The sequence below is a fragment of the Xanthobacter lutulentifluminis genome (assembly GCF_043194675.2).
GTDB lineage: Bacteria > Pseudomonadota > Alphaproteobacteria > Rhizobiales > Xanthobacteraceae > Xanthobacter.
Genome location: NZ_CM195525.1, coordinates 4475057 through 4586280, shown reverse-complemented (window position 1 = coordinate 4586280; position 111224 = coordinate 4475057). Strand labels below are relative to the sequence as shown.

At 70.2% G+C, this 111224-nt stretch carries 112 protein-coding genes and 2 tRNA genes (2 of these 114 running past the window's edge); 60 read left to right on the top strand and 54 right to left on the bottom strand.

All coding sequences use genetic code 11. The annotated features are described in order from the left end of the window. The 11 genes from ureC to V5F49_RS21205 all read right to left on the bottom strand — a co-directional run. Positions 1–26 carry the start of an urease subunit alpha gene (gene ureC, locus V5F49_RS21255; protein WP_394115258.1) on the bottom strand. 1687 nt of this gene lie to the left of the window's left edge, so the window shows 26 of its 1713 coding nt (coding positions 1–26); the start codon lies at positions 24–26; its stop codon lies beyond the left edge, outside the window. 99 nt (positions 27–125) lie between these two features. Next, positions 126–482, bottom strand: coding sequence for a GFA family protein (locus V5F49_RS21250; protein WP_394115257.1), 357 nt, complete (start codon positions 480–482; stop codon positions 126–128). Further along, complete coding sequence (locus V5F49_RS21245; RefSeq protein ID WP_394115256.1) at positions 482–1102, bottom strand: urease subunit gamma; 621 nt, start codon at positions 1100–1102, stop codon at positions 482–484. The genes V5F49_RS21250 and V5F49_RS21245 overlap by 1 nt, the downstream gene beginning before the upstream one ends. Positions 1103–1106: 4 nt before the next feature. Then, positions 1107–1301 carry a hypothetical protein gene (locus V5F49_RS21240; RefSeq protein WP_394115255.1) on the bottom strand — a complete coding sequence of 65 codons (195 nt, stop codon included), beginning with the start codon at positions 1299–1301 and terminating at the stop codon, positions 1107–1109. A gap of 12 nt (positions 1302–1313) precedes the next feature. Further along, a complete protein-coding gene (locus V5F49_RS21235; RefSeq protein WP_394115254.1) occupies positions 1314–2213 on the bottom strand; it encodes an urease accessory protein UreD in 900 nt (299 codons plus the stop codon). Continuing rightward, on the bottom strand, positions 2179–2874 hold the full coding sequence (gene urtE / locus V5F49_RS21230; RefSeq protein WP_394115253.1) for an urea ABC transporter ATP-binding subunit UrtE: 696 nt from the start codon (positions 2872–2874) through the stop codon (positions 2179–2181). The genes V5F49_RS21235 and urtE overlap by 35 nt, the downstream gene beginning before the upstream one ends. A 3-nt stretch (positions 2875–2877) precedes the next feature. Beyond that, positions 2878–3654 (bottom strand): urea ABC transporter ATP-binding protein UrtD, encoded by a 777-nt coding sequence (gene urtD, locus V5F49_RS21225; protein ID WP_394115397.1) that lies wholly within the window; start codon positions 3652–3654, stop codon positions 2878–2880. Positions 3655–3740: 86 nt separating this feature from the next. Next, entirely contained in the window at positions 3741–4868 is a 1128-nt protein-coding gene (gene urtC, locus V5F49_RS21220) for an urea ABC transporter permease subunit UrtC (RefSeq protein WP_394115252.1), read from the bottom strand. Then, entirely contained in the window at positions 4865–6517 is a 1653-nt protein-coding gene (urtB, locus tag V5F49_RS21215) for an urea ABC transporter permease subunit UrtB (protein ID WP_394115251.1), read from the bottom strand. The genes urtC and urtB overlap by 4 nt, the downstream gene beginning before the upstream one ends. Positions 6518–6891: 374 nt before the next feature. Beyond that, positions 6892–8127, bottom strand: a complete 1236-nt coding sequence (urtA, locus tag V5F49_RS21210) for an urea ABC transporter substrate-binding protein (RefSeq protein ID WP_394115396.1) — start codon at positions 8125–8127, stop codon at positions 6892–6894. Between the two features lie 475 nt (positions 8128–8602). Continuing rightward, a complete protein-coding gene (locus V5F49_RS21205; RefSeq protein WP_509210720.1) occupies positions 8603–8785 on the bottom strand; it encodes a hypothetical protein in 183 nt (60 codons plus the stop codon). A 172-nt stretch (positions 8786–8957) separates the two neighbouring features. Between V5F49_RS21205 and V5F49_RS21200 the strand changes: the two genes are divergently transcribed. Together V5F49_RS21200 and mgtE (V5F49_RS21195) are read left to right on the top strand one after the other, a co-directional pair. Continuing rightward, positions 8958–9569 carry a carbonic anhydrase gene (locus tag V5F49_RS21200; protein WP_394115250.1) on the top strand — a complete coding sequence of 204 codons (612 nt, stop codon included), beginning with the start codon at positions 8958–8960 and terminating at the stop codon, positions 9567–9569. Positions 9570–9689: 120 nt separating this feature from the next. Continuing rightward, positions 9690–11054, top strand: coding sequence for a magnesium transporter (gene mgtE, locus V5F49_RS21195; RefSeq protein ID WP_394115249.1), 1365 nt, complete (start codon positions 9690–9692; stop codon positions 11052–11054). 7 nt (positions 11055–11061) lie between these two features. Here the strand turns inward: mgtE (V5F49_RS21195) and V5F49_RS21190 are convergent, their stop codons facing one another. Next, positions 11062–11298, bottom strand: a complete 237-nt coding sequence (locus V5F49_RS21190) for a hypothetical protein (RefSeq protein ID WP_394115248.1) — start codon at positions 11296–11298, stop codon at positions 11062–11064. A gap of 123 nt (positions 11299–11421) precedes the next feature. Between V5F49_RS21190 and V5F49_RS21185 the strand changes: the two genes are divergently transcribed. Together V5F49_RS21185 and V5F49_RS21180 are read left to right on the top strand one after the other, a co-directional pair. Then, positions 11422–12855, top strand: coding sequence for an HdeD family acid-resistance protein (locus V5F49_RS21185; RefSeq protein ID WP_394115247.1), 1434 nt, complete (start codon positions 11422–11424; stop codon positions 12853–12855). Next, positions 12852–14024, top strand: a complete 1173-nt coding sequence (locus tag V5F49_RS21180) for an MFS transporter (RefSeq protein ID WP_394115246.1) — start codon at positions 12852–12854, stop codon at positions 14022–14024. The genes V5F49_RS21185 and V5F49_RS21180 overlap by 4 nt, the downstream gene beginning before the upstream one ends. A gap of 267 nt (positions 14025–14291) precedes the next feature. On the opposite strand, the gene V5F49_RS21175 is transcribed toward V5F49_RS21180, so the two are convergent. Continuing rightward, a tRNA-Pro gene (locus tag V5F49_RS21175) sits at positions 14292–14368 on the bottom strand. A gap of 153 nt (positions 14369–14521) precedes the next feature. On the opposite strand from V5F49_RS21175, the gene fabI reads away from it, so the two are divergent. The 4 genes from fabI to V5F49_RS21155 all read left to right on the top strand — a co-directional run bounded on the left by fabI (position 14522) and on the right by V5F49_RS21155 (position 17440). Continuing rightward, complete coding sequence (gene fabI / locus V5F49_RS21170; protein ID WP_394115245.1) at positions 14522–15349, top strand: enoyl-ACP reductase FabI; 828 nt, start codon at positions 14522–14524, stop codon at positions 15347–15349. Between the two features lie 38 nt (positions 15350–15387). Then, a complete protein-coding gene (locus tag V5F49_RS21165; RefSeq protein WP_394115244.1) occupies positions 15388–15894 on the top strand; it encodes a hypothetical protein in 507 nt (168 codons plus the stop codon). A 56-nt stretch (positions 15895–15950) separates the two neighbouring features. Continuing rightward, the gene (locus V5F49_RS21160; RefSeq protein WP_394115243.1) at positions 15951–16541 is read left to right on the top strand and encodes a histidine phosphatase family protein; all 591 of its coding nucleotides are present in this window, start codon (positions 15951–15953) and stop codon (positions 16539–16541) included. A gap of 146 nt (positions 16542–16687) precedes the next feature. Next, positions 16688–17440 (top strand): hypothetical protein, encoded by a 753-nt coding sequence (locus V5F49_RS21155; protein WP_394115242.1) that lies wholly within the window; start codon positions 16688–16690, stop codon positions 17438–17440. 33 nt (positions 17441–17473) lie between these two features. On the opposite strand, the gene V5F49_RS21150 is transcribed toward V5F49_RS21155, so the two are convergent. Continuing rightward, positions 17474–18793 carry a hemolysin family protein gene (locus V5F49_RS21150; protein ID WP_394115241.1) on the bottom strand — a complete coding sequence of 440 codons (1320 nt, stop codon included), beginning with the start codon at positions 18791–18793 and terminating at the stop codon, positions 17474–17476. 179 nt (positions 18794–18972) lie between these two features. Between V5F49_RS21150 and aroC the strand changes: the two genes are divergently transcribed. After that, the gene (gene aroC / locus V5F49_RS21145; RefSeq protein ID WP_394115240.1) at positions 18973–20085 is read left to right on the top strand and encodes a chorismate synthase; all 1113 of its coding nucleotides are present in this window, start codon (positions 18973–18975) and stop codon (positions 20083–20085) included. 10 nt (positions 20086–20095) lie between these two features. On the opposite strand, the gene V5F49_RS21140 is transcribed toward aroC, so the two are convergent. Both V5F49_RS21140 and V5F49_RS21135 read right to left on the bottom strand, forming a co-directional pair. After that, positions 20096–20695 (bottom strand): hypothetical protein, encoded by a 600-nt coding sequence (locus V5F49_RS21140; RefSeq protein ID WP_394115239.1) that lies wholly within the window; start codon positions 20693–20695, stop codon positions 20096–20098. After that, positions 20696–20884 carry a hypothetical protein gene (locus tag V5F49_RS21135; protein WP_394115238.1) on the bottom strand — a complete coding sequence of 63 codons (189 nt, stop codon included), beginning with the start codon at positions 20882–20884 and terminating at the stop codon, positions 20696–20698. Between the two features lie 168 nt (positions 20885–21052). Here V5F49_RS21135 and ribB point away from each other — a divergent pair, with 168 nt between their 5' ends. Both ribB and V5F49_RS21125 read left to right on the top strand, forming a co-directional pair. After that, positions 21053–22363, top strand: a complete 1311-nt coding sequence (ribB, locus tag V5F49_RS21130) for a 3,4-dihydroxy-2-butanone-4-phosphate synthase (RefSeq protein WP_394115237.1) — start codon at positions 21053–21055, stop codon at positions 22361–22363. 181 nt (positions 22364–22544) lie between these two features. Then, positions 22545–23384 carry a DUF1194 domain-containing protein gene (locus tag V5F49_RS21125; RefSeq protein ID WP_394115236.1) on the top strand — a complete coding sequence of 280 codons (840 nt, stop codon included), beginning with the start codon at positions 22545–22547 and terminating at the stop codon, positions 23382–23384. 27 nt (positions 23385–23411) lie between these two features. On the opposite strand, the gene fni is transcribed toward V5F49_RS21125, so the two are convergent. Next, complete coding sequence (fni, locus tag V5F49_RS21120; protein WP_394115395.1) at positions 23412–24440, bottom strand: type 2 isopentenyl-diphosphate Delta-isomerase; 1029 nt, start codon at positions 24438–24440, stop codon at positions 23412–23414. Positions 24441–24619: 179 nt separating this feature from the next. Between fni and V5F49_RS21115 the strand changes: the two genes are divergently transcribed. From V5F49_RS21115 to V5F49_RS21085, 7 genes are all read left to right on the top strand, one after another. Beyond that, positions 24620–25663 (top strand): polyprenyl synthetase family protein, encoded by a 1044-nt coding sequence (locus V5F49_RS21115; protein ID WP_394115235.1) that lies wholly within the window; start codon positions 24620–24622, stop codon positions 25661–25663. Continuing rightward, positions 25660–26634, top strand: a complete 975-nt coding sequence (locus V5F49_RS21110) for an ABC transporter ATP-binding protein (RefSeq protein ID WP_394115234.1) — start codon at positions 25660–25662, stop codon at positions 26632–26634. Before V5F49_RS21115 ends, V5F49_RS21110 begins: the two co-directional genes overlap by 4 nt. Continuing rightward, positions 26631–27821 carry an ABC transporter permease gene (locus V5F49_RS21105; protein WP_394115233.1) on the top strand — a complete coding sequence of 397 codons (1191 nt, stop codon included), beginning with the start codon at positions 26631–26633 and terminating at the stop codon, positions 27819–27821. Before V5F49_RS21110 ends, V5F49_RS21105 begins: the two co-directional genes overlap by 4 nt. 110 nt (positions 27822–27931) lie before the next feature. Continuing rightward, positions 27932–28663 carry a heme ABC transporter permease gene (locus tag V5F49_RS21100; RefSeq protein WP_394115232.1) on the top strand — a complete coding sequence of 244 codons (732 nt, stop codon included), beginning with the start codon at positions 27932–27934 and terminating at the stop codon, positions 28661–28663. 9 nt (positions 28664–28672) lie between these two features. Continuing rightward, the gene (gene ccmD, locus V5F49_RS21095; protein ID WP_394115231.1) at positions 28673–28849 is read left to right on the top strand and encodes a heme exporter protein CcmD; all 177 of its coding nucleotides are present in this window, start codon (positions 28673–28675) and stop codon (positions 28847–28849) included. After that, positions 28846–29469 (top strand): DsbE family thiol:disulfide interchange protein, encoded by a 624-nt coding sequence (locus tag V5F49_RS21090; RefSeq protein WP_394115230.1) that lies wholly within the window; start codon positions 28846–28848, stop codon positions 29467–29469. The genes ccmD and V5F49_RS21090 overlap by 4 nt, the downstream gene beginning before the upstream one ends. 61 nt (positions 29470–29530) lie before the next feature. After that, on the top strand, positions 29531–30352 hold the full coding sequence (locus tag V5F49_RS21085; protein ID WP_394115229.1) for a HesA/MoeB/ThiF family protein: 822 nt from the start codon (positions 29531–29533) through the stop codon (positions 30350–30352). Here the strand turns inward: V5F49_RS21085 and V5F49_RS21080 are convergent, their stop codons facing one another. Then, positions 30353–30688: a TM2 domain-containing protein gene (locus tag V5F49_RS21080; protein ID WP_394115228.1), complete on the bottom strand. Its 336-nt coding sequence runs from the start codon at positions 30686–30688 to the stop codon at positions 30353–30355. It lies immediately after the preceding gene. A 140-nt stretch (positions 30689–30828) separates the two neighbouring features. Continuing rightward, positions 30829–31830 (bottom strand): 2-hydroxyacid dehydrogenase, encoded by a 1002-nt coding sequence (locus V5F49_RS21075; RefSeq protein ID WP_394115227.1) that lies wholly within the window; start codon positions 31828–31830, stop codon positions 30829–30831. Between the two features lie 153 nt (positions 31831–31983). Between V5F49_RS21075 and V5F49_RS21070 the strand changes: the two genes are divergently transcribed. Continuing rightward, the gene (locus V5F49_RS21070; RefSeq protein ID WP_394115226.1) at positions 31984–32532 is read left to right on the top strand and encodes an SH3 domain-containing protein; all 549 of its coding nucleotides are present in this window, start codon (positions 31984–31986) and stop codon (positions 32530–32532) included. A gap of 154 nt (positions 32533–32686) precedes the next feature. Here the strand turns inward: V5F49_RS21070 and V5F49_RS21065 are convergent, their stop codons facing one another. Continuing rightward, positions 32687–33007 carry a 2Fe-2S iron-sulfur cluster-binding protein gene (locus tag V5F49_RS21065; RefSeq protein ID WP_394115225.1) on the bottom strand — a complete coding sequence of 107 codons (321 nt, stop codon included), beginning with the start codon at positions 33005–33007 and terminating at the stop codon, positions 32687–32689. 300 nt (positions 33008–33307) lie between these two features. Between V5F49_RS21065 and V5F49_RS21060 the strand changes: the two genes are divergently transcribed. The 4 genes from V5F49_RS21060 to V5F49_RS21045 all read left to right on the top strand — a co-directional run bounded on the left by V5F49_RS21060 (position 33308) and on the right by V5F49_RS21045 (position 39935). Then, positions 33308–37510, top strand: coding sequence for an apolipoprotein A-IV repeat region-like domain-containing protein (locus V5F49_RS21060; RefSeq protein ID WP_394115224.1), 4203 nt, complete (start codon positions 33308–33310; stop codon positions 37508–37510). A gap of 112 nt (positions 37511–37622) precedes the next feature. Beyond that, positions 37623–38396 carry a hypothetical protein gene (locus tag V5F49_RS21055; RefSeq protein ID WP_394115223.1) on the top strand — a complete coding sequence of 258 codons (774 nt, stop codon included), beginning with the start codon at positions 37623–37625 and terminating at the stop codon, positions 38394–38396. 28 nt (positions 38397–38424) lie between these two features. Continuing rightward, positions 38425–39429, top strand: coding sequence for a P1 family peptidase (locus V5F49_RS21050; RefSeq protein ID WP_394115222.1), 1005 nt, complete (start codon positions 38425–38427; stop codon positions 39427–39429). After that, the gene (locus tag V5F49_RS21045; RefSeq protein ID WP_394115221.1) at positions 39426–39935 is read left to right on the top strand and encodes a hypothetical protein; all 510 of its coding nucleotides are present in this window, start codon (positions 39426–39428) and stop codon (positions 39933–39935) included. The genes V5F49_RS21050 and V5F49_RS21045 overlap by 4 nt, the downstream gene beginning before the upstream one ends. Here V5F49_RS21045 and V5F49_RS21040 read toward each other — a convergent pair. Next, positions 39923–41464, bottom strand: coding sequence for an FAD-dependent oxidoreductase (locus tag V5F49_RS21040; protein ID WP_394115220.1), 1542 nt, complete (start codon positions 41462–41464; stop codon positions 39923–39925). The two genes, V5F49_RS21045 and V5F49_RS21040, sit on opposite strands and share 13 nt — an antisense overlap. A gap of 196 nt (positions 41465–41660) precedes the next feature. On the opposite strand from V5F49_RS21040, the gene V5F49_RS21035 reads away from it, so the two are divergent. Next, a complete protein-coding gene (locus V5F49_RS21035) occupies positions 41661–42182 on the top strand; it encodes a SixA phosphatase family protein (protein WP_394115219.1) in 522 nt (173 codons plus the stop codon). A 106-nt stretch (positions 42183–42288) separates the two neighbouring features. Beyond that, positions 42289–43740 (top strand): YcjX family GTP-binding protein, encoded by a 1452-nt coding sequence (locus V5F49_RS21030; protein ID WP_394115218.1) that lies wholly within the window; start codon positions 42289–42291, stop codon positions 43738–43740. Between the two features lie 34 nt (positions 43741–43774). Here V5F49_RS21030 and V5F49_RS21025 read toward each other — a convergent pair whose 3' ends face one another. The 4 genes from V5F49_RS21025 to V5F49_RS21010 all read right to left on the bottom strand — a co-directional run bounded on the left by V5F49_RS21025 (position 43775) and on the right by V5F49_RS21010 (position 47294). Beyond that, positions 43775–44404 (bottom strand): ABC-type transport auxiliary lipoprotein family protein, encoded by a 630-nt coding sequence (locus tag V5F49_RS21025; protein ID WP_394115217.1) that lies wholly within the window; start codon positions 44402–44404, stop codon positions 43775–43777. A gap of 7 nt (positions 44405–44411) precedes the next feature. Next, positions 44412–45335: an MlaD family protein gene (locus tag V5F49_RS21020; protein WP_394115216.1), complete on the bottom strand. Its 924-nt coding sequence runs from the start codon at positions 45333–45335 to the stop codon at positions 44412–44414. 66 nt (positions 45336–45401) lie between these two features. Then, a complete protein-coding gene (locus V5F49_RS21015) occupies positions 45402–46208 on the bottom strand; it encodes an ABC transporter ATP-binding protein (protein WP_394115215.1) in 807 nt (268 codons plus the stop codon). Positions 46209–46214: 6 nt separating this feature from the next. Then, positions 46215–47294 carry an MlaE family lipid ABC transporter permease subunit gene (locus V5F49_RS21010; RefSeq protein ID WP_445329374.1) on the bottom strand — a complete coding sequence of 360 codons (1080 nt, stop codon included), beginning with the start codon at positions 47292–47294 and terminating at the stop codon, positions 46215–46217. Between the two features lie 356 nt (positions 47295–47650). On the opposite strand from V5F49_RS21010, the gene dgcA reads away from it, so the two are divergent. Continuing rightward, the gene (gene dgcA, locus V5F49_RS21005) at positions 47651–48637 is read left to right on the top strand and encodes an N-acetyl-D-Glu racemase DgcA (RefSeq protein ID WP_394115214.1); all 987 of its coding nucleotides are present in this window, start codon (positions 47651–47653) and stop codon (positions 48635–48637) included. Here dgcA and V5F49_RS21000 read toward each other — a convergent pair. Genes V5F49_RS21000 through V5F49_RS20985 form a run of 4 tightly spaced genes read right to left on the bottom strand, consistent with a single transcriptional unit; the run spans position 48589 to position 52694 of the window. Then, a complete protein-coding gene (locus V5F49_RS21000; protein ID WP_394115213.1) occupies positions 48589–49773 on the bottom strand; it encodes an MFS transporter in 1185 nt (394 codons plus the stop codon). The genes dgcA and V5F49_RS21000 overlap by 49 nt on opposite strands. A 7-nt stretch (positions 49774–49780) precedes the next feature. Beyond that, positions 49781–50773, bottom strand: a complete 993-nt coding sequence (locus V5F49_RS20995) for a threonine ammonia-lyase (protein ID WP_394115212.1) — start codon at positions 50771–50773, stop codon at positions 49781–49783. Beyond that, the gene (locus tag V5F49_RS20990) at positions 50770–51837 is read right to left on the bottom strand and encodes a glycosyltransferase family 4 protein (protein WP_394115211.1); all 1068 of its coding nucleotides are present in this window, start codon (positions 51835–51837) and stop codon (positions 50770–50772) included. Before V5F49_RS20990 ends, V5F49_RS20995 begins: the two co-directional genes overlap by 4 nt. Further along, complete coding sequence (locus V5F49_RS20985; RefSeq protein WP_394115393.1) at positions 51837–52694, bottom strand: UDP-2,3-diacylglucosamine diphosphatase; 858 nt, start codon at positions 52692–52694, stop codon at positions 51837–51839. Before V5F49_RS20985 ends, V5F49_RS20990 begins: the two co-directional genes overlap by 1 nt. 531 nt (positions 52695–53225) lie before the next feature. Here V5F49_RS20985 and V5F49_RS20980 point away from each other — a divergent pair. Further along, entirely contained in the window at positions 53226–54074 is an 849-nt protein-coding gene (locus V5F49_RS20980; protein ID WP_394115210.1) for a fumarylacetoacetate hydrolase family protein, read from the top strand. A 61-nt stretch (positions 54075–54135) separates the two neighbouring features. Here V5F49_RS20980 and V5F49_RS20975 read toward each other — a convergent pair whose 3' ends face one another. The 3 genes from V5F49_RS20975 to V5F49_RS20965 form a co-directional block, all read right to left on the bottom strand. Beyond that, complete coding sequence (locus tag V5F49_RS20975; RefSeq protein WP_394115209.1) at positions 54136–55257, bottom strand: carboxylate-amine ligase; 1122 nt, start codon at positions 55255–55257, stop codon at positions 54136–54138. A 244-nt stretch (positions 55258–55501) separates the two neighbouring features. Beyond that, positions 55502–56239 (bottom strand): 16S rRNA (uracil(1498)-N(3))-methyltransferase, encoded by a 738-nt coding sequence (locus V5F49_RS20970; RefSeq protein ID WP_394115208.1) that lies wholly within the window; start codon positions 56237–56239, stop codon positions 55502–55504. 285 nt (positions 56240–56524) lie between these two features. Beyond that, positions 56525–56917: a c-type cytochrome gene (locus tag V5F49_RS20965; RefSeq protein WP_394115207.1), complete on the bottom strand. Its 393-nt coding sequence runs from the start codon at positions 56915–56917 to the stop codon at positions 56525–56527. A gap of 203 nt (positions 56918–57120) precedes the next feature. Between V5F49_RS20965 and V5F49_RS20960 the strand changes: the two genes are divergently transcribed. The 5 genes from V5F49_RS20960 to V5F49_RS20940 are packed head-to-tail and all read left to right on the top strand — an operon-like array spanning position 57121 to position 61123. Next, a complete protein-coding gene (locus V5F49_RS20960; RefSeq protein ID WP_394115206.1) occupies positions 57121–57810 on the top strand; it encodes an amino acid kinase family protein in 690 nt (229 codons plus the stop codon). Continuing rightward, positions 57807–58397 carry a flavoprotein gene (locus V5F49_RS20955; RefSeq protein ID WP_394115205.1) on the top strand — a complete coding sequence of 197 codons (591 nt, stop codon included), beginning with the start codon at positions 57807–57809 and terminating at the stop codon, positions 58395–58397. The genes V5F49_RS20960 and V5F49_RS20955 overlap by 4 nt, the downstream gene beginning before the upstream one ends. 1 nt (position 58398) lies before the next feature. Beyond that, on the top strand, positions 58399–59817 hold the full coding sequence (locus V5F49_RS20950; protein WP_394115204.1) for a DUF6513 domain-containing protein: 1419 nt from the start codon (positions 58399–58401) through the stop codon (positions 59815–59817). Next, entirely contained in the window at positions 59814–60383 is a 570-nt protein-coding gene (locus V5F49_RS20945) for a DUF447 domain-containing protein (RefSeq protein ID WP_394115203.1), read from the top strand. Before V5F49_RS20950 ends, V5F49_RS20945 begins: the two co-directional genes overlap by 4 nt. Beyond that, positions 60380–61123, top strand: coding sequence for a (5-formylfuran-3-yl)methyl phosphate synthase (locus V5F49_RS20940; RefSeq protein ID WP_394115202.1), 744 nt, complete (start codon positions 60380–60382; stop codon positions 61121–61123). The genes V5F49_RS20945 and V5F49_RS20940 overlap by 4 nt, the downstream gene beginning before the upstream one ends. A gap of 201 nt (positions 61124–61324) precedes the next feature. On the opposite strand, the gene V5F49_RS20935 is transcribed toward V5F49_RS20940, so the two are convergent. Beyond that, on the bottom strand, positions 61325–62035 hold the full coding sequence (locus tag V5F49_RS20935) for a type 1 glutamine amidotransferase (RefSeq protein WP_394115201.1): 711 nt from the start codon (positions 62033–62035) through the stop codon (positions 61325–61327). A 361-nt stretch (positions 62036–62396) separates the two neighbouring features. Here V5F49_RS20935 and V5F49_RS20930 point away from each other — a divergent pair, with 361 nt between their 5' ends. After that, positions 62397–62954: a manganese efflux pump MntP gene (locus tag V5F49_RS20930; protein WP_394115200.1), complete on the top strand. Its 558-nt coding sequence runs from the start codon at positions 62397–62399 to the stop codon at positions 62952–62954. A 228-nt stretch (positions 62955–63182) separates the two neighbouring features. Next, a complete protein-coding gene (gene rpsD, locus V5F49_RS20925) occupies positions 63183–63800 on the top strand; it encodes a 30S ribosomal protein S4 (protein ID WP_394115199.1) in 618 nt (205 codons plus the stop codon). A gap of 212 nt (positions 63801–64012) precedes the next feature. Here rpsD and V5F49_RS20920 read toward each other — a convergent pair whose 3' ends face one another. Then, positions 64013–64336, bottom strand: coding sequence for a DUF1476 domain-containing protein (locus V5F49_RS20920; RefSeq protein WP_394115198.1), 324 nt, complete (start codon positions 64334–64336; stop codon positions 64013–64015). Between the two features lie 298 nt (positions 64337–64634). Here V5F49_RS20920 and purC point away from each other — a divergent pair, with 298 nt between their 5' ends. The 7 genes from purC to V5F49_RS20885 all read left to right on the top strand — a co-directional run bounded on the left by purC (position 64635) and on the right by V5F49_RS20885 (position 70197). After that, entirely contained in the window at positions 64635–65429 is a 795-nt protein-coding gene (purC, locus tag V5F49_RS20915) for a phosphoribosylaminoimidazolesuccinocarboxamide synthase (RefSeq protein WP_394115197.1), read from the top strand. Positions 65430–65593: 164 nt separating this feature from the next. Then, on the top strand, positions 65594–65836 hold the full coding sequence (gene purS / locus V5F49_RS20910; protein ID WP_394115196.1) for a phosphoribosylformylglycinamidine synthase subunit PurS: 243 nt from the start codon (positions 65594–65596) through the stop codon (positions 65834–65836). Between the two features lie 282 nt (positions 65837–66118). Further along, positions 66119–66817: a phosphoribosylformylglycinamidine synthase subunit PurQ gene (gene purQ, locus V5F49_RS20905; protein ID WP_394115195.1), complete on the top strand. Its 699-nt coding sequence runs from the start codon at positions 66119–66121 to the stop codon at positions 66815–66817. Between the two features lie 36 nt (positions 66818–66853). After that, complete coding sequence (purL, locus tag V5F49_RS20900) at positions 66854–69061, top strand: phosphoribosylformylglycinamidine synthase subunit PurL (RefSeq protein WP_394115392.1); 2208 nt, start codon at positions 66854–66856, stop codon at positions 69059–69061. A 98-nt stretch (positions 69062–69159) separates the two neighbouring features. Continuing rightward, positions 69160–69399 carry a BolA family protein gene (locus tag V5F49_RS20895; RefSeq protein WP_394115194.1) on the top strand — a complete coding sequence of 80 codons (240 nt, stop codon included), beginning with the start codon at positions 69160–69162 and terminating at the stop codon, positions 69397–69399. Positions 69400–69509: 110 nt separating this feature from the next. After that, complete coding sequence (grxD, locus tag V5F49_RS20890) at positions 69510–69848, top strand: Grx4 family monothiol glutaredoxin (RefSeq protein ID WP_394115193.1); 339 nt, start codon at positions 69510–69512, stop codon at positions 69846–69848. A gap of 16 nt (positions 69849–69864) precedes the next feature. Then, positions 69865–70197, top strand: a complete 333-nt coding sequence (locus V5F49_RS20885; RefSeq protein WP_394115192.1) for a hypothetical protein — start codon at positions 69865–69867, stop codon at positions 70195–70197. A gap of 488 nt (positions 70198–70685) precedes the next feature. On the opposite strand, the gene folD is transcribed toward V5F49_RS20885, so the two are convergent. From folD to mgtE (V5F49_RS20870), 3 genes are all read right to left on the bottom strand, one after another. After that, entirely contained in the window at positions 70686–71561 is an 876-nt protein-coding gene (gene folD / locus V5F49_RS20880; RefSeq protein WP_394115191.1) for a bifunctional methylenetetrahydrofolate dehydrogenase/methenyltetrahydrofolate cyclohydrolase FolD, read from the bottom strand. A 224-nt stretch (positions 71562–71785) separates the two neighbouring features. Beyond that, complete coding sequence (locus V5F49_RS20875; protein WP_394115190.1) at positions 71786–73969, bottom strand: putative bifunctional diguanylate cyclase/phosphodiesterase; 2184 nt, start codon at positions 73967–73969, stop codon at positions 71786–71788. A gap of 173 nt (positions 73970–74142) precedes the next feature. Then, positions 74143–75558 carry a magnesium transporter gene (gene mgtE / locus V5F49_RS20870; RefSeq protein ID WP_394115189.1) on the bottom strand — a complete coding sequence of 472 codons (1416 nt, stop codon included), beginning with the start codon at positions 75556–75558 and terminating at the stop codon, positions 74143–74145. A 327-nt stretch (positions 75559–75885) separates the two neighbouring features. Here mgtE (V5F49_RS20870) and V5F49_RS20865 point away from each other — a divergent pair, with 327 nt between their 5' ends. Beyond that, complete coding sequence (locus V5F49_RS20865; RefSeq protein ID WP_394115391.1) at positions 75886–76692, top strand: polysaccharide deacetylase family protein; 807 nt, start codon at positions 75886–75888, stop codon at positions 76690–76692. A gap of 108 nt (positions 76693–76800) precedes the next feature. On the opposite strand, the gene V5F49_RS20860 is transcribed toward V5F49_RS20865, so the two are convergent. Continuing rightward, a tRNA-Leu gene (locus V5F49_RS20860) sits at positions 76801–76885 on the bottom strand. A 199-nt stretch (positions 76886–77084) separates the two neighbouring features. Between V5F49_RS20860 and lipB the strand changes: the two genes are divergently transcribed. Beyond that, positions 77085–77813, top strand: a complete 729-nt coding sequence (gene lipB, locus V5F49_RS20855) for a lipoyl(octanoyl) transferase LipB (RefSeq protein WP_394115188.1) — start codon at positions 77085–77087, stop codon at positions 77811–77813. 204 nt (positions 77814–78017) lie between these two features. Here the strand turns inward: lipB and gatB are convergent, their stop codons facing one another. From gatB to gatC, 4 genes are all read right to left on the bottom strand, one after another. After that, positions 78018–79508 carry an Asp-tRNA(Asn)/Glu-tRNA(Gln) amidotransferase subunit GatB gene (gatB, locus tag V5F49_RS20850; protein WP_394115187.1) on the bottom strand — a complete coding sequence of 497 codons (1491 nt, stop codon included), beginning with the start codon at positions 79506–79508 and terminating at the stop codon, positions 78018–78020. Between the two features lie 201 nt (positions 79509–79709). Then, positions 79710–80294, bottom strand: coding sequence for a hypothetical protein (locus V5F49_RS20845; RefSeq protein ID WP_394115186.1), 585 nt, complete (start codon positions 80292–80294; stop codon positions 79710–79712). An 87-nt stretch (positions 80295–80381) separates the two neighbouring features. Then, entirely contained in the window at positions 80382–81866 is a 1485-nt protein-coding gene (gene gatA, locus V5F49_RS20840) for an Asp-tRNA(Asn)/Glu-tRNA(Gln) amidotransferase subunit GatA (RefSeq protein WP_394115185.1), read from the bottom strand. After that, positions 81863–82150 (bottom strand): Asp-tRNA(Asn)/Glu-tRNA(Gln) amidotransferase subunit GatC, encoded by a 288-nt coding sequence (gene gatC, locus V5F49_RS20835; protein WP_394115184.1) that lies wholly within the window; start codon positions 82148–82150, stop codon positions 81863–81865. Before gatC ends, gatA begins: the two co-directional genes overlap by 4 nt. 159 nt (positions 82151–82309) lie before the next feature. Here gatC and ruvX point away from each other — a divergent pair, with 159 nt between their 5' ends. After that, positions 82310–82822: a Holliday junction resolvase RuvX gene (gene ruvX, locus V5F49_RS20830; protein WP_394115183.1), complete on the top strand. Its 513-nt coding sequence runs from the start codon at positions 82310–82312 to the stop codon at positions 82820–82822. Positions 82823–83006: 184 nt separating this feature from the next. Beyond that, entirely contained in the window at positions 83007–83942 is a 936-nt protein-coding gene (locus V5F49_RS20825) for an AEC family transporter (protein ID WP_394115182.1), read from the top strand. A gap of 110 nt (positions 83943–84052) precedes the next feature. On the opposite strand, the gene V5F49_RS20820 is transcribed toward V5F49_RS20825, so the two are convergent. Beyond that, entirely contained in the window at positions 84053–84481 is a 429-nt protein-coding gene (locus V5F49_RS20820) for a hypothetical protein (RefSeq protein WP_394115181.1), read from the bottom strand. A gap of 304 nt (positions 84482–84785) precedes the next feature. Between V5F49_RS20820 and V5F49_RS20815 the strand changes: the two genes are divergently transcribed. From V5F49_RS20815 to dprA, 4 genes are read left to right on the top strand one after another with little or no spacing between them, the layout of a single operon-like run. After that, positions 84786–85733 carry an aspartate carbamoyltransferase catalytic subunit gene (locus V5F49_RS20815; RefSeq protein WP_394115180.1) on the top strand — a complete coding sequence of 316 codons (948 nt, stop codon included), beginning with the start codon at positions 84786–84788 and terminating at the stop codon, positions 85731–85733. Further along, positions 85726–87042: a dihydroorotase gene (locus V5F49_RS20810; RefSeq protein WP_394115179.1), complete on the top strand. Its 1317-nt coding sequence runs from the start codon at positions 85726–85728 to the stop codon at positions 87040–87042. Before V5F49_RS20815 ends, V5F49_RS20810 begins: the two co-directional genes overlap by 8 nt. Before the next feature lie 27 nt (positions 87043–87069). Then, positions 87070–87675, top strand: a complete 606-nt coding sequence (plsY, locus tag V5F49_RS20805) for a glycerol-3-phosphate 1-O-acyltransferase PlsY (protein WP_394115178.1) — start codon at positions 87070–87072, stop codon at positions 87673–87675. Positions 87676–87680: 5 nt separating this feature from the next. Beyond that, complete coding sequence (dprA, locus tag V5F49_RS20800) at positions 87681–88814, top strand: DNA-processing protein DprA (protein WP_394115177.1); 1134 nt, start codon at positions 87681–87683, stop codon at positions 88812–88814. Between the two features lie 4 nt (positions 88815–88818). On the opposite strand, the gene V5F49_RS20795 is transcribed toward dprA, so the two are convergent. Continuing rightward, on the bottom strand, positions 88819–89040 hold the full coding sequence (locus tag V5F49_RS20795) for a hypothetical protein (RefSeq protein ID WP_394115176.1): 222 nt from the start codon (positions 89038–89040) through the stop codon (positions 88819–88821). 427 nt (positions 89041–89467) lie between these two features. On the opposite strand from V5F49_RS20795, the gene topA reads away from it, so the two are divergent. Further along, positions 89468–92125, top strand: a complete 2658-nt coding sequence (topA, locus tag V5F49_RS20790; protein WP_394115390.1) for a type I DNA topoisomerase — start codon at positions 89468–89470, stop codon at positions 92123–92125. A gap of 254 nt (positions 92126–92379) precedes the next feature. On the opposite strand, the gene V5F49_RS20785 is transcribed toward topA, so the two are convergent. Together V5F49_RS20785 and V5F49_RS20780 are read right to left on the bottom strand one after the other, a co-directional pair. Then, positions 92380–93873, bottom strand: a complete 1494-nt coding sequence (locus tag V5F49_RS20785) for an MDR family MFS transporter (protein WP_394115175.1) — start codon at positions 93871–93873, stop codon at positions 92380–92382. A gap of 252 nt (positions 93874–94125) precedes the next feature. Further along, on the bottom strand, positions 94126–95340 hold the full coding sequence (locus tag V5F49_RS20780; RefSeq protein ID WP_394115174.1) for a zinc-binding metallopeptidase family protein: 1215 nt from the start codon (positions 95338–95340) through the stop codon (positions 94126–94128). A 208-nt stretch (positions 95341–95548) separates the two neighbouring features. Here V5F49_RS20780 and V5F49_RS20775 point away from each other — a divergent pair, with 208 nt between their 5' ends. Then, positions 95549–96001, top strand: coding sequence for a DUF488 domain-containing protein (locus V5F49_RS20775; RefSeq protein ID WP_394115389.1), 453 nt, complete (start codon positions 95549–95551; stop codon positions 95999–96001). Here the strand turns inward: V5F49_RS20775 and V5F49_RS20770 are convergent. From V5F49_RS20770 to V5F49_RS20760, 3 genes are all read right to left on the bottom strand, one after another. Next, on the bottom strand, positions 95982–97628 hold the full coding sequence (locus V5F49_RS20770) for an NTP transferase domain-containing protein (protein ID WP_394115173.1): 1647 nt from the start codon (positions 97626–97628) through the stop codon (positions 95982–95984). The two genes, V5F49_RS20775 and V5F49_RS20770, sit on opposite strands and share 20 nt — an antisense overlap. Continuing rightward, a complete protein-coding gene (locus V5F49_RS20765) occupies positions 97625–98329 on the bottom strand; it encodes an XdhC family protein (protein ID WP_394115172.1) in 705 nt (234 codons plus the stop codon). The genes V5F49_RS20770 and V5F49_RS20765 overlap by 4 nt, the downstream gene beginning before the upstream one ends. A 79-nt stretch (positions 98330–98408) precedes the next feature. Continuing rightward, entirely contained in the window at positions 98409–98732 is a 324-nt protein-coding gene (locus V5F49_RS20760) for an XdhC family protein (RefSeq protein ID WP_394115171.1), read from the bottom strand. Positions 98733–98868: 136 nt separating this feature from the next. On the opposite strand from V5F49_RS20760, the gene V5F49_RS20755 reads away from it, so the two are divergent. Continuing rightward, positions 98869–99942, top strand: coding sequence for a lysine-2,3-aminomutase-like protein (locus V5F49_RS20755; protein WP_394115170.1), 1074 nt, complete (start codon positions 98869–98871; stop codon positions 99940–99942). A 55-nt stretch (positions 99943–99997) separates the two neighbouring features. Then, positions 99998–100870, top strand: coding sequence for a PCC domain-containing protein (locus V5F49_RS20750; protein ID WP_394115169.1), 873 nt, complete (start codon positions 99998–100000; stop codon positions 100868–100870). Between the two features lie 10 nt (positions 100871–100880). Here V5F49_RS20750 and V5F49_RS20745 read toward each other — a convergent pair whose 3' ends face one another. Both V5F49_RS20745 and V5F49_RS20740 read right to left on the bottom strand, forming a co-directional pair. Continuing rightward, positions 100881–101474 carry a TMEM175 family protein gene (locus V5F49_RS20745; protein ID WP_394115168.1) on the bottom strand — a complete coding sequence of 198 codons (594 nt, stop codon included), beginning with the start codon at positions 101472–101474 and terminating at the stop codon, positions 100881–100883. A 109-nt stretch (positions 101475–101583) separates the two neighbouring features. After that, on the bottom strand, positions 101584–102669 hold the full coding sequence (locus tag V5F49_RS20740) for a bile acid:sodium symporter family protein (protein WP_394115167.1): 1086 nt from the start codon (positions 102667–102669) through the stop codon (positions 101584–101586). 302 nt (positions 102670–102971) lie between these two features. On the opposite strand from V5F49_RS20740, the gene V5F49_RS20735 reads away from it, so the two are divergent. The 7 genes from V5F49_RS20735 to V5F49_RS20705 all read left to right on the top strand — a co-directional run bounded on the left by V5F49_RS20735 (position 102972) and on the right by V5F49_RS20705 (position 109317). Then, positions 102972–103889, top strand: a complete 918-nt coding sequence (locus tag V5F49_RS20735; RefSeq protein WP_394115166.1) for a branched-chain amino acid ABC transporter permease — start codon at positions 102972–102974, stop codon at positions 103887–103889. Continuing rightward, positions 103889–105391 (top strand): high-affinity branched-chain amino acid ABC transporter permease LivM, encoded by a 1503-nt coding sequence (gene livM / locus V5F49_RS20730; protein WP_394115165.1) that lies wholly within the window; start codon positions 103889–103891, stop codon positions 105389–105391. Before V5F49_RS20735 ends, livM begins: the two co-directional genes overlap by 1 nt. Continuing rightward, positions 105391–106323 (top strand): ABC transporter ATP-binding protein, encoded by a 933-nt coding sequence (locus V5F49_RS20725; protein ID WP_394115164.1) that lies wholly within the window; start codon positions 105391–105393, stop codon positions 106321–106323. Before livM ends, V5F49_RS20725 begins: the two co-directional genes overlap by 1 nt. Continuing rightward, the gene (locus V5F49_RS20720; RefSeq protein ID WP_394115163.1) at positions 106320–107093 is read left to right on the top strand and encodes an ABC transporter ATP-binding protein; all 774 of its coding nucleotides are present in this window, start codon (positions 106320–106322) and stop codon (positions 107091–107093) included. The genes V5F49_RS20725 and V5F49_RS20720 overlap by 4 nt, the downstream gene beginning before the upstream one ends. Next, a complete protein-coding gene (locus V5F49_RS20715; protein ID WP_394115162.1) occupies positions 107093–107557 on the top strand; it encodes a DUF6867 family protein in 465 nt (154 codons plus the stop codon). Before V5F49_RS20720 ends, V5F49_RS20715 begins: the two co-directional genes overlap by 1 nt. A 121-nt stretch (positions 107558–107678) precedes the next feature. Next, entirely contained in the window at positions 107679–108779 is a 1101-nt protein-coding gene (locus tag V5F49_RS20710) for a branched-chain amino acid ABC transporter substrate-binding protein (RefSeq protein WP_394115161.1), read from the top strand. 145 nt (positions 108780–108924) lie between these two features. After that, positions 108925–109317: a rhodanese-like domain-containing protein gene (locus V5F49_RS20705; RefSeq protein ID WP_394115160.1), complete on the top strand. Its 393-nt coding sequence runs from the start codon at positions 108925–108927 to the stop codon at positions 109315–109317. Positions 109318–109336: 19 nt separating this feature from the next. Here V5F49_RS20705 and V5F49_RS20700 read toward each other — a convergent pair whose 3' ends face one another. The 3 genes from V5F49_RS20700 to V5F49_RS20690 form a co-directional block, all read right to left on the bottom strand. Continuing rightward, positions 109337–109795 carry a type II toxin-antitoxin system RatA family toxin gene (locus V5F49_RS20700; protein WP_394115159.1) on the bottom strand — a complete coding sequence of 153 codons (459 nt, stop codon included), beginning with the start codon at positions 109793–109795 and terminating at the stop codon, positions 109337–109339. A 3-nt stretch (positions 109796–109798) separates the two neighbouring features. Then, on the bottom strand, positions 109799–110752 hold the full coding sequence (lipA, locus tag V5F49_RS20695; protein WP_394115158.1) for a lipoyl synthase: 954 nt from the start codon (positions 110750–110752) through the stop codon (positions 109799–109801). Positions 110753–110896: 144 nt separating this feature from the next. Continuing rightward, positions 110897–111224, bottom strand: the final stretch of a protein-coding gene (locus V5F49_RS20690) for a hypothetical protein (RefSeq protein ID WP_394115157.1). Its footprint extends 329 nt past the window's final position; 328 of the gene's 657 nt are visible here — the last part of the coding sequence; its start codon lies off the right edge, out of view; it ends in the stop codon at positions 110897–110899.

Genomic DNA, 111224 nt, shown 5'->3' with positions numbered 1-111224 from the left:
GCGCGAGGCATGCGGCCGGTGGTCATCTGGGGCTCCTTGTGCCGTGGGCCTCGGTGCGCGACCGATGCCTGGAAGGGGGCTGGGGCGCTGCACGGGTCCGGCCCGCGCGCCGCCTCGTCATCGGGCTACCGGCTGGCGCCGTCGTGCTCGACGGGATGGAGGCTCTTCAGGTCCACGCCGTCGAGGCAGCGGGCGTTCACCGCCACCATCTCCGACCCGTCCGGCCCAATGGCGCGGGCGAACGGCTCTATGCCGCAGGTCGTGCAGAACAGGTGGTGGATCTCGCCGGTATTGAAGAGGTATTCGCGCGTGGCCCCCTCCCCCGAGAACAGGTGGAAGGACGGCGCCGGCGTGAAGGACAGGATGCTGCCCAGCCGGCGGCAGCGCGAGCAGTTGCAGGTCACGGTCCGGTCGAGGTCGAGATCCGCCTCGAACGTCACCGCCCCGCACTGGCAGCTGCCGGAATAATGCTGCATGGCCATCACAGCTTCCCCGTGACGTCGCCGCGGAAGCCGTAGACCTCGCGCTTGCCGCCGAAGGCCACCAGCGTCACCTCCCGGGTCGCGCCCGGCTCGAAGCGCACCGCGGTGCCGGGGGCGATGTCGAGGCGCATGCCGCGCGCCTTCTCCCGCTCGAAGGCGAGGGCCGGGTTGGTCTCGAAGAAATGGTAGTGGCTGCCCACCTGAATGGGCCGGTCGCCGGTGTTGGCCACAGTGACCTTCACCCGCTCCGCGCCCTCGTTGAAATGGATGTCGCCTTCCTGCGGCGCCAGCTCGCCGGGCACCAGCTCGGACGGCGCGCCGCGGATCGGGTGGTGGACGGTGACGAGCTTGATGCCGTCCGGAAAGGTCGCCTCCACCTGGATGTCGTGGATCATCTCGGAGATGCCCTCCATCACCTGATCGGCGGTGAGGACGCGGGCGCCGAGCTCCATCAGCTCGGCCACGGTCTTGCCGTCGCGGGCGCCCTCCACCACGAAATCGGTGATGAGCGCCACCGCCTCGGGATGATTGAGCTTCACCCCGCGGGCGAGGCGCTTCCTGGCCACTTCGGCGGCCATGGCGATGAACAGCTTGTCCTTCTCGCGCGGCGTCAGGTTCATTTGGTCAAGCCTGCACGTATATCTGTTGGGCAGATGGGTTGAATTGCGCTTTGCCAGTCCCCAAAAGGGCAACAATGGCCGCAAAATCGGCAGCTGGCAGGCCGAAGAACTCTCGAGCGCCTCCTCCGTTCAGGAAGATCCTGACGAAACCAACGTGATTATCGATATCCCAAGCGATTTCATATCGGACGATCGGCATGCCAGCCCTCCCTCAGGTGGCCCACACGCGCGGCAGAGGGGCGTGTCGGAAGGCCATCAGAAACGAGGCCGCGTCGCGGCGCAACGTCTCGATGTCCGGTGAAAGGAAGCGGACGGCCAGAAGCCCGTTCCAGGCGCTGGCGCCGGCCGTGCAGCGCGCGCCGTCGATGAGCGCGCGCGCCTCCTCCAGCCGCGATTCGGCATCGGGGGCCACATAGAGCAGGGTCGCGAGCACGCGATTGCCCCCGGCCACCGCCGGACGCGCGAGGAGCGCGCCGATGGGCCCGGCGAGGCGCAGCGCATCGGCGAAGACGAGGCGGCCGTCGCGGCGGACCCGCCAATGATCCTCCAGATGCCCCTCCCCCATGGCATCGCCATGGGCGAGCCGGCCCAGCACCAGCGCCTCGAACGAGAGGAAGGCGGCGGAGCCGGCCACATCCACCTCATAGCGCCGCTTCAGCCGGGCGCGATCGAACAGGATGGTCTCCTGCGGCAGCCAGTCGAGCCGTGCGCCGGGCCCGGCGGCAAGGCGCACATGGATCTCGGCAGAGGCGCCGTCGGAGCGGTAGACCTTCTCCGCCGCCGGTGTGGCGATGACGAGATGGGCGCCCGGCCCGGCCTCGGCCTCGATGGAAAACACATCGCCGCACGCCACCCCGCCGGCGGTGTTCACCAGCACCGCCTCCAGCGCCGATGACGATCGCGGCAGGCGCGCGCGCAGGGCGCCGCCTTCGGCCATGTCCACGAGCCGCGTGACGCCGCCGAACGCGGCAGCGCCGATCCGCACCCGGCCCTCGCTGCGCTGGCGGCCGGCGGGCGCCGGGCGCAGGCCGGCGGCGAGGGGCGCAGAAGCTGCGGGCGTGGTTTCGGCCCTGTCCTCAGATCGCCATGAGGCGGCGGACGTCGTCGCCATCGAGCCCGCTCCTGTCCCCGCTCGCCACCACCTCGCCGCGATCCATCAGGATGAAGCTGTCGGCAAGGTCGCGCGCGAACTCGAAATACTGCTCCACCAGTACGATGGCCATGTCGCCCTTGTCACGCAGGTAGGAGATGGCGCGGCCGATATCCTTGATGATGGATGGCTGGATGCCCTCCGTCGGCTCGTCCAGCACCAAAAGACGCGGACGGGTGACCAGCGCCCGGCCGATGGCCAGCTGCTGCTGTTGACCGCCCGACAGGTCGCCGCCGCGCCGGCGCAGCATCTTGGTCAGCACCGGGAACAGGTCGAACACCTCTTCCGGCACGTGCTTGTCCTTGCGGGCGAGGCGGGCGTAGCCGGTTTCCAGGTTCTCCTTCACGGAGAGCAGCGGAAACACCTCCCGCCCCTGCGGCACGAAGCCGATGCCAAGCGCCGCGCGCTCGGGCGTCGGCAGGCGCGAAATCTCCTTGCCGTCCAGCGTGATGGAGCCGCCCGCGATGGGCCGCTGGCCGACGATGGCGCGCAGCAGCGAGGTCTTGCCCACGCCGTTGCGCCCCAGCACGCAGGTGACCTTGCCCGCCTCGGCCGAGACCGACACCTTCTTCAGGGTGTGGGCGGCGCCGTAATAGAGGTCGAGGTTCTCAACCTTCAGCATCGCTCACCTCCCCAGATAGACTTCGATGACGCGCTCGTCGGCGCTCACCTGATCGAGGGCCCCCTCGGCCAGCACCGAGCCCTCGTGCAGCACGGTGACCTTCACGTCGAGGTCGCGCACGAACAGCATGTCGTGCTCCACCACCACAACCGAGCGGGTCTTGGCGATCTCCTTCAGCAGCACGGCGGTGTCCGCCGTCTCCTGGTCGGTCATGCCCGCGGCCGGCTCGTCCACCAGCAGCAGGCGCGGCTCCTGCGCCAGCAGCATGCCGATCTCCAGCCACTGCTTCTGGCCGTGGGAGAGATCACCGGCGCGGCGATGGCGCTGGTCCTTCAGGCGCACGCGCTCGAGCAGCTCGTCCACGCGCTCGCGCTCGTGGCGGGTGGGGGTCCAGTAGACGTTGGCGAACGGCGCGCGATTGGCCTTGACCGCCAGCAGCACGTTGTCCTCCACCGAGTGCATGTCGAACACGGTGGGGGTCTGGAACTTGCGCCCGATGCCGAGCTGGGCGATCGCCGCCTCGTCGAGGCTGGTAAGGTCATGCGTGCCGGCGAACAGGGCGACGCCGTCGTTGGGCCGGGTCTTGCCGGTGATGACGTCCATCATCGTGGTCTTGCCGGCGCCGTTGGGGCCGATGATGGCCCGCATCTCCGCCTCGCCGATGACGAGGGAGAGCGCGTTCAGCGCCCGGAAGCCGTCGAAGGAGACGGTGATGTTGTCGAGATAGAGCAGCGAGGGGGTGAGCGCGCGGGGATCGGGAGCGGCGCGGGCCGCCTCCATCTCGCGCATCTCCGCTTCCAGCGCGAGGGCGCCGTGCGACTTCACCACATAGGGCTCGCCAGCGGGTGTTTCGAAGCTCATGGCGCTCACTCCGCGGGCTCGGGGCTGGGGGTGGCGGCAGGCCGGCGGGCTTTCCACTTCTCGGAGAGGCTGGCCACAAGACCGAGCACGCCCTTGGGCAGGAACAGCGTCACCAGCACGAACAGGGCCCCGAGGCCGAACAGCCAGGCCTCCGGGAACACGCCGGTGAACCAGGTCTTGCCCGCATTGACGATGAGCGCGCCCAGCGCCGCGCCCACCAGCGTGCCGCGTCCGCCCACCGCCACCCAGATCACCATCTCGATGGACTGGGCGGGCGCGAACTCGGACGGGTTGATGATGCCCACCTGCGGCACATAGAGCGCCCCGGCGACACCCGCGAGCATGGCCGAAAGCACCCAGGCCACCAGCTTGTAGTTCTCCACCCGGTAGCCGAGGAAGCGGGTGCGGCTCTCCGCATCGCGCACCGCCACCAGCACCTTGCCGTACTTGGAGGTGACGAGGCCGCGGCAGATGAGATAACCCGCCGCCAGCGCCAGCGCCGACGCCACGAACAGCACGAGGCGCGTCGCCGGCGCCTGGATCGGGAAGCCGAGGATGTCCTTGAAGTCGGTGAGGCCGTTGTTGCCACCGAAGCCCATATCGTTGCGGAAGAAGGCGAGCATCAGCGCGAACGTCATGGCCTGGGTGATGATGGACAGGTAGACGCCCGTCACCCGCGAGCGGAAGGCGAACCAGCCGAACACGAAGGCCAGCGCCCCGGGCACCAGCACCACCATGAGCATGGCGAAGGGGAAGATGTTGAACCCTTCCCAGAACCACGGCAGCTGCTTGTAGTTCAAGAACACCATGAAGTCCGGCAGCACCGGATTGCCATAGACGCCGCGCGGGCCGATCTGGCGCATCAGGTACATGCCCATGGCATAGCCGCCCAGCGCGAAGAAGGCGCCGTGGCCGAGCGAGAGCACGCCGCAATAGCCCCACACCAGATCCACCGCGACCGCCAGCAGCGCGTAGCACAGGTACTTGCCCAGCAGCGGGATCATATAGTCCGGCACGTGCAGCGGATTGCCGGGCGGCAGCAGCAGGTTCGATGCGGGAACCAGCACCGCCGCCGCCAGCACGATGACGAGGAAGATGCCGCCGGTGCGGTCGATGATGCCAGGGGTTCTCATGATTCCACCGCCCGGCCCTTCAGCGCGAACAGGCCGCGCGGGCGCTTCTGGATGAACAGGATGATGAAGACGAGCAGCAGGATCTTGCCCAGCACGGCGCCCGCGAACGGCTCCAGCAGCTTGTTGGCGACGCCGAGCGTGAAGGCGCCCACCAGCGTGCCCCACAGGTTCCCCACCCCGCCGAACACCACCACCATGAAGCTGTCGATGATGTAGCCCTGCCCGAGGTTGGGGCTGACATTGTCGATCTGCGAGAGGGCGACGCCGGCGATGCCGGCGATGCCGGAGCCGAGGCCGAAGGTGAGCGCATCGATGCGGCCGGTGCGGATGCCCATGGCTGCAGCCATGCGCCGGTTCTGCGTCACCGCCCGCACATAGAGGCCGAGCGGCGTGCGCTTCAGCACCAGCAGCAGGGTGAAGAACACCATCAGCGCGAAGACGATGATCCACAGGCGGTTGTAGGTGATGGACATCTGCCCCACCTGGAACGCCCCGGACATCCAGGAGGGCGCGCCGACTTCCTGGTTCGTCGGCCCGAACACGGTGCGCACCGCCTGCTGCAGGATCAGCGAGACGCCCCAGGTGGCGAGCAGCGTCTCCAGCGGACGGCCGTAGAGGAAGCGGATCACCGTGCGCTCGATCAGGATGCCCACCAGCGCCGTGAACAGGAAGGCGAGCGGCAGGGCGATGGCGAGCGACCAGTCGAACAGGTAGGGCGCCGACTTGCGAATGATATCCTGCACCACGAACGTGGTGTAGGCGCCCAGCATCACCATCTCGCCGTGGGCCATGTTGATGACGCCCATGACACCGAAGGTGATGGCGAGGCCGATGGCCGCCAGCAGCAGCACCGAGCCGAGCGAGAGGCCGTACCAGACATTCTGCAGCACCGCCCAGAACTTCAGGTTCTGCTCCACCTTGGCGATGCCGAGGTCGGCCTCGGCCTTCAGGGCGGGCGGGCTGGAAGCGGGCAGGCTGCGCAGCACGCCGATGGCCTCCTGATCACCGCGGGCGGCGATCTTCTGGATGGCGACGCGGCGCTCGGCCTCGGGCGCATCGGCCTTGCCGATGAGAATGGCGGCGCGAGCCTGCTCCAGCGCCTCCTTCACCGACGGGACCGTCTCCTTGGCGATGGCCGCATCCAGCATGGGCAGCGCCGCGGCATCGCGCGACTTGAACACCGCCGCCGCGGCATCGGCGCGCTTGGCCGGATCGGGATTGAGCAGGGAAAGCGCGCCGGCGGCGGCATCGATGGCGCGACGGACGCGGTTGTTGGCGCGCACCGGGGTCAGCGTGGTCGGCGCGCTGGCGACGATGGCGCCGGTCGCGGGGTCGACCGCGCCGGCCGGCGTGCGGATGAACACGGCCTTGGTGGCCGGATCGAACACCAGCCGGCCCGCGGCGAGCGCATCCACCACCAAGGCCGCCTGCGGATTGGACGAGGTGGACAGGGCGGCGAGCGCGTCGGCCGTGTCCGAATAGCTGTCGGTGCCGAACTTCGCGACGATGGTGGAGAAGTCGTCCGCCGCCTGCGCCCGCGGGACCGGCGGCAGAAGGGCGAGGAGCAGCGCGAGAAGGGGAAGCAGGAGCGCCTTGAGGGCGTGGGACCGCCGCGCGGCGGGCGGCGGGGGAAGGCGCAAGCGCATCATCGGTGGCATCCGCTCCGTAGGTCCGCCCCTGCCGCTCGCCTTGGCGTCGGGGGCCGGCCTCCACTGTCGAGATCTGGGACGGACCCTGCTGTGCGGCGGGGCAGGCCGCGCGGGGGCCGGCATGCGCGACCGGACAGCCCGGCCACGACCCTTGGATCGATGCTCCCCCTCCCCGCGAGGGGAGAGGGAGGAGCGCCCGGAAGGACGGTACGAGAGGAGTTCAAGATCACAATGCTTCAAAGAAACCCGGGACCGCAGCGGACGGGGCGCGAGGCAACCCCGCCGCTTCGACCGTTGCCGGACGGCCGTCAGCCGCCGGCGATCACTTGACGACCGTCACTTGACGGCCATCACCTGGACCGTTACTTGGACGATCACTTGGCGGCCGACAGGCACACGTTCTTGGTGGTGTCGAAGTTGCCGCAATTGTACTTCACCCAGTCAGCGACGAGGTTCTTGGAACCTTCGAGGTAGCGCGACCACGCCTCGCCCGGGATGAGGTCCTTGGTCTTCCACACCACGTCGAACTGGCCATTGCCCTCGATCTCGCCGATGAACACCGGCTTGGTGATGTGATGGTTCGGCAGCATCTCGGACACGCCGCCCGTGAGGTTGGCCTGCTTGATGCCCGGCAGCGCGGCGATCACCTTGTCCTGATCGGTCGTGCCGGCCTTCTCCACCGCCTTCACCCACATGTTGAAGCCGATGTAGTGGGCCTCCATGGGGTCATTGGTGACGCGCTTGGGATCCTTGGTGAAGGCGTGCCACTTGGCGATGAAGTCCTTGTTCTCCGGCGTGTCGATGGACATGAAGTAGTTCCATGCCGCAAGGTGGCCGGCGAGCGGCTTGGTATCGATGCCCGCGAGCTCTTCCTCGCCCACCGAGAAGGCGACGACCGGAATGTCCTTGGCGCTGATGCCCTGGTTGGCCAGCTCCTTGTAGAAGGGCACGTTGGCGTCACCGTTGATGGTGGAGACCACCGCGGTCTTCTTTCCGGCCGAGCCGAACTTCTTGATGTCGGAGACGATGGTCTGCCAGTCGGAATGACCGAACGGCGTGTAGTTGATCATGATGTCCTCGGCCTTCACGCCGCGGGACTTCAGATACGCCTCGAGGATCTTGTTGGTGGTGCGCGGATAGACGTAGTCGGTGCCGGCGAGCACCCAGCGCTCCACCTTCTCCTCGTTGGCGAGGTAGTCCACCGCCGGGATGGCCTGCTGGTTGGGGGCGGCGCCGGTGTAGAACACGTTGCGCTCGCTCTCCTCGCCCTCGTACTGGACGGGGTAGAAGAGGATGTTGTTCAGCTCCTTGAACACCGGCAGCACGGACTTGCGCGACACCGAGGTCCAGCAGCCGAACACAGCCGCGACCTTGTCCTTGGTGATGAGCTCGCGCGCCTTCTCGGCGAACAGCGGCCAGTTGGAGGCGGGGTCCACCACCACCGCCTCGAGCTTCTTGCCCAGCACGCCGCCCTTCTTGTTCTGCTCCTCGATGAGCATGAGCATCGCGTCCTTCAGCGTGGTCTCGCTGATGGCCATGGTGCCCGACAGTGAATGCAGGATGCCGACCTTGATGGTGTCGTCCGCGGCGCGCGAGGCGCCGACACCCATGGCGCTGGCCACGACGGCACCCGCGACGATCGCCCCGAACTTCCTCCTGGTCGCCTGTCCCAGCAAACCGAGCATTCGCTCTCTCCCCTGTTGCTTCGGCCCCGTCGGGCCGGCCGGTGGATTGGTTCGCAAGGCGCGTGCCAACGGCCCCGCCGCGTTGCGTCACAACGGCGGTGGCGGACGGGCATCGCAGGACAAGGCCGGGGCGCCGGCCGAGGACGCAGATTGACGCGATCTTAGGCACCTCCTCAGACCGAAACCGCCCACAGAATAGGCATACGTATCCGTGGGCGAATCCTTTGGCAGTGCTAACGCAGCGGACTACCGGCACCAAAGGGGGCAAGGCTCCGCGACTTCGCACGCAAGCGGGGAGTTTTGCCGCAGATTGAGGCACACCGGCTTGCGGGCAGGATGGCGGAATGCCTCCGGCCGCGCCATCCGCGTCGACAAGTTCCCATCCTCCGCCCCTCAAGCATCAGAGGACATGGAACAGATAAAGCAGAACCACCACCGAGAGTGGAACACCCATCAGCCAGAGCAGAAGGCCACGCATTTCCCTCTCCCTCGTCACGAGTTCTTGGAACTGCTTTGAAAACGCCGGATGGCGCAGCCAAGTTCCGCGTGATGCCTTCCCGTTCGCCGACGAAAGACGCACCACGGGCGCTATCCGGCAGGCATCCATCGCCGGTCATCCCCGCCCGACCGGCGGGCTTTGCCTTTACGTGATGGCGACGCTGCCGCTGCGACGGGCGATGCAATGCAGCATGCGGGCTTGACTCCGCGCGCGGGCTGGGACTTCCGTGCCTCATATCCGGACAAGGGAGCGTGGCGTGAGCGATCTGATCTCGGGGTACAGGAGATTTCGGGAAGTCGCGTGGCCCGAGCGCAAGCAGCTGTTCGAGGCGCTGGCGGCGCGCGGGCAGAAGCCCGAGACGCTGGTGATCGCGTGCTCGGACAGCCGCGTCGATCCCCAGATGATCTTCGATGCCGGCCCGGGCGAGATGTTCGTGGTGCGCAACGTGGCGAACCTGGTGCCGCCGTTCCAGCCGGACACAAACTATCACGGTACCTCGGCCGCCATCGAGTTCGCGGTCCGCGTGCTCAAGGTGAAGAAGGTGGTGGTGATGGGCCACGCCCAGTGCGGCGGCATCCACGCCCTGCTGGAGGGCGCCCCTCCCGGCGCCGAGGACTTCGTGGCCGGCTGGATGAAGATTGCCGAGCCCGCCCGCCTGATGGCCGAGGACGCCGACCTGCCGGCGACCGAGAAGCAGCGGTTCTGCGAGCAGTGCTGCGTCAAGCTCTCGCTGGCGAATCTCGCGAGCTTCCCGTGGGTTGCGGAGCGGGCCGGCGCCGGCGACCTCAAGCTGCTCGGCGCCTATTTCGGCGTCGCCACGGGGCAGCTGGAGGTGCTGCAGGACGACGGAACCTTCCAGGCGGTCTGATCCGCCACAGTTTTCGCCACGGCTGTCATAGGGCGGACGGACAGGCGCTTTACGCAAGGAACGGGATAACGTCCAGACGGCTGCGGCCGCCCGGACCTTGAACGCGGCCGGGAAGAGCACATGAACCTCGCCACCCTGCAGAAGACCGAGTATTCGTCCATCAACTCCCGCCTCGGGCGCGAGCATGTGGCTGACATCGTCGAATTCCTGAACGGCAAGACGGCCGAGGAAGCGACCGAGGTGGTCTCCCACATGCCCCTGCAATGGGCCGTGGAGGTGCTCGACCAGCCGCAGTTCCACGATGCCTGCGAGGTGGTGGAGGCGCTGCCGCAGGACAAGGCGCTGGCCATGCTGGAGGGCATGTCCACCGACCGCGCCGCCGACGTGCTGCGCTGGATCGGCGAGCCCGCCAAGAGCCGGCTGCGCGAGGCGCTCAGCACGGAGGCGCGCGGCGCCATCGACCACCTGCTGACCTATCCCGAAGGCACAGCCGGCGCCCTGATGACCACCGAGTTCGTCAGCGTGCCGTCCGACTGGACGGTGCAGCAGACCCTCGACCACATCCGCGAGGTGGAGCACAGCCGCGAGACGGTCTACGCCATCTACGTGCTGCACCCCACCACCAAGCGGCTGGTGAACACGGTGTCGCTGCGCCGGCTGATCTCGGGCAAGCCGGATGCGCCCATCCTCTCGGTGGCGCACCCCTACGCGCCCATCACCGTGCCGGCGAACATGCCGCGGGAGGAGGTGGCGCGCACCATCTCCAAGTACGATTTCCTCGCCGTGCCGGTCATGGACACCACCGGCCACGTCCTCGGCATCGTCACCGTGGACGACGTCATCGACGCCATGATCGAGGAGCAGACCGAGGACGTGCAGCGCATGGGCGGCATGGAGGCCATCGACGAGCCCTACCTCGACATCTCCTTCGGCGAGATGATCCGCAAGCGCGCCGGCTGGCTGTGCGTGCTGTTCCTGTCCGAGATGCTGACCACCTCGGCCATGCAGGTGTTCTCCGACGAGCTCGAGAAGGCCATCGTGCTGGCCCTGTTCATTCCGCTGGTCATGAGCTCGGGCGGCAACTCGGGCTCGCAGGCCACCTCCCTCATCATCCGCGCGCTGGCGCTGCAGCAGGTGCGGCTGCGGGACTGGTGGCGGGTGGCGCTGCGCGAGCTGCCCACCGGCATCGTGCTCGGCTCCATCCTTGGCGTCATCGGCATCGTGCGCATCGTGATCTGGCAGGAAGCCGGCATCTTCGATTATGGCGAGTACTGGAAGCTGCTGGCCGCCACCATCGGCGCGGCGCTCATCGGCATCGTCACCTTCGGCTCGCTGGCGGGCTCGCTGCTGCCGTTCCTGCTCAAGCGGCTCGGGTTCGATCCGGCCACCGCCTCAGCCCCGTTCATCGCCACGCTGGTGGATGTGACCGGCATCGTCATCTACTTCTCGGTGGCGTGGCTGTTCCTGCACGGCACCATCCTGTGAGGGCAGCCTAGCCCTGGCGGATGAAGCGCATCAGCGCCCCGTAGCCGCCCTCACCCTCGACGGGGGCGGCGTCGGCCGCCGCGGCCGCAAGGTCGGCGGCGGTCACCTCGAACCCGCGCGAGGCGAGGAAGCGCACGGCGTCCTCGGTGCTGGAGAATCGGTCCACCTCTTCCGCCAGCACGGCGCTGAGGCCGGTATTGCCGGATGCGTCTGCCTTCAGCCGCTCCACGTCGTGATTGCCCATGGCGTTCTCCTCGTCTGCCCGGCCGGGTTCGGTTGCCCTGATGGCAACCCCGGGCGCGACCGTCGGTTCCTCCCGCGCGGCGGCGGCGTGGCGGACTTGCACCGGGCAGCGTGGCGGGTCATCGTGCCCCACCTGCCCCAACAGCACCCCACCCGAGAGCCGCCCCGCCCCGACATGGTCCAGCTCGCCTTTCTTCTCGTCGGGGCCCGTGCCCTGCGCGACCGCTGGTGGGTGATGACCCTGCTGGCGCTGGCGCTGATGGGCATCGCCGGTCTGATCCTGCTCGATGCCATGGACGGCACCATGTCCGTGGCGACGCAGGTGTTCGGCGCGGTGTTCGTGTTCGAGGGGCTGCTCGGGCTCGCCACCGCCCTCGCCCTCACCGACCCGTCGAGCCGCGGCCTCGCCCTGGTGCGCGGCTTCGTCCTCGTCCTGCTCGGCAGCTTCATCGTCGACTATCCCGAGCGCGATGCCATGACCCTGTCGCTGCTGTTCGCGGGAGCGTTCGTGCTGGACGGGCTGGCGCGCATCGCAACCGCGCTGGTGGTGCGCTTCCGCCTGTGGCGCGCGACAGCGGCCATGGGTGCGGTGGAGCTCGCGCTGGCGGGGCTGGTTGCGAGCCACTGGCCTCTGTCCTACGACCTCAAGGTGCCGGTGGGCATCGCGCTGCTGCTGCTCATGTCCGGATGGATCCTGCTGCGGGCCAGCCTGATGCTGCGGGCCCACCTCTCGGAAATGGCCATCCTCACGCTGCCGATCTACGGCGCGCGCAGCTGGTACGACAACGCGCCCGTCATCGTGGACGACAGCGTCCCCCTGCCGCCCTCCGAGGGGCCGATGACGGTGCTGGTGTGGACGCCGGTCGGCTCCGCGGATGTCCCCGGCCGGCGGCCGCTGATCGACCGCTACATCGCCGCCGTCGATCGCTCGGGCGCCATTTCCACCGGTCACGCGGCGCTGGAGCTGCGGCCCGACCTCTACATCAGCCACTACCCCGCCGAGGAGATCGAGCACCCGCCGGACGAGTTCGCCCGGCTGCTGCGCGCCACCGCGGAGAATGACGTGAAGGGCCGGTTCCAGCCCTCCTACGCCTATGAATCGGCCAACTGGTGCGAAGCCGACCAGCGGGTGGAGTTCACCCGGTTCGATGCCCGGCGCCTGCGCGCCTTCTGGGCCGGCTACCGGCAGGAGGCCACCTACAACCTCACCGACCGCAACTGCTCGGTGGCCGTTGCGGCCGCTCTTGATTCGGCGCTGGAGGGCGCGCTGGCGACCCGCCTGCCGTGGCTTCGGGTGGCGCGCCTCATGGCCAATCCGGACGTCTGGGCCGCCGCCTACATCCGCTCCCGCGCCGCGGCCATGAGCTGGACCCCCGGCCTCGTGCTCGACTATGCGCGCACGCTCCAGCGCATCGTCGAGCCGGCGCCGCCGCCCTTCGCCGCCCGCCTCGCCGATTTCCTGAACCGCCTGCGCCGCTCCCGCGCGCCCGACGCTCCGGAACCGGCCGCCGCGCCCTCTCCCGCCGGCCACCGCCGCACCGTGACGGAAGACCGATGACCGACGATGCCCCCGCCGCGCTCCCGCTTGCCTCCGAGGTCCCCGGATCGGTGCTGGCGCGCGGCGCGGTCATCGCCACCGCCATGGTGTTCGGCCTCACCTATTCGCTCAGCGCGCCGCTGATCGCCTTCGACCTCGCCGCCCGCGGACTCAGCGAGACCGTGATCGGCGCCAATGCCGCCATGCACGCCATCGGCGTGCTCATCACCGCCGTCGCGCTGCCGCGGCTGGTGGCGACGCTGGGGCCGCGGCGGCTGATTCTCCTCTCCATCGGCCTGTCGGCGCTCGCGCTCGGCGCGTTCCCGCTGCTGCAGCCGCTCGCCTTGTGGTTCGTGCTGCGGCTGCTGCTGGGGATGGCGGCGGAGGCGCTGTTCGTGACCTCCGAGACGTGGATCAACGCCCTCTCGACCGAGGCCACGCGTGCCCGCTCCATGGCGGCCTATACGGCGGCGCTGTCGGTGGGGCTCGCGCTGGGGCCCCTGATTCTCTCGTTTGTCGGCACCGGCGGGGCTCTGCCCTACATGGTCGGCGCGGCCATCGCGCTGGTGGCAGCCGTGTTCGTTGCCTCCCCGCGGGTGGCGGCGCCGCATTTCGACGAGCCGACCGTGAACAATCCCGTGCGCTACGTGCGCCTCGCCCCCCTCGCGCTGGGCGCGACCATGCTGAATGCCGCCATCGAGACCGCCGGCCTGTCGTTCCTCGCCCTCTATGCCGTCAATCTCGGCTGGGGCGAGGAGAATGCGACGCGGCTGATGTCGGTGATGATGGTCGGCGCCATCGTGCTGCAGCTGCCCATCGGCTGGCTGGGCGACACCGTGGACCGGCGCCGGTTGGTGATCACCCTCGCCGTGCTCGCGGCCGCGGGCGCGGCGGTCTGGCCGCTGGCGCTGGGCAGCACGGTGGCGACCTATGCCCTGCTGTTCGCGTGGGGCGGCTGCTTCGTTGGCATCTACACCATCATGATCACGCTGGTCGGCAGCCGGTTCCGGGGCGGCGACCTCGTGGGAATCTACGCGGTGTCGGGCCTGTTCTGGGGGCTCGGCGCGCTCGTGGGCCCGCTGGGGGCGGGTCTTGCCATGCAGGTCCACCCGCACGGCCTTGCCGTCTTCGCGACGCTGGCCTGCGCCGGCTTCGCCCTCGCCGCCTGGCGGCTGCGCGGCAGCGCCTGAGCTCCCGCCGGGAGAATCACGACGATTCCGACTGCGGCCCCGATTCGGCGGCGCGAACCCCACCGGGCGCCATCCCGCTCACCGTGTCCGATTCGTGCCCTTCCGTAAGCTCACACATGCCGGCGAACACCCCCGCGCGTGAGCCGTCGAGCGCGCCGGCGCAGGAACGCGAAGGACTTCGCGCGCAGGCGGTCACAAGGCTGCGGGCGCTTGGCTTTATGCTTGAAGGGACTGGGAAAATGGCGCTGCGGGAGAGGCGCCTTCAGCTGGTCGGAGTGGCAGGATTTGAACCTGCGACCCCCACGTCCCGAACGTGGTGCGCTACCAGACTGCGCTACACTCCGATCCAGAGCGCTGCGTATAGCCGTGCCCTTTCCGGGATGCAAGGGGGAGAGTCATTCCGCGTCGCTTGAACGGTGGATTGCCCCATGCCATAGGATGCGCGCCCATGGCGGTGCCATGCGGCATCAATGGCTTGAGCATCTGGAGTTGGGTCAATGGCGACGGACGGTTTCGCGAGCGGTCTCATGAAGGGCAAGCGCGGGCTGATTCTGGGCGTCGCCAACAACCGGTCGATCGCCTACGGAATCGCCAAGGCGGCGCGCGCCCAGGGGGCAGAGATCGCCCTCACCTATCAGGGCGAGGCGCTGAAGAAGCGGGTTGAGCCGCTGGCCGCGGAGCTCGGCGGCCATCTCGTCGGCCATTGCGACGTGACCGAGCCGGAGACCATGGACGCCGTCTTCGCCGAGACCGAGAAGCTGTTCGGCAACCTCGATTTCGTGGTCCACGCCATCGCCTTCTCCAACAAGGACGAACTGGACGGCCGCTACGTGGATACCACGGCGGACAATTTCACCAAGACCATGTTCATCTCCTGCTACTCCTTCACCGCCATCGCGAAGCGGGCTGAGAAGCTGATGAACAACGGCGGCTCGCTCTTGACCCTCACCTATTACGGCGCCGAGAAGTGGATGCCGCACTACAACGTGATGGGCGTCGCCAAGGCCGCGCTCGAGGCGAGCGTGCGGTATCTGGCGGCGGATCTCGGCCCCAAGGCCATCCGCGTCAACGCCGTCTCCGCCGGCCCCATCAAGACGCTGGCGGCCTCCGGCATCGGCGATTTCCGCTACATCCTGAAGTGGAACGAGCTGAACTCGCCGCTGCGCCGCACCGTCACCACCGACGAGGTTGGCGACACCAGCGTCTATCTCCTCTCCGATTTGTCGCGCGGTGTGACCGGCGAGGTGCATCATGTGGATGCCGGGTATCATATCGTGGGCATGAAGCACCCCGACGCGCCCGACCTCGCCCTCGTGCGCGATTGATCCGCACAGCCCCGCCCCATCCGAGGAGACCGCGACCGATGCCGGCGACCTTCCCCCGCGCCGCCCTTTCCGCACTCGTGCTTGTGGCCGGGCTCGCGGCTTCCGCCGGCGCCGCATTCGCCCAGAGCCCGCCGAGCCTGCAGCAATACCCGCTGCAGGACCGCATCTTCGGCCCCGGCGGCGCGGTGTTTCCGGATTATGTGACGCCCTCCGAGTACGGGGTCGGCTACTACATCGGCGGCACGGGCACGCGCGCGGCGCTGTTCGCCGCCGGCACGGCCGATTTCAATTGCCAGCAGACGCAGGTGCCGACCATCCGCGTGCTGTCCGCCCCGCCCGGCGGCAAGGTGATGATCGGCTACGGCAGCTTCACCGCCCGCGCCATCGACGGCGGTGCCACCACGCTGTGCCTCGGCCGGCAGCTGAAGGGCGTGGTGGTGAGCTTCAAGGGCAAGGCGGCGCCGGGCTCCACCATCGCCCTGCGCGTCACCTATCCGCCGCGGGGTGCGTGGTACGACCACGTCATCACGCTGCCGCCGCGCTGAACCCACAGGCCGGATGCCGGGCCACGGGGCCCGTCCGCCGCGCCGATGCGAGAGCCATGACCACGACGCGACGCTATTTCCTGGTGCGGCACGGCGAGACCGACTGGAACGTGGTCGGCCGCCTCCAGGGCCGCCGGGACGTTCCCCTGAACGCCCTCGGGCGCATCCAGGCGGGGCGGGTCGGGCGCGTGCTGCACCAGCTCGCGGGTGATCCCCGCGTGCTCACCTATGTCGCCAGCCCGCTGTCGCGCGCGGTGGAGACCATGCGCATCCTGCGCACCAGCCTCGACCTGCCGGCGGCGGAGTTTTCCACCGACATCCGCCTTGCCGAAATCTCCTTCGGGCAATGGGAGGGCCAGACCTGGCCCGAGCTGCGCCGCCGCGACCATGAGGGCGTGCGCCGGCGCGACCTCGATCCGTGGAACTTCGCCCCTCCCGGCGGCGAGAGCTACCGCCACCTGTGCGACCGGGTGAACGCCGCCTGCGCCGGGCTGGACCAGGATTCGGTGATCGTCACCCACGGCGGCGTCATCCGCGCGCTGCTGCACCTGAACGCCGGCATGCCCGAGGGCGAGGCGGCGATCCTCCCCGTCCGGCAGGGCGCGGTCTATGTGGTGTCGGGCGGCCGCTTCGAGGTGGCCGACTAGGCCCCCGCCCAAGCCAGCGCAAGGGACGCGGGGCGCTGGCATTTTTCTTGCTGCATCAGGGGTGTACGGCCGAACCCGTGTCGCGAACACGACCGGACGGCCGATTTTTGGCGCCTTTTCACCCGAGCCCCCGGGGGACCCGTTGCATGACCGACATGGCCGAACTGCAGAAGCGGAAGATGCCGCTCAATCTCGCCGTGGTCCACGTGGACCCGGACGCCTTCCTCGCCCACATCATGGGCTGGCTCGAGATCACGCGGTTCATCACCCAGCTGCGCGCGGGGGAGACCCAGGTGCCGGCGGACGGCGTCACGCCAGCCCTCACGTCGGCCGAGCTCGCCCACGGCGGCGTCCACAATGTGGGGAATGACGCGGTGTTCGCCTTCTGCATGACGGCCGCACTCAAGGGCGACAAGGCGGCCGTGGACAAGGTGGACGCCGGCCTCATCGAGATGATGGGCAAGGAATATCCCGGCAATTTCGCCCTCTGGCACTTCCGCGCCCAGATCGACGCGCCGGTGACGCTGGATGATTTCGTCGGCCAGGCGGGCAAGAAGATGCTGCTGGGCGACATTCCCCCGCCGCCCCTGCGCGCCAAGGAGAACTGGAGCGCGGGGCTGCGCTTCTTCGAGAAGGCGCGCAAGTCCAACTTCGTGCACGAGATCATGTACCCGCTGGCCCTGTGGCACCGCGCCAAATGGAACGAGACGCTGGAGAAGGGCATCGCCTTCCTCAAGCATATCGAGGACACGGTTCCCGTGCTGCGCGAGACGCTGGCCGATCCGCGCAACGATCAGGCCTTCGTCGCCAACATCCTGCTGAAGAATGCCTTCGGCGTGGATATGGAGCTGACCGAGGAATACGAGGGCTACCTGCGCTCCCTCGCCCGGCGGGACTGAGGCGCCGGGCCAGCAAACCGGGGCGGGGCCGGGTCAGGCCTCGCCCGCGACCTTCTGGCGATGGAGCACGCGGGGGCGCGAGACCAGGAGCTTGTCGATGCGCCGCCCGTCCATGTCCACGATCTCGAACCGCCAGCCGAGCGCGGTGAACACCGCGCCCTCCTGGGGCAGCTCCTTGGTGTGGGAAAGGGCGAAGCCGGCCACCGTGTGGTAGCCGTCGTCCACCGGAAAGGCGACGTCCAGGAGGTCGCGCAGCTCGTCGATGGGGGTTTCGCCCGCCACCAGATAGCTGCCGTCCTGCCGCTCGACCACGTTGCGATGGCCGGTTTCGTCCTCCAGCGCGTCCACCGAGCCGGTGATGGCGAGGAGCAGGTCGTAGCCGGTGACGAGGCCGGCCATGTCGCCATACTCGTCCACCACGATGGCCATGGGCACCTCGGCGCCGCGCAGGATGCGCATGGCCTCGAGCGCGCCCACGTTCTCGACGATGAACGGCACCGTCTGCACATACTGGCGCGGGTCCGGCCGCTCGCCCTTCAGGTAGGCGTCGAGCACGCGCTTGGCCTGGATGACGCCGATGGTCTCCTCCGGCGAGCCCTCGCAGGCCGGCAGGCGCGAGTGCGGCGTCTGCAGCAGGACGGTACGCACCTCTTCCGCGTCCTTGGAGATGTCCACCCATTCCACGTCCGGCCGCGGCGTCATGATGGCGGTGACCGGACGGTCGGCGAGGCGCATGACGCCGGCGATCATTCGCCGCTCGGCGGGATCGATGACGCCGGCGGTCTCGGCCTCGGTGATGATCGCGCGGATCTCCTCGTCGGTGACGCCGCCGGAGCTGCCGGCACGATCACCCAGCAGCTTCAGCACCATGCGGGTGGAGACATCCAGCAGCCACACGGCGGGCGCGGAGATCTTGGACAGGCTCACCATCAGCGGCGCCACGAGGCAGGCGAGCGGTTCCGGATTCTGCAGCGCCAGCCGCTTGGGGATGAGCTCGCCGATCACCAGCGAGACATAGGTGATGGCAGCCACCACCGCCGCGTAACCCACCGGATGGGCGAACGTGGGCGACATGCCGGCATCCGCCAGCGCCGTGCCCAGTTGCTCGCCCAGGCTCGCGCCCGAGAAGGCGCCGGCGAGGATGCCGATGAGGGTGATGCCGATCTGCACCGTGGAGAGGAAGCGTCCCGGATCGGCCCCGAGCCGCAGCGCCGCGCCGGCGCCGCGCCGGCCGCGATCGGCAAGCGACTTCAGCCGCGCCGGACGGGAAGAGACGATGGACAATTCCGCTGCTGCAAGAACGGCATTCAGCAACACCAGGAACAGGACGATCAGGATTTCGAGCAAAGGCATGGCGGGGAAATGGGCTCCGTCGCGCTCCTCATAGCACATCGTGGGCGTGCTGTGTGACACGTCCGCCACATTTGCCGCCGACGGTGCGCCGCTTGCGTCCTCGGCGCACGGAGATGGACGTTTCCTTGCCGGCGTTCCTCGTCTATTGAGCCGGAACGAGCGAGGGGTTTTGCCGCGTCATGTCGTTCAACACGTTCGGGCACCTGTTTCGGGTCACCACCTTCGGCGAAAGCCATGGGGTCGCCATCGGCTGCGTGGTGGACGGCTGCCCGCCCAACCTGCGCTTTTCCGTAGAGGAGGTGCAGGCGGCGCTCGACCGGCGCCGGCCGGGACAGTCGCGCTTCACCACCCAGCGGCGCGAGCCGGATGAGGTGAAGGTGCTTTCCGGCACCCTGCCCCACCCCGAGGGCGGGCTGGTGACCACCGGCACCCCGATCGCGCTCCTGATCGAGAACGTGGACCAGAGGTCCAAGGATTACAACGACATCGCCGGAGCCTACCGGCCGGGCCACGCCGACTTCACCTACGACATCAAGTATGGCATCCGCGACCATCGCGGCGGCGGGCGCTCCTCGGCGCGCGAGACCGCAACGCGGGTGGCGGCCGGCGCCATCGCCGCCAAGGTGCTGCCGGGCGTGAAGGTGCGCGGCGCCGTCGTGCGTATCGGCGAGATCCAGATCGACCGCAGCCGCTGGGACTGGGACGAGGTGCCCAACAATCCCTTCTTCTGCCCGGACGCCCGCACAGTGCCCCTTTGGGAACAGTATCTGGATGCCGTGCGCAAGGCCGGCTCCTCCATCGGCGCCGTGGTCGAGGTGGTCGCCGAGGGCGTTCCCCCGGGCCTCGGCGCGCCGCTCTACGGCAAGCTCGATGCGGATCTGGCGTCCGCCCTCATGGGCATCAATGCGGTGAAGGGCGTGGAGATCGGCGAGGGCTTCAATGCCGCCCGCCTCACCGGCGAGGAGAACGCCGACGAGATGCGCCTCGGCAACGAGGGGCGTCCGCACTTCCTTGCCAACCATGCGGGCGGGGTGCTGGGCGGCATCGCCACCGGGGCGCCCATCGTCGCCCGGTTCGCGCTGAAGCCCACCTCCTCCATCCTCACGCCCCGGCAGACGGTGGACCGCGCCGGGCACGAGACGGAGATCTTCACCAAGGGCCGTCACGACCCGTGCGTCGGCATCCGCGCCGTGCCGGTGGGCGAGGCCATGGTGTGGTGCGTGCTGGCCGACCACCTGCTGCGCCATCGCGGACAGGTGGGCGAGAGCCCGGCCTGGCCGTTCGGCGCCTGAGCCGGGTCAATCAGGCAAGATGTTCTGAAGGAATCCGGAACACGCCCTTGATGCAGGCCGCGCTACAAACACAGATCTGGATGTGTGTCTTCTCAAAGAAGCCCGAAGATTCGTAGATCCGGTTGCCCTCCAGGAAGACACCTCGAACGGTGTCAAATTGCGGCAGAACTGGCTCCGCCACGGCACGGACCTTATGGAGGTGATTTATTACCGCGCAATCCAGATCCCGCAGGAGTAGGTCGTCGCCAAGGTGGTTCTTGGGCATCTCAGAACCGACATGGTTGATGTACTCAATGAAACTCGAGTGGGCATCCCGAACAGCGGCAATTCCATTGGAGGAGATGAGGTCAAGACAAAAGCCCAGATCAATTACCGCTCCAATCGCGGCTGGAGTCATGATGGCTCCGGGCCGACCCGCATTTCGGGTCTTAAGCTCTCCAGCGAATTCCAGGGCGCGCTTGGGATTGGCTTCCCAAAAATAGATTCCGTGACCGAGCCAATCATGGTGATTCTGGCTTTGGCGAAAAGCGTTCCCGCTCAATAACTCTTCGGCCACAGAGGCGTCACAACCGTGGTAGCCGAGCACAAACGATGCGGACAGGCGATGCAATCAGGCCGCCCGCTCCTTGGAGCGACGGACGGCTTCCACCCCCTCGGCATAATGCTCAGTGAGTTTGCCCTCGGCGGTCACAACGCCTTCTTCCCTGAGAAGCCGGATCGCCCCCTCACGGTCATTGCCGAACTTGGAACGCACGGTCGCCAGAGCACGCCGGAACGCCTTAAGATCGTCTTCCGTCATCGGCAGCTCCTCACGGACATTCAAATGGAAGATACAAGGATCCCTTTCTGCAGGAAAGGGGCCCCTTTCTCGATCCGATGATGCGAGGGCACGAACGATGCATTCAGCCCTCTCGAAACGTCGAGAAATTTTCATTGTCACTGAAAATCGCCACGCTATGCTGCGCCCATGAAGCTCGCGGAATGGCTTTCGGCAACCGGAACGAAGCGCAGCGCCTTCGCGCGGCAGGTGGGCATGTCCCCCGCCAGCGTCACTGCGCTGTGCAACGATGAGCGCGCCTGGATCTCCCGCGAGACCGCCGAGAAGATCGCGGAGGCGACCGGGCATGCCGTCACGCCGAACGATTTCCTCGGGCTCCCAGCGCCCAGCATCCGAGGTTTGCCCGTGACCGACAGCACCCAGTCCCGCGTCCAGTCCGCCATCGAAGCCTTCGCGCGCGGCGAGATCATCGTCGTGACCGACGACGACGACCGCGAGAACGAGGGCGATCTCATCCTCGCCGCCTCGCTGGCGACGCCGGAGAAGATGGCCTTCGTCATCCGCAACACCTCGGGCATCGTCTGCACCCCCCTGCCCCCGTCCGAGGCCAAGCGGCTGCGGCTTGATCCCATGGTGTCCAACAACGACGCACCCATGGGCACCGCCTTCACCATCTCCATCGACGTGAAGCACGGCACCACCACCGGCATCTCCGCCGAGGAGCGCACCAACACCGTGCGCGCGCTCGCCAACCCCAACATGGGCGCCGGCGATTTCGTGCGGCCGGGTCACGTGTTCCCGCTCATCGCCAAGGAAGGCGGCGTGCTCATGCGCTCCGGCCACACCGAGGCGGCGGTCGACCTGTGCCGGCTGGCCGGCGTCCCGCCGGTGGGCGTCATCGCCGAGCTGGTGAATGACGACGGCACCGTGCAGCGCGGCCCGCAGGTTTCCGCCTTCGCCGAGAAGCACGGCCTCACCCGCATCTCGGTGGCGGATCTCATCTCCTACCGCCAGGCCCGCGAGAAGCTGGTGACCCGCGCCGCCGAGTTCCCCGTGCCCACCTCCATCGGCGAGCTGCAGGGCTATTCCTATGTGACGCCCTTCGACCCGGTGAACCATCTGGCGCTGGTGAAGGGCCGCATCGGCGACGGCGAGAAGGTGCTGGTGCGCCTGCACCGCGCCGATCCGGTGGCCGACGCCTTCGCCGGCGGCAAGACCATCCAGAAGGCGCTGGCGCGCATCGAGGCCGAGGGCCGCGGCGTCCTCGTCTATCTGCGCGACGGCACGGCGGGCGTGCCGCCGGTGGCCATCGGCGCCGGCGAGAAGACCTCCAGCGAGGCCGAGCGCGATCGCCACTGGCGCGAGGTGGGGCTGGGCGCGCAGATCCTGCGGGATCTCGGCATCGTCTCCATCCGCCTCCTGGCCTCCAAGGCGCGCACCTATGTGGGCATCGCCGGCTTCGGCATCGAGATCGTCGATACCGAGACGCTGGAGGGCTGAGGCCCCCAACCCTCTGTGACACAACGAAGACGGCGCCCCGGCGCCGTCCTGCGCGAGCATTTGCAACGCTTACGCCGCAAAACGTGACCGGCCGTGAGCCGGCTCGCGTCTTCTCCGCCCGACAGGAAGGTGTCAGCATCCCGGTGATGTGATGCCGCTCCTGTCCACCAGGGGGGAGAAGATGACTCTTGCGCGTCGCCTCATGTCCCGGTTTTGCATCGCCCTGTCACTGGCACTGGCCGCAGGGCCCGCGGTGGCAGGCCCCCCCGGCAGCGTCCCGGTGGATGTGGAGCTCGTCCTCGCCGTGGACATCTCCTATTCCATGGACACGGAGGAGCAGGCGCTCCAGCGCGAGGGCTACGCCACCGCCATCGTCTCCCGCGAGTTCCTCGACGCCCTGCGCACCGGCCCCACCGGCCGGATCGCGGTGGAGTACGTGGAATGGGCCGGCGAGGGCGAGCAGAAGGTGGTGGTGGACTGGCGCATCATCGACGGCCCGGAGACCGCGCGCGCCTTCGCCGAGGCGGTGCGGGCGGCGCCCATCCGGCGGATCTACCGCACCTCCATCTCCAGCGCGCTGCTGTTCAGCGCCGACCAGTTCGATCTCAACGGCTACCGCGGCCTCAGGCGCGTCATCGACGTCTCGGGCGATGGCGTGAACAATCAGGGCCCCCCGGTGGCGCTGGCGCGCGATTCCGTGGTGCGGCGGGGGATCACCATCAACGGCCTGCCGCTGCTGATGAAGCGCACCGGCACCTCAGCCCTCGATATCCCGGAGCTCGATGTCTATTACGAGGATTGCGTCATCGGCGGCGCCGGCGCCTTCGTCATTCCGGTGCAGCAGATGGAGGAATTCGCCCGCGCCATCCGCACCAAGCTGGTGATGGAAGTGGCGGGGCTGATGCCGAAGCCCGTTCCCCTGCCCGGCGCCCCCGCCCAGGTGCGGCACGCCTCGGCGGAGCAGCCGCGCATTTCCTGCACCATCGGCGAACGCATCTGGCTCGACCACTGGGCGAACTGAACGCCCCGCGTCCGTGACCCGCGCGCCTTATCCCTCGGCGAGCGGCACCCGGCGCAGGGCGGCAAGGTCGCCCGCGCCGGCGCAGAAGCAGGCGATGCGCAGCTGCTCAGCCACCACGGCGAAATGCTCCACCACCGCCTCGGTGGACGTGACGGCAGCCTGAAGCGTTCCGGCCGCCTGCCCCACGAGATCGGCGCCCAGCCGGATGGCCTTGGCCGCATCCACCCCGTGACGCACCCCGCCCGAGGCGATCAGCGGCACGTCGGGACAGGCCGCGCGCACCTCGACCACCGCCGTGGCGGTGGGAATGCCCCAGTCGGCGAAGGCCGAAGCGATCGCGCGCGGCCGGCCGGTGCCGCGCTCGCCTTCCACCAGCGCCCAGTTGGTGCCACCCGCGCCCGCCACGTCGAGCGCCGCGACGCCGCACGCAACGAGCCGCCGCGCCACATCTGCCGAGAGGCCGAACCCCACCTCCTTAACCACCACCGGCACCGGCAGGGCGGCGCACACGGCGGCGATGCGCTCCAGCACCCCGCGCCAGTCGCGGTCGCCGCCGGTCTGGATGGCTTCCTGCAACGGGTTGAGATGGACGACGAGGGCATCGGCGCCGATCATCTCCACCGCCCGCCGCGCCCCGTCCATCCCGCCCTCGCCGAACAGCTGGGCGGCACCGAGATTGGCGAGAAGCAGGATGTCCGGCGCGCGCCGCCGCAGGTCCCCGTCGAGGCCCGCCGAGCCGCCGTTCTCGATGGCGATGCGCTGGGAGCCGACGCCGAGGGCGATGCCCAGCGCCTGCGCGGCCTCGGCCAGGCGCGCGTTGATGGCGTGCGAGCGGGCCGGACCGCCGGTCATGGCGGAGATCAGGAGCGGGGCGTTCAGATCCCGCCCGAGGACCCGGGTGCGCAGGTCCACGGCATCGAGATCGAGCTCGGGCACGGCGCAGTGGATGAAGCGGATCCGATCGAACCCGGCATCCAGCCGCGAGGCGACCCGCCCGCCGGACAGCACGATGTCGATGTGGTCTTCCTTGCGCCGTCCGGCCTCGCCCTCGTCCATCATTCCCCGCCGGACCGCGCCGGCAGCCGCGGCGAGGACGCCACACGCCGGCAAATTCTCGCGCGCGGTCGCCCCCGCGCTCTGGCTTCCTTCCATAAGCGGTGATCTAAAGTCATTCAAGGCAACGTATTCCGCCGTGCGGGGGCGCGGCTCGACGCGTGCGGAGGAGAGGGGCGTAGATGGGCCAAAAGGGCAGAGGGGATCGGCACAACCCGGCGGAGGGGCTGCGGGAAGCGTCGCGGGCGGGCGCGTCACAGAACGGGCTCGGCGTCGCCGTGGCGGTCGCGGAGCTGCCCGAGGCGGGTGAGGAAGCGGGGATTCCCTTTCCGCCCCGCTCGCGCGATCTGTCCTACCTGCGCGCGGTGGTGGACCGGCGGCTCGGCCTGCTGGTCCCGCCGGCGGCCAGCCAGCCGGCGGTGCTGCACGCGGCCATGCGCCATATCCTGCTCGCCCCCGGCAAGCGCCTGCGGCCGCTGCTCGCCATCGCGTCGGCGATCCAGCTGAACGCGTCCGAGCACGCCGCGCTCGACTTCGGCTGCGCGCTGGAGATGATCCACGCCTCGTCCCTCATCGTGGACGACCTGCCCTGCATGGACGACGCCGCCATGCGGCGGTCCCAGCCGACCACCCATGTGAAGTTCGGCGAGGACGTGGCCGTCCTTGCCTCCATCGCCCTGCTCTCGCGCGCCTTCGGCGTGGCGGCAGCCGCCCCCGGTGCCAGCGACCGCGCACGGGTGGAGGCGGTGGCCATCCTGTCGCTGGCGGTCGGCTCCCTCGGCCTGTGCGGCGGGCAATATGACGACCTGCGCCCCAGCACCGGCCGCAGCCTCGCCGCCACCGAGGACGTGAACCGCCGCAAGACCGGCGTCCTGTTCAGCGCCGCCGCCGAGATCGGCGCGCTGGTGGCCGGGGCGGACGATGCGCAGACCGCGCACCTGCGCGCGCTGGCGAGCCACGTGGGCCGCGCCTACCAGATCCTCGACGACATCCTCGACGCTTCCTCCTCGGTCGCCGCCCTCGGCAAGGATGTGGGCAAGGATGCGCACAAGGTTACCGTCATCGCCTCGCTGGGCGCGCCGCGGGCGCGCAAGCTCCTGTCCGAGCACTTGGCGGGCGCGCTCGCAGCCTCTAAAGAACTGGGGCCCAACAAGGAGGGGCAGGAGCCCCTGCGAGACTTCATGATTGCTGCCTTTGGCGAGCTGATGGGGCCGCTGGCGCCGTGAGCGCCGCGCCCCGACATCGAGACGAAGCGAGAGACAACAACCCTGCCGCCCCGCTGGCCATCGTCGGGCTTCATGCGGGGTATGGCGCGCGGGACGTGCTCGCCGGCGTCGATCTGACAGTCCAGCCCGGCACGGTGACCGCCCTCATCGGCCCGAACGGCGCGGGCAAGACCACGCTGGTGCGCGCCATCTGCGGGCGGATCGCCCCGCGCGCGGGCGCGGTCCAGGTCTGCGGCCGGCCCGCGGCGGAGGTGGAGGCGCGCGCGCGCATCGGCCTCGCCCCCCAGGACATCGCCCTCTACCGCTCCCTCACCATCGGCGAGAACCTCTCCATCTTCGCCCGCCTCGCCGGCGTGGCCCGGCGCGCGGTGCCGGACTGCGTCGCGCGCGTCATGGCCCGCACCGGCATCGCGGAGCGGCGCGACGAGCGCATCGATCGCCTGTCCGGCGGCTGGCAGCGGCGGGCCAACGTCGCTGCCGCGCTGGTGGGCGAGCCGCGCCTGCTGGTGCTGGACGAGCCGACCGTGGGCGTGGACGCGCCTGCGCGGGCCGAGCTTGCCGCGCTGGTGCGCGACCTCGCCGCCGAGGGGCTCGGCATCCTGCTCATCACCCACGATTTCGCCTTTGCAGAGGAGGTGGCGAGCCGCGTCGCCATCCTCACCGAGGGCCGCGTGGTGCTGGAGGGCGAACTGGGCGCGCTGGTGGCCGCCCGCTTTCCCAACCGGCGACGGGTGGAGGTCACCTTCGCGACGCCGCCCCGCTTCCCCGGCCGGCAGGTGCTTGCGGCGCGCGGGCTCACGGGCGAGCTGAACGCCACCGCCTTCAGCGGCATGGTGGAGGACACCCCCGAGGCGGCGGGCGACCTCATCGCCGCCCTGAAGGCCGCGGGCCTCGTGCCACGCACCATCTCCCTGCAGGCCGCCGGGCTCGACGCCCTCTATGCCGCCATGACCGCGGAGCGCCATCCGTGATCGCCTCCATCATGCGCGCCATGGCCCTGACGCTGATGCGCGACAAGGGCGCGCTGACCATGACGTTCGTGCTGCCGCCGGTGCTGTTCATGCTGTTCGCGGCGGTGTTCGCGGGCACCGGAGGCGAGGCCTCGCTGGTGAAGGTGGCCGCGGCCCGCGCGACCGACGCGCCGGCGGCCACGGTCTTTCTCGACGCGCTGGACCGGGCGCCCGACATCAATCTCACCCTCGTGAGCCCGGCGGAGGTGGCCGGCCGTGTCGCCGACGGGACCGCCGACGTGGGGCTGGTGGTGCGCGGCGACGTGGGCGCCCCCACCGACAAGCCGCCGCTGCTCGTCGTCACCGACCAGGCGCGCAATGTCGCGGCCGCGCTGCTGTCTGCCCGCATCCAGCGGGTGTTCAACGAGGATCTGCCGGGCCTCGCCATCCGCCGTGTGGCCGGGCAGATCGAGGTGCTGGTGGGGCCCTTCTCCGCCGAGCAGCAGGACCGGCTGGAACGCTCCATCGCCAAGGCGCCGCAGCTGGTGGCCGATGGCGCGGCGAGCCTGATCGAGCGCCAGCCCCTGCCCGGCCGGCGCACCGAGCCGACGGTGAGCTATTACGCCGGCGCCATCGCCATGCTGTTCCTGCTGTTCTCCGCGGTGCAGGGCGCCGCCGGGCTGGTGGACGAGCGGCGCACCGGCGTGTTCGACCGGGTGGTGATGGCGCGGGGCGGCGCCGCGGCGCTGGTCGCCGGCAAGCTCGGCTTTCTGGTGCTCCAGGGCCTCGCCCTCTCGGCCGTGCTGTTCGCGGTGGCGCAACTGGTCTATGGCGTCCATGTGGTACGGCATCTGGGCACCTTCGTGCTGGTGGCGACGGCAGCCTCGGCGGCGGCGGCGGGCATCGCGCTGCCCATCGCGGCCGCCGCCCGCACCCGGCAGCAGGCGAACACCCTCTCCAACTTCACGGTGCTGCTGCTGTCGGCGGTCGGCGGCAGCATGGTGCCGCGGTTCCTGATGCCGGAATGGCTCCAGCAGGTGGGCGCCTTCACCCCCACCGCCTGGGGCATCGAGGCATTCCAGGGCGCCCTGTGGCGCGGCGAGGCGCTGGGCGAGCTTGCGCCCTCCCTCGGCGTGCTGCTCGTCTATGCGCTGGCCGGGGCGCTGCTGACGCTGTGGCTGATCCGCCGGCAGGTTCGCCTCGCCTGAGGGACGGGGCCGGAGGGACGGGGCCGGAGGGGGCGGACCCGTCGTCGCATTCCCCTTTTCTTGATGTGGACCGGTACCCACCTGCGCGCAAAATGATCTAGAAGGCGGTCATGGCGCTGCTCGATCTTGCGAACCCGGTCCGCTTCCTCAGCCTTTCGGCCCGCATCCTGCCGTGGATGGCGGCGGCCGCCGCTGTGACGCTCGCGGCCGGCTTCTATCTCGCCTTCCGCGCCCCGCCGGACTACCAGCAGGGCGAGACCGTGCGCATCATGTACATCCATGTGCCGTTCGCCTGGCTCGGGATGTTCGGCTACTCCATGATGGCCGCGTCCTCCATCGGCATCCTGGTCTGGCGGCACCCGCTGGCGGACGTGGCGCACAAGGCGGCCGCGCCCATCGGCGCCACCTTCACGCTGCTGTGCCTCGTCACCGGCGCCCTGTGGGGCCGGCCCATGTGGGGCACCTACTGGGTGTGGGATGCGCGGCTCACCTCCATGCTGGTGCTGCTGCTGCTCTATCTCGGCCTGATGGCGCTGCGCGCGGCCATCGACGATCCCAACCGCGCCGGCCGCGCGGCGGCGGTGCTGACGCTGGTGGGCTTCATCAACGTGCCCATCGTCAAGTTCTCGGTCGACTGGTGGAACACCCTGCACCAGCCCGCCTCGGTGTTCCGCATGGGCGGCTCCACCATCTCCGGCGAATTGCTGTGGCCGCTGCTGGTGTGCGCGCTCGGCTTCACGCTGCTGTTCCTGTCGCTGCACATGCTGGGCATGCGCACGGAGATCCTGCGCCGCCGCGTGCAGGCGCTGGAGGCCCGCGCCGCCGCCGAGGCGATGGCCTGAGAGGGAGCCATGACCCACTTCACCTTCATCGCCGCCTCGTACGGCGCCGCCATTCTCGGCCTCGGCCTGCTCACCGGCTGGCTCCTGGCCGATTATGCCAGCCAGCGCCGCGCCCTCGCGGAGCTGGAGGCGCGGGGCCTCGGCCGCAAGGTGCGCACCGCCCGCAGCGCCGGGGAGGCCGCATGAGCGCGCCCGGAACGCCCGCCGATCCCGTGCCGCCGGCCGAGACGACGGCGACGCGCCGCCGCTTCCCCTGGCTGGTGCTGCTGCCGCTGGTGCTGTTCCTGGCGCTCGCCGGCCTGTTCTTCTCGCGGCTGGAAACCGGCGGCGATCCCTCGCGCATTCCCTCCGCCCTGCTGGACAAGCCCGCCCCGGTCATCCCCCTGCCCCCGCTGGAGGGCCTCAGGGGACCGGACGGCGCTCCGCTGCCCGGCCTCGACCTTGCCGCCCTGAAGGGCCGGCCGGCGCTGGTGAACGTGTGGGCCTCCTGGTGCGGGCCCTGCCGCGACGAGCACCCGGTGCTGATGGATCTGGCCAAGGACGGCCGGTTCGCCGTCGTCGGCATCAACTACAAGGACGCGCCGGAAAATGCGCGCCGCTTCCTCGGCCAGCACGGGCTGCCTTACTCGGCGGTGGGCGTGGACCCGAAAGGGCGCGCCGCCATCGAATGGGGCGTCTATGGCGTGCCGGAAACCTTCCTGCTCTCCAGGAACGGCACCATCGTCCACAAGTTCACCGGCCCGCTGACCCCGGAAACGGTGCGCTCCACCCTGCTTCCGCTCATGGCGAAGCTGGCCGGCGGCTGACGCGCCCCCTCCCCGCCCCCCGGGGGTGACGCCGGTCGCTACTGGCATTATGTATTTCGCCATGGCCTTCTCATCCGACGAGATCGAACGCTACGCCCGCCACATCGTGCTGCATGACGTGGGCGGCCCCGGACAGCAGCGGCTGAAGGCGGCCACCGTTCTGGTGGTGGGCGCCGGCGGCCTCGGCGCGCCGGTGCTGCTCTATCTGGCGGCCGCGGGCGTGGGCCGGCTGGTGCTGGTGGACGACGACACGGTGTCGCTCTCCAACCTGCAGCGGCAGGTCATCCACCGCACCGCCGACATCGGCCGGCCCAAGACCGACAGCGCCCGCGACGCCGTCGCCGCCCTCAACCCCCATGTGGAGCTGGTGGCCCACGCCACCCGGATCGACGCCGACAACGCGCTCGACCTGATCGCCGGGGTGGATGTGGTGGTAGATGGATCGGACAATTTCGCCACGCGCTATCTGGTGGCCGACGCCTGCGTGCTGGCCGGCAAGCCGCTGGTGACGGCGGCGCTTGGGGCGTTCGACGCCAGCATCACCACCATCCGCGCCCATGAGCGCGCGCCCGACGGCACGCCCAACCCCACCTATCGCTGCCTCTTCCCCGAGCCGCCGCCGCCCGGCACCGTCCCCGCCTGCGCCGAGGCCGGGGTGCTGGGGGCGCTTGCCGGCACCGCTGGCTCCATCGCCGCGCTGGAGGCGATCCGCGCCATCGTCGGCTTCGGCGAGGGGCTGGTGGGGCGCCTGCTGATGATCGACGCCCGCGCCATGCGCTTCGAGACGCTCAGCTATGGCTGGGACCCGGAGAACCCGCTGACGGGCGAAGGCGCGCGCATCACCGACCTGTCGATCCACCGGCGGACGGCGGAGCGCGTGTGATCAGCCTGCGAGCTGGTGGACGAGGAGGTTGTTGCAGGCGCTGATCCGACCGGGGATCAAGAACGCGTCGACCAGGACCCAGATCCCCATGATCGCCAGGAGCAGAAAGCCCACGCCGATGACCGAAAGAGCCACGCCGAAGATGGTCAGGAGCAGGATGGCAACGGCGGACATGGCAACGGCGGACCCTGTCCGCTGCGTGTAGAACCGGTGTCCGCCCGGGCTGCCCAGGAAGAACCACAGCAAAGAGGCGACGACGGCCGACTTCTTGCTGGCCTCGTAGAGCATGAGCGCACGCGTATCGCTGCTGCGCGACGGCCAACCGACCGGGTCCATCAAAGCCTCCCCCTGACTGCAGCTCAGGGCAGAAGGCGAGACCGCACCATGTCCATAACGGCAAGTAGATCCGTGCGTGTCCCGCACGGATCTTTGGTCTCATGCCCGGCGTGCCTCCGGCATGCCGGCAGGCGCCTGCCTCAGAGCATGGCGGGCAGCACGCGGTCCGGCGGACGGTGGCCGTCCATGAAGGTCTTGATGTTGACGATGACCTTCTCGCCCATGTCCACGCGGCCTTCGAGGGTGGCCGAGCCGAGATGCGGCAGCAGCACCACCTTGCCCTGCTTGGCGAGGCGGATGAGCTTCGGGTTCACCGCCGGCTCGTGCTCGAACACGTCGAGGCCGGCGCCGGCCAGTTCCCCGGCCTCCAGCTGGCGGGTGAGGGCGTTCTCGTCGATCACCTCGCCGCGGGCGGTGTTCACCACATAGGCGTCGGGCTTCAGCAGCCTGAGGCGGCGCGCCGACAGCAGGTGGTAGGTGGCCGGCGTGTGCGGGCAGTTCACCGAGACGATGTCCATGCGCGCCAGCATCTGGTCCAGGCTGTCCCAGTAGGTGGCGTCCAGAATCTCCTCCACCCCGGTGGGGAGACGGCGGCGATTGTGGTAGTGGATCTGCAGGCCGAACGCCTTGGCGCGCCGGGCCACCGCCTGGCCGATGCGGCCCATGCCGATGATGCCGAGGCGCTTGCCCCAGATGCGGCGGCCGAGCATCCACGTGGGCGACCAGCCGGCCCACTCTTCCTTCTCGGCGATCATCACCTGCGCGCCTTCGGCGAGCCGGCGCGGCACGGACAGGATGAGCGCCATGGTCATGTCGGCGGTGTCCTCGGTGAGGACGCCGGGGGTGTTGGTGACGGTGATGCCGCGATTGAGCGCGCTCGCGACGTCGATGTGGTCGACGCCGTTGGAGAAGGAGGCGATCAGCCGCAGGTTCTCGCCGGCCTGGGACAGCACGGCCGAATCGATCCGGTCGGTCACCGTGGGGACCAGCACGTCGGCGGTCTTCACGGCCTCCACCAGCTGGGCCTGATCCATCGGCACGTCGTCGAGGTTCAGGCGCGCGTCGAACAGCTCGCGCATCCGGGTTTCGACCGAGTCGGGCAGCTTGCGCGTGACGACGACGAGGGGCTTGCGACGCACCATCGTTACTCCCCATTCCCCATTTCTTAACGCTTCTGGTCCCGTCTATCAGACAGGCGGGGAAACACAAGGCACGCCGAGCCGCATGCCCTTGACGCGACCGCCCGGCCGGCGCACTCCCCCCTTGAGTTTGCGATGCGAAAGGACGAGCCCACCATGCCCCTGCGACCTTTTCTGACGCATAGCCTTTCGGCCCTCGCGTTGGCTCTGGCAGTCTCCGGTGGCGCGGCATTCTCTCCCCTCTCGGCGCGGCCCGCCGCCGCAGCCGAGGATGGCACCTCGGGCCTGCCGGTGCCGCGCTTCGTCTCCCTGAAGGCCGACAAGGTGAACGTGCGCAACGGCCCCAACCGGGACCATGACGTCTCGTGGGTGTTCAACCGCTCCGGCCTGCCGGTTGAGGTGACGGCGGAATACGAGACCTGGCGCCGCATCCGCGACGCCGACGGCGCCGAGGGGTGGGTCTACCACTCCATGCTCTCGCTGCGGCGCACGGCCCTCGTCGCCCCGTGGCTGAAGGGCGAGACCGTGCCCCTGCGCGACGCCGCCAGCACTGATGCGCGCGTGGTCGCCCGGCTTGAGCCCAGCGTGCTCGCCGTCGTGAAGAACTGCGACGGCAAGTTCTGCCGCCTGGTGGGCGACGGCTTCGACGGCTACGTGCAGCAGTCGCAGCTGTTCGGCGTCTATCCGAACGAGAAGGTGGACTAAGTGATGAGGCGCGGCCCGGCCAAAGGGCCGCGTTTCGCACAGATCTGATCTGCGGCGATCTCAGGAAGAAGCATGCGCGGACCTTCGACCGGGCCCGAGCATGCCTTGCGGCAGAGCCGCCGATTCCCGGCTCGAAGGCGGGAGCCTCAGGCGCTCAGCCCTGGGTCTCGGGAATGCGCAGCACCAGCCCGTCGAGCGCGGGCGTCAGCTTGATCTGGCAGGACAGGCGCGAGTTCGGCCGCACGTCGGTGGCGAAATCGAGCATGCCTTCCTCCATCTCGGACGGCTCGCCGACCTTCTCCACCCAGGCCTCGTCCACGTAGACATGGCAGGTGGCGCAGGCGCAGGCCCCGCCACATTCGGCGACGATGCCGGAGATGCCGTTGCGCACCGCCGTCTCCATCGCGGTGGCGCCTTCCGGCGCCTCGACAGAATGGGCCGTGCCGTCGAATTCTATGAACGTGATCGCAACCATGAACCTGCCGCTTGCTTCGCCCGCCAGAAGAAGAGCGCGCGCCCGCGCGAGGCGCAGCGCCGCAGCAAATGCCTATAGCGGCCTTGCCGCGACGGCGCCAGCAACGCAGGCGTTAACGATATCTTCATTCTTGCGGCAGGGCCGGTTCAATCCGCATCGCAGCATGTCTAGGATAAGGAACGGTAAACCATCTGATGCCCGCCCCGCGGGTGGAGGGTGGTCATGTGTACTGGACTCGGCGCCGTCGCGGCAGGAGCGCATCTCCGCCGCAGCGCCGTCGAAGGCAGAGGCGACAGCGAGATGAAGACTCCGAAGAAGATCCAGGATCCGACCGAGGCTGCTCTGTCGGCCATCCAGGAAGCCCTCACGCTGGAGCTCGACAACGCCGAGGCCACGGCGACGGCCAAGGCCGGCGAGCCTGCCTTCCCGCCTGAACGCCAGCCCCCGCAGGATCGCCAGCCCGCGCCGGAACGCCCCGGCGCCGAGCGCGGCCTGCCTGAGCGTCCCCTCCCCGCCGTCGGCCCGCGCGGCGAAGGCCGCCCCGGCAACCGGCGCCCCCGTCCCGACGGCGAGCAGCCGCGCCGCGAAGGCGCCCCCCGCCCCGGCCGGGTGGAGGCCGAGCGCCGCGCCGCCAACGACGACCGCCAGACCATCGGCCAGCTGCTCGGCCAGTTGCAGAAGCGCCCGGCCGCCGGCCCCTATTACTGGGCCGCCGGCGCCTCGGTGCTGTGGGTCATCGCCGGCCTCGTGTTCGCCTATGCCTATCATCGCGGGCTGATGGCGAGCTCGGACGGGGTGCAGTCCCTGTTCGGCTCCCCGGCCCTGCTCGGCATCGTCGCCAGCATCGTGCTGCCGCCCATGGGCTTCTTCGGCATGGCGAGCGTGATGCGCCGCTCCATGGAGCTGCAGGGCATCGCCCGCTCGATGACCGAGGTGGCGCTGCGCCTCGCGCAGCCGGAATCCATCGCCACCGAGACCGTCGTCACCGTCGGCCAGGCGGTGCGCCGCGAGGTGGCGGCCATGGGCGACGGCCTCGACCGGGCCATCTCCCGCGCCGGCGACCTCGAAGCCATGGTGCGTGCGGAGGTGTCCATCCTCGAGCGCGCCTATGAGGAAAACGAAACCCGCATCCGCGCCCTGATCGACGACCTGCAGTCCGAGCGCCACAACATCCAGATCGAGACCGAGCGCCTGCGCGAGGGCATCGTCGGCGCCGAGGCGATCCTCTCCAGCGAGGTGAAGGACGTCGTCGCCCGCATCCACGGCACCATGATGGAGGCCTCCGAGCAGGTCACCGAGATCCTCGGCCAGAAGGGCGAGCACATCACCGCCGCCCTCGCCCGCGTCGGCGACAGCATGATCGACAGCCTCACCGCCAAGGGTGGCGAGCTGATCGACCGCCTGCAGTTCACCGGCTCCGAGATCCGCCAGGATCTGTCGGAATCCGGCGACCTGCTGGTGCACACGCTGAAGTCGCGCTCCGACGACCTCGCCGGCAACCTGCTCTCCACCACCTCGGACGTGGCCCAGCTCATCGACCGCTGGGGCGCGGACATCACCGCGAACATCGACCGGCTCAAGCACGGCATCTCCGAGACCCTCGCCGACAACTCCAACCGCTTCGCCGACGACATCGACGCGCGCGTCGCCGAGGTCAACGCGGCCTTCCGCGCCACCAGCGAGACGGCGGTGGTGGAATTCTCCACCCGCGGCGGCGAGCTGGTGAAGAAGCTCGAGACCACCGGCGAGCGCGTGGCCGACACCCTGACCGCCCGCGGCACCGACCTCGCCGACCGCATCGAGGCCACCGGCAACCGCATCTACGACGCCGTCGCCGTGCGCGGCGAGGATCTGCAGCACCGCCTCGCCGAGACCGGCGAGCGCATCACCAGCTCGCTGGACCGCTCCAGCAACCAGGTGGTCGCGGCGCTGGTCGACAAGGGCCACGAGATCGCCACCTCGCTCAACAACGCCGGCGCGGACATGACCGACCGCCTGTCCAACGTGGCCACCGAGGTCACGCAGGCCATCGGCACGCGCGGCTCCAAGGTCACCGAGGCGTTCCGCGAGACTGCCGACATCCTGGTGGCCACCATCGGCACCAAGGGCGATGCCATCCGCGAGATGCTCTCGGCCCGCCTGAAGGCGATCGAGGAGACCATCACCGTGCGCGGCGCCGAGCTGGCGGACCGCCTCCAGCACGACGGCACCGCCCTCGCCCGCACCATGCAGGACGGCGTGAAGGCCTTCGACACCACCGTGAAGGTCCATGCGCCCGAGCTGGTGGACCAGATCGCCAACCGCGTGTCGGCGGTGAACGAGAACCTGCGCCTCGCCACGGCCAACCTGGACGAGCGCCTGTCCTCCACCACGGACACGGTGACCAACACCCTCGACCAGCGCATCGCCCGCATCGAGCAGACCCTCGACCAGCGCGCCCAGAGCCTGACCGAGACGCTGGCGACCCGCACCGTCAACTTCGCCCGGGTCATCTCCGAGGGCACCAAGAACGCCACCGACTCGCTCGACAAGTCGGTGGAGACGCTGGAGAGCTTCTTCGCCACCCGCTCGCGCGCCCTTGGCGAGGTGCTCACCGACCGGGCCGAGACGGTGCATCGCACCATCGGCGTGCGGGCGCAGGAGATCGCCTCCGTGCTCGACGGCCGCGTCCACCGCATCGAGGAGCTGGTGCTCGGCCGCCTCGACGGCGTCGCCACCTCTCTGGAGGTGCGCGGCAGCGCCCTCGCCGACACCCTCGTCGGCCGCATCGAGAACGTCTCCGGCGCCCTGCGGGCCGAGGCCACCGAGGTGGAGCGCTCGCTCACCACGCTCTCCGGCAACGTCAGCCGCACCCTCACCGAGCATTCGGAGAAGGTGGCGGACGCCCTCGGCACCCGTCTGACCGAGATCGCCCACCTCATCGACGACAAGAACGGCACCTTCCTCTCCGCGCTGGAGCGCACCAGCCAGCGCGCGGTCGCCGAGATCACCGCCACGAACACCTCGCTGAAGAGCGACGTGGGCGCCATCATCGAGCGGCTGGCGGACGCCAACTCCACCTTCCAGGGCGCCATGACCTCGGCCATCGGCAACCTGGATGCCTTCGCCGGCACCTTCTCGCGGCAGGTGGACGGCTTCGGCGCCACCATCGCCGGCATCAGCCAGAACGCCGATGCGGTCGCCCAGCGCTTCGAAGGCCAGATCGGCGCGCTCAAGGACGTCTCCGGCGGCGCCCTCTCGCAGATCACCGCCCTCACCGAGCGGCTCGACGAGAACCGCCGCCTCATGGACGAAGCCGCGCGCACGCTCGGCGGCGCCCATGACCGGGTGGACAGCTCGCTTGCCGCCCGCCGCGCCGAGATGGACCAGCTGGCCCAGACGCTCACCCAGCGCATCAACGATGTGGACGGCCGGGTGAAGTCCTTCCACGCCATGCTGGACAGCACCTTCGCCACGGCGCAGGACCGCGCCCAGCAGATCGCCGGCGTGGTGGCCGAGGCCACCTCCGGCTCGACCCAGGCGGTGGAGAGCCAGCTGCAGCTGGTGCGTGCCGCGGCGGAGGCGGAGCGCGAGCGCTCGGCCGAAGCCCTGCGGTCCACCTACGCCGCGGCCCTCGCCGACGTGCAGCAGCTGTTCGGCGAGACTGGCGGCCGCTTCTCGGAAGTCGCCGGCGACCTCAAGCGGGTGGCCGAGGACGTGCAGCAGGCCATCACTCTCGCCCGCGAGGAGATGAAGCGCGGCATCCTCGAGCTGCCGGCCGAGACCGAGGCCAGCGCCGCCACCATGCGCCGCGCGGTGGCCGAGCAGATCAAGGCCCTCGCCGAGCTGAACGAGATCGTCGCCCGCCAGGGCCAGGCGCTCGACGTGGTGGAGACCAGCACCCGCGCCGCGGTGCGCGAGCCGGCGCGTGAGCCGGTGCGCGCCCGCACCGAGCCGGCCCGTCCCGAGGGCGGCCTGCTTCAGGCCGAGCTGCGCCGCACGCCCGTGGCCCCGCGCCGGGCCGAGCCGGCGGAGCGTTCCGCGCCCCGTCCCGCCACCCCCGCCCGCGAGCCGGCCGGCGAGGAGCGCGAAGGCTGGCTCTCCGAGCTGCTCGCCCGCGCCTCGGACGAGATCACCAGCGAGGAGCGTCCCGCCCCGCGCGCGCCCCGCCCCCCGGCGGCCAACGTGGAATCCCTCGACGCCCTGTCGGCCGACATCGCCCGCATGGTGGACCATCAGGCGGCGGCGGAGATGTGGGAGCGCCACAACAAGGGGGAGACCCACGTCTTCACCCGGCGGCTCTACACCCTCCAGGGTCAGCAGACCTTCGAGGCCCTGAAGCGCCGCTACCGTGCCGACGCCGAGTTCCGCGAGACCGTGGATCGCTACGTGGACGAGTTCGAGCGCCTGATCGACCAGGTGTCCGGCGACGACCGCGGCAGCGCCCTCGCCAAGACCTATCTCACGTCTGACACGGGCAAGGTCTACACCATGCTCGCCCACGCCGCGGGCCGGCTGGACTGAGATCGACCCACACGGAGCGGCCGGGCCCCCCCGACCGCTCCGCTCGCCTGTTCCGGGGCCCGACGCTCGCCGCGAGGGCCCCTTTCGTTGTCCGATACCGGGAGCCTCTGTGATGAAGACCTACATCTGCGCCGCCTATGCCGGTGGTCAGGGCAAGACGACGCTTGCCCAGATGGTCTATTCGGCGCTGCGCAAGCGCGATCTCTCCTACAAGCTCGTCGCCGCCGACTTCACCGATGGCACCGGCCATTCCAAGATCGGCAAGTTCTTCCCCACCCGCGTGCTGGAGCTCGGCATCGGCTCGGCGCTGGGCTCCAGCAAGTCGGAGAACGACGCCAACGCCCCCATGCGCTACTGGGACCGCTTCGGCGGCCTGCTGCTGACCGGCGGCGCGGTGCTCGACCTCGGCGCCAACGTGGTGCCGCAGCTGGTGCAGTGGGCGCACCACCGCCGCGTCACGCACATCATGCAGCAGCGCAACTCTCCGGAGATCGACCTGCTGGTGGTCACCAAGCCGGAGACCCACGCCATCGAGAACGTCTCCACCCTCATCGAGGACGTGGTGGTGGGCGGCGCGCTGCCGGTGGCCAACATCATCGTGGTGCGCAACGAGGTCGGCGGCTCGTTCGAGGGGCAGGACCTTGCGCGCATCGAGAAGGCCGGCGGCGGGCGCAACCTGCACTTCGTCACCATCCCGCGCTGCTATTCGGAGCTGTGGCCGCACCTGGAGCGCACCTTCACCCCGGTGGAGGACGCCCTCGCCGCCACCGAGAACGACCTTGCGGAGAAGTTCGGCATCGAGATCTGGTCGGCCTATGCCGGCCTGATGGACCTGAAGACCTGGTCCGACGAGGTCTATGCCCAGCTCAAGCGCGTCGGCATCTGAGCACGCGGCGCGGCAGGGCGAGGCAAGGGTGCGCAACCTCATCACCGACGTGCCCGGCCTCAAGGTCGGCAACGCCACCGAGCCGCACATCGGCACCGGCGTCACCGTCGTGCTGTGCGACGAGCCGGCGGTGGCGGCGGTGGACGTGCGCGGCGGCGGACCCGGCACGCGCGAGACCGACCTGCTCGACCCCGCCGCAACGGTGGAGCGGGTGGATGCCATCACCCTCTCCGGCGGCTCCGCCTTCGGGCTTGATGCGGCGTCCGGCGTCATGGCCGGGCTCGCCGAGCGCGGGCGCGGCTTTCCGGTGGGGACCGCGCGGGTGCCGATCGTGCCCGGGGCCATCCTGTTCGACCTGCTCAACGGCGGCGACAAGGGCTGGGAGGGCCACCCGCCCTACGCCCGGCTCGGCCGCGACGCGCTGGATGCGGCCGACACCGAGTTCACCCTCGGCTCGGTGGGTGCCGGCACCGGCTGCACCACGGCGACGGTGAAGGGCGGGCTCGGCTCGGCCTCGGCGGTCGCCGCGTCGGGCCATGTGGTGGGGGCGATCGTGGCGGTGAACGCCGCCGGCAGCCCGCTGTTCGCCGACGGCCCGCATTTTCGCGCCGCGCCCTATGAACGCGACGGCGAGTTCGGCGCCCTCGGCCTGCCCGCCGTGCTGTTCGAGAATGCGGCCGACCCGCACCTGAAGGGCGGCATCTCCCGCTTCGCCACCACCCTCGCCGTGGTGGCGACCGATGCCATCCTCACCCCCGTGCAGGCGCGACGGCTCGCCATCATGGCGCAGAACGGGCTGGCGCTCTCGCTCTATCCCGTGCACACCCCGCTCGACGGCGACGTGGTGTTCGCGCTCGCCACCGGGCGCCGCCCGCTGGAGGTGCCGCTGCCGGACCTTGCGCGCCTCGGCGGCCTCGCTTCCATCGTGCTGGCGCGGGCGGTGGCGCGGGCGATCCATGCGGCACGACGCCTGCCCTTCGCCGACAGCCAGAAGAGCTGGCACGATCATTTCGCCCCCGGAGACGCCCCATGATCCAGCCCCTGCGCCCGCCGGCGCCGCCCCAACCGGTGGTGCAGCAGCCGCGCCTCGGCGGCGCGCTCGCCATCCTGTTCTGGTGTGCCTGCGGCATCACAGCCGTGCCGCTGGCCGGCCTGTTCGCGCTCATCTCCGATCTCGGAGCCCAGGGCGCGGTCTCGGCCCTGTTCGATTCCTTCGCCGGCCCCGGGGCGACGCAGGTGGTGCTGCGTCTCGGGCTTCTGCCGCACCTCGTGCTGTTCGTGTGGGCGGTGACGATGGTGGCGCTGACGGTGGCACGCGCCCGTGTGGCGCTTACAGTGCTGCCGTGGATTCTCGTCCTCTGGGCGGGCGTGTCCATCTACAGCCAGTTCGCCATCCGCAACGCGCTGTCGCCGGGCGGCGCGGATCTGGGCGCGTTTGCTGGCCTCCTGCCCGCGCTGCTGTCGCAGGTGGTGGGGGTGGCCGCCTTCTTCGGCTACTTCCGCGAGGGTCGTCGCCCGCAAGCCTATTACGTGCGCTGAGCCGGGCTGTCCTCCAGCTCGTCCTGCGCATGGGCCCGCCGGCGCCGCGCGGGTGCCGCCGCGGCCCGGGCGGCGAAGCCTGACGCCCATCCCGAGGCCGCATGCAGAGCCGTCCTCGCCGCATGGCGCGATGCCGCGGTGGCGGCAGCCAGTCCGCGCCGGGTCCGTCCATTGGACGCCGCGACGGTGGCGGAGTGGGGCTGTGGCAGGTCGGCGGCTGTCTCGGCATCGACCGGCGCCGGATCGGGCGCGACCAGCGCGAGGCGCTCGTTCTGCAGGTGCGCGGCAAGCCGCACATGCCAGAAGGTGGCGAAGCGAGCCACCCGCCCGGCCCAGCCGGAGAGCACAGGCCCGGCGAACGGCTGGAGCAGCGCGATGCGGTCATCCTTGTCGCCGATGGCCCCGGAAACGAGGCGGCCGGCGAGGAAGCCGTGGCTGATCTCGTCCCCGGCCGAGGCAAGCGCATACCAGACGCCGCGCTCGCCCTCGAACACCCGGGGCATGCCTCCCGTCTCCGGCAGCATGCGTCCGGTGGCACCCTCCACCAGCGAGGTGCCGAGCGAATAGATCTCGCCGGTGTGGCGGCGGGCCACCCGCGCCGCGCCGACCCGCGTCACCACCCGCGTGGCGGTGGCGGCTGCCAGCGCAAGGCGCCCGCCATCCACATGGAACCGCAGGCCGGTGAGCCCCGCCTCCTCCACCATGCCGGAATAGGGCACCTCCTGCCCCGGCAGCCGGAACAGGGCGGTGACCCACGGCGCGCGGGGCAGCTGCGCGACTTTCGGCCCGAGGCGGGCGAAGGCGTCATGGCCGGAAATGACCACCTGGAACGCACGGATGCGGCGCTTGTCGGTGGTGAGGTACTTGCGCAGCCCCTGCAGGTCAGCCGCCAGCGCGCCGGCGACCGGGATGCCGCGCACCCCCGCCTCCATGGCCGCCAGCTCCAGCGCCACCTTGAGCGCGCGCGCCGAGACCCGCTCCGCCGGCACCACGCCGAGCCCGGCCGCAAAGGTCGAGGTGCCCAGCAAGGCGGAGAGATCGTCCCGATCCACCAGCACGGTGGTATCCGGCACGAGCTGCTCGCGCAGGTCCTGCTCGCGGTAGAGCCCTTGCAGCGCATGGGGGCGGGCGACTTTCAGCCGGCCGCGCGGCCCCACATCCACACCGGCACGGTGGGCGAAGCCGAGCCCTGTCTCCGCCGCGTGGGCGGACAGGATCAGAAGCTCCTGCGCATCGGCCATGCCGACGCGCTCCACCAGATCGGCCGTGGGCATGGAGAAGCCGGGAGAGAGCACGCCGTCGAGCGGCAGCGGCGTCGCGCCGGGGAAGGTGAGAAGCACCACATCCTTGCCGCGGCGGGCGAGATCGATGGCGATGCCGAGCCCGGCGACGTCGTCGCCCACCACGCAGACATCGCAGTCCACCGTGCGCAGATGCGCGGCGCCGGCCTTGTCCCGCGCGCCGGCGGAAGCCGTGGCCGGCGCGGGCATGTCGGGCGTGGCCGCTCGGTACGGGGCGATCTCAGTCATCTGGAAAGTCCGGGTTGGGCCCTGTCATTTTTTCGTGTTCGCCTTGAAAAACCGTTTATTTGCGGCGCTCTCGTGACAAGACGCGACACCAGGCCGCGTGGCGGGGGCGTGATGCCGCAGCGCCATGGCTGCTGTTGCACCGCACACATGCTCTGCGCCATAAGGGGCCGGTCGTTTGAACGATTGGTCATTTGCCATGCGCCGTCTCATTTTGCTGCGCCACGCCAAGTCGGACTGGCCGAACGGCATCGCCGATCCGGAACGCCCGCTGGCCCCCCGGGGACGCACCGCGGCGCCGCGCACCGGCGCGTACATGGCCAACGAGCAGATCATCCCCGACCGGGTGCTGGTCTCTCCCGCCCGCCGCACGCGCGAGACCTGGGACCTGATTGCCGCCCAGCTGCCGCCGGTGCGGATGGTGGCCAGCGAGCCGCGCATCTACGAGGCGTCGGCCGCGCGCCTGCTCTCCGTGGTGCGCGAGCAGCCCCGGGAAGCCCACTGCCTGATGCTGGTGGGCCACAATCCCGGGCTGGAAGACCTCGCCGCCATGCTTGCGGGCTCAGGCCCCGCTTCCCATCTGTCGAAGATGGCTGACAAATTCCCCACCGGCGCCCTCGCCGTCATCGACCTTCCCATCGACGACTGGTCCGGTATCGTGCCCGAGAGCGGGCGGCTCGACCGGTTCGTGGTGCCCCGCGACCTCTCCGCGGACGACTGAGGCGCGGCGGCCGGTGAGCGGCACGATCGGCTCTGGCGGGGACGGGCCCGGCGAGGACGGCGGGAATGCGTTCCTGCGCCCGGTTTCGGGAGGCATCACGCGCGGCATGGGGCTGTTCACGCAGGCGGTGGATGAAACGCGCATCGCGCTCCGCTCCCTCGCGGACCGGGTGGAAGGCATCGCCTCCCCCACCCTCCGGCTCGGGGTGACGGGCCTGTCGCGGGCCGGGAAGACCATCTTCACCACGGCGCTGATCCATGCGCTCACGAAGGGCGGGCGGCTGCCGGTGTTCGAGCCCATGCAGTCCGGCCGCATCGCCCGCGCCGAGCTGGAGCCCCAGCCGGACGACGCGGTGCCGCGCTTCGCCTATGAGGACCACCTGTCCACCCTCGCCACCGCGCGGGAGTGGCCGGCCTCCACCACGCGCGTCAGCGAGCTGCGCCTCGCCATCCGCTACGCCACCCCGCGCGGCAGCCTGCGCACCCTCACCCTCGACCTCGTGGACTATCCCGGCGAGTGGCTCCTCGACCTGCCGCTGCTCGACATGAGCTATGCGGACTTCGCCCGCCAGAGCCTCGCGCTCGCCCGCGACGGCGTGCGCGCCGGCGTGGCCGCGCCCTTCCTCGCGGCGGTGGCCGCGGCTGCGCCGGGCGGGCCTGCGGACGAAAGTCGGGCGCGGGAGATCGCCGCGCTGTTCACCGCCTATCTCTCCGCCTGCCGCAGCGAGCGGCTGGCCATGAGCCTGCTGCCGCCGGGCCGCTTCCTGATGCCGGGCGACCTCGCCGGCTCGCCGGCGCTCACATTCGCCCCGCTCGACATGGCGAGCGAAGCCCGGCCGGGCACGCTGGGGGCGATGATGGAGCGGCGGTTCGAGGCCTACAAGTCGGCCGTCGTGCGCCCCTTCTTCCGTACCCATTTCGCGCGGCTGGACCGGCAGATCGTGCTGGTGGACACGCTCGCCGCGCTGAACGCTGGGCCGGCGGCGCTGGCGGATCTGGAGCGGGCCATGGACGGCATCCTCGCCGCCTTCCGCACCGGGCGGAACAGCATCGCCAGCACCCTGTTCCGGCCACGCATCGACAAGGTGCTGTTCGCCGCCACCAAGGCCGACCATCTCCACCGCTCCAGCCATGACCGGCTGGAGGCCGTGCTGGCGCGGCTCGTGGAACGGGCGCGGGCCCGCGCGCAGGACAAGGGCGCGACGCTGGACGTGGTGGCGCTGGCCGCCATCCGCGCCACCCGCGAGGCCCGCGTGCGGCGGCAGGGCCATGAGATCGACGCCATCGTCGGCACGCCCGAGGCCGGGCAGGAGGCGGGCGGACACATTTTCGACGGGCGCGAGGAGGTGGCGGTGTTTCCCGGCGAGCTGCCGGCCGATCCGGACGCGCTGTTCGATCCCTCGGGCGCCGGCTTCCGGGGCCTCGCCTCCACCGGCGCCGACGACGTGGATTTCCGCTTCCTGAAGTTCCGGCCGCCGGACGGCATCGGGGCGGGTCCGCTCCCGCACATCCGGCTCGACCGGGCATTGCAGTTTCTGCTGGCCGATCGCCTCTCCTGACGATCCGGGCGCGCCTCAGAATCTGGCGGATACCTCAGAACTTGGCGGATGCCCACCGCACCATGGACACGAGCACCTGCTCCTGCGCGGCATCCAGCGCCGCCGTGGCGACGGGGCCGGAGGTGGACGCCGCCGGCACCGCCGCGCGGAACACCTGCGCCGCAAGGATACGCCCGCTCTGGGTGCCGATGAGCTTGGCGGAGAGCTCCACCACCGCCACCGGCCCCTGATCGGTGATGCGCAGGGCGAAGGTGCGGATGTCGATGACCAGCTGGTACTCGGCGTTCACCCCGTCGCCGGGGCGCGCGACGCGCCGCAGCTTGCTGGCATTCTCGAACGCCTGGATGGTGCGCGCCTGCAGCAGGGCGGGGAGATTGTCGCTCCACTGCGCGTCGGCGAGATAGGCCACCTGCCCGGGGGCGGGCTCCACCATCACCTTGTCGGTGTTCAGAACGGCGAGCGCGGTGGGCGCCACCACCACCAGCTGGCCGCTGCCGCTGCCGCCGGCGGTGAAGCCGGAGGGCGCCGACAGGTTGTAGGTGGGCACCGGCGTCGAGCCGCAGCCGGCGAGCGCGAGGGTGGCGACGACGCCGAGGAGGGCGGCCATCAGCCTGGGCACGGCGCCGGCGAGGAAAGCGGTACGGCTCCTGCGAACGTCGGTCATGATCGGCTCATCGCCCGTATTTCGGAATGGAATTGCCGCCGCCGAAGATGAACTGCTGCGGATTGCGCTCGATGCCGCGCAGCACGCGGTCGATCTCGCCCAGGGTGCGGCGCCCGTCGGTGGCCAGCGCCTCGAACTGGCGCAGGCCCGGGCCGGTGAAGCGGCTGATCTCGTTGGTCAGCAGCGCGGTGCGCTGGTCGAGGTTGTCGGCGAGCTTGCGCACCGAGGTGGCGGCCTCGGTCGCCTGGACCAGAAGGCCGTTCTTGTCCTCGGTGGCGGTCTGCAGGTTGCTGACCACCTTGTCCACCTTGTCGGCGACGCCGGTGAGCTGCTTCACCAGCGCGTTGGCCTGCTCGATCACGCTGGCAACGTCCTCGGACTTGGAGGCCACGGCCTTCGAGAAGGTGTCCACGTTGTGGATGATGCTCTTGATCTCGTCGGGATTGATGGCGTCGAGCACCTGGTCGATGCGCTTGGCCACGCCCTGGGCCGAGCTGATGAGCCCGGCCATGCCGGCGCCGCCGTCGGCGACGATGCGCGGATAGCCGTTGGGGCCCTTGGGCAGTGGCGGGGCATCGGGCTTGCCGCCGCGGATGGAGACCGCGACGATGCCGGTGAGGCCCTGCGATTCCAGCCCGGCCCGCGCATCCGAGAGCACCGGCACGTCATTGTTGATGCCCACCCGCGCCAGCACCTGTCCGGGCTGACCGGGCACGAGCCCGAGCGCGGTCACCTGGCCCACGGGAATGCCGTTGAACAGCACCGAATTGCCCTGGCGCAGCCCGGCCACAGAGCCGTCGAACACGATCTCGTAGATCTTGCGCGCCGTGGAATCCTGCGGCCCGGCGAACCAGTACACGAAGCCGAACGCCGCCGCGATGACCGCGAGCGTGAACGCCCCGATGATGGTGTAGTTGGCCCGTGTCTCCATGCCCTGATCCCGGCTCCGTTCCGACCTTGCCCCGCCGTCCGGCCCCGCTCCCCTCGTCGTGTCCGCCTATGCGCGCGCGCCCTGCACCGCCCGTGCCCGCGCGCCGTGGAAATAGGCCCGCAGCCAAGGGTGGGTCGCCGCCATCATGGTTTCGATCGTCCCCTGCGCGATCACCTTCCCGTCCGCCAGCGCGGCGATGCGATCGCACACGGTGTGAAGGCTGTCGAGATCGTGGGTTACCATGAAAACGGTAAGCCCCAAAGTCTGCTGCAGGGTGCGGATCAGCTCGTCGAAGTCGCCGGCGCCGATCGGGTCGAGGCCGGAGGTCGGCTCGTCCAGGAACAGGATTTCCGGGTCGAGCGCCAGCGAGCGGGCGAGCGCGGCGCGCTTGATCATGCCGCCCGAAAGCTCGGAGGGCAGCTTCTCCGCCACGTCGCACTTCAGCCCCACCATCTCGATCTTGGTGTAGGCGATCTCGTCCAGCAGGCGCTGGGACAGCTTGAGGTTCTCGCGCAGCGGGAACTGGATGTTCTGCTTCACGGTGAGCGAGGAGAACAGCGCGCCCTGCTGGAACAGCACGCCCCAGCGCCGCTCCACAGCCGAGCGCTCGCGCTCGCTGAGCTCGTCGAGGTTCTGGCCGAACACCTCCACCGTGCCCGAGCGCTTCGGCACGAGGCCGAGGATGGTGCGCGTCAGCACCGACTTGCCGCCGCCCGAGGTGCCGACGAAGCCGAGGATCTCGCCCCGGTACACGTCGAGGTCGAGGTGGTTGAGGATCACCCGGTCGCCGAATCCCACCACGATGTCGCGCACGCGGATGATGGCGTCGCGTCCGGCTGTCGTCTGGGTGGCGGGGGAGGTGCGCGCGTCCATTCCGCCTCACATGTCGATGGCGGCGAAGAACATGGCGAACACGCCGTCCATCACGATCACGAGGAAGATGGACTTCACCACGGAGGCGGTGGTGTGCTCGCCCAGCGACTCGGCGCTGCCGCCCACCCGCATGCCCTCCATGCAGGCGACGATGCCGATGGTCGCCGCCATGAACGGCGCCTTGTACATGCCCACCTTGAACTGATCGAGGTCGATGGCCTGCTTCAACCGGTCGAGGAAGACGTCCGGCGTGATGCCGCCATAGCCCCACGACACCAGACCGGCGCCGAAGATGGCCGACATGGAGCCGATGAAGGTGAGCAGCGGCAAAGCGATGATCAGCGCCATCAGGCGCGGCACCACGAGCACCTCGATGGGGTCGAAGCCCATGACGCGCAGCGCGTCGATCTCCTCGCGCATGCGCATGGAGCCGAGCTCGGCGGTGTAGGCGCTGCCCGAGCGGCCGGCGATCATGATGGCGACGATGAGCACGCCGAGCTCGCGCAGCACCAGCACGCCCACCATGTCCACCACATAGATGTCGGCACCGAAGCGGCGGAAGTTGAAGATGCCCTGCTGCGCCAGGATGCAGCCGATGAGGAAGGTGATGAGCAGGATGATGGGCACGGCGCGGAAGCCCACCCGGTCCAGCTGGTTCACCATGGAGGTGAAGCGGAAGGTGTGCGGACGCACCGCCACGCGGGCCATGGCGGTCACCGAGGCGCCGACGAAGTTCAGAAGCGCCAGCGCATCCTTGGCGCTGTTGACCACCTCGTGGCCGAACCGCTCGATGATGCCTTCCGGCTGGCGCTGCGGCGGGGGCGGCTCCTGCCCCATGCGGCCCAGCTCGTGGATCAGCTCGGAATAGCGCGGCGCGAGGCCCTTCACCACCGGCTCGATGCCGCTTTCCCGCCACGCGCGGTTCAGCCGCTCGAACAGCAGGGCGCCGAAGGTGTCCATGCGCTCGACGCTGGCGAGGTCGATCTCCACCGCACGCGGACGGGCATGGGTGCGCACGGTGTCGTCCACGGCCTGCTCGAGCTCGTCGGCATATTCCGATGTCCACGCGCCGCGCCCGGCCACCATGAGCCGGTCGTCCTGGCTGTGCACGGAAATCAGAGAGGCATGGGGCAACGCTTGCGTCTCCATGGGTGGCGGCCCGACCCGCCGGGCATCGTCCGCCGCTCCTGTCCACCCGGTGCCGGACAGGAGCGACACCGCTCCCTCCCGCGCCGCGTGCCTGTCCGCCCCGCTGCGGCCGGCGTCCTCGCGAAAGCCGGTTTGCCTCCACCCACAGGGGGATACCCGCCTGCGCGCGGACGACTGACCCTCAGCCATACAGAGAAGCGTCGCCCGCGTCGAGGTCACCGACGACACACCCCGGGCCCAACCGGACGACCGGTCACGGAGCGGGCGGCAGAATCGGCTATTAAGCTTAATCCATGGCCAGCCTGACCCTGAGCATCGAGCGATTCCCTATCGCCGGCACCTTCACCATCGCCCGCGGCTCCAAGACCGAGGCGGTGGTGGTGACGGCGAGCCTGACCGAAGGCGGCGTGACGGGGCGGGGCGAATGCGTCCCCTATGCGCGCTACGGCGAGACCGTGGAAGGCGTCGCTGCCGCCATCGAGGCGCTGGCGCCGGAGATCGAGGCCGGTCTCGACCGCGACGCCCTGCATTATCGTCTGCCCGCAGGCGCCGCGCGCAACGCCCTGGACTGCGCCTTCTGGGACCTGGAAGCCAAGCGCGCCGGCGTGCCGGCCCATGCCCTCGCCGGCCTGCCCGAGCCGCGCGCGCTGGTGACCGCCTTCACCCTCAGCCTCGATACCCCGGACGCCATGGCCGCCCGCGCGGCGGAAGCGGCGGCCGCCGGCCGTCCCCTGCTCAAGCTCAAGCTCGGCGGCGAGGGCGACACCGCCCGGCTCGCCGCCATCCGCGCCGCCGCGCCCGAGGCCCGGCTCATCGTCGACGCCAACGAGGGCTGGAGCGCGCCGCACCTGCCCCGCCTTCTGGAAGCCTGCGCGCATGCCCGGGTCGAGCTGGTGGAACAGCCCCTGCCCGCCGGCGCCGACGCCGCGCTGGCGCGCGTCGAGCGGCTGGTGCCGGTGTGCGCCGACGAGAGCGTCCACGACCGCGCCGGCCTCGCCGCCCTGCGCGACCGCTATGACGCGGTGAACATCAAGCTCGACAAGGCCGGTGGCCTCACCGAGGCGCTGGCGCTGGCCGAGGCGGCGGAAGGACTCGGCTTCACCATCATGGTGGGCTGCATGCTCGCAACCTCGCTCGCCATGGCCCCTGCCCTGCTGGTGGCCCAGCGCGCGCGGGTGGTCGACCTCGACGGCCCGCTGCTGCTTGCCCGCGATCGTCCCGAGGGCCTGCGCTACGAGGGCGCGACGGTGTTCCCCGCCTCCTCGGCGCTGTGGGGCTGAAGCCGCCCCGCCCCAACCGCCGCCACCGCGCCCATGAGACCGATGGCCGCCGAGGCCAGGAACGCCGCCGGGCCGAACGCCGCCCACAACGGTCCGGACGCCACGTTGGCCGCCGAGGTGAGCAGGCTGGAGGTCCAGGCGGCGGCCGTCTGGCCGGTGCCGGCGCGGTGGGCGCTGACGGCGCGGGCGACCAGTTCCACGGTCGCGAGATAGGTGCCGCCGAAGGTCACCGCATGCAGCAGCTGGAGCGGGACGAGCACCGCCAGCGGCGGCTCGGTGGCCATGACGGCGAAGCGCAGGGCGGCGGCGACGCCGCCGGCGACGATCAGCGCATGGGGGCCGAACCGCACAACGAGCCGCGTTCCGAACCGGAACATCAGCATCTCCGCCGCCACCCCCACCGCCCATAGGACGCCGATGGCGGTGAGCGAATAGCCCTGCGCCTTCCAGCCCACCGAGCCGAAGGCGTAAAGCATGGCGTGGCTCGCCTGCACCAGCGCCGCCGCGACTATGGCCGCCACGATGCCGAGGCGCGCCCGCCGGTCGCGGATCGGCGCGGGGCGCGGCTCTGGCTTGGGCAACTCGGGCAGCGCCAGCGTGACCAGGCAATAGGCGGCATGGCAGGCCAGCATCACCAGCACCACCGAGCCCGCCCCGAGCGCGCCGATGATGACGCCTCCGGCCAGATTGGCGACCAGGAACGAGGCCGAGCCCCACTGCCGGGCGCGACCGTAGTCCGCCCGCCCTGCCCGCGCCTGTCGCGAGGCGTAGGAATCCAAGAGCGCGAAGCTCGGGAACCATGCCGCCGACATCACCGCCAGCACCACCATGATGCCGGCGAGATCCCGCACCACCGCCAGCGCCGCCATGCCGGCGGCGGTGACGAGGCCAAGCGCGGTGAGCAGGGCGCGGGGCCGGCCCCAGCGGTCGGAGATGACACCCAGCGCCGGCGTCGCCACGAGGCGCGCCAGCATGGGGACAGCCAGCGCAAGACCGATGGCCTGCGGCCCGAGACCGCGATCCTCCAGCCACAGCGGCAGGTAGGGCACCTGGATGCCGAGCGCGAGGAAGAAGGCGGCATAGGTGCCGCCGAGGCGCAGCCGCAGCGCGGGCGCCGCCCCCGTCCCTCCCGCCATGTCCGCCTCAGGCGCCCAGGCAGCGGATGAAGGTCTCCGGGTCCACATTGCCGCCGGACAGCACGATCACCGCCGTCGCGCCCGCGGGGACGGCAAGGCGCCCCTCCAGCAGGCTCGCCAGCGCAACCGCGCCGCCGGGCTCCACCACCAGCTTCAGCTCGCGGAAGGCATAGGCCACCGCGCGCTCCACCTCCGCATCGGTGACGGCCGCGGCCTCGCCCACCAGCGGGCGGGTGATCTCGAAGGTGATGGCGCCGGGGGTGGGCGCCAGGAGCGCATCGCAGAAGGAGCCGGACGGCTCGGGATTGCGCTCGCGCACGCCGGAGCGGAACGAGCGGGCGTGATCGTCGAAGCCCGCCGGCTCGCAGGCGACCACCCGGGCGCCGGGCGCGCGGGCCTTCACCGCCAGCGCGATGCCGGCGATGAGCCCGCCGCCGGAGGTGTTGGCCGCCACCAGATCCGGCGCCAGCCCCTGCGCGGCGAGGTCGTCCATGATCTCGAGGCCGACCGTGCCCTGCCCGGCGATGATCTGCGGATCGTCATAGGGCGGCACCATGGTGGCGCCGCGCTCGGCGGCGATGGCGCGGGCGATGGCGTCGCGATCCTCGGTGCGACGGTCGTAGCCCACCACCTCGGCGCCCAGCGCGCGGGTGCGATCGCGCTTCAGCGCCGGCGCATCGTGCGGCATGACGATGACGGCCGGCATGCCGAGCAGCTTCGCCGCCGCCGCCACGCCCTGCGCATGGTTGCCGGACGAGCAGGCCACCACGCCGGCTGCGCGCGCGGCCTCGGGGATCTGCACCATGCGGTTGTAGGCGCCGCGGAACTTGAAGGAACCGGTACGCTGAAGGGTTTCCGGCTTCAGGAAGATGCGGGCGCCGGTCTCCTCGCTCAGCACGGGGGAGAACAGCAGCGGGGTGCGCACCGCGACGCCGGCGAGCCGCCGGGCAGCGGCCTCCACATCGGCGGCGGTGGGAATCTCAACGGGTCCGAGGCTCATGCCTCGGAAGCTACCCGACGCCGGCGGCGAAGGCGATAGCGCCGCGCGATCGGCCCGATATCGTGCGCGATCAGCACGTTGTCGAGGAACTGCCGGGCGCTCTCCCGCCATGTGTAGCGCAGGGCGAAGCGCCGCGCGGCGGCAGGCGAGAGCTCCAGCGCCTTCAGGCAGGCGGTGCGCAGGTCCTCGTCCAGCACCCCCACCGGCTCGGTGGCGTCGGCCAGCACGTCCATGGGGCCGGTGACCGGATAGGCCGCCACCGGCAGGCCGCTCGCCAGCGCCTCCAGCAGCACGATGCCGAACGTGTCGGTGCGGCTGGGAAAGCAGAACACGTCGCAGGCCGAGTAGACCTGCGCGAGATCCTCGCCCTCCTTGGGGCCGGTGAAGAGCACGCCGGGGTAGCGCTCCTTCAGGCTCGCCAGCGCGGGGCCGCCGCCCACCACCACCTTGGAGCCGGGCAGATCGAGGGCGAGGAACGCCTCGATGTTCTTTTCCACAGCCACCCGGCCGACGAACAGATAGACCGGGCGCGGCAGGTTCAGCGTCGCCTCGGGGCGCGGGCGGAACAGGTCCGCATCCACGCCGCGCGACCAGCGCATGAGGCGCTTGAAGCCACGCGCCTCAAGGTCGCGCTCCAGCGTGGCGGTGGAGACCATGACGCCGCCGCCCGCATTGTGGAACGAGCGCAGCCAGGCATAGGTCAGCCGCTCCGGCACGGGGGCGCGGGCGGAGAGGTATTCCGGAAACTTGGTGTGATACGAGGTGGTGAAGGTGCGCCGGGAGGCGATGCACGCGCGCCGCACCAGGATGCCGATGGGCCCCTCGGTGGCGATATGCACGAAATCCGGCTGCATGGCCTCGATCCGGCGCATGATCATGCGCGGGGTGGCGAGGGCGAGGCGGATTTCGTTGTAGGACGGCAGCGGCAGGGTGCGGAATCCCTCCGGGGTGAGGAAATCCAGCTCGGCGCCGAGGTTTGCCGCCTCGCGCGCCGTGTGCTCCAGCGATCGCACCACGCCGTTGATCTGGGGATGCCACGCGTCCGTGGCCACGAGAACCCGCATCAGGCCGCCGCGCGCGCCTCCTCGACCAGATCGCGTTCCTTCACCGGCGCCTTCTCGAGATTGCGTGTCCAGCAGATGATCTCGAGGTGGCCGTCCTCATACTCGGCGATGGCGGTGCAGCTTTCCACCCAGTCGCCGCAGTTCACGTAGCGCACGCCGAACTGATCGTGGATGACGGCATGGTGGATGTGGCCGCAGATGACGCCGTCCACGCCGTGGCGCTTGGCCTCCTCGGCCACCGCCTCCTCGAACTTGCCGATATAGTTCACCGCATTCTTCACCTTCAGCTTCGCCCACTGGCTCAGGGACCAGTAGGTGAGGCCGAGGCGGCGGCGCACCTTGTTGACGTAGGTGTTGGTGGTGAGGGCCGCCGAATAGGCCCAGTCGCCCAGGAAGGCGAGCCACTTGGCGTGACGCACCACCACGTCGAACACGTCGCCGTGGATCACGAGGTAGCGCTTGCCGTCGGCGGCCTCGTGGATGGCGGTCTCGACCACCTCGATGCCGCCGAAGTGGGTGCCGTAGTAGTCGCGCAGGAATTCGTCGTGGTTGCCAGGCAGGTAGACCATGCGCGCGCCCTTGCGGCCCTTGCGCAGCAGCTTCTGCACCACGTCGTTGTGCTTCTGCGGCCAGTACCAGGAGGACTTCAGCCGCCAGCCGTCGACGATGTCGCCCACCAGATAGATGGTGTCGGCTTCGTGGTACTTGAGGAAATCGATGAGCAGCTCGGCCTGGCACCCCTTGGTGCCGAGATGAACGTCGGAGATGAACAAGGCACGGAAGCGGCGCGTTTCGGATCGTTCGCTCACGCTGTCTCCTCCCGCCTGATCGCGCCCTGAGGGCGCCGCGACCGGCATCCTGCTGGCCGACCGCTTCGCCGCCATGCGCGACGAAGCCTCATTCCATTGACCCAGCGCCCTCAGGCGTTTCCGGCAGTTACCCGGTTTCCTGTATCCCTTTTATGACGGCACCGCCGAAAACGGAAGCGCCATTGCCCAATTCTTGGGTCTGGTGAGTTATAAGGCAGTATTCGCACGCCGGTTTCGAGACGACTAAACAGCGCAGCCCACCGATCGGAGTTGAACACGCGGCCAAGGGCTTGGCGCGATGGCAAAGTGACACCTCTCGACTTTGGTCGAAGTGGTCTGGGCGCCGTTCCGGAGCCGCACCGCGGCAGGACACCACCTTGCGCAGGCCCGCGCCCGGCAGTGCCCGACAGCGCCCGCCCGGCCCCGCCACCCTGCCCCGCGCGGACGAATCACGCCGGTACCGAGCTTTTTCCCGGACGGGCCATTGACCTTGGCTGAAAGGCGCGCCAGCGTGCGCGGCCGGCGGGTGGCCGTTCTGGCCGCGCCGGAATTCAATGATACCATAAGGGAGTTGCACCGATGAAGCTGGTCCGCTTCGGGGAAAAGGGCCGGGAAAAGCCGGGTCTAATCGATTCAACCGGCAAGGTGCGTGACCTCTCCGCGCTGATTCCCGACCTCGCCGGGGAAACCCTCTCGCCCGAGAGCCTGGCGCGGATCGCCGCCGTGGACGCCTCCAGCCTGCCGCTGGCCCCGGAAGGCGCGCGGCTCGGCTCCTGCGTGGCGCGGCCCGGCAATTTCGTCGCGGTGGGACTCAACTTCGCCGACCATGCGGCGGAGACGAACAACCCCATCCCCGAGGAGCCGGTGCTGTTCAACAAGGCGCCCAACTGCGTCTCCGGCCCCGATGACGACGTGATGATTCCCAAGGGCTCGCTGAAGCTCGACTGGGAAGTGGAGATCGCCTTCGTCATCGGCAAGCGCGCCCGCTATGTCGAGGAGAAGGACGCGCTCGACCACGTGGCCGGCTACTGCATCTGCAACGACGTGTCCGAGCGCCACTTCCAGATCGAGCGCTCCGGCCAGTGGATGAAGGGCAAGGGCTGCGAGACCTTCGGCCCGCTCGGCCCCTGGCTCGTGACCACCGACGAGATCAAGGACACCTCGAACCTCGCCATGTGGCTGGAGGTGAACGGGGAGCGCGTGCAGAACGGCTCCACCAAGACCATGATCTTCCGCATCCCGTTCCTGGTGCACTACATCAGCCAGTTCGTGGTGCTGGAGCCCGGCGACGTCATCACCACCGGCACCCCGCCCGGCGTGGGCCTCGGCTTCAAGCCGCCGCGCTTCCTGAAGGCCGGCGACGTGATGAAGGTGGGCATCGACGGCCTCGGCGTGCAGCAGCAGACCGTGGTGCCGTTCGCCCTCTGACGGGATGCAGGACGGGATGCAGGCGGCGCGGCAGCCTCCTTGGCCGGCCGCGCCGTCGTCCTCACTGCAGCGTGGTGGAGGCGAGCCAGCTCGTCACCGCATCCAGCGCCTCGTTGCGCCTGCCGGTGCGGTGCTGCGCCTCCTGGAACACCGCGAGCTGCGCATCGGCGCTGGTGCCGGTCTCGGCGATGGTGCGCACCTGCATGAGCGCATCGAGGCAGCCGAGGGCCTCCGCATCTCCGGCGACCAGGTTCACCAGCCCCTCCACCGAATCGCGCACCGACAGCGCGCGCCGCTGGGCGAGATCCACGAACGAGCCGTGGACGCCGTAGCGCTGGGCGCGCCACTTGTTCTCGTCGGCGATGGCGCGGTCCACCGCGTCCACATCGCGATTGTGGTGCGGGTTGCGCACCAGGAAGCGGGCCAGCGAGCGGTAGAGCGCGGCGATCGCCACCGTATCGCCGATGCGGGTGCAGCTGTCGGGCGCGCGCAGCTCGAGGGTCGGCAGACGGCGCGAGGGGCGGATGGCCCACCACACATAGCTCGAATCGCTGATGGCCCGGGCGGACACCAGCGCGTCCACATAGCGCTCGTAGGCGGCGCTGCTCTCGAACATCTCCGGCAGGCCGGTCCGCGGCAGCTCGTCATAGGCCGCGAGGCGGTAGCCCATCAGCCCGGTCTGGCGCGCGCCCCAGAACGGCGAGGAAGTCGCCAGCGCGATGAAATGGGGAATGTAGGGTACCATGCGGCGCATCACGTCCACGCGCTCGTCCGGGTCCGGCAGCTCCACATGGATGTGCAGGCCGCAGACCATGTTGCGCTCGCCCAGCATCTTCAGGTCGTTCATCACCCCGTCGTAGCGGTTCGCCTTGGTGGCGCGCACGTCGCCCCAGGTGGCGGTGGGATGGGTGCCGGATGCCATCAGCGCGAGGCCGTGGCGCGCCGCCACCTCGGCGGCGGTGTGGCGCAGCCCGCGCAGCTGGTCGTAGGAACTGCCGACGGCGGTGGCGGGATCGGTGGCGATCTCGAGCTGGGACTGCAGCATCTCCACCGAGACGCTCTCGCCCATTTCCTCTTTCAGCTCGTCAAAGAACCCGGCCGGCATGCGGCGCTGGACGGCGTTCGTCTGCGCATCCACCACAAAGAATTCTTCTTCGATACCGAAGCTGTAGCTGTTGGTCACGGAGGCCTCCCGCGCAATGAGCCCCTTGCGCGAGCCCTCAACGCGGGGCCCGAAGCGGGGTTCCGGAGAGACTGGTGCCAATTCCGACCAAAATGGGGCGCCACTGCAGGGCATTGAGCGGGCTTTATATTTTCCCGCTATGCCGCAATGCGGGAGATTCGATTTGAATACATGCGAACTATTCTTGGAAAAATATGAGAATTATTCGCGTGTCCGGGTGGAACCAAACGCGTTGTTGCGCGTTTCAGGCGCCTTGCTCCCGACGGGCGGCGCCCACCAGCGCCAGGGCGGCGACGGCCGCGGTGTCCGCGCGCAGGATGCGCGGGCCGAGGCTGAGCGTGAGCCCGCGCGGGGCGATCAGGGCGCGCTCGTCCGGGCTGAACCCGCCCTCGGGGCCGATCAGCACGCTGACCGGTCCGGCCGGGGCGGCCCTGAGGGCGGCGATGGGGTCCTCGTCGGCGGAGGCCTCGTCGCAGAACGCCAGCAACCGCCCTTCGGGCAAAGCGTGCAGCCACTGGGCGAGCGGCACCGGCTCGCTGACGCGCGGCAGGCTGAGGATGCCGCACTGCTCCGCCGCCTCGACGGCGTTGGCGAGCATCCGGTCGAGATTGATGCGGTGGACCTGCGTGTAGCGGGTGATGACCGGGGTGAGGATGCCCGCCCCCATCTCCACGGCCTTCTGGATCATGTAGTCGAGTCGCGCATGCTTCAGCGGCGCGAAGGCATATTCCAGCGTGGCGGCCGCCGGCTGCGGCCGGGTGCGGTCCTCCACCTCGAACCGCACGTCGCGCTTGCCGCCGGCCACCCGAACCGCGCGCCACTCGCCGTCGCGGCCGTTGAACAGCAGCAGCCCCTCGCCCACCGCGAGGCGAATCACGTTCGCAACGTAATGCGCCTGCTCCGGCGCGAGCAGGACGCTGGCGCCGGGACCGAGGTCGGCGTCCACGTACAGGCGCTGGGATCGGAAATCGTGATCGGGCATCGGGTCTCCTCCGCGCAGGAGGGACACCACGGCACGCCGCCGCTGGCAAGACCGCGCCCCCGATCAGGGCAACGCCCACGTCCCACGGACATGGTCGGGGGCCACCCCCCAAGACAGGCGGAAGTCCTGCGACCCCGCCTGTCGTCCCCCGAACATGCGCCCTGGGAAGGGCTTGCCCTGACCGGCCCTTCATTCATCGCGCAGCTACAGCTGCGCTTCATCCCCCAAATGTGGGATGCACGCAGCCGGAGCGCGCAAAATCGCCCTGCGCGCCCCTGGCGCGCGTCACTTCTTGGAGCCGTCGGCGTTGAACTGGGCGAGGAAGGCGATGAGATCCTTGCGCTCGTCCTCGTTCTTGATGCCGGCGAAGGCCATCTTGCCCTTGGGCGCCAGCACCTTCGGGTTGGTGATGTAATTATCCAGCGTCGCCTCGTCCCACACCTTGCCGGCGGCGGCGCCGTCCTTGATGTCCTGCGAGTAGGAGAAGCCCTCGAAATGCGCCCACTTGGCGCCGACGATGCCGTTCAGCGGCGGGCCCACCTTCACCTTCGCATCGGGGCCGATGGCGTGGCAGGCCATGCACTTCTTGAACGCGGTCTCGCCCTTCGCCACGTCCGGGTCGGCGAACGCGCTGCCGGTGGCGGCGATGAGGGCGAGGGAAGCCAGAATGAGACGCATGAAGCATTCCTCTCTCGACAGGCGCTGCCTGCGGATCACCATCCGGCCGGCGCGCAAATCCTTGTTGCAACGCACAAAATCCCTCCATTGGAGAGGGCGCCCGGTTTCCTTAGCATGACTCCAGTCTGGCCCCGATGCGACCTTGGGACCACGGTTCCACATGCCGCAGGGGCCTGCTCGGCGGGCGCGGGAGAGACCTGTTGATGACCACCTCCGTGGCCCCGAGCATCGTCATCAAGCTCGGCGGAAGCCTCACCCGGCAGGACGCCCCGCGCCCGCTGCTCGCCCGCATCGCCGCCGGCCGGGGCCGGGTGGTGGTGCCCGGCGGCGGGGCGCTGGCTGACGCGGTGCGCGCGGTCCAGCCCCAGTGGGGGCTGGGTGACGGCGCGGCGCACCGCATGGCGCTCCTCGCCATGGAGCAGATGGCCCATGCCATGCACGACATCGCCCCCGCCCTGCTGCCCGCGCGCACGCCGCACGAGATCCTGTCCGCGGCCGCAGCGGGCACGGCGCTGTGGTTCCCGGCCGCCATGACGCTCGGCGCGCCCGACATTGCCGAAAGCTGGGACGTGACATCGGACAGCCTCGCCGCCTGGCTGGCGCGGCGCCTCGGCGCGCACCGGCTGGTGCTGGTGAAGGCGCCCGGCCTCGCCCTGCCCGCGCCGGCTTCGGGGCGGACGGCGACGCTGGAGCGCCTCACTGCCGCCGGCATCGTGGATGCGGCCTTTGCGACCATGGCACGGGGGTTTGAAGGCGATATTGTCGTGGTGCGCGCGGACGACGACGACGCCATCGCCGCGGCCTTGCGAACCGATCTGCAGCCATGCGACGAGCAAGGTGCGGCGCGCGGCGGCAGGGCGCCGCAATCCGGAGGAGACGAGCGAGCATCATGAGCGCCGAAGACTCGCGCAACGCGCCGCGCAAGGCCCGCCGCTGGGCGTGGGCCCTCACCGGCTCGGGCCACTATTTCACCGAGAGCATCGAGATCATCCGCGATCTGGGCGACGTGGACCTGTTCATCTCGGACGCGGCCGGAGAGGTGCTGCGCATGTACCGGCAGGACAAGGAACCCCTGCCCCCGCAGACGCAGGTGTTCCGCGACAATTCCGCCTCCTCCGCCTCCATCGGCCGGTTCTACCATGGCGAGTACCACACGCTGGTGGTCTCCCCGGCCTCCTCTAACACGGTGGCCAAGGCGGTCTACGGCATCTCCGACACGCTGGTCACCAACTGCTTCGCCCAGGCCGGCAAGTGCCGGGTGCCGTGCATCGTGTTCGCCTGCGACACCCAGCCGGAGATGATCACCATGGCGCCGGAGGGGCCGGTGCCGGTCTATCCGCGCCGGATCGACCTTGAGAACACGCGCCTGCTCAAGCAGTTCGACGACACCGTGGTGGCCGAGACGCTGGACGAGCTGCGCGCCGCCATCGCCGCCCGGCGGGCCGAGCTTGCGGCGCTGCCGCCCGTTCCGGCCGCCTGAGATGGCCGAGCGCGTCGCCCTCGTCACCGGGTCCTTGGCCGAGCCGCGCATCCGCCGCATCGCCGGCGAGATCGCCGATGCGGCGCTGGAGCCGGTGGTGGTGAACGTGGGGGTGAAGGTCGCGGCTCTGATGACGGCGGAGATCGTCGAGCGGCGCCTGAAGCTGCCGGAGCGCATCGACCGCGTGCTGATGCCCGGCCGCTTCCGCGGCGACCTCGACCGCCTCGCCCGCCATTTCGGCCTGCCGTTCGCCCGCGGGCCGGAGGAGGCGGCGGACCTGCCGGACTATTTCGGCCGCGGCAAGGGCCGCGTGGTTGCCCTCGACCAACATGACGTGACGCTGTTCGCCGAGATCGTCGACGCCACCCGGCTGACCGTCCCCGCCCTTCTGGAGCGGGCGCGGGCGCTCAGGGCCGAGGGGGCGGACGTGATCGACCTCGGCGCCCTGCCGGACCAGCCCTTTCCCCACCTTGAAGAGGCCATCGCCGCGCTCAAGGCCGAGGGCTTCAGGGTGAGCGTGGACAGCTTCGACCCGGACGAGCTCTCCCGCGCCACCCGCGCCGGCGCGGACTATCTGCTCAGCCTCAACGAGACCAACCTCGCCATCGCCGCCGAGGGCCCGGCCGTGCCGGTGTTGGTGCCGGCGCAGGCGGGCGACCTTGCTTCCCTGCTGCGCGCCATCGAGGCCTGCGAGGCCATGGGGCGGCCGTTTCTCGCCGACCCGATTCTCGACCCCATCCACCTCGGCTTCACCGCCTCCCTGCTGCGCTATGCCGAGCTGCGGCGGCTGAAGCCGGATATCCCCATCCTGATGGGCATCGGCAATGTCACCGAGCTGACCGACGCCGACACCACCGGCATGAATGCCTTGCTGATGGGCATCATCTCCGAGCTCAAGCTGAATGCGGTGCTGGCGGTGCAGGTGAGCCCCCATTGCCGCACCGCGGTGCGCGAGTTCGACCGGGCGCGGCGCGAGTTCTTCGCCGCCCGCGCCGCAGGCGCCCTGCCGCAGGGGTTCGGCGGCGGACTGATGGCGCTGCGCGACCGGCGGCCCTTCACCACCACGCCGGAGGAGGTGGAGCGCCTCGCCGGCACGGTGGCGGACCGCAATTTCCGCATCGAAGTCACCGAGCGTGGCATCCACGCCTACAATCGCGACGGCCACCACGTGGTGCAGGACCCGTTCGATCTCTTCCCCCACCTGAAGGTAGAGGACGACGGCGCCCACGCCTTCTATCTCGGTGTGGAGACCGCGCGGGCGGAGATCGCCTACCGGCTGGGCAAGCGCTATGCGCAGGACGAGCCCCTGCGCTGGGGCGTCGCCGGGGAGACCGGCGGCAGCGCCGACGAGGCCCATCGGTTGACATTCAAGGAGGCGGGCTCGACCCTTTCCGCGAAGAAGAAAGGCGACAGCGCGTGATCCGGGAAACCATCGTCACCACGGCTTCGCCCACGGGCGAGGCGCACGTCGCCCCCATGGGCGCGACCGTGGTGGAGGGCGGCTATCTGCTCCAGCCGTTCCGGCCCTCGCGCACGCTGGACAATCTGGCGGCGCGACGGGTGGCGGTGGTGAACTTCACCGACGACGCCCGCGTCTTCGCCGGCTGCATCACCGGCCGCCACCGCTCCTGGCCCACCGTGCCGGCGACGCGGCTTGAGGGCGCGGTGCGGCTCGCCGACTGCCTCGCCCATGACGAGGTGGAGATCGTGCGCATGGAGGAGGACGCCACCCGTCCCCGCTTCTTCTGCCGCACCGTCCACCGCGAGCAGCACGCCCCCTTCCTCGGCCTCAACCGGGCGGTGGCGGCGGTGCTGGAGGGGGCGATTCTGGTCTCCCGCCTGCACATGCTCGATCCCGAGCGGGTGGACCGGGAGATGAACTACCTCTCCGTCGCCATCGAGAAGACCGCCGGCCCGGCCGAGCGGGAGGCGTGGGACTGGCTGTGCGAGACCATTGCCGACCATCGCGCGCGGGCCGCTTCGTGAGCGCCCGCCCCGCCGTGAACGCCGCAGCCGCCCGCCCCGGCCTGCTCGCCTCGGTGGCGAGCCTTGCCGAGATGGAGCTGGCGCTGGCCGCCGGCGTCGACATCGTCGACCTGAAGAACCCGGCCAGGGGCGCCCTGGGCGCCTGGGATGAGGCCGCCCTCGTTGCCGCCGTCGCCCTCTGGCGTGTGGCTGGAGGCAGCACCGGCCTCAGCGCGACCGTGGGCGATCATGCCTTGTCCGCCGATGCGATTGCGCCGGCCGCCCGACGCACCGCCGAAGCCGGCGTGCCGCTGGTGAAGATCGGATTACCCTTGCCCCGCGCCAATGCCGGCGCTGCGCTGGCGCCCGTGCTCGCGGCCCTCGCTCCGTTGGCGCGCGAGACGCGGCTTATCGCCGTGCTGTTCGCCGATCAGGCGCCCGACCTTGCGGTGGTGCCGCTGTTCGCGCGGGCGGGCTTTCACGGCGTGATGCTCGACACTGCCGACAAGGCGGCCGGCGGGCTCAGGCGCCATCTCGGCCGGGAGGAGCTGGGCAGATTCGTCACCACGGCGCAGAGGCTGGGACTCCTCACCGGCCTCGCCGGCTCGCTGGCGCTGGAGGACATCGCACCGCTCGCCGCGCTGGGGCCAGACTATCTCGGCTTCCGCGGCGCGCTCTGCGCCGAGGGACGCACCGGGGCGCTCGACCCCGCACGCCTCGCGCTGGTTCGCGATGCCCTCAGGAGCCGGGCCGCAGCCTGACAGTTCCGGCGGATCGGTACAGGCCGCAAACCCGCCGGCCTGAAGTCGCCGGGCGGACCTTGGCCCGCGGATGCCATCGACCGACGGACGCCACTGAACGGTCGCCGGCAATCCAGCCTCACCGTGTCGAAGGCGGTGGGACGTCCGGCGCACGCCTTCCGGCCGCGCACCTTCGCCACCTGCAGGCCCCGGCCAGTCCGGTCACCCCCAGGTCGCGCGGAAATTGCGGTAGAGCTGCGCGGCGGCGGTGCGGAACGCGGGCATGTGCGTGCGCGTCGCCTCTTCCAGCAGGTCCTGCCCGCCGGGGCCGGTGATGGCCTCCAGCGCGCAGCGGTACTCGGGAATGGCGCCCCACTCGGGCACGGTGCTGTCGGTCAGCTCCACATGGTATTGGATGCCGAACGCGCGCGACCCCACCTGCAGCGACTGGATGGCGCAATGATCGTTGCGCGCAAGGATGGTTCCGCCCGGCGGCAGCACCAGCACCGCCGCGCCGTGCCACTGCAGGGTCGGGAAGGCCGGCGGCAGCGCCTCGAACAGGGGCGAGGCGCGCCCCGCCTCGGTCAGCTCCACCTGCGTCACCCCGACTTCCGGGCGCGGCATCAGGCCGACCTTCCCGCCCAGCGCATCGGCCAGCAGCTGGTGGCCGAGGCACACGCCGAGATACGGCCGGCCGGAGGCAATCCACTCGTGGATGGCTGCCTTCTCGGCCACAAGCCAGGGGTGCTCCTCCTCCTGCCACACATCCATGGGGCCGCCGAAGACCATGAGCGCGTCATATCCGGCGAGGTCGGGTATCGCCTCCCCCGCGTCCAGCTCCACCGGGTCCCAGGCGACGCCGTCGGCCTTCATGAAATCGCGGAACGTGCCGGGATGCTCTTCGGCGACGTGCTGGAAGACGAGGACTTTCACGGGCTCTCTCCGAAGATGGGGGACCGGGCTGCCGGGCCATCATGCCGGTGCCTTACTACTGAAGCACGACTCCATCTCAAGGCAACCGCTTTTCCTCATAGGCAAACTCCATCTGCACCTTAGTCGCGCTCCAAGGTGCGGCCGGGCATTTGACGCCCGGCCCTGCCGACCGGTATTGAGACGGCGATCGGGGAGTAGCCACCGCCTTGGGGCGGGGTCGTGCCAACAGGCTTGCGCGGGACGCGCATGGCACGGCCAGCCGAACGTTTCGGCCCGGCGAGACCGTGACGCACAAGCTCGCGCGCGGACGAGCGGAGTGCGCCAGGGTTCCCAGAGCCTCCCCTTCCGCCCGGAAACACGAATGTCGCCCGCTACGATTCTCGTGCTCGCCATGAGCATGTCCGTGGATGCCTTTGCCGTCAGCGTCGGCCGAGGCGCAGCCATGGGCCGGCCGCGCTTTTCCGAGGCGCTGCGCACCGGCGTGGTGTTCGGCCTCGTGGAGGCCGCGACACCGATCATCGGCTGGGCCGCGGGCCTTGCAGCCAGCAGCTATGTCGAAGCCGTGGACCACTGGATCGCGTTCGCCCTGCTGGGAGGCGTGGGCCTGCACATGCTGGCCTCCGCCTTCTCGGCGCAGGAGGACGAGGCGCCGAAGGGCCGCTCCCTGTCCATCCTGCTGGTGACGGCGGTGGGAACGAGCATCGATGCCATGGCGGTCGGCGTCTCGCTCGCCTTTCTCGACGTGAACATCTGGATCACCGCGGCCGCCATCGGCCTCACCACCTTCATGATGTCGTCGGGGGGCATGCTGGTCGGCCGCCTCGTGGGCGCCCGTTTCGGGCGGGTGGCGGAGATGATCGCCGGCGTGGCGCTGGTCGCCATCGGCGCCGGCATTCTCTTCGAGCACCTGAGCGCCTGAGGGTGAAAATCCGCGCCGCCGTTGACTTTCGGTCGCGTCGCGACTAAGAACCCGCCACCTTTCGGGCCGCCATCGGCCCGTTTGGCGTTTCACGCACCCGTGGTGTTTTCCGGCAGCGCGCTGGAAAAACCTGTCGGCGGAAGGGCTCCGGAGATCCGTCTCCCGGCTGGTCCGCAGAGGAGGGGCGCGATCCGAACCCATTGAAGAACCAAAAGGGATCCGCGTTACATGAGCAAGCGCATTGCGGCCAAGCACAAGATCGATCGCCGTATGGGCGAGAACATCTGGGGCCGCCCCAAGAGCCCGGTGAACCGTCGTGAGTACGGTCCCGGCCAGCACGGCCAGCGCCGCAAGGGCAAGCTGTCCGACTTCGGCGTGCAGCTGCGCGCCAAGCAGAAGCTGAAGGGCTACTACGGCTCCATCGGCGAGAAGCAGTTCCACAAGGTGTATGTGGAGGCCTCCCGCCTGAAGGGTGACACCGGCGCCAACCTGATCGGCCTGCTCGAGCGCCGCCTCGACGCGGTGGTCTACCGCGCCAAGTTCGTCCCCACCATCTTCGCCGCCCGCCAGTTCGTCTCGCACGGCCACGTGAAGGTGAACGGCCAGCGCGTGAACATCCCGTCCTACCTGGTGAAGGTCGGCGACGTGATCGAGGTGAAGGAGGCGTCCCGCCAGCTCGCCATCGTGCTGGAGGCCCAGCAGCTCGCCGAGCGCGACGTTCCGGACTACATCGAGCTCGACACCCACAAGCTCTCCGCGCGCTTCTCGCGCATCCCGGAGCTGAACGAGGTGCCCTACCCGGTCCAGATGGAACCGAACCTCGTGGTCGAGTTCTACTCGCGCTGATCCGGTCAAACGGACCCGAGAATCGGAAAGGCCGCCCGCGAGGGCGGCCTTTTCTGCTTTCAGTGGCCCGGCTGCCAGTGGAGCCGGAGGGCGGGCCGGACAAGGCGGCTACGCCCGCAAGAGCGCGGACCGCAGGGCGGCCCGGGGGCGAGCCGCTCAGGCACACGGGGCCATCCGGCCGGGGGGCCCGGCCGGGGGCACCGCGCTTGGGCTCAGGAGCCCGCCTTCACCTCGGCCGCGGCCTGGGCGAGCATCTCGTCCATGTTGCGGCGGATCTGGTGGTCGGAAACCTCGATGCCCTTGGCGTCGAAATCACCGCGCAGCTTGCGGAACACGTCCTCGTCGCCGGCTTCCTCGAGATCGGCGACCACGACGGCCGTGGCATATTCGAGCGCTTCGGCGCCGGTGAGGCCCATCAGCCCCGCCGCCCAGAGGCCGAGCTTCTTGTTGCGGCGGGCGACCGCCTTGAAGCGGGTCTCCTCGTCGAGCGCGAAGCGCTTCTCGAACCCTTCCTCGCGCTTGTCGAACGTGGTCATGGCACCCCTCTTCCTGACGAACTGGTGACCGGCGTGCGGTCGGGATCGCTCTGCACGCCCGGCAGGGCAGACCCTACGGGCGCGCGCGTGCCTTGAATATCCCTCGCGTCACCCCAGATCAACGCCAGTCAGGCGCTGCCCGGTGTCGCGTCCCCGGCCGTTCGGATGCGGGGACGGGCACTTGCGTTGTATTGCGGCGGCTGATCGGCTAGTGTCCAGACGGGCATGGCATGGGGTGCGCGAGCAGCCATCCACGCCCCGCCGAGGAGCGTCACCCGAACGGAGCCTTGGCAAACCAATGGATTTCCTCAATCGACGGTATATTCCCATGAGCCGCCGCCGCCGAATCTACGAAGGCAAGGCGAAGGTCCTCTATGAAGGCCCCGAGCCCGGCACCCTCATCCAGCACTTCAAGGATGACGCCACCGCGTTCAACGCCAAAAAGCACGAAGTGATTGACGGCAAGGGCGTGCTCAACAACCGGATCTCGGAGTACATCTTCTCCCGGTTGAACGACATCGGAGTGCCGACCCACTTCATCCGCCGGCTGAACATGCGCGAGCAGCTCATCCGCGAAGTGGAGATCATCCCGCTCGAGATCGTCGTGCGCAACGTCGCCGCCGGCTCCATCTCGACCCGCCTCGGGATCGAGGAGGGCACGCAGCTGCCGCGCTCGATCATCGAGTTCTATTACAAGAACGACGCGCTCAACGACCCCATGGTGTCGGAAGAGCACATCACGGCGTTCGGCTGGGCCAACACCCAGGAGATCGACGACATCATCGCGCTCGCGATCCGCGTCAACGATTTCCTCTCCGGCCTGTTCCTCGGCGCCGGCATCCGTCTTGTGGACTTCAAGATGGAGTGCGGCCGCCTGTGGGAGAACGACATGATGCGGATCGTGGTCGCTGACGAGATCAGCCCCGATTCGTGCCGGCTCTGGGACATCAAGTCCAACGACAAGATGGACAAGGACCGCTTCCGCCGCGACATGGGCGGCCTCGTTGAGGCCTACAGCGAAGTGGCGCGCCGGCTGGGCATCCTGATGGAGAACGACCCGAGCCAGGGCAAGGGGCCGGTTCTCGTCAAGTGAGGCGCTCGTCAAGTGAGGCGTTGAGCCTTGCTGGCGAAAAGTGCTAGGCGGAGGGCTGGCTGGCCCGGAAACTCCGCGGGACGGGGGCCTGAGGGGCCCCCGTTTGCGTTGCGGACCGGCCGAGGGATGCCGCCCCGGCGGACAACGAAAGAGCAGTAGGTGTCATGAAGGCACGTGTGATCGTCACCCTGAAGTCGGCGGTGCTGGACCCGCAGGGCAAGGCCATCGAGGGCGCGCTGCGCTCGCTGGGCGTTGCCGGCGTGCAGAGCGTGCGACAGGGCAAGGTGTTCGACGTGGAGCTGGCCGGCAACGACCGCACCTCCGCGGAAGGCGCGCTCAAGGACGCCTGCGACAAGCTCCTCGCCAATACCGTGATCGAGACCTACAAGGTCGAGTTCGCGGACTGATGTGGTACCCGCCGGCGTGCCCAGGACGGGCGCCGGTGGCCGAACCCCGGACTTGAGGGCGTGATGGCCGTGGTCACGATCGAGCGTCTCGCTGAAGGTGCGCACGGAGGCTCCGTTCGGGCGCTCCGCACCCTCGCAACGCGCCTTCGCGGCCCGCGCGCGGCAGCTGCCGCCGGCCTTCCGCGGCATGCGGACGACCTCGAAAGGACCTTCGCGCGTCACGACGCGCGGCTCCACCGCATCGAACGCCGGCCCGGCCGCGCCGCCGCCCATTGAGAGATCATGAAACCAGCCGTCATCCTCTTCCCCGGCTCCAACCGTGAGCAGGACGCCGTGCGCGCGCTGCGCCTCGTGGCGGGCGCCAAGCCCCAGGTGGTCTGGCACGCGGAGCACGAATTGCCTCCCGGCACCGATCTCGTGGTGCTGCCCGGCGGCTTCTCCTACGGCGACTACCTGCGCTGCGGCGCCATCGCGGCCCGCGCCAACATCATGGATGCGGTGCGCGCCCATGCCGCCAAGGGCGGTCTGGTGCTCGGCATCTGCAACGGCTTCCAGATCCTGTGCGAGGCGGGCCTTTTGCCCGGCGTTCTGGTGCGCAACGCGCGCCTGCGCTTCGTCTGCCGCGAGGTGCGCCTGAGGGTGGAGCGGGCCGACACGCCCTTCACCCGCGCCTATCGCAAGAACGAGCTGATCCGCATCCCCGTCGCCCATGGCGAGGGCAACTACACCGCCGACGAGGCCACCATCGCCCGGCTGGAGCACGACGGCCGCATCGCCTTCCGCTATGCCCGCCGCGACGGCCAGATCGACGAGACCGATGGGCCGAACGGCGCCATCAACGGGATCGCCGGCATCTATTCCGAGAAGTTCAACGTGCTCGGCATGATGCCCCACCCGGAAAACTACATCGAGCCGGAGATCGGCCCCACCGACGGACGCGGCCTCTTCGAGAGCCTCGCCGGTGCCCTCAAGGCGGCGTGAGAGCGCGCCCAATTCGGATCGAAGACCGTGAATTCCATTCCCAACACGCCCCGCATCACGCCCGAGCTGGTGGCCGAGCACGGCCTGAAGCCGGAGGAATACGATCACTTCGTGAAGCTGATCGGCCGTGAGCCGTCGATCACGGAGCTCGGCATCGTCTCCGCCATGTGGAACGAGCACTGCTCCTACAAGTCCTCCAAGGTCTGGCTGCGCACCCTGCCCACCACCGGCAAGCGCGTGATCCAGGGGCCGGGCGAGAACGCCGGCGTGGTCGACATCGGCGACGGGCAGGCCGTGGTCTTCAAGATGGAGAGCCACAACCACCCCTCGTTCATCGAGCCCTACCAGGGCGCGGCGACCGGCGTGGGCGGCATCCTGCGCGACGTGTTCACCATGGGCGCGCGCCCCATCGCGGCGCTTAATGCCCTGCGCTTCGGCGACTGCCACAACATGAAGACCCGCCGCCTGCTGGCTGGCGTGGTGGCCGGCATCGGCGGCTATGGCAATTCCTTCGGCGTGCCGACCGTCGGCGGCTCGGTGGGCTTCCACAAGCGCTACAACGGCAACATCCTGGTCAACGCCATGGCGGTGGGCCTCGCCAAGGCGGACGAGATCTTCTACGCCGCCGCCGCCGGCGTCGGGCGCGCCATCGTCTATCTCGGCTCCAAGACCGGGCGTGACGGCATCCACGGCGCCACCATGGCGTCCGCGGAGTTCGGCGCCGATGCCGAGGAGAAGCGCCCCACCGTGCAGGTCGGCGACCCCTTCGCCGAGAAGCTGCTGCTGGAGGCCTGCCTTGAGATCATGCAGGCGGGCTGCGTGGTGGCGATCCAGGACATGGGCGCCGCCGGCCTCACCTGCTCGGCGGTCGAGATGGGCGCCAAGGGCGGCCTCGGCGTGGAGCTGAACCTCGACGCCGTGCCCTGCCGCGAAACCGGCATGACCGCCTACGAGATGATGCTGTCCGAGAGCCAGGAGCGCATGCTCATGGTCATCGCCGACGGCAAGGAGGAAGAGGCCGAGGCCATCTTCCGCAAGTGGGGCCTCGACTTCGCGGTCGTGGGCCGCACCACCGACACCCTGCGCTTCGTGGTGAAGCACAAGGGCCTCGTGGAAGCCGACCTGCCCATCATGGAGCTGGGCGACGAGGCTCCCGAATACCGCCGCCCCTACCAGGAGCCGGCCCCCCGCCCCGAGATCCTGCCCTCCGACGTGCGTACCGCCGCCTCCGTGTCGGACGCGCTGGAGCGGCTGATCGCCTCCCCGGACCTGTGCTCCAAGCGCTGGGTGTGGGAGCAGTACGACCACCTCATCCTCGGCAACACCGTGCAGAAGCCGGGCGGCGATGCCGCCGTGGTGCGCGTGGAGGACGGCCCCAAGGCGCTGGCCATGACCACCGACGTGACGCCCCGCTATTGCGAGGCCGATCCGTTCGAGGGCGGCAAGCAGGCCGTGGCCGAGGCGTGGCGCAATCTCACCGCCGTGGGCGCCACCCCCATCGCGGTGACCGACAACCTGAATTTCGGCAACCCCGAGAAGCCGGAGATCATGGGCCAGTTCGTCGCCTGCGTGAAAGGCATCGGCGCGGCCTGCGAGGCGCTGGACTTCCCGGTCGTGTCGGGCAACGTCAGCCTCTACAACGAGACCAACGGCAAGGGCATCCTGCCCACCCCCACCATCGGCGGCGTCGGCCTCATCGACAATCTCGACGAGTCCATGACCCTCGCCTTCAAGGGCGCGGGCGAGCCCATCCTGCTCATCGGCAAGACCAAGGGCTGGCTCGGCGCCTCGGCCTTCCTCGCCACCGTCTGCGAGCGGGAGGAAGGCGCGCCCCCGCCGGTGGACCTCATCGCCGAGAAGCGCAACGGCGATTTCGTGCGCAGCCTCATCCGCGACGGCTTCGCCACCGCGGTGCACGACATTTCCGACGGCGGCCTCCTGGTTGCCCTGGCGGAGATGGCCATGGCCGGCCGCGTGGGCGCCTCGTTGGAGAGCCCGCCCGAAGGCATGGACCCTTACGCGTGGTGGTTCGGCGAGGACCAGGCCCGCTACGTGGTCACCGTCCCGTCCGGCCAGGCGGCCGAACTGATCCACCGCGCCGAGATGGCCGGCGTCCCCGCCGTCAAGATCGGCAAGACCGGCGGCGACCGCTTGATCGTGCCGGATGACCGCCCGATAGTCGTCGAGGCGCTGCGCGACCGGCACGAGACGTGGCTGCCCATCTACATGGGCGCCTCCTCCTGACGCCCGATGCGGCGCCCCGCGCGCCGCATCCCCGCCGGGTAGCCCGGGCCGGGCACGACCCGTCATCGAGCACCCCACGCCTTCCGAGGATGACCGCCATGCCCATGAACGCCCGCGAGATCGAGCAGCTCATCAAGGAGGCCATGCCCGACGCGACGGTGGTGATCGAGGATCTGGCGGGCGACGGCGACCACTATGCCGCCCGCATCGTCTCCGCCGCGTTCAAGGGCAAGAGCCGGGTGCAGCAGCACCAGATGGTCTATGCCGCGCTCAAGGGGAACATGGGCGGGGTGCTGCACGCCCTCGCGCTGCAGACCTCCGCCCCGCCCGACGCCTGACGGCTGCTCACGCGGCAGTGCGCCGCGCACCCCTTGCGCTTTGGGCGGCGAGGACCGATCCTCTACGTTCGCATGACCGCCTTTTCGGTCGATGGGATTGGATTTGTCACATGGGCATTCGTAAAGACATCGAGAACATCATCAAGTCCTCGGACGTGGTCCTGTTCATGAAGGGATCGCCGCAGTTCCCGCAGTGCGGCTTCTCCGGCCAGGTGGTGCAGATCCTCGATCACGTGGGCGTCCCCTTCAAGGGCGTGAACGTGCTCGAGAGCGACGCCGTCCGCCAGGGCATCAAGGAATACGCCAACTGGCCCACCATCCCGCAGCTCTACATCAAGGGCGAGTTCGTGGGTGGCTGCGACATCGTCCGCGAGATGTTCCAGTCCGGCGAGCTGGTGCCGCTGCTGGAGGAGAAGGGCGTCGCCCTGCGCGACCGCTCCATCGCCTGAGGCCGCGGATCACACCGTGACAGACAGCGCCGGCGCGCCCGGGGCCCAGCCTCTCGGGACCAAGCCCCCTGCCCCGCTGGCGCTCAAGCTTCTGGTCGGGCTCGGCCTCCTCGCGGATGCCGGGCTCGCCATCCTGCTCATCGCCATTTCCGGCTTCGTGTTCGGCGGGCCCGAAGGCGCGCGGGGCGAGGCCTCCGCCGTCGCCGGATGGTCGGCCACCCTCGCCATCTGCGTCCTCTCCCCGGCCCTCGGGCTATGGATGTGGCGGCGCGGCAGATGGGATCTCGCCTTGTCGATGATCTGGCTGCCCGCGATCGCCGTGCTGCTGGGCCTCATCTACCTCGCCTGAGCCTCCTCATCGACCTCGCCTGAGACAGAGCGCCGGGTCGGGCCGCGGCGCGGTGTGAGGAGATGGCCGGCCCCCCGGCAGCGGCGGCGTCTCGCTCCCGTCCGCAGTGCGCTCACCCGCGTGACGGCACCGGCTCCCACCATCGTCTCCGATCTGTCTGCTTTCATGGGTGCCGGCATACAGCGCCGATGCTGGGCGATTCGCCGCCCGGGTGCCGGGCGGGAGCCAAGCCGCCGCGCTGGCGCTGAAGCCGCCGCGCTGGCGCTCCGGCGTGCGCCCTGCTCATGGGCCAGCCGGAGACTCGCGGCATTCCGGCTTGAGGCACCGGCCAGTAGGCGAGCCCTCGCGGCTGGGCGCGCTTTCACACCCGCCATGCGGTTACGAAGCCGCCGCGCTGTCAGTCTGAAGCGCTGCGGGACGGCCCTTTGCGTGCAGACCGCGCGAGCCCGCATCCGGCACCCGCTATCCGCTGACGCCGAGCAGCGGCCTCAGGCCAGCCCGGCCTGCCGCTTGGCGGCGGTCAGGGTGTTCTGCAGCAGGCAGGCGATGGTCATGGGCCCGACGCCGCCCGGAACAGGCGTGATGAGGCCGGCGATGCCCTGCGCCTCGGCAAAGGCCACGTCGCCCACGAGGCGGGTCTTGCCGTCGCCCTTGGGGATGCGGTTGATGCCCACGTCGATGACGGTGGCGCCGGGCTTGATCCAGTCGCCGCGGATCATCTCCGGCCGGCCCACCGCCGCTACCAGAATGTCGGCCGTGCGGCACTCGCCCGGCAGGTCGCGGGTGCGCGAATGGGCGATGGTGACGGTGCAGTCTTCCTTCAACAGCAGTTGCGCCGCGGGCTTGCCGACGATGTTGGACCGGCCGACCACCACCGCCTTCAGGCCGGAGAGATTGCCGAGGTGATGCTTCAGCAGCATCACGCAGCCCAGCGGCGTGCAGGGCACCAGCGCATCCAGCCCCACGGCGAGGCGGCCGGCGTTGACCACGTGGAAGCCGTCCACGTCCTTGGCCGGGTCGATGGTGGAGAGCACCTTCATGGCGTCGATCTGCGCCGGCAACGGCAGCTGCACGAGGATGCCGTTCACCGCCGGATCGGCATTGAGCCGGCCGATGAGGGCCAGGAGCTCGGCCTCGCCGGTGTCGGCGGGCAGCTTGTGCTCGAACGAGGCCATGCCGGCCTCGAGCGTCTGGGCCGCCTTATTGCGCACATAGACCTGGCTCGCCGGGTCCTCGCCCACGAGCACCACCGCAAGGCCCGGCTTCAGGCCGGCCGTGGCGCCGAGGTGCGCGACCTCCTCCGCGATGCGGGCCCGGAGCCCGGCCGCGAACGCCTTTCCATCGATGGGCTTGGTTTCAATCACGCCTGGACCCCCGGAATTGTCATCTGCCGCGTGCGCCGCGCCGTCCGCCGTCTTGTGTCCACGCCGCGGCGCAAAGGCAAGGCCGGGGCTTGGGGAAAGCCCTGATCATGCTGCAACCTCGGCATGCGCCACGCCGGCAGGTGATGCAGGCGGGACCGGCGCGCGGCATCCCACGCGGCGCCACGAAAAGTCTTATAGAGATAATGTTTTTCTCTACAAGAAAATTATTCAGCCAACTGCCGGGTCGCCTCGGGTGCGGCGCCATCGGGCCCCTCGGCCGAGGCCAGGCGTTCCCCGCGCCGCGCCTTCCGGACGGCACCGGTGTCGCCGCGCAGCGCATCGGTCTCGGCGGCCTGCCGCTCCAGCAGCGCGGCGGCGGCGGCGAGCGGCAGCGGCGGGGCGAACAGATAGCCCTGCGCCTGCTGGGCGCCGAACGCCCGCAGGAACCGCAGCTGCTCGCGTGTCTCCACGCCTTCGGCCGTCAGGGTGATGCCGAGCGAGCGCCCGAGACGCACCACATACTCCACGATGGCCGCCGCCTCGCGGTGCTCGCCCAGGTTCAGGATGAACGACTTGTCGATCTTGATCTTGGTGACCGGGAAGCGGCGCACGTGCACCAGCGAGGCATGGCCGGTGCCGAAGTCGTCGAGCGCGATCCGCACGCCCATGTCGCGCAGGCGGGTAAGCGCCGCCTCGCCGTCCTCGGCGGTGTCGAGGATGGCGCTCTCGGTGATCTCGATCTCCAGCCGGCGCGGGTCGAACCCGGTTTCCGCCAGCGCCTCCGTCACCATGTCGCAGATGGCGCCGTTGCGCAGGTTGAGGGCGGACATGTTGACCGAAAGCGTGACCCCCGGCAGCGACATTCCGTCGGCGCAGGCCATGCGCAGCACGTGCGCATCCAGCCGGCCGATGAGGCGCGAGCTTTCCGCCACCGCGATGAACTCGGCCGGCAGCAGGCGTCCCCGCACCGGATGGTCCCAGCGCATCAGCGCCTCGAAGCCGACGACGCGCTCGCTCTCCACATCCACCTGCGGCTGGTACACGAGCGTGATCTCGCCCCGGTCCAGCGCGCCTGTCAGCTCCGTCTCGATGCGCCGGCGGCCGGCCCGCTCCAGCTCGAACGCGGGGTCGAACAGGCGGCAGAGCCCCGCCCCCTCCGACTTGGCCCGGTAGAGCGCCACATCCGCGAGCCGCATCAGCTCCGGCGGCGTCGTGGCATCCTGCGGCAGGCGGGCGACGCCGATGGAGACGGTCCCCACCACCTCGCCGCCCTGCTCCAGCAGCACCGGCGGCGCCAGCTGCTCCCGCAGACGGGCGAGCGCGCTCTCGAGGTCATCGGCATCGGTGAAGCGGAAGAAGGCGACGAACTCGTCCCCGCCGAAGCGCGCCGCCACGCCCTCGCTGCCCATGGCCGCCTCAAGGCGCCGCGCCACCGCGCGCAGCAGGTCGTCCCCGGCGGCGTGGCCGGAGGCATCGTTGATCTGCTTGAAATCGTCGAGGTCGACGAACAGCAGCGCGACGTTTCCGCTCCCGGGCCGGGCGACGGCGGCGTCGAGCGCCTCGATGAAGGCGCCGCGGTTGAGCAGGCTGGTGAGGTAATCGCGCGAGGCCGCCTCGCGGGTGCGCGCCTCGCTGTCGGCGAGCGCGGCGGCGATGCGGCTGGTGCGCACCAGCAGGATCAGCAGCACCGCAGCCAGCAGCGTGGCCAGCACGGCGGCAGCCGGCATCAGTCCCTTCAGCAGGTTGCGGCCCGGCTCGGCGCCACGCCACACCAGCTCCGCCTCCGAGCCGTCGTAAAGGTTGGGGACGAACACCCCCTTGAGCGGCGGCCCGGCATGCGGCTGCTGGATCAGCTCCACGTCCTCGACGCTGGCGGGACGGCCGAGGGTCCTGAGGAATTCCGGGTCGATCACGTCCACCGTCACCGCCACCAGCGGCTGGGCCACCGACAGATCCTCCGTCTTCTCCTCGAACGGGCGCGCCACCAGCAGGCCGGCGGCATTGCGGGTGGCGACGATGCCGGCGCGGGCGGCATGCTGACCGTCGGCCAGCGCCCGCTCGATGGCCGGGCGGATCCAGTCGAAGGCGCGCCGGTCGTCCAGCTGCCCGCGCTCGGAGGAATAGATCACCTTGCCGCGGGCGTCGGTGATGTACACGAACTCGAAGCCGAACCCGTCGTTCAGCCGCTGTCCGAAGCGATGGTGGACCGCCGCGACGTCGCCCTGGACCAGATGCTGGAGCGTGGTGCGGTCATCCTCGGCGGTGGCCAGCGCCTGCTCCATCACCGCCTCGCGGGCGCGCAGAGAGGCCAGCAGCGCAGCGCGCTCGCGCATGCGGGTCTTGTCGTCCTGCCTCAGGCCGGCCGAGACAAACACCGCCACCAGCCCCGCGACCAGCAGCGCGAGCACGATGAAGCCAGCGGCCAGAATGCGATGGGCTGACCTGCCCCGCCGCGGAGGAATGGCACGGCCCTCCTTCTTGGGCTGCGGCGTCTCGCCGAGCCTGAGGGGTTGTCCGACAGAATGCCCAGGCGCGCAAGAGCCCTGCACCGTGAATGCTCAATTGCCCGAATGGGTTGCATCTACCAGAGGCCGAACCACCACGTGGCCAGGCCGAGAAAGGAGAAGAAACCCACCGTGTCCGTCACCATGGTAACGAACACGCCGGACGCCACAGCAGGGTCAAGCTTAAGCCTGGAAATGGCAAGCGGTATCAAAATGCCAAACAGGCCGGCGGCGATCATGTTCAGCACCAGCGCGGCGGAAATGACCATGCCGAGATGGACGTTGGCGAACCACAGGCCGGCGATCAGGCCCAGCAGGCAGGCCAGGGTCACCCCGTTCAGCAGCCCCACCAGCACCTCGCGCGAGACGATGCGGCGAGCGTTGTGGCTGGAGAGGTCCTTGGTGGCGAGGGCGCGCACCGCAACGGTCATGGTCTGGGTGCCGGCATTGCCGCCCATGGAGGCGACGATGGGCATCAGCACCGCCAGCGCCACCATCTTCTCGATGGTGCCCTCGAACAGGCCGATGATGGAGGCCGAGACGAACGCGGTGCCGAGATTGACCGCCAGCCACGGCAGGCGCGAGCGCGCGGTATAGGCCACGGTATCGGACAGCTCCTCGTCGCTGCCGACGCCGGCGAGGGCGCGCAGGTCCTCGTCCGCCTCCTCCTGGATCACGTCCACCACGTCGTCGATGGTCATGACGCCGACGAGGCGGTCGGCATCGTCCACCACCGGCGCGGAGACGAGGTTGTAGCGCTCGAACATGCGCGCCACATCCTCCTGGTCCTGCGCCGCCTTCACCAGCTTCAGCTGCTCGGTCTTCACCTGGGTCACGAGCATGTTGCGGCGGGTGCGCAGCAGGCGGTCGAGGGAGACCGAGCCGACGAGGCGATAGGCCGGGTCCACCACGAAGATCTCGTAGAAGGTCTCCGGCAGGTCGGGAGTCTCGCGCATGTAGTCGATGGTGCGGCCGACCGTCCAGAACGGCGGAACCGCGATGAACTCGGTCTGCATGCGCCGGCCGGCGCTGTCCTCTGGATAGTCGAGGGAGCGCCGCAGCGCGACCCGCTCGGGCGCCGGCAGGTGCTCCAGCACGGCCGCCATCTCGTCCTCGTCGAGATCCTCGAGGATGTAGACGGCATCGTCCGAATCGAGATCGCGCATGCCGCGCGCGATGGTGAGCGGCGACAGCCCGCGCAGGATCTCCACGCGCACCGTCTCGTCCAGCTCGGTGAGCGCGGTGAAGTCGAAGGCGGGGCCGAGCATCTCGATGAGCCGGCGGCGCTCGTCGCCGTCCAGCTCCTCGATCAGGTCGCCCATGTCGGCTTCGTGCAGGTCGCCGGTGAGCGCCTTCAGCCGGTCGACGTCGCGGGCGGCGATCGCGGCCTCGACCTCGTCGCGGAAGGCATCCGCCACGCCGTCGTCGGTATCGCGCACGGGGGGCGGGGATGCCGCGCCCTCGGCGATGGCCTCGTCGGCATCCTCGCGCATGGCATCCTCTCCGGTTCTGGAGGCTGCGGGGGCGGCCGCTCCGCTGCGGGCTCGGTCGCGTGATCGGGGCTGGCGGGACCCATGCCCGCGCGGCGCGGACGGAACGGAGCCCTGCCGGAGGCTCTAGAGGGCTGCCGGGCGTTTGTGAAGCCTCGGGCGCGGTTTCTTTGGTGCGGCCGAAGGCGTCTGCGCGGGCGCCGCCTTTCTTTCTTCGCACGGCTGGCCTAGGCCGGAGCCGCGGGCAGGAAACCCGGTGCCGGAAAACCCCGCCCGCACGGATGCAGGACCGAAGCCGAGATGACATTTTCCCTGCGGCAGCCGGCCGCCATGCCGATAGCCCATCCGGGCCGCTTGCCTAGGCTGGCGCTCGCCGTCCTCCTCGCCCTCGCGGCCCTCCCTGCCCTTTCCCGTCCCGCCGGCGCGGCGGAGTGCCCCGGCCATCCCGGCGCGCTCGGCACGGCGCGGGTGCTGGAAGTGGACCCGAAGGGCCTCAGGGTCGGCACGAAGTCCTTCCCCGGCCCCCTGCCTCTGGCGCCGAAGGAGGTGGTGCTCACCTTCGACGACGGCCCGTGGCCCAAGACCACCGCTGCCGTGCTCGACGCGCTCAAGGCGGAATGCGTGCGCGCGACCTTCTTCCTCATCGGCGAGAATGCGCGCGCCCGGCCGGAGCTGGTGCGGCGCACGCTGGCCGAGGGCCATACGGTTGCCCACCACACCCTGACCCATCCGGCGGCGACGCTGGCGAAGATCCCGTTCGACGACGCGGTGCGCGAGATCGAGCGCGGCATGGCCGCGGACGAGACCGCCGCCTACGGCACGGCGGGAGCTGCGCCGCGCGTGCCGTTCTTCCGCTTTCCCGGCTTCGCCTCCACGCCGCAGCTGCTGGACTATCTGGACCGCAAGGGCGTCGGCGTGTTCGGCGCGGATTTCTGGGCCAGCGACTGGAACGTGATGACCCCGGAGGCCGAACTGGATCTGGTGCTGAAACGTCTGGACGCGGCCGGCGGGGGCATCGTGCTGTTCCACGACACCAAGCCCTACACCGCGGCGATGATTCCCGCCTTCCTGCGCGCGCTGGCGGACCGCGGCTATACGGTGGTGCACATCGTGCCGAAGCCGGCGGGCGCCGGCTGAACGGCGGTCCGCGCAAACCCCACAAACGCAAATGAGCGCCACAAACGCAAAAGGCGGCCCGAGGGCCGCCCTTTCCATGCCCGCTCCCGGCGGGGCTCACCGATCCACTGGTGCGGACGAGAGGACTCGAACCTCCACGGGTCTCCCCACTAGCACCTCAAGCTAGCGCGTCTACCAATTCCGCCACGACCGCAGTCAGGGATGGCACCGGCAGGGGTTCCTTTGCAGGACCGCTCCGGCCGGGGGCCATCGTCTAACAGATCGGATTGGCGGCCACAAGTGCTTCGCAACCGCCTGCGCCATTCCCCGCGCAGCCTGTGGATGACGCGCGTGCGACACCCCTGGCGCGAGGGGGCTGGACCCGGGCGGGCGAAGGTTTAAAGCATCTGTCCATGACGCCCGCCACCACCCGCTCCAGCCTCGACACGCTCTTCTTTCCGGCCGATCCGGCCGCGCCGCCGGTGGAATGGACCGTCAGCGAGGGGCTCGTCCCCTATCCCGAGGCCCTCGCCGCCATGGAGGCGCGGGTGGCGGCCATCGCCGAGGGCACGGCGCCCGAGTGCGTGTGGCTTCTGGAGCATCCCCCGCTCTACACCGCCGGCACCAGCGCCCGGCCGGAAGACCTCGTGGACGCGCGATTCCCGGTCTACGAGACCGGCCGCGGGGGGCAGTTCACCTATCACGGGCCGGGCCAGCGCGTGGCCTATGTGATGCTCGACCTGCACCGCCGCTCGCCGGACGTGCGGCGCTATGTGAGCGCGCTGGAAGCGTGGATCATCGGCACGCTGTCCGCCTTCAACGTCACCGGCGAGCGGCGCGAGGACCGGGTGGGCGTGTGGGTACGGCGCAAGGGAGGCGGCGAGGACAAGGTCGCCGCGATCGGCATCCGCGTGCGGCGCTGGGTGACGTTCCACGGCATCTCGCTGAACGTGGAGCCGGACCTGTCCCACTTCGGGGGAATCATTCCCTGCGGCGTGCGCGAGCACGGCGTCACCAGCCTCGCCGACCTCGGCCTGCCGGTGAGCATGCCCGAGGTGGACGCGGTGATGCGGGTGGCGTTCGAGGAGGTGTTCGGGAAGACGGTGCGGGCCGAGCCGCCGGCGTTTCAGTCCGCCGGCTGAGCCAAGGCCGGGCAGGCAAGCGGGTCGATGCCGGCCCGGCACGATGGTTGGCGCGCGGTCGCGGACGACCCTGCTCCCTCTCGTTCCTCCCTTGGGGGGCCGGAGCCCCCTCAGGCATACAGACGCGCCGCGAGGGAAGCGGGGCGCGCGCCGTTGACCCCCGGCCCCGGCGTGAGGGCCGCGCCAGGGCGCGGCGCCATGCCCTCAGATCCCCAGCTTTGCCTTCAGGATCTCGTTGAGCGCCTGGGGATTGGCCTTGCCGCCGGAGGCCTTCATGGCCTGGCCGACGAACCAGCCGAGCATGGTGGGCTTGGCCTGCACCTGGGCCACCTTGTCGGGATTGGCGGCGATGATCTCGTCCACCACCTTCTCGATGGCGCCGGTGTCGGTCACCTGCTTCATGCCGCGGGCCTCGACCACCACGCGCGGGTCGCCGCCCTCGGTGAAGACGATCTCGAACAGGTCCTTGGCGATCTTGGAGGAGATGGTGCCCTCGGCGATCAGGTCGAGGATGGCGCCGATCTGGTGCGGCGTGACGGGCGAGGAGGTGACGTCCTTGCCCTCCTTGTTCAGGCGGCCGAACAGCTCGTTGATGACGAAATTCGCCGCCGCCTTGCCGTCGCGCTTCTGCGCGCCGCCTTCCACCACCTGCTCGAAATAGTCGGCGGTCTCGCGCTCGGCCACCAGCACGCCGGCGTCATAGGGCGAGAGGCCGTACTCGGCGATGAAGCGGGCCTTCTTGTCGTCCGGCAGCTCCGGCAGGTGGCTCTTCAGGTCCTCGACCCATTCGGACTTGAGCACCAGCGGCAGGAGGTCCGGATCGGGGAAGTAGCGATAGTCGTGCGCTTCTTCCTTGGAGCGCATGGAGCGCGTCTCGCCCTTGTTGGGGTCGAACAGGCGCGTCTCCTGGTCGATCTTGCCGCCGTCCTCCAGGATCTCGATCTGGCGCCGCGCCTCCACCTCGATGGCCTGGCCGATGAAGCGGATGGAGTTGACGTTCTTGATCTCGCAGCGCGTGCCGAGGCCCTCGCCCGGACGGCGCACGGAGACGTTCACGTCGGCGCGCAGGTTGCCCTTCTCCATGTCGCCGTCGCAGGTGCCGAGATAGCGCAGGATGGTGCGCAGCTTGGTCACGTAGGCCTTGGCTTCCTCGGAGGAGCGCAGGTCCGGCCGGGAGACGATCTCCATCAGCGCCACGCCGGAGCGGTTGAGGTCCACGAAGGAGAGGGTCGGCGACAGGTCGTGGATCGACTTGCCGGCGTCCTGCTCCAGATGCAGGCGCTCGATGCCGACCGTGATGGTCTCGCCGTCGGCGAGGTCGACGATCACCTCGCCCTCGCCCACCACGGGCTGCTTGTACTGGCTGATCTGGTAGCCCTGCGGCAGGTCCGGATAGAAATAGTTCTTCCGGTCGAACACCGAGGTCAGGTGGATCTCGGCCTTCAGGCCGAGCCCCGTGCGCACCGCCTGCGCCACGCATTCCTTGTTGATGACGGGCAGCATGCCGGGCATGGCCGCGTCCACCAGCGAGACGTGGTCGTTGGGCGGGCCACCAAAGGCCGTGGCGGCGCCGGAGAACAGCTTGGCGTTGGACGCGACCTGGGCGTGGACCTCCATGCCGATCACCACTTCCCAGTCGCCGGTGGCGCCGGAAATGAGCTTGCTGGCCTGGGCGGGACGGGTGTGCAGGGTCATGGTCGGCCTGTGGTCCTCATGCTGCGGCGCCCGCAGCCTGTGCCGGCGCTGCGCCGCGATATTGCTCTCACGTAAACCCGAGCGGCCGCCTCTGGCAACCGCAAGGGCGCCGCGCGGCCATCCCGATACCGGCGATGCCGGCCCGGACGGGCAGGCGGGGCGGCAGCGGCCCGGCGCATGGCGCGCAGGGCCGCCCCGGGCTCACAGCTTGATCGGCCGCTTGAGCTGCGCCGTGCAGGTCTTCTCGAAGAGCCCCTTGGCGCCGAGCGCCTGCGGGCTGCGGGTCCGGAACTCGGCGTCCGAGGTCCCCATGCAGAAATTGTAGGCCTCGCCCTCGCTCCAGGAGCCGTCCTTCATGAGGCCGACGTTGCAGCCCTTGGCGATCGCCTTGTTGCGCCACGTCACGTAATAGCTGGCGAACGACTTGCAGACCGGCGTGCGGCTCGCATCCTGCTTCGGCGCGTTGGCCGGCGGCGGAGGCTTGTAGCCGCCGCCTTGCCCGCCATAGGACGTGGCGCAGCCGTCGAACTTGGCGCTCCAGGTCTCGAGCGCATCCGTGGCCTGCTGCGGCGATTTGGTGCCGCACCACTGGAAGTGCCCATCCCAGTTGGAATGGCTGGTCCAGCCCGGGCAACGCATCTTCCGCGCCCGCTGGTCCAGCGCCACCATCTCGTTGGCGTATTGCGTGCAACGATCCTGCGCCTGCGCCACCGGCGCAGCCAGGGACACCGCGCCGACCATCAGGCCCAGCGCCAGACACACTCCCCCCAGACGCCCCATGTCCATCCCCCCGCTCCGGCCGGGGCTGGCCCCCGGCCTGTTCCGCCCCGGCCTGCGTCACCCCCGACGCGGGCCGGGCTCAATGCGCTGCGATCAGCCCTTCCACCACAGGTCCTCGACCGGGAAGCGGCCGGCCGCCTCCTCGATCACCTCGGCGATGGAGAAGAGGCTCTCCTCCTCGAACGGCCGGCCGATGAGCTGGAGCCCGAGCGGCAGCCCGTCCGCCGACAGGCCGGCCGGAACGGAGAGGCCCGGCAGGCCGGCCATGTTCACGGTCACGGTGAAGACGTCGTTCAGATACATCTCCACCGGATCGGCCTTCAGCTTCTCGCCGATGCCGAAGGCGGGCGAGGGCGTGGCGGGCGTCAGCACCGCGTCGATGCCCTGGGCGAACGCCTCGTCGAAGTCGCGCTTGATGAGGGTGCGCACCTTCTGGGCGCGCAGGTAATAGGCGTCGTAATAGCCGGCGGAGAGCACGTAGGTGCCGATCATGATGCGGCGGCGCACCTCCGGGCCGAAGCCGGCGGCGCGGGTGTTCTCGTACATCTCCACCACGTCCTTGCCCGGCACGCGGGCGCCGTAGCGCACGCCGTCGTAGCGGGCGAGGTTGGACGAGGCCTCGGCCGGGGCGACGATGTAATAGGCCGGCAGGGCGTACTGGGTGTGGGGCAGCGAGATGTCCACCACCTGCGCGCCGGCCTCCTCCAGCCAGCGGGCGCCCTGGCGCCACAGGGCGTCGATCTCGTCGGACATGCCGTCCATGCGGTATTCGCGCGGAATGCCGATCTTCTTGCCCTTGATGGAGGCGCCCACCGCCTCCTCATAGTCCGGCACCGCGCGGTTGACGCAGGTGGAGTCCTTCGGATCATACCCCGCCATGGAGCGCAGCAGGACGGCGGCATCGTTCACCGTGCGGGCGAACGGGCCGGCCTGGTCCAGCGAGGAGGCGAAGGCGACGATGCCCCAGCGCGAGCATCGGCCATAGGTGGGCTTGATGCCGACCGTGCCGGTGAAGGCCGCCGGCTGGCGGATGGACCCGCCGGTGTCGGTGCCGGTCGCCCCGGCGCACAGGAACGCCGCCACCGCCGCCGCCGAGCCGCCGGACGAGCCGCCGGGCACGAGGAAGGTGTCGTCGTCGGCGCGCCGCCAGGGCGAGACCACCGGGCCGAAGGCCGACGTCTCGTTCGACGAGCCCATGGCGAACTCGTCGTTGTTGAGCTTGCCGAGCATCACCGCGCCGTCGCGCCACAGGTGGGACGTGACGGTGGATTCGTACTGCGGGACAAAGCCGTCGAGGATCTTGGAGCAGGCCGTGGTGCGCACGCCCTCGGTGCAGAACATGTCCTTCACGCCGAGGGGGATGCCCTCCAGCGGGCCGGTGTCGCCGGAGGCGATGCGCCGGTCGCTTTCCTTCGCCATCTCCAGGGCGATCTCCGGCGTCTCCAGCACATAGGCGTTGAGCGGACGGGCATCGGCCATGGCCTTCAGGTAGGCCTCGGTGAGCTCGACCGAGGTGAACTCGCCCTGGGCGAGACCTTCGCGCGCCTGGGTGAGGGTGAGCTTGGTGAGCTTGGTCATTCCACCACCTTCGGCACGGTAAAGAAGCCGCCCTCGGCATCCGGGGCGTTGGCGAGCACCTTCTCCGGGCAGTGCCCGTCGCTCACCACGTCCTCGCGCATGGGCAGCTCCACCGGCACCACGCCGGTGAGCGGCTCCACGCCGGAGACATCGAGATCGGCCAGCTGCTCGACGAATTCGAGGATGGCGTTCAGCTCGTTCTGAAGATGGCCGAGTTCTTCCTCGCGCACCGAGATGCGCGCGAGATGGGCCACCCGGCGGACGGTCGCCTGATCGACGGACATGTTGCGCTCCCAAAAGCTGACCGCCGCTATAGCAAGGGGTATGTCGCGGTGGAAGGGTTTGCCGGGAAAGCGCTGAAATGGGCCGGCGCGCCGCGGTGCCGCCGGCGGTCACGGATTTCCGCGTTTCCGCCCGGCGGCGAAATGCTTTAGCCATGGGGCATGACAGACGCCCCTGCCCCCATCGGCCCGCTGGCCGAGATCGCCGCTTTGCTGCCCGCCCGCGGCGCGCTGCTGGGGCTCGACCTCGGCACCAAGACCATCGGCGTCGCCTCGAGCGATCCGGACCGGCGGGTGTCGACGGTGGTGGAGACGGTGCGGCGCACGAAATTCACCGCCGATGCCGGGCGCCTGCTGGAGCTGGCGGCCGAGCGGCGGGCGGTGGCCTTCGTGCTGGGCCTGCCCCTCAACATGGACGGCACCGAGGGTCCGCGCGCCCAGGCGAGCCGCGCCTTTGCCCGCAACCTCGCGCGCCTCGCCCCGCTGCCCATCGCCCTGTGGGACGAGCGGCTGTCGACGGTGGCGGTGGAGCGCGCGCTGATTTCCGCCGACGTCAGCCGCGCCCGGCGCGCCGCCGTGGTGGACCAGCACGCCGCCGCCTTCATCCTGGAGGGCGCGCTGGATTTTCTCGCCCACCGCGCCGCGAACGAAGCCGGACCGGACGACGACGCCTGATTCGGACACGCTGTGTTTTCAGCCCGTTCCCGCCCGGGCCGGGGCCTGTCCCGTTCCGGGACACCGGCCCGAGCCGCCCGCATGTTGGTCCGGCCCTTGCGACCTGTTGCGCACGGCCAGGATTTGTCCTTACAGCACAATTTGTTGCCTGCCGGCGCGCGGCGGGCGGGGTAAGCATCGGCCCATGGATCTCATCTTCAGCGCCCTCACGCCCGTCTTCCTCGTCATCGCCCTCGGCGCGGTGCTGCGGCGGGTCCTGCTCACCGATGCCATGCACTGGGCGGCGCTGGAGAAGCTCACCTATTTCGTGCTGTTCCCGGCGCTCCTCATCGTCTCGGCGGTGAAGGCGGACCTCAGCGAGCTGAACCTGCTGGCGCTGGGCGGGGCGCTGATCGGCGCGGTGGTGCTGCTCTCCGCGCTGATTCTGCTGCTGCATCGTCCGCTGGTGAGCGTGCTGGTGGCGGACGGGCCGGCCTTCACCTCCCTGTTCCAGGGGGCGGTGCGCTGGAACACCTATATCGTGCTCGCGGTGGCCGGCGGGCTCTATGGCGCGGCGGGAATCACCATCGCCGCCTTCGCGCTGGTGGCGATGATCCCGGTGGTGAACGTCATCGCGGTGCTGGTGCTGGCGGCCTATTCCGGCCGGCATCCGCCCACGTTCGGCTATGTGATCGGCCAGCTGGCGCGCAACCCCTACATCTGGGCCTGCGCCGCCGGCGCGCTGCTGAACGCCACCCATGTCCCGGTGCCGAAGGTGGCGCTGGAGTTCGGCGACATCCTCGGCCGGGCGTCGCTGGCGCTGGGGCTGCTGGTGGTGGGCGGCGGGCTGGTGCTGGACCGCCTCGCCCGGCCGCGGCCCATCGTGTTCGCCGCGCTGGCGCTGAAGCTGCTGGTGAAGCCGGCCATCGCGCTTGGCCTCGGCCTGCTGTTCGGCCTCTCGGGCACCGAGCTGGTGGTGGCGGCCATCACGGCGGCGGTGCCCTCGGCGCCCAACGGCTATGTGCTGGCCCGCCAGATGGGCGGGGACGCGCCGCTGCTGGCGGAGATCCTGACCCTGCAGATCGTCGGCGCGGCGGTGACCCTGCCGCTGGTGGTGGCGGTGGCGAAGATGCTGGCCTGAGCCGCCGTCCCGGGCGCGGAAAGCGCGACGGCCCCTGCTCAAATGACAAGGGCGGCCGCAGCCGCCCTCATCGCAGACCCTTTACGCGGGATGCGCGGTGATACCGCGCCTCAGCAGGGCGACCAGAAGCCCGCCCCGCCCGGACCGGTGGTCACCCAGCAGCTGCGCGGACGCGGCGCCGGCTCCACATAGACCACGGGCGGCTGCTCGTAATAGACCACCGGCGGAGGAGGCGGCGCGCTGGCCGCGGCCCCGGCGATGGCCGCCGCGCCCAGGATGCCGAGCGCCACGCCCGCGCCCACGGCCGCGCCGCAATTGCCGCAGCCATAGGGGTACCAGCGTCCGCCATGCCAGGCGCCATTGGGGTACCAGCGGCCACGATACCAGTAGCCCACGTCGGTTACCGCCGCGGCCTTGCCGGGCGAGAGCGCCAGCGCGCCCGAGCCGATGGCGGCGGCGGAGGACGGCACCGCGGTGCCGGCGAGGGTCGCGGCCGCAAGCGTGAGCGCGAGGAGCCGCGCACGGATTTGAGATGTCATCACAGCAACTCCAGAACGTCGCGGGGCCGGTGACCCCCGGAGCTTCGTTGCACCCGGCGCGCCGCAGCCCCCGGCTCCGACGCGTCACGAGCTTCGGCAAGACTGTTTGCCAAAGTGTGGCGGCGCCCCGGCGGTTCCGGGGATGACGTTCACGAATGATGAACGAGTTCCTAACGCCCGCGCCCGACGCGCCGGGCTACCGGTGGGGCGGCCAAGGATGCGGCGGCCAATGGTGCGGGCCTTTCCACAGCCGCGCCACGCGGCTTGCCGGGCGGCCGCGCTGGGGCTATGCCTGCCGCCTGCCATGCATGCCGCCTCCGCCTTCACCCTCTCCGGCCGGGATCTTCTCGGCATCGAAGGCCTTTCGGCCAGCGAGATCACCGGCCTGCTCGACCTGGCGGAGGAGTTCGTCGAACTCAACCGGCAGATCGAGAAGAAGCGCACCACCCTGCGCGGCCGCACCCAGATCAACCTGTTCTTCGAGGCCTCCACCCGCACCCAGTCCTCCTTCGAGATCGCCGGAAAGCGGCTCGGGGCGGACGTGATGAACATGTCGGTCGGCTCGTCCTCCGTGAAGAAGGGCGAGACGCTGGTGGACACCGCCATCACGCTCAATGCCATGCACCCGGACATCCTGGTGGTGCGGCATCACGCATCCGGCGCGGTGGCGCTGCTCGCCCGCAAGGTGGACTGCTGCGTGGTGAACGCCGGCGACGGCGCCCACGAGCACCCCACCCAGGCGCTGCTCGACGCGCTGACCATCCGCCGCAACAAGGGCCGCATCCAGGGCCTCAACGTCGCCATCTGCGGCGACGTGCTGCACTCGCGCGTCGCCCGCTCCAACATCCTTTTGCTGCACACGCTGGGCGCGCGGGTGCGGGTGGTGGCCCCCTCCACCCTGCTGCCCTCGGGCATCGAGGATCTGGGCGTCGAGGTCTACCGCACCATGGAGGCGGGGCTTGAGGGCGCCGACATCGTGATGATGCTGCGCCTCCAGCGCGAGCGCATGACCGGCTCCTTCATCCCCTCGGTGAAGGAGTATTTCCACTATTTCGGCCTCGACGAGGCCAAGCTGCGCTACGCCGCGCCCGACGCGCTGGTGATGCACCCCGGCCCCATGAACCGCGGCGTCGAGATCGATTCGGCGGTCGCGGACGGCCCCGCCTCCCTCATCCGCGAGCAGGTGGAGATGGGCGTGGCGGTGCGCATGGCCGTGCTCGACACCCTCGCCCGGAAGCTGCCCAATGCGTGATCCTCGCACCATCTTCCGCGAGCCGCGCCCGCTGCTGCTCGCCAATGCGCGGGTGGTGGACCCCTCGCGCGGGTCGGATTTCCACGGCGACGTCTATCTCGCCGACGGCGTCGTCAAGGATGCCGGCTTCGGCATCGCCGCCGGCGGCGTGCCGGACGGGGCCGAGGTGGTGGATTGTGCCGGCGCGGTGGTCGCGCCGGGCCTTGTCGACATGCGCGCCTTCGTGGGCGAGCCCGGCGCCGAGCATCGCGAGACGCTGGCCTCCGCCAGCCATGCGGCGGCGGCCGGCGGCGTCACCACCATCATCTGCCAGCCCACCACCGACCCGGCGGTGGACGACCCCGCCATCGTCGACTTCATCCTGCGCCGCGCCCGCGACACGGCGGTGGTGCGGGTGCATCCCATGGCGGCCATCACCAAGGGCCTGAAGGGCGAGGAGATGACCGAGATCGGCCTGTTGCAGGCCGCCGGCGCCGTCGCCTTCACCGACGGCCACCGCTCTCTGGCCAGCGCCCAGGTGCTGCGCCGGGCGCTGACCTACGCCCGCGACTTCGACGCCCTGGTGGTCCACCAGACCGAGGACGCCTCCATGTCCGGCGGGGCGATGAACGAGGGCGCGTTCGCCGCCCGGCTCGGCCTCTCCGGCATTCCCAAGGCGGCCGAGACCATCGTGCTGGAGCGCGACGTGCGGCTGGTGGCCGGCGCGCGCGGGCGCTACCACGCGGCGGCGCTGACCTGCGCCGAATCGCTGGAGGTGCTCCAGCGGGCGAAGGAGGCGGGGCTCCCCGTCACCGCCTCGGCCAGCATCAACCATCTCTCGTTCAACGAGCTCGATATCGGCGGCTACCGCACCTATTTCCGCCTCTCCCCGCCGCTGCGCGCCGAGGACGACCGGCAGGCGCTGATCCGCGCCCTCGCCTCCGGCCTCATCGACGTGGTGGTCTCCGACCATCTGCCGCAGGACGTGGAAGGCAAGCGCCTGCCCTTCTCGGAGGCCGAGCCCGGCGCCATCGGGCTGGAGACGCTGCTGTCCGCCGCGCTCAGGCTGGTGCACTCGGACCAGGTGGATCTCGTCAACCTGCTGGCGGCGCTTTCCACCCGCCCGGCAGAAATCCTCGGCCTCGACGCCGGGACGCTCAGGCCCGGCGCGCCGGCGGACGTGATGGTGTTCGATCCCGGCCTGCCCTACGTGCTGGACCCGACCCAGCTCAAGTCGCGCTGCCGCAACACGCCGTTCGACGAGGCCCGGCTGGAGGGGCGTGTGCTGCGCACCATCGTTGCCGGTGTCACCGTCTACGAATACGTTTGACGCGCCCGCCCCGCTCAAGAGGTCCGCATGCCTGATCCGTCGTCCGCGCTCGTGCTCGCCATGGCGCTGGCGCTCGGCTACCTGCTGGGCTCCATCCCGTTCGGCCTGCTGCTGACCCGGGCCGCCGGCACGGGCGACATCCGCGCCATCGGCTCGGGCAACATCGGCGCCACCAACGTGCTGCGCACCGGGCGCAAGGATCTCGCCGCCGCCACCCTGCTGCTCGACGCGCTGAAGGGGACGGCGGCCGTGCTCGCCGCCCGCTATCTCTGGGGCATGGAGGCCGCCATGGCCGCCGGCCTCGGCGCGTTCGTGGGACACATCGCGCCGGTGTGGCTGCGCTTCAGGGGCGGCAAGGGGGTGGCGACATTCCTCGGCGTCACCCTGGGCCTGATCTGGCCGGCAGCGCTGGTGTTCGCGGTGGTGTGGCTCGCCGCAGCGAAGCTGACGCGCTATTCCTCCCTCTCCGCCCTGATGGCCTCGGTCGCGACCGTAATCGCGGCCAAGGTGATGGGGAGCGATCCTTTGGCGCTGCTTTTGGCTGTGCTTGCCATCCTGCTGTGGATCAAGCACCACGCCAACATCCGCCGCCTCATGGAAGGCACGGAAGGCAAGATCGGCGCGAAGGGCTGAGGCGCATGGCGCGACAGGCACCGCCCGCGCCCGGTCCGGGAGAGCTGCTCTCCCCCGTCCAGCGGCGTGACTGGCTGCGCCTGATCCGCACTGAGAATGTCGGCCCGCGCACCTTCCGCGCCCTCATCAACCAGTTCGGTGGCGCCAGCGCGGCGCTCGAGGCCCTGCCCTCCCTCGCCCGGCGTGGCGGCCGGCTGCTGCCGCCGCGCATGCCCACGCCCGACGAGGCCGAGGCGGAGATGGCGGCGCTCGCCCGCATGGGCGCGCGGCTGGTGGCATCCGGCGAGGCGGACTATCCGTTCGCCCTGCGCCAGCTGGACGATGCCCCGCCGCTGCTGTGCGTGAAGGGCCAAGGGGCGGTGCTGCAGCGGCCCATGGTGGCCATCGTCGGCGCGCGCAACGCCTCGGCGGCCGGCCGCTCCTTCGCCGCCCGTCTGGCGCGCGATCTTGCCGCCGCCGGCTGGGTCGTGGTCTCGGGCCTTGCCCGCGGCATCGACGCCGCCGCTCACGAAGCCGCGCTGGACGGGGGCACGGTGGGCGTGTTCGCGGGCGGCCTCGCCAAGCCCTATCCGCCGGAGAATCTCGGCCTCATCGGCAGGGTGGCGGAGATGGGCGCCGTCGTCTCCGAGATGCCGGTGGGCTGGGAGCCCCGCGCCCGGGACTTTCCCCGCCGCAACCGCCTCGTCTCCGGCATGGCGCTGGGCGTGGTGGTGGTGGAGGCGGCCGAGCGCTCCGGCTCGCTGATCACAGCGCGCCTCGCCGGCGAGCAGGGACGCGAGGTGTTCGCCGTGCCGGGCTCGCCCATGGACCCCCGCGCCGGCGGCACCAACCGTCTGCTGAAGCAGGGCGCGACGCTGGTGACCGAAGCGGAGGACGTCATTTCCGTGCTCGCCCCCATGGCCGGGCGGGCGCGCGGCGATGCCATCGAGGCGGAGGGGCCGGCCATGGAGCCGGCGCAGCCCGGCGAGGATGCGCGCGCCCGCATCATCGAGCTGCTGGGGCCGGTGCCGGCCCTCATCGACGATATCGTGCGGCTCTCCGGCTGCGCGCCGGCGGAGGTGCAGATGGTGCTGCTGGAGCTCGATCTCGCCGGCCGTCTCGATCGCCCCGGCCCCGGCCGCGTGGCGCTGCGGGCGTGACCCCTCAGCCGGGGCGCCGGCCGCCGCGCGGCGGGGAGAGGCTGCCGGAGGCTTCGAGGTCGGCCGCCACGCTCTTGGCCTCCAGCTCGGCCATCTCCAGCAGATAGGCCAGCGTCGTCAGCCCGTTGCCCCGCGCCAGCCGGCGCAGTTCGGCGGCGAGCGAGGCCACATACGCGGCAGCGGAGGCGGGATCGACCCGCAGGCTGGACGAGGACAGATCGGACATGGCGCCGCCCCGGCGAAACTGGACAGGGACCACGTCTTATAGATTGAGTGACATATTTAAACGTATCTATGGTTGTATTTTGACGTACCGGGGCCGGAGGTGCTCTCCGGTGGCAGAATTTGACAGGCGCCGTTCCGCTCCCCATGTTGCGGCCGCTCCCCGACGCCGCGAACCGCCGCACGGAAGACGCATTGCTGCGACCAGCCGGACGGAGCCTGCGTGTTCGGCGGCCTTCGGATCGCGCCGGGCAGCGCTGGCGGCCTGCGGGTCGTGATGGATGAAGGTAGCGCGGCCATCCCGGCCGCGATGGGGAAAAGCCGCGGCCTTCCCGGGCGGCGGCAGGGACAGGGATCGCCATCGGCGGCCCCGAAACTGCTTTGAGGCCGCGCAATGGGGCAGCGGCCCATGTGAAGAGATACGGTTGGCCATGCAGGTCGTCATCGTCGAATCGCCCGCCAAGGCGAAGACGATCAACAAATATCTCGGTCCGGGCTACGAGGTCATCGCCTCCTACGGCCACGTGCGCGACCTGCCGTCCAAGGACGGGTCGGTGGACCCGGATGCCGATTTCCGCATGCTGTGGGAAGTCGATCCCAAGGCCCAGAAGCGCCTCAACGAGATCGCCAGCGCCGTGAAGGGCGCCGACGGCCTGATCCTCGCCACCGACCCGGATCGCGAGGGCGAGGCCATCTCCTGGCATGTGCTTGAGGTGCTGCGGCAGAAGAAGGCGCTGAAGGACCAGAAGGTCGAGCGCGTCGTCTTCAACGCCATCACCAAGCAGGCGGTGCTGGAGGCCATGAAGGCCCCGCGCGCCATCGACGTGGCGCTGGTGGATGCCTATCTCGCCCGCCGCGCGCTCGATTATCTGGTGGGCTTCACCCTCTCGCCCGTGCTGTGGCGCAAGCTGCCGGGCGCCCGCTCGGCCGGGCGCGTGCAGTCGGTGGCGCTGCGCCTCGTCTGCGACCGCGAGCGCGAGATCGAGACCTTCGTCAAGAAGGAATACTGGTCCATCGTCGCCCGCCTCGCGACGCCCCGCGCCGAGGAGTTCGAGGCGCGCCTCTCGGGTGCCGACGGCAAGAAGATCACCCGCCTGTCGGTGGGCACGGCGGAGGAAGCGAAGGCCTTCCGCGCGGCGCTGGAGAGCGCGGATTTCCGCGTCCGCTCCATCGAGGCGAAGCCGGTGCGGCGCCATCCGCAGCCTCCCTTCACCACCTCCACCCTGCAGCAGGAGGCGAGCCGCAAGCTCGGCCTCGCCCCGGCCCGCACCATGCAGATCGCCCAGCGCCTGTATGAAGGCGTCGACGTGGGCGGCGAGACGGTGGGCCTCATCACCTACATGCGTACCGACGGCGTTGACATGGCGCCCGAGGCCGTGGCCGCCACCCGCAGCGCCATCGGCAAGCAGTTCGGCCCCAAGTACCTGCCCGGCGTGCCGCGCAAGTACACCACCAAGGCCAAGAACGCGCAGGAGGCCCACGAGGCCATCCGCCCCACCGACCCCTCCCGCCACCCGCGAGAGGTGGCCCGTTACGTGGATGGCGAACAGGCCAAGCTCTACGAGCTGATCTGGATCCGCACCGTGGCGAGCCAGATGGAATCGGCCGAGCTGGAGCGCACCACCGCCGACATCGAGGCGAAAGCCGGCGGCCGGACGCTGGACCTCACCGCCACCGGCACGGTGGTGAAGTTCGACGGCTTCCTCACCCTCTACCGCGAAGGCAAGGACGACGAGGACGACGACGAGGAGAGCCGCCGCCTCCCCGCCATGAGCGCCAACGAGCGCCTCGACCGGCGGGACATCCAGACCACGCAGCACTTCACCGAGCCGCCGCCGCGCTATTCGGAAGCCTCGCTGGTGAAGCGCATGGAGGAGCTCGGCATCGGCCGTCCCTCCACCTACGCCGCCGTGCTCGCCGTGCTGCGCGACCGCGAATATGTGAAGCTCGACAAGAAGCGCCTCGTGCCCGAGGACAAGGGACGGCTGGTGACGGCCTTCCTAGAAAGCTTCTTCAAGCGCTACGTGGAATACGACTTCACCGCCGACCTCGAGGAGAAGCTCGACGAGGTCTCCGCGGCGCAGATCGACTGGAAGGAGGTGCTGCGCGCCTTCTGGCAGGACTTCCACGCCGCCATCGAGGCCACCAAGGATCTGCGCGTCTCCCAGGTGCTCGACGCCCTGGACGAGATGCTCACCGCCCACATCTTCCCGCCCACCCAGGACGGAACCGACCCCCGCCTGTGCCCCACCTGCGGCACCGGTCGGCTGTCGCTGAAGATGGGCAAGTTCGGCGCCTTCATCGGCTGCTCGAACTATCCCGAGTGCCGCCACACCCGTCCGCTCACCGGCGACAATGCCCAGGAAGGCGACGGCACGCGCGTGCTCGGCCTCGATCCGGAGTCCGGCGAGGAGGTGACGGTGCGCTCCGGCCGGTTCGGCACCTATCTCCAGCTCGGCGAAGGCAAGGACGGGGAGAAGCCCAAGCGCTCGTCCCTCCCCAAGGGCCTCGCCCCGGCCGACGTGGACCTGGAGACGGCGCTGAAGCTGCTCGCCCTGCCGCGCGAGATCGGCCGCCATCCGGACGACCAGGAGCCCATCCTCGCCGGCATCGGCCGCTACGGGCCATACGTCCAGCACGGGCGCATCTACGCCAATCTCGAGGATGGCGACGATGTGCTCGCGGTGGGCCTCAACCGGGCGGTGGCGCTGATCGCCGAGAAGCAGTCCAAGGGCCGCGGCGGGCGCGGAGCAGCCACGGCCGGGCGCACGCTGGGCGATCATCCGGTCCATGGCGGACCGATCACCGTGCGCGCGGGCCGGTTCGGCCCCTACGTGAACCACGGCAAGATCAACGCCACGCTGCCGAAATCGGTGGACCCGGAGGCGCTGACCCTCGCCGATGCGGTGACCATCATCGACGCCAAGGCCGCAACCTCGCCCGCCAAGGCACCGAAGAAGACCGCCGCGAAATCGGCCGAGCCGAAGGCGACGAAGGCCAAGGCCGCGCCCAAGGCCAAGGCGGCCACCAAGGCCGCCGGCACCAAGAAGGCCGCCCCGAAGGCCAAGGGCACCAAGGCGGCCGAATAGGCCGCCCGTCCCGGCGCTTTCGGGCGCCGGGTGTCCGCATTCGAGGCTCGGCCCGTCGCCTGACGGGGCCTCCCGCGCGGACCATCCGGCCGCGAGGATCGCCCGCCGGACCACCGATCCGCTGATCCGCTGACGCGCCGGATTGCCACGTCCATGCGCCGGAGGACCGGGCGCACGGCGCGGCGATCCTTTCGATGTCGTCTGCCGCACGATGCCGGGCCGCGTGCTCCTTCCGCCGATCCGCTGACGCCTCGTCAGGCCCCCGGCACCTCCGCCGGCAGATGGACGGCGCCGCGCAACGGCCGCTCGGGCATGGTCAGGAGGCCGGCGAAGGTGGCGACCAGCATCGCCGCGACGGTGGCGAACACCAGCCGGAACGCGTCGCCGATCAGCGGCGCCGCCGCCATGCGGGCGAGCGCGTCCGCATCCATCACCTTGTCGGCGCCGATGGCGGCGACCAGCACGGCACCCAGAACCGCCACCGCCAGCGCGCCGCCGAGCTGGCGGAAAAAGGTCATGACGCCCGTCACCGTCCCCATGCGGTGGGGCGGAACGGCGTTCTGGATGGAGACGGTGCACACCGGCAGCACCGTGCCGATGCCCATGCCCACCAGCGCGAACAGCACGCCCACGGCCCACAGCGGCAGCGCGGCCGGCAGCGCGGCGAGCGCCAGGAGCAGGAGCGCCGCAAGCCCGGTTCCCGCCAGCGCCGGGCGCTTGTAGCGCACCATGCGGGGCATGGACTGGCCGGAGATCATGGCGCCGCAGACCACCCCACCCATGAGCGGGATCAGCGCCAGGCCCGAGCCGGTGGCCGAAAGGCCGCGCGCGGTCTCGAAATAGAGCGGCACGTAGATGGAGAGCCCCACCATCGCGCCCACGGCCGCGAATGCGGCGGCGATGCCGCGTCCCACCACCGGATCGCTCAGGAGGCCGAGCGGCAGGAACGGCTCCTCCGCCCGCGCCATGCGCCACACGAACAGGACTGACAGCGCACCCGCAGCGGCCAGGAGGCCGAGGATGGGCGCCGACGACCACGCATAGCGCACGCCGCCCCACCCCAGCGCCAGCAAGAGGGCGATGCTCGCCAGCATCATCAGCGCCGCGCCGGAATAGTCCATCCGGTGCCGCCGCTCGTGGCGCGGCAGGCGGCGCAGGGCGCGCTGGGTCATCAGGAAGGCGGCAAGGCCGAGGGGCAGGTTGATCCAGAAGATCAGCGACCAGTCGAAATGCTGGGCGAGCACGCCGCCCAGCACCGGCCCGGCGATGCTGGCGGCGCCGAACACGCCGGCGACCTGCGCCTGATAGCGCCCCCGCTCACGCGGCGGCACCACGTCGGCGATGATGGTCTGCGCCAGCGAGATCAGCCCGCCCCCGCCCAGCCCCTGCACGAAGCGCGCGACCACCAGCGCCAGAAGGCTCGGCGCCAGCGCGCATCCCACCGAGGCGATGCTGAAGACGGCCACCGCCGTCAGCAGCATCACGCGCCGGCCGTGGATGTCGCTGAGCTTGCCGTAGAGCGGCGTCACCACCGTGCAGGCGATGAGATAGGCGGTGACCACCCACGCGAGATTGGCGAAATCGCCGAACGCCGCGCCGATGGAGGGCAGCGCCGTGGCCACGATGGTCTGGTCCAGCGCCCCCAGCAGCATGGCCAGCATGACGCCGAGGATGATGCGCCGGATCTCCCCCGGCCCGGGGGCGGCGCCGGCGGGCGCGCGGGATGGCGGGGGCTGGTGCGGATCCATGGTGCGTTCGGAAGGAGGCGCGGCTTCGGCCGGCGGGAAGGCAGCTCTACATCGCCCCCGCCCGGCCGGGAAGGCGCGGCGCGGGCAACCACCGGCGGGTCGCGGAGGCGTGATCGCGCGGAACCGCACGCCGAGAGAGCGGCCCTGAGGTCCGTGGCAGCGCCCGCGCCTCTCCCGACGGAACGGAAATTAGGCGGACGCCCTCACGCCCTGCAGACCACGGCACACCGCCCGAGGGCGCGGCGGCGGACGCTAGGCATCGACCGGAACGGGGTCCTGCGGAACATTCAGCTCCGGCGCGGCCTCGGCTGTCCTGTGGGCCGGATCGGGCTTGCCCTCCGGCGCATCGGCCTCGTTCTCGCCCCGGCCGGGCGGGATTGCGGTCTCCTCCGGTGCCGGCAGCGGGTCCGGCTCCACCTGCCGGTGCACCAGGCTGTGGATGAAGCCGATCTTCGCGATCACCCCCGGCCCGAGGATGAAGGGATAGGCATCCGACATGCCGAGGCAGCGGTTCAGGTTGTTGAGCGCGAACGAGATGGGCAGCCAGGAATCCACCATCTGCTGGATGCTGCAGGCGAGAAACGGATTGAAGTCCACCTGCGCCTGCAGCTCGCCGGTGCGGTCGAGCCAGGGGCGCACGCGGATGCCGAAGGCGGCCGCCATCTCCAGCGTGTCGACGATGTGGATGTAGTGCTTGAAGGTCTCCGCGAAGTCCTCCCACGGATGGGCGGTGGCATAGGCGGAGACGTAATTGGATTGCCACTCCGGCAGCGGGCCATTGGCATAATAGACCTTCAGCGCTTCGCCATAATCCACCGTCTCGTCGCCGAACAGCTCACGGAAGGCATTGAGCCGCCCGGCATCGCGCACCAGCCGGTTCCAGTAATAATGCCCCACCTCGTGCCGGAAATGCCCCAGCACGGTGCGATACAGCTCGCCGAGATCATTCTTGCGCTGCTCGCGCTCGGCGTCGTCCGCCTCCACCAGCGCGATGGTGACGAGCCCCTCGTCGTGCCCCGTCATCACCCGCGGCACCGAGTTGTCGGGCGCGTCGGCGAGGAAGTCGAAGCACAGGCCGCCCTCGCGGTCCTTGTTGCTCTCCAGCGGCAGGTTGAGGCGGATGAGCGAATAGATCAGCCGGTGCTTGGCCACTTCAACGCGGCGCCACTTGCGCAGATTCTCGGGCACACTGAGGTCGGGCACCGTGCGGTTGTGGCGGCAGGCGAGGCAGAACTCTTCCTCCTGCTCCGCCGGAATCAGCCAGTTGCAGGCATCGTGCGCGGCATTGGCGCAGAAGCGGTAGCGCCCCGCCGTGCGTCCCAGCGTGCGCCAGGCGTCGCCGTCCGCCTCGATCGGGGCGAGCTCGTTGGTCTCGGGCACGTAGCCGAGATCATGGCCGCACTTCTCGCAGCGACGGTTCTCGAAATACAGGAGCTGGTCGCACGCGGCGCAGCGAAACAGGCGCATGATGGTCATCCCTCCCGGCCACGGCGCGTCAGGCGCGCTTTTGTCCCCAGAGCCGGGCTGGAGGGGAAACACATCCGGTCTCCCTGGGTTCCCGCGCGCCGCGTCCACCGCACAGATTCCTCCCGGATTCGCGCCGTGTCCATCGTGCGCCGCCGCAGGGGGAAACGCCCTCGTGACGCCGGCTCCGGCCGGGCGCATGATCGCGCCCATGCAGGCGGACATCTTCACCATCGGCTACGAGCAGAGCACGCCCCAGGCGTTCACCGACGCCCTCCGGGAGGCACGGGTGGACCTGCTGGTGGACGTGCGGGCCGTCGCCGCCTCGCGCCGGCCCGGCTTTTCCAAGACGGCGCTTGCGGCGGGCGTGGCGGAGCAGGGCATCGGCTATGTGCACCTGCGCGCCCTCGGCACGCCGAAGGAGGGGCGGCTCGCGGCCCGCAGCGGCGACCAGGCCGCGCTGACGCGCATCTATGGCGCCCACCTTGCCACCGCGCCGGCACAGGCGGCGCTGGAGGAACTGGCGGGCCTCGCCGCCGGCCGGCGCATCTGCCTGCTGTGCTACGAGCGCCACGTGGAAGGCTGCCACCGGCTGATGCTGGCGCAGTGGCTGTGCGAGCGGCTGGACGTGCCGGCCACGCACCTCATGCCGGCTCCGTTCTGATCGCCCGCCGGCGCGCGGCGTCCAGCAGCTGGGGCGTGTCCACGTCGACCAGGGCGCCGTCGTCTGCCGCCTCCACCTCCGCCACCACCTCCGCGTGGGCGGCCAGCAGATGGCGCGCGCCCACATCGCCGGACAGGGCGCACAGCTCGGCAAAGAAGCGCCGCGACCACAGCACCGGATGCCCGCGCCTTTCGCCGTGCCGGGGCACGCAGACAAGCCGTCCGGCCTGCGGATCATGCGCGGCGATGAGCTGGTCGATCAGCCCCGGCCCGACCAGCGGCATGTCGCCCAGCATCAGCAGCGCCCCGGCGGCTCCCTCGGGCACGGCGCCGATGCCGGACGCCAGCGAGGACGCCATGCCGGAGGCGAAATCCGCGTTGTGGACCAGTGTCACGTCGAGACCAGCGAGGGCCTCGGCGACCGCGCCGGCATCATGGCCGGTCACCACGATCACCGGCCGGGCGCGGGAGGCGAGGGCCGCCTCGGCCACGCGCCGCACCACCGGCACGCCGGCCACCTCCTCGAGCAGCTTGTTCACCGCCTGTCCGCCGCGCTCGCCCATGCGGGCGCTGCGTCCGCCGGCGAGGATGACGGCGGCGAACGCGCCCTCCCCCGCCGTCCCCTCGCCCGCCATCGCCGCGCGCGGATGCGGCCGGGCGGCGATGTCGGTCAGCAGGCCGCCGGCGCCCATGCGGGCGATGTCGCCGGCGCTCACCGGCAAGCACGCAAGCAGGCGGTGGAGCACGAAATCGAAGCCGTTCTCCTTGGGGCTGCGGGCGCAGCCCGGCGCGCCGATCACCGGCATCTCGCCCAGCCGGCCCAGCATGATGAGGTTGCCGGGGTCCACCGGCATGCCGAGCCGGTCCACCACGCCGCCCGCCTCCACCAGCGCGGCGGGCACCACGTCGCTGCGATCGGTGATGGCGGAGGCGCCGAACACGATCGCCAGCTCCGCCCCGGCCTGCGCCACCGCCGTCAGGGTCGCGGCAAGGGCCTGCGCCTCGTGGGGAACGGTGCGGTTGTCGATGATCCGGGCGCCGGTGGGGTGAAGGCGCGCGCGCGTGACCGCAACTGCCTTCTCCACCAGCTTCGGGGCAAGGCCCGGCAGCAGCGTCGAGATCACGGCCACCCGCGTCAGCCGGTAGGGAGCGACCGAGAGCGCCCCCGGCGCGGCCCGCGCCGCGGCCTGCGCGCTGGCGGCCGGCACCGCGAACGGGATGATCTTCACCGTGCCCACCATGTCCCCCACCGCGACGGGCGCGAAATCCCGCAGCGTGGCGAGCGTGATGGCCTCGTCCACATCGTTGAAGGCGCCCACCGCGTCGGGCGCGGCCCGCACCAGACCCGCGGCGGCGGCATAGAGGTTGGCACGCCCGGTATCGGCCGGGGCGGCGCGCACATGGGGGCCGCTCACCGCATCGGCGAGCAGCGCGGCGGCGGCATCCTCGCCGAGATCGCCCGCCTCGAGCCGCGCCACCACCACCTCGGCCAGGCCGGCCGCCTCCAGCCGCGCGATCTCCGCCCGGCCGAGGCGCGTGCCCTTCCGGATCACGCCATCCTCGAGCCGCACCGAATGGGCGGCGATGGCGCCTTGGGCGGCGGCGAGCGGAACCGGCCCGAACCTCACGCCGCCGCCCCCCGCTGCAGGGATGCGCCGGTGCGCAGGGCGCGGATGACCTCCGCGAGGATCGACACCGCGATCTCGGCCGGGCTCGCCGCGCCGATGTCGAGGCCGATGGGAGCATGGATGCGCGCGCTCTCCTCCAGCGCGAAGCCCTGCGCCGCCAGCCGCTCCACCCGGCGCGCATGGGTGCGGCGCGAGCCCAGCGCGCCCACGTAGAAGCAGCCCGCCCGCAGCGCCGCAGCGAGGGCCGGCTCGTCCAGCTTGGGGTCGTGGGTCACCGCCGCCAGCGCGGTGAAGGGGTCCAGCCCGACCTGCGGCAGCGCCTCTTCCGGCCAGCGGGCGATCACCGGCACGTCGGGGAAGCGCTCGGGGGTAGCGAAGGCGGTGCGCGGGTCGATCAGGATGGTGTCGAAGCCGGCGAGGCGCGCCATGGGCGCCAAAGCCTGCGAGATGTGGACGGCGCCGATCACCACGAGGCGGGGCGGCGGCGCCTCCACCGCGATCAGCAGGCGCCCGGTCCCCTCCCCCAGCACGCAACTGCGCCGCTCTGCCAGCGCGGCGGCGATGGGGCCGGCCAGCGGATCGCCGGCCACGCCGGCCGCGGTAACCAGCCGCTGGACGCCGTCGGCCAACGTCGTCACCACCACGCAGGCGCGGCGGGCGGCCCGTTCGGCATTGAGGGCGGCGAGCAGGTCGAGGCGCATCAGGCATCCTTCCGGCGCGCAGTCCGCGGGCAGCGCGCGAATACCGCCGCAGTATAGACCCGCGCGGCGCGCCGCACAGTCAGTCCACCCGCTCCACGTAGACGGAGATGCGCCCGCCGCAGGACAGGCCGACCTGCCACGCGGTCTCGTCGGCGACTCCGAATTCCAGCGTGCGCGGCCGTCCGGAGGCGATCACCTCCGCCGCCTCGCCCACCACCGCCCCCTCGACGCAGCCGCCGGAGACGGAGCCGAGGAAATTGCCCTCGGCATCGATGACCAGCCGGCTGCCCACCGGGCGCGGCGCGGAGCCCCAGGTTTCCAGCACGGTGGCGAGCGCGACGCCGCGCCCCTCCTGCCGCCAGCGCTCGGCGGCGGCCATCACATCGCCATCGGTCACGTCCATGGCAGGCCCTCCCGGATGCGCCGGCCGGCATTTGGCAAGGCCCGGCTCTTCCCATATAGGTTCGGTCGACACGCGGCGCACCCCCGAGCGCGCCTTTCCACTGGCGCCTTCCGCCGGTCCAAGACCCGCTGAGCTGATGGCAAACCTTCTTCCCCTCCCCGCGCGCGATCAGGGCACCCTGCGCACCATCGACGAACTGGTGGCCGCCGGCCTCGCCGACGCACGGGATGCCGGGGACCTCGCTCCGGTTGCCGCGCGCTATGCCGTCGCTCTCACGCCGACGCTCGCATCTGCCATCGACCCCGCCGACCCGGCCGACCCCATCGCCCGCCAGTTCGTGCCCCGTCCGGAGGAGATCGTCACCACGCCCGAGGAGCGCGCCGACCCCATCGGCGATGACGCCCACAGTCCCGTTCCCGGCATCGTCCACCGCTATCCGGACCGCGCGCTGCTGAAGATCGTGGGCGTCTGCGCCGTCTACTGCCGCTTCTGCTTCCGGCGCGAGATGGTGGGCCCCGGCGCCGGCACCTCCCTGTCGCCGGAGGCGCTGGAGGCGGCATTCGCCTATCTGGCCGCCCATCCGGCGATCTGGGAGGTGATCCTCACCGGCGGCGACCCCTTCATGCTCTCGCCCCGTCGCATGGGCGAGGTGACGGCACGGCTCGCCGCCATCGGCCATGTGAAGATCGCCCGGCACCACACGCGCGTGCCCATCGCCGCGCCGGAGCGCGTCACCGACGCGCTGGTGGCAGCGCTGAAGGCGCCCGGCCTCACCCCCTATGTGGCGATCCACGTGAACCACGCCCGCGAGCTGACCCCGGCCGCGCGCGCCGCGCTCGCGCGCATGGCCGATGCGGGCATTCCGCTTTTGTCCCAGTCGGTGCTGCTGCGCGGCGTGAACGACACTGCGGAGACGATGGCGGAGCTGTTCCGCGCGCTCGTGGAATGCCGGGTGAAGCCCTATTACCTGCATCATCCGGACCTTGCACCGGGCACCGGCCATTTCCGCCTCGACGTGGCGGAGGGACAGGCGCTGATGCGGGCGCTGCGCGGCCGGCTCTCGGGCATCGCGCTGCCCACCTACGTGCTCGACATTCCCGGCGGCGCGGGCAAGGTACCCCTGACGCCGGGCCACATCGCGCCCGCCGGCGACCGGCTGGCGGTGAGCGACAATTGCGGCGGCGTCCACCTCTACCCGCCGGAGGGGTGAGGCGCTCGATCCGCGACAGAGGCCGCGCCGGGATTGGCGCGGCAGGGGGAAGCCGATGGGGGACATCCGCCACGTGGCGCAGCCGGGCCCCGCGCCCGTCGAGCGCATCGAAAGCGCCGTGGGCCGGTGCGTCGCGCTGGAGTTCGAGCTGGAGCCGGGGCTGACCCTCAACGCCGCCCTAACCGGGCCGCTGCTCGCCGCCGGGCTCGGCGCGGCGCAGGTGGAGCTTTCGGGCGGCGCCTTCGCCCCGCTCTCCTACGTGATGCCGGCACCCCCGCCCGACGCCGATCACGTCGCCTGGTACAGCGCGACCTTCGCCCCCGCCGGCACGAGCCGGCTGGAGAAGGGCAACGTCACCTTCGGCCGGCGGGACTGCGCCCCCTTCCTCCACTGCCATGCGGTCTGGACCGAGCCGGACGGCCGGCGCGCGGGCGGCCACATCCTGCCGCACGAGGCGGTGGTGTCCGAGCCCATCCGCGCCCGCGCCTTCGGCGCCGCCGAGGTGGAGACCACCGCCGATTTCGACCCGGAGACGAACTTCACCCTGTTCACGCCCCACGCCCGCGTCGCGCCGGCCGGCGGACCGCGCATCGTGTTCGCGCGGGTGCGGCCGAACGCGGACATCTTCGCCGCGATCGAGAGCCTCTGCCGCCGCCACGACCTTTCCGCCGCGCGGCTGCGCGGCTGCGTCGGCAGCCTGATCGGCGCGCGCTTCACCGCTGCGCCGGAGCTGGAGGATTTCGCCACCGAGGCGTTCATCACCGACGGCACCGTGGCCCCGGATGCCTCCGGCGCCCCGCTGGCGGACCTGAGCGTGGCGTTGGTGGGCCTTTCCGGCGCGCTGGCCGAAGGGCGGCTGGCGCGCGGGCAGAACGCGGTGCTCATCACCTTCGAGCTGGCGCTGGAGGAGGTGGAGGCGGAGGCCTGAGCACCCCCGCTCACCCCTGCCTGTCGTTTCCCCGTCCGGGCCAGAACGGCAGCCGGGTGAGAAAGTTCAGCAGATAGACGAACATGGCCTGCCGTGGCGCGACCACGCCGAGCAAAGCCGAGCCTGCCGCCGTCGCGAGAAGCAGCGGCAGCCGGCTGCCCGCCGCGGCCGCGAGGGAGCGGCTTCCGGGCTTCACGTCCAGATAGCGCAGGGCGATGGCGAGCACCCCGAGCATGGCCAGATTGGCCGAATAGACCAGCACCGCGGGCGTGAACTCGCTGTAGCGCCCCACCAGCCCCGACGAAAACGGCACGGTGGTGACGAAGAACAGGTAGAACAGCGTCAGCCGCGTCACGTTCCCGTCCACGAGCTCGTCGTTCGGCCGCACCGCCGCGCCGGTGCGCCAGAAGGCGCCGAGCACGAAGAAGCTGATGAGGTAGGTCAGCGTCTGGTGCCACAGGCCCGCCAGATGCGCCGACAGGTCGGCCGCGGTGCGGATGTCGAGGTCGTCCGGCAGGCGGATGTCCAGCACCAGCAGCGTCATGGCGAAGGCGAACACGCCGTCGGTCAACGCTTCCACGCGGGTCTTGGAAAAGCGGCTCATGGTCTTCAGGCCCCGGGCGCACGCCCGGCGCCCCCTTTCCCCATAACCCGGCGCGGCGCCCTGCGCGAGAGCGCGGCCGGAAGACCGCGCCCCGTCCGGCGGCCGCTTCTCAGGAGGCCTGCGAGGGCACCGGCGCGCGGGTGCTGCCCGCGTGGCCGGGCTCGGGCGGCAGGAAGTCGGCATCCTCGGCGATCAGCGAGGGCTCACGCTCCTCGGCCATCAGCGCCTCCGCCCGGCTGGCGCTGCGCCCGGCGATGATGCCGACGATGACCAGCTGCATGAAGTGATAGAGCATGATCGGGGTGATGATCAGCGACAGGTCGGGAGAGCCGTTGAACATCACCTGCGCCATGGGCAGGCCGGTGGCGAGCGACTTCTTGGAGGCGCAGAACACCACGGCCACCACGTCCGCCTGCGCGAACCCCAGCAGCCGGCACGCCACCTGGACGAGCGCGTAGACCACCGCGAACAGCACCAGCACGCCGGCCACGATCTCCAGCAGCAGGGCCGGGCTGTGGCCCCGCCAGACACCGGCGACGACGCTGTCGCAGAACGAGTTGTACACGATGGCGAGGATCACCGCCCGGTCCGCCACGCGCACCACCGCCTTGTGGCGCTCCACCAGCCGCGCCAGCAGCGGACGCGCCGCCTGGCCGATGGCCATGGGCAGGATGACCAGCAGCACCAGCTTCAGGATGACCGGTCCCAGCGCCATGCCGGTGCCCACCGAGTGCAGGTACCAGGCGATCAGCATGGGGGTGGCGAACACCCCGATCAGGCTGGAGATGGACGCGTTGAAGATGGCGACCGGCACGTTGCCCCGCGCCAGCGAGGTCATGGCCACCGATGACGATACGGTGGACGGCAGCGCCGCCAGGAAGAAGAACCCGGTGGCGAGCGCTTCAGGCAGGCGATCGCCGATCAGCACCAGCACCGCCATCACCACCGCCGGGAACAGCAGGAAGGTGGAAAGCTGGACGACGAGGTGCAGCTCCCACCGCGCGGCGCTTTCCAGCAGCCGGCGCGGCGCCAGCGACACGCCATACAGGAAGAAGATGACGGCAACGCCCCAGCTCGCGGCCTTGTCGGCATGCAGGATGCCGCCGGTCACGCCCGGCGTTGGCCAGGCAAGCGCAAGGAGCACCGTGAGGGCGAGGGCGACCACGAACGGGTCGAGCTTCAGTCGTGACAACATGAGCCTGGAACGTGGCGTCCGCCATGCGCTCCGAAGTCCGTCTCCCACCCCGCGCCCGGCCCTCCTGAGGAGTGGCAGGGACGCCTGTTTCCGCCCGATCTTGCCGCCGGCCGCGTTGGTATACCTTGGTACCAGTTGCCCGCGCGGTCAACCGCCGCCGGCCGGGATGGGCGGTGCATCCCTTCCGTGCAATTGTCACCTTGGTGCGGTCGGGGTATGAGTCGAAAAAATGGCAGCGCCCAATCGTCGGGCATGATGACAGAATAGGCGCGCCACGCACGACAGAGGGGATCAGGCGGCGGATGGAAGTCTTCCTCCAGCAGCTCATAAACGGATTGACCCTCGGGTCGATCTACGGACTGATCGCCATCGGCTACACGATGGTGTTCGGCATCATCGGGATGGTGAACTTCGCCCACGGCGACGTGTTCATGGTGAGCGCCTTCATTGGCCTCATCTGCGTGCTGCTGCTGACGACTGTGGTCGGCCTCAGCTCCATCTTCCTGATTCTCGCGCTCACCCTGGTGGTGGCGATGGTGTTCACCGGGCTGGTGAGCTGGACCATCGAGCGGGTGGCCTACCGGCCCCTGCGCGGCTCGTTCCGCCTCGCGCCCATGATCTCCGCCATCGGCATGTCCATCCTGCTGTCGAACTTCGTGCAGGTGGCGCAGGGCCCGCGCAACAAGCCGCTGCCCCCCATGGTGACGGACGTGATCGTGGTGATGGAGCGCGACGGCTATCAGGTCACCCTCGCCTACAAGCAGGTGATCATCATGGTGGTCACCGCCGCGCTGCTCGCCGGCTTCTGGTGGCTGGTGCAGAAGACGCCGCTCGGCCGCGCCCAGCGCGCCTGCGAGCAGGACCGCAAGATGGCGGCGCTCTTGGGCGTGAACGTGGACCGCACCATCTCGCTCACCTTCGTCATCGGCGCCGCGCTCGCCGCCGTCGCGGGCGTGATGTACCTGATGTATTACGGCGTCGTGAACTTCGCCGACGGCTTCGTGCCGGGCGTGAAGGCGTTCACCGCCGCGGTGCTGGGCGGCATCGGCTCGCTGCCGGGCGCGGTGCTGGGCGGGCTGCTCATCGGCCTCATCGAGACCTTCTGGTCCGCCTATTTCTCCATTGAATACAAGGATGTGGCGGCGTTCTCCATCCTCGTGGTCACGCTCATCTTCCTGCCCCAGGGCCTGCTCGGCCGGCCGGAAGTGGAGAAGGTGTGATGCCGCCGGCCTCCGGTCCCGACCTCGCCGACCTGTCGGACGCAGCCGATCTGCTGGACCCCTCCCCGTTCCCGGAGACGACGGGCGGCCCCGCCCGGCAACCCTCGGCCCTCGGCGCCGCGTTGAAGGATGCGGTGGCGAGCGGCGTCCTCACCGCGCTGCTGCTGCTGCCGCTGGTGGGGTTCCGCGCCACCGAATCCGGCAGCGGGCCGCTGACCCTCACCTATCGGTTCGGCCTCGTGGCGGTGCTCGCCGGCATCGTGGCGGTGCTGCGCCTCGTGCTGATGCTCACCATCTGGCGGCCGGGACGCAAGGTGAAGGCCGTCGCCGGCCCCTCCCGCTTCGCCGCGCTCGGCGAGCGGCTGGGACCGGCGCTGAAGCCCGCCTTCTTCTCCTTCGCCATCGCCTACCCGTTCCTCGCCATCCTGCTGGCAGGAGGCCTCAGCCCCAGCCGCTACTGGGTGGACCTCGGCATCTATGTGCTCACCTACGTGATGCTGGGATGGGGCCTCAACATCGTGGTGGGCCTCGCCGGCCTGCTCGATCTCGGCTACGTGGCCTTCTACGCGGTGGGCGCCTACACCTTCGCCCTCCTCTCCACCAGCGTGCCGGTGAACGACTTCTTCGCCGGCCACCTCGGCGCCGACTTCTGGACCGCGTGGTCGTTCTGGCTGTGCCTGCCGGTGTCCGGCATCCTCGCCGCCTTCTGGGGCGTCATCCTCGGCTTCCCGGTGCTGCGGCTGCGCGGCGACTATCTCGCCATCGTCACGCTGGCGTTCGGCGAGATCATCCGGCTCGTGCTCATCAACTGGGTGTCGCTGACCAACGGCGGGGCGGGCATCTCCTCCATCCCGCCCATCTCCTTCTTCGGCATCCCGTTCAACAGCTCGGACGAGGGGTTCGCCGCCCTGTTCGGGCTGGAGTTCGATTCGATGCACCGCATCGTCTTCCTCTACTTCGTCATCCTCGGCCTCGCCGCGGTGACGGCGCTCGCCACCGTGCGGCTGCGGCAGATGCCGGTCGGCCGGGCGTGGGAGGCGCTGCGCGAGGATGAGATCGCCTGCCGCTCGCTGGGCATCAACACGACGCTCACCAAGCTCACCGCCTTCGCCACCGGCGCCATGTTCGGCGGCTTCGCCGGCGCCTTCTTCGCGGTGCGGATCCGCTTCGTCTCGCCCGAGAGCTTCACCTTCATGGAATCGGCCGTCATCCTCGCCATCGTGGTGCTGGGCGGCATGGGCTCGCAGATGGGGGTGGCGGGCGCGGCCATCCTGCTCATCGGCGGCATGGAGCTGTTGCGCAACCTCACCTTCCTGAAGGCGGACTTCCTGTTCGGGCCGGATTTCGACCCCTCGCTCTACCGCATGCTCATCTTCGGCTTCGCCATGGTGGCCGTGATGGTCTGGCGCCCGCGCGGCCTCGTCTCCTCGCGCCTGCCCACCATCTTCCTGAAGGAGCGCAAGTCGGTCTCCGCCGCGCTGGTGAAGGAGGGCCACGGCTGATGGCGACCGCCGGCACCAACGGCGCCACCCGGCGCTGGAAGCGCGACCCCATCCTGGTGGTGGACCACCTCTCCATGCGGTTCGGCGGCCTGATCGCCGTCAACGACGCCTCCTTCACCGCCGGCCGTGGCGACGTGACGGCCGTCATCGGCCCCAACGGCGCCGGCAAGACCACCGTGTTCAACTGCATCACCGGCTTCTACAAGCCCACCGCCGGCCGGCTCGCCCTGTTCCACGGCGGCGCCGCCACACCGGCCGAGCTCGACGGCGTGACCGCCGCCGGCCTCTCCTGGGGCCGCACCGAGACGGGCGCGCTCTACCTGCTGGAGCGCCTCGCCGACCACAAGGTGGCCTCCTGGGCGCGGGTGGCCCGCACGTTCCAGAACATCCGCCTGTTCTCCGGCATGACCGTGCTGGAGAACCTGCTGGTGGCGCAGCACATGTCGCTGACCGACACCGGCCTCGTCAGCCCCCCGGCGCTGCTCAACCTGCCCTCCTGGCGGCGGCGGCAGAAGGCTGCGGTGGACAAGGCGCTGTACTGGCTCAACAAGATCAACCTTCTCGCCCGCGCCGACGACCCGGCCGGCGACCTGCCCTATGGCGACCAGCGCCGGCTGGAGATCGCCCGCGCCATGTGCACGGAGCCGGTGCTGCTCTGCCTCGACGAGCCGGCCGCCGGCCTCAACCCGCGCGAGTCGGCAGCGCTGAACGAGCTGCTGCTGTCGATCCGGCGCGAGCACCAGACCTCCATCCTCCTCATCGAGCACGACATGTCGGTGGTGATGGAAATCTCCGACCATGTGGTCGTGCTGGAATACGGCTCCAAGATCGCCGACGGCACGCCGGAGGAGGTGCGCAACGACCCGCGGGTCATCGCCTCCTATCTCGGCGTCGAGGACGAGGCCGCCGTCGCGGCGGAGGTGGGCGCATGAGCGAGACAGCGACCGCCCCGGGCGCCGCCCGCCCGGCTTCCGCCCGCCGCGCCCAGCCCCTGCTGGCGGTGCGGGGCGTCACCGCCTATTACGGCAACATCATCGCGCTCAAGGGCGTGGACATCACGGTGAACGAGGGCGAGATCGTCACCCTCATCGGCGCCAACGGGGCCGGCAAGTCCACCCTGATGATGACCATCTGCGGCAGTCCCCGCGCGCGGGACGGGCAGATCGTCTTCGCCGGGCGGGACATCACCGCCTTGCCCACCCACGAGATCATGCGCCTCAAGATCGCCCAGTCCCCCGAGGGCCGCCGCATCTTCCCGCGCATGACCGTGTACGAGAACCTGCAGATGGGCGCGGAGGTGAGCGGCAGCGCCCACTTCGCCGAAGACATCGAGCGCATGTTCGAGATGTTCCCGCGCCTGCGCGAGCGCATCGACCAGCGTGGTGGCACCCTTTCCGGCGGCGAGCAGCAGATGCTGTCCATCGCCCGCGCGCTCATGAGCCGGCCGCGCCTCCTGCTGCTGGACGAGCCGTCGCTGGGCCTCGCGCCTTTGGTGGTGCGGCAGATCTTCGACGCCATCCGCACCCTCAACGAGACCGAGGGGCTGACGGTGTTCCTGGTGGAGCAGAACGCCTTCCACGCGCTCAAGCTCGCCCATCGCGGCTATGTCATGGTCAACGGGCAGGTCACCATGTCGGGCACCGGCGCGGAGCTTTTGGCCAAGCCCGAGGTGCGCGCCGCCTATCTGGAAGGAGGCCGCTGATGGCGTCCCCGGCCCGCTCTTCGTCCACGGGGCGCGATCCCGGCCGCGCCTCCTCGCCCTTCCTCGTCGGCCCCGCGGTGGCGCTGGCGGGACTGGTCGGCGCCATCGCCTTCTGGCCGCGCGAGCTGATCGCCGCCTCGCTGGGCGACTTCCTCCTGGTGACGCTGCTGCTCGGCGGCAGCGCGGCCTGGCGCACCGGCAAGGCGGTGGCCAAAGGCTGGGCGCCGTACAATCAGCTGCTCCTCTATTGTCTGCTGCTCGCGTGCGCGGTGCGCTTCTGCCACTTCGCCCTGTTCGAGGATCCGCTGTTCGACCCCGAGCCGTTCGTGGTGGAGTTCGTGCTGCTCACCGCCATCGCGACCCTGGGCTTCCGCGCCTTCCGGCGGCGGCAGATGACGGTTCAGTACGCCTGGATGTACGAGCCGGCCGGCCAATTCGCCTGGCGGCCGCGCCGCGGCGGCTGAGCCGGGACGCGGGACAGATGCCGTGACGGCATCGACAGGCGCAGGATTTGCGGCACAATGCGCCGCGGAGTTTCACCCGGGGCGGCGCATGGTCCGCAGCCGGACGAAAGGGAGAGACCTGATGAAGAAGCTCTTGTTGGCCTCGCTCGCCCTGGGCGCCGGCCTCGTGCTCGCGGCGCAGGCCCAGGCGCAGGTGAAGGTGGGCGTCGGCGGCCCCATGACCGGCTCCAACGCGGCCTTCGGCGGCCAGCTCAAGACCGGTGCGGAGCAGGCCGTGGCCGACATCAACGCCGCGGGCGGCATCCTCGGCCAGAAGGTGCAGCTTTATGTCGGCGACGACGCCGGCAAGCCCGAGCAGGGCAAGTCCGCCGCCAACAAGTTCATCTCCGACGGCGTGAAGTTCGTGGTGGGCCACTTCAACTCCGGCGTGTCGATCCCGACCTCGCAGGACTATGAAGAGGCCGGCGTGCTGCAGATCAGCCCCGCCTCCACCAACCCCACCTTCACCGAGCGCAAGATGTGGAACACGTTCCGCACCTGCGGCCGTGACGACCAGCAGGGCGCGGTGGCCGGCGACTACATCGTCAAGAACTTCAAGGGCAAGAAGGTCGCCATCGTCCACGACAAGACCCCCTACGGAAAGGGCCTTGCCGACGAGACCCAGAAGACCATCAACAAGGGCGGCGTGAAGGAAGTCCTCTACGAGGGCATCAATCCCGGCGAGAAGGACTATTCCGCCCTCGTCTCCAAGCTGAAGGCCTCGGGCGTCGACCTGCTCTATTTCGGCGGCCTGCATCCGGAAGCCGGCCTGCTGGTGCGCCAGATGCGCGACCAGGGCCTGAAGACCGTGCTGTTCTCCGGCGACGGCATCACCGACAAGGAGTTCTGGACCATCGCCGGCCCCGGCGCCGAGGGCACGCTGATGACCTTCGGCCCCGATCCGCGCAACAACCCGGCCGCCAAGGACATCGTCGCCGCCTTCAAGGCCAAGGGCGTCGATCCGGAAGGCTACGTTCTGTATTCCTACGCCGCCATGCAGGTCATCAAGCAGGCTGCCGAGGCGGCCAAGTCCCTCGACCCGAAGAAGGTCGCGGCCGAGATCCACTCGGGCAAGACCTTCAACACCGTGCTCGGCCCGCTCTCCTTCGACAAGAAGGGCGACATCACCAAGCTCGACTATGTGGTCTACGGCTGGAAGGACGGCTCCTACAAGCAGCTGTGAGCCGCGCCGTCTGCTGACGCGATCAGGGGTCCGCGCCATGCGCGGGCCCCTTTTTCTTGTCCCGGCCCCCCGTCCGGCCGATGGGAAGGCGCCTTGACAGCCGCCCCGCGCCCGCCTCTCTTCGCCCGGACAACGGAGAGCCCCCATGCCCCAGACCATCACCCGCGGCTGCAAGACCCTGGTGGCGGAAGCCAATGCCCAGATCGAGACCGTGACGGTTCAGGAAGCGCAGCGGCGCATGGCGGACGGGGCGCTGCTGGTGGATCTGCGCGACCCGCGCGAGCTGGAGCGCGACGGACGCCTGCCCGGCGCGTTCCATTGCCCGCGCGGCATGCTCGAATTCTGGATCGACCCGGAAAGCCCCTACCACAAGCCGGTGTTCGCCGAGGACCGTCCGTTCCTCTTCATCTGCGGCGGGGGCTGGCGCTCGGCCCTCGCGGCCGCGACGGCGCAGGACATGGGGCTGAAGCCGGTGGCGCACGTGGATGGCGGCTTCAAGGCCTGGAAGGACGCGGGCGGACCGGTGGAGGCGCGCTGAGGGGCGCCTGAAGCCGCCCCTACCCCACCGTCCCGTACACCTGGTCGGCGCGCGCCTCGAAGGCGTCGGCGAAGCGGCGGAAGGCGGTGTCGAACATGGCGCCCATGACGAGCCCCAGCGCGCGCGAGCGGAACTCGTAGGAGATGAAGAACTTCACCTCGCTGGCCGCCTCGCCGCGGGGGAGGAACTCCCAGCGGTTGTCGAGCCGGCTGAACGGACCGTCGAGATATTCCACATGGATGGTGAGGCGCGGCCGGTCCAGCGTCACGCGGGAGGCGAAGGTCTCGCGGATGAGCTTGTAGGCGACGGTCATGTCCGCCACCAGCACCTCCACCCCCTCGTCCGACTTCAACCGCCGCTTCACCCGCAGCGCCTGGCACAGGGGCACGAACTCGGGATAGCGCTCCACGTCCGCGACCAGATCGAACATCTGCGCCGCCCCGTGGCGCACCCGCCGCGTCGAATTGAACGAAGGCACGTCTCAGGCCCGGCCGAGCCGCGCCGCGCGGGCCGCGCGCAGCTTCTCGAAATCGTCGCCGGCGTGGTGCGAGGAGCGGGTGAGCGGGCTGGAGGAGACCATCAGGAAGCCCTTGGCATAGGCCACCGTCTCATAGGCCTTGAACTCGTCCGGCGTCACGAACCGCTCCACCTTGTGGTGCTTGCGGGTGGGCTGGAGATACTGGCCGATGGTGATGAAATCGACGTCCGCCGAGCGCAGGTCGTCCATCAGTTGCAGCACCTCCGGCCGCTCCTCGCCGAGGCCGACCATGATGCCGGACTTGGTGAAGATGGAGCCGTCCAGCTCCTTCACCTTCTGCAAGAGGCGCAGGGAGTGGAAGTAGCGCGCCCCCGGCCGCACCGAGAGATAGTTGGACGGCACCGTCTCCAGATTGTGGTTGAACACGTCCGGTCGGGCCGCGACCACCACCTCCAGCGCCCCGTCCTTGCGCAGGAAGTCGGGGGTGAGGATCTCGATGGTGGTGGCGGGGCTCGCCTTGCGGATGGCGGCGATGGTCCGCGCGAAGTGCTCGGCCCCGCCGTCGGCCAGGTCGTCCCGGTCCACCGAGGTGATGACCACATGCGAGAGGCCGAGCTTGGCCACCGCGTCGGCCACCTTCTGCGGCTCGTCGGCATCGAGCGCCTCCGGCAGGCCGGTGCGCACGTTGCAGAAGGCGCAGGCGCGCGTGCAGGTGTCGCCCATGATCATGAAGGTGGCGTGCTTCTTCTCCCAGCATTCGCCGATGTTGGGGCAGCCCGCCTCCTCGCACACCGTGTGCAGGCCGTTGGCCCGCACGATGCCCGCCGTCTCCGACCAGCCGGCCGACCCCGGCGCCTTCACCCGGATCCATTCCGGCTTGCGCAGCACCTCGGTCTCGGGGCGGTGCGCCTTCTCCGGGTGACGGGGCCTGTTCAGGGTGTTAAGAACGGTAACCATGGCTTCCGCATCAGGTTTGCGCCGCTGTACGGGCGGTCGAGGTAAAAGCAGGTTTTATCTGTCGGCGACATAAGTGTCGAGTTCACCAGGCGCAACGGAGTTCTGCGCACGCGAGTGTGACATCGACGCTGAATGCAGGGCAACTCATTTTGGCGGACTGGAGCCATACTTCTTTTGCTTGCCACGCCGCGGGGGCTTTCCAGGCTTGGCTCCAGTCTCCTCAGCCTTGTCAGCAGCAACCGCCTTGAGCTTATGAGGCATAGGGAATATTTCGGGCAAACCGTGTGCAGGAACATCGTCAGAAAATGGTTTTATAGCAGGCATAAGAGCAACGATAAAAAGACCAAGACTACAAGTATCAGCTACAAGTTGCTCCAAATCAGCCATGTCAGCTTCTACGCTTGAATGCTTTTCCCGCCCCTTTCCAGTAGATCGTCTCCAATGGGGCTTATCGCCTATATTCGGGTAGATA

Coding starts and splice junctions, on each gene's coding strand:
- V5F49_RS21250 (WP_394115257.1), bottom strand. CDS start 482: ATGGCCATGCAGCATTATTCCGGCAGCTGCCAGTGCGGGGCGGTGACG.
- V5F49_RS21245 (WP_394115256.1), bottom strand. CDS start 1,102: ATGAACCTGACGCCGCGCGAGAAGGACAAGCTGTTCATCGCCATGGCC.
- V5F49_RS21240 (WP_394115255.1), bottom strand. CDS start 1,301: ATGCCGATCGTCCGATATGAAATCGCTTGGGATATCGATAATCACGTT.
- V5F49_RS21235 (WP_394115254.1), bottom strand. CDS start 2,213: ATGGCGACGACGTCCGCCGCCTCATGGCGATCTGAGGACAGGGCCGAA.
- urtE (WP_394115253.1), bottom strand. CDS start 2,874: ATGCTGAAGGTTGAGAACCTCGACCTCTATTACGGCGCCGCCCACACC.
- urtD (WP_394115397.1), bottom strand. CDS start 3,654: ATGGAGGCGGCCCGCGCCGCTCCCGATCCCCGCGCGCTCACCCCCTCG.
- urtC (WP_394115252.1), bottom strand. CDS start 4,868: ATGAGAACCCCTGGCATCATCGACCGCACCGGCGGCATCTTCCTCGTC.
- urtB (WP_394115251.1), bottom strand. CDS start 6,517: ATGATGCGCTTGCGCCTTCCCCCGCCGCCCGCCGCGCGGCGGTCCCAC.
- urtA (WP_394115396.1), bottom strand. CDS start 8,127: ATGGGTGTCGGCGCCTCGCGCGCCGCGGACGACACCATCAAGGTCGGC.
- mgtE (WP_394115249.1), top strand. CDS start 9,690: ATGAACCTCGCCACCCTGCAGAAGACCGAGTATTCGTCCATCAACTCC.
- V5F49_RS21190 (WP_394115248.1), bottom strand. CDS start 11,298: ATGGGCAATCACGACGTGGAGCGGCTGAAGGCAGACGCATCCGGCAAT.
- V5F49_RS21180 (WP_394115246.1), top strand. CDS start 12,852: ATGACCGACGATGCCCCCGCCGCGCTCCCGCTTGCCTCCGAGGTCCCC.
- fabI (WP_394115245.1), top strand. CDS start 14,522: ATGGCGACGGACGGTTTCGCGAGCGGTCTCATGAAGGGCAAGCGCGGG.
- V5F49_RS21165 (WP_394115244.1), top strand. CDS start 15,388: ATGCCGGCGACCTTCCCCCGCGCCGCCCTTTCCGCACTCGTGCTTGTG.
- V5F49_RS21160 (WP_394115243.1), top strand. CDS start 15,951: ATGACCACGACGCGACGCTATTTCCTGGTGCGGCACGGCGAGACCGAC.
- V5F49_RS21155 (WP_394115242.1), top strand. CDS start 16,688: ATGACCGACATGGCCGAACTGCAGAAGCGGAAGATGCCGCTCAATCTC.
- V5F49_RS21150 (WP_394115241.1), bottom strand. CDS start 18,793: ATGCCTTTGCTCGAAATCCTGATCGTCCTGTTCCTGGTGTTGCTGAAT.
- aroC (WP_394115240.1), top strand. CDS start 18,973: ATGTCGTTCAACACGTTCGGGCACCTGTTTCGGGTCACCACCTTCGGC.
- V5F49_RS21135 (WP_394115238.1), bottom strand. CDS start 20,884: ATGACGGAAGACGATCTTAAGGCGTTCCGGCGTGCTCTGGCGACCGTG.
- ribB (WP_394115237.1), top strand. CDS start 21,053: ATGAAGCTCGCGGAATGGCTTTCGGCAACCGGAACGAAGCGCAGCGCC.
- V5F49_RS21125 (WP_394115236.1), top strand. CDS start 22,545: ATGACTCTTGCGCGTCGCCTCATGTCCCGGTTTTGCATCGCCCTGTCA.
- fni (WP_394115395.1), bottom strand. CDS start 24,440: ATGGACGAGGGCGAGGCCGGACGGCGCAAGGAAGACCACATCGACATC.
- V5F49_RS21115 (WP_394115235.1), top strand. CDS start 24,620: ATGGGCCAAAAGGGCAGAGGGGATCGGCACAACCCGGCGGAGGGGCTG.
- V5F49_RS21100 (WP_394115232.1), top strand. CDS start 27,932: ATGGCGCTGCTCGATCTTGCGAACCCGGTCCGCTTCCTCAGCCTTTCG.
- ccmD (WP_394115231.1), top strand. CDS start 28,673: ATGACCCACTTCACCTTCATCGCCGCCTCGTACGGCGCCGCCATTCTC.
- V5F49_RS21090 (WP_394115230.1), top strand. CDS start 28,846: ATGAGCGCGCCCGGAACGCCCGCCGATCCCGTGCCGCCGGCCGAGACG.
- V5F49_RS21085 (WP_394115229.1), top strand. CDS start 29,531: ATGGCCTTCTCATCCGACGAGATCGAACGCTACGCCCGCCACATCGTG.
- V5F49_RS21080 (WP_394115228.1), bottom strand. CDS start 30,688: ATGGACCCGGTCGGTTGGCCGTCGCGCAGCAGCGATACGCGTGCGCTC.
- V5F49_RS21075 (WP_394115227.1), bottom strand. CDS start 31,830: ATGGTGCGTCGCAAGCCCCTCGTCGTCGTCACGCGCAAGCTGCCCGAC.
- V5F49_RS21070 (WP_394115226.1), top strand. CDS start 31,984: ATGCCCCTGCGACCTTTTCTGACGCATAGCCTTTCGGCCCTCGCGTTG.
- V5F49_RS21065 (WP_394115225.1), bottom strand. CDS start 33,007: ATGGTTGCGATCACGTTCATAGAATTCGACGGCACGGCCCATTCTGTC.
- V5F49_RS21060 (WP_394115224.1), top strand. CDS start 33,308: ATGAAGACTCCGAAGAAGATCCAGGATCCGACCGAGGCTGCTCTGTCG.
- V5F49_RS21055 (WP_394115223.1), top strand. CDS start 37,623: ATGAAGACCTACATCTGCGCCGCCTATGCCGGTGGTCAGGGCAAGACG.
- V5F49_RS21045 (WP_394115221.1), top strand. CDS start 39,426: ATGATCCAGCCCCTGCGCCCGCCGGCGCCGCCCCAACCGGTGGTGCAG.
- V5F49_RS21040 (WP_394115220.1), bottom strand. CDS start 41,464: ATGACTGAGATCGCCCCGTACCGAGCGGCCACGCCCGACATGCCCGCG.
- V5F49_RS21035 (WP_394115219.1), top strand. CDS start 41,661: ATGCGCCGTCTCATTTTGCTGCGCCACGCCAAGTCGGACTGGCCGAAC.
- V5F49_RS21030 (WP_394115218.1), top strand. CDS start 42,289: ATGGGGCTGTTCACGCAGGCGGTGGATGAAACGCGCATCGCGCTCCGC.
- V5F49_RS21025 (WP_394115217.1), bottom strand. CDS start 44,404: ATGACCGACGTTCGCAGGAGCCGTACCGCTTTCCTCGCCGGCGCCGTG.
- V5F49_RS21020 (WP_394115216.1), bottom strand. CDS start 45,335: ATGGAGACACGGGCCAACTACACCATCATCGGGGCGTTCACGCTCGCG.
- V5F49_RS21015 (WP_394115215.1), bottom strand. CDS start 46,208: ATGGACGCGCGCACCTCCCCCGCCACCCAGACGACAGCCGGACGCGAC.
- V5F49_RS21010 (WP_445329374.1), bottom strand. CDS start 47,294: ATGGTGGCCGGGCGCGGCGCGTGGACATCGGAATATGCCGACGAGCTC.
- dgcA (WP_394115214.1), top strand. CDS start 47,651: ATGGCCAGCCTGACCCTGAGCATCGAGCGATTCCCTATCGCCGGCACC.
- V5F49_RS21000 (WP_394115213.1), bottom strand. CDS start 49,773: ATGGCGGGAGGGACGGGGGCGGCGCCCGCGCTGCGGCTGCGCCTCGGC.
- V5F49_RS20995 (WP_394115212.1), bottom strand. CDS start 50,773: ATGAGCCTCGGACCCGTTGAGATTCCCACCGCCGCCGATGTGGAGGCC.
- V5F49_RS20990 (WP_394115211.1), bottom strand. CDS start 51,837: ATGCGGGTTCTCGTGGCCACGGACGCGTGGCATCCCCAGATCAACGGC.
- V5F49_RS20985 (WP_394115393.1), bottom strand. CDS start 52,694: ATGCCGGTCGCGGCGCCCTCAGGGCGCGATCAGGCGGGAGGAGACAGC.
- V5F49_RS20980 (WP_394115210.1), top strand. CDS start 53,226: ATGAAGCTGGTCCGCTTCGGGGAAAAGGGCCGGGAAAAGCCGGGTCTA.
- V5F49_RS20970 (WP_394115208.1), bottom strand. CDS start 56,239: ATGCCCGATCACGATTTCCGATCCCAGCGCCTGTACGTGGACGCCGAC.
- V5F49_RS20965 (WP_394115207.1), bottom strand. CDS start 56,917: ATGCGTCTCATTCTGGCTTCCCTCGCCCTCATCGCCGCCACCGGCAGC.
- V5F49_RS20960 (WP_394115206.1), top strand. CDS start 57,121: ATGACCACCTCCGTGGCCCCGAGCATCGTCATCAAGCTCGGCGGAAGC.
- V5F49_RS20955 (WP_394115205.1), top strand. CDS start 57,807: ATGAGCGCCGAAGACTCGCGCAACGCGCCGCGCAAGGCCCGCCGCTGG.
- V5F49_RS20950 (WP_394115204.1), top strand. CDS start 58,399: ATGGCCGAGCGCGTCGCCCTCGTCACCGGGTCCTTGGCCGAGCCGCGC.
- V5F49_RS20930 (WP_394115200.1), top strand. CDS start 62,397: ATGTCGCCCGCTACGATTCTCGTGCTCGCCATGAGCATGTCCGTGGAT.
- rpsD (WP_394115199.1), top strand. CDS start 63,183: ATGAGCAAGCGCATTGCGGCCAAGCACAAGATCGATCGCCGTATGGGC.
- V5F49_RS20920 (WP_394115198.1), bottom strand. CDS start 64,336: ATGACCACGTTCGACAAGCGCGAGGAAGGGTTCGAGAAGCGCTTCGCG.
- purC (WP_394115197.1), top strand. CDS start 64,635: ATGGATTTCCTCAATCGACGGTATATTCCCATGAGCCGCCGCCGCCGA.
- purS (WP_394115196.1), top strand. CDS start 65,594: ATGAAGGCACGTGTGATCGTCACCCTGAAGTCGGCGGTGCTGGACCCG.
- purQ (WP_394115195.1), top strand. CDS start 66,119: ATGAAACCAGCCGTCATCCTCTTCCCCGGCTCCAACCGTGAGCAGGAC.
- V5F49_RS20895 (WP_394115194.1), top strand. CDS start 69,160: ATGCCCATGAACGCCCGCGAGATCGAGCAGCTCATCAAGGAGGCCATG.
- grxD (WP_394115193.1), top strand. CDS start 69,510: ATGGGCATTCGTAAAGACATCGAGAACATCATCAAGTCCTCGGACGTG.
- mgtE (WP_394115189.1), bottom strand. CDS start 75,558: ATGCGCGAGGATGCCGACGAGGCCATCGCCGAGGGCGCGGCATCCCCG.
- V5F49_RS20865 (WP_394115391.1), top strand. CDS start 75,886: ATGCCGATAGCCCATCCGGGCCGCTTGCCTAGGCTGGCGCTCGCCGTC.
- lipB (WP_394115188.1), top strand. CDS start 77,085: ATGACGCCCGCCACCACCCGCTCCAGCCTCGACACGCTCTTCTTTCCG.
- gatB (WP_394115187.1), bottom strand. CDS start 79,508: ATGACCCTGCACACCCGTCCCGCCCAGGCCAGCAAGCTCATTTCCGGC.
- V5F49_RS20845 (WP_394115186.1), bottom strand. CDS start 80,294: ATGGACATGGGGCGTCTGGGGGGAGTGTGTCTGGCGCTGGGCCTGATG.
- gatA (WP_394115185.1), bottom strand. CDS start 81,866: ATGACCAAGCTCACCAAGCTCACCCTCACCCAGGCGCGCGAAGGTCTC.
- gatC (WP_394115184.1), bottom strand. CDS start 82,150: ATGTCCGTCGATCAGGCGACCGTCCGCCGGGTGGCCCATCTCGCGCGC.
- ruvX (WP_394115183.1), top strand. CDS start 82,310: ATGACAGACGCCCCTGCCCCCATCGGCCCGCTGGCCGAGATCGCCGCT.
- V5F49_RS20825 (WP_394115182.1), top strand. CDS start 83,007: ATGGATCTCATCTTCAGCGCCCTCACGCCCGTCTTCCTCGTCATCGCC.
- V5F49_RS20820 (WP_394115181.1), bottom strand. CDS start 84,481: ATGACATCTCAAATCCGTGCGCGGCTCCTCGCGCTCACGCTTGCGGCC.
- V5F49_RS20815 (WP_394115180.1), top strand. CDS start 84,786: ATGCATGCCGCCTCCGCCTTCACCCTCTCCGGCCGGGATCTTCTCGGC.
- V5F49_RS20810 (WP_394115179.1), top strand. CDS start 85,726: ATGCGTGATCCTCGCACCATCTTCCGCGAGCCGCGCCCGCTGCTGCTC.
- plsY (WP_394115178.1), top strand. CDS start 87,070: ATGCCTGATCCGTCGTCCGCGCTCGTGCTCGCCATGGCGCTGGCGCTC.
- dprA (WP_394115177.1), top strand. CDS start 87,681: ATGGCGCGACAGGCACCGCCCGCGCCCGGTCCGGGAGAGCTGCTCTCC.
- V5F49_RS20795 (WP_394115176.1), bottom strand. CDS start 89,040: ATGTCCGATCTGTCCTCGTCCAGCCTGCGGGTCGATCCCGCCTCCGCT.
- topA (WP_394115390.1), top strand. CDS start 89,468: ATGCAGGTCGTCATCGTCGAATCGCCCGCCAAGGCGAAGACGATCAAC.
- V5F49_RS20785 (WP_394115175.1), bottom strand. CDS start 93,873: ATGGATCCGCACCAGCCCCCGCCATCCCGCGCGCCCGCCGGCGCCGCC.
- V5F49_RS20780 (WP_394115174.1), bottom strand. CDS start 95,340: ATGCGCCTGTTTCGCTGCGCCGCGTGCGACCAGCTCCTGTATTTCGAG.
- V5F49_RS20775 (WP_394115389.1), top strand. CDS start 95,549: ATGCAGGCGGACATCTTCACCATCGGCTACGAGCAGAGCACGCCCCAG.
- V5F49_RS20765 (WP_394115172.1), bottom strand. CDS start 98,329: ATGCGCCTCGACCTGCTCGCCGCCCTCAATGCCGAACGGGCCGCCCGC.
- V5F49_RS20760 (WP_394115171.1), bottom strand. CDS start 98,732: ATGGACGTGACCGATGGCGATGTGATGGCCGCCGCCGAGCGCTGGCGG.
- V5F49_RS20755 (WP_394115170.1), top strand. CDS start 98,869: ATGGCAAACCTTCTTCCCCTCCCCGCGCGCGATCAGGGCACCCTGCGC.
- V5F49_RS20750 (WP_394115169.1), top strand. CDS start 99,998: ATGGGGGACATCCGCCACGTGGCGCAGCCGGGCCCCGCGCCCGTCGAG.
- V5F49_RS20745 (WP_394115168.1), bottom strand. CDS start 101,474: ATGAGCCGCTTTTCCAAGACCCGCGTGGAAGCGTTGACCGACGGCGTG.
- V5F49_RS20740 (WP_394115167.1), bottom strand. CDS start 102,669: ATGTTGTCACGACTGAAGCTCGACCCGTTCGTGGTCGCCCTCGCCCTC.
- V5F49_RS20735 (WP_394115166.1), top strand. CDS start 102,972: ATGGAAGTCTTCCTCCAGCAGCTCATAAACGGATTGACCCTCGGGTCG.
- livM (WP_394115165.1), top strand. CDS start 103,889: ATGCCGCCGGCCTCCGGTCCCGACCTCGCCGACCTGTCGGACGCAGCC.
- V5F49_RS20725 (WP_394115164.1), top strand. CDS start 105,391: ATGGCGACCGCCGGCACCAACGGCGCCACCCGGCGCTGGAAGCGCGAC.
- V5F49_RS20720 (WP_394115163.1), top strand. CDS start 106,320: ATGAGCGAGACAGCGACCGCCCCGGGCGCCGCCCGCCCGGCTTCCGCC.
- V5F49_RS20715 (WP_394115162.1), top strand. CDS start 107,093: ATGGCGTCCCCGGCCCGCTCTTCGTCCACGGGGCGCGATCCCGGCCGC.
- V5F49_RS20710 (WP_394115161.1), top strand. CDS start 107,679: ATGAAGAAGCTCTTGTTGGCCTCGCTCGCCCTGGGCGCCGGCCTCGTG.
- V5F49_RS20705 (WP_394115160.1), top strand. CDS start 108,925: ATGCCCCAGACCATCACCCGCGGCTGCAAGACCCTGGTGGCGGAAGCC.
- lipA (WP_394115158.1), bottom strand. CDS start 110,752: ATGGTTACCGTTCTTAACACCCTGAACAGGCCCCGTCACCCGGAGAAG.